Below are 112,565 nucleotides of genomic sequence, written 5' to 3' on the forward strand. Positions count from 1 at the left end.
TGGCACGGCAAGGAGATCGTGGTGCTGGCCATGTGTTATTGCGGGGATGTCGCGGCGGGAGAAAAGGCGGCAGCCAGGTTGCGCGCGATCGGAAATCCGATTGCCGACGTCGTCGGCCCGGTGCCGTTCACCGGCTGGCAACAGGCATTTGACCCGCTGCTCACGCCCGGTGCGCGCAATTACTGGAAGAGCCAGGATTTCGCCTCTCTCTCTGATGCGGCGATCGAGGTTCTGCTCAATGCCGTGCGCAAGCTGCCCGGCCCGGAATGCGAGATCTTCATCGGCCATGTCGGTGGTGCGGCTGGCCGTGTGCCCACCGAGGCCACCGCATTTCCGCAACGCAGCTCGCATTTCGTCATGAATGTGCATGCGCGCTGGCGGGAAATGGGGATGGACGGAAGTTGCATAGACTGGGCGCGGGATCTGTTCGAGGCAACCAAGCCGCATTCGGTCGGCACCGCCTACATCAACTTCATGCCGGAGGATGAGGTCGATCGGGTCGAAAGCGCTTATGGCGCCAATTACGGCCGCCTTGCGGAAATCAAGCGGCGTTACGATCCGAACAACCTGTTCCGGATGAACCAGAACGTCAAACCCATGGCGGCAGTACGCGCTGCTTGATGAGAATGGCGTGAAATCAAGGCGTTGGAGCCTGCGCTGCGCGTTCGCTTAACGCGCGGCGGCTGATGATTCGAGCGCTTGACGTTTAATGTCTTCGGCCGGTGACATGTCGCTCGTTTTGGTCCGGCGTCGCTATGTGCTGGGCTTCGGCGTGATCGTCACGTCGGCGCCATAGGCATCGCGCAGTTCGCCTTCCTGTCCCGGCTGCCGGTCGGCGGCCTGATGCAGCAGGATCGACTCGTATCCTTGCGAGCGCGTCCCCTCGATCAACGTGATATCGGCGTTTCCAGGATTGTCGGAGCGCTCGAACCACTCGACGGGGCGGTGCAGGAAGTTCATTTCGACTGCCCGATTGGTGACGCCATGACCGACGATCACGAGGTTGTTGTCGCTATTTTCGGCGTCGTGCATGACGGTCTGGAGGAACAGGCGCACCCGCTGAGCCACATCCGCCCGGCTTTCGCCATCCGGCGGCCGTGCGTAGAACTTGCCGCTGTTGCTGCGCAGCCTCGCCCATTTTTCGAACTCCTCAGGAAATTTCTGCTTCTGTTCGGCGTGGTCGTAGATTTCGGTGAAGAGACCGAAATCCTGCTCGCGCAGCAGATAATCCTCCCTGATATCGCCGACGAAGCTTTCCGGCAGAGCTTCGAGCAGCGCATCCTTGCTCTGCCGGGTCCTGAGAAAGGGCGAGTACCAGATATGCAGCTTGCCGAAACCCGCGCTCGGCAATGCCGTGAGATAGGAGGCGATCACGCCGCCTGCTTCAAGAGCCTGCCGATGGCCCCACCGCGTCAGCGGCACATTGTGATCGCCGAATTGGCGGTAGGCCTGTTCGTTGATATTGCCGAGGGATTCGCCATGGCGAACGAGAAAAAGACGCATCAGCCATCCCGCATTGTCGGATATGAATCGCCGCCATCATGAACGCCCTGAATGCGCAGGGCAACATGGCCGGCAGGCCTGGCGGCGACGGGCATGCTGCCCGCGCGGCGACGGCCATGCGGCCGCGCTGTGATGAACAGGTTTGCAAGGCTTTTCCCCAGCTTGTCATCTTCCTGAAACACGAGTCTGGTTTTGGAAGGTTAGATGAAAGATGGGACATGAGCGGCAGCTCGTGAAAGACATGATGGAACCCAGACATTTCCGCACGCTCTTCATTTCCGATGTCCATCTCGGCTCGAAGGCCGCGAAGGCCGATTTCCTGCTGGATTTCCTGCGCTACCACGAGGCCGATACGATCGTGCTCGTCGGCGACATTGTCGACGGCTGGCGCCTGAAGCGCAGCTGGTACTGGCCGCAGGTCTGCAACGATGTCGTCCAGAAACTGTTGCGCAAGGCGCGCAAGGGCACGCGTGTCGTCTATATTCCCGGCAATCACGACGAATTCCTGCGCGCCTTCCCAGGCATGCATTTCGGTGGCATCGAGGTCGTCGAGCGCATGATGCATGACGGCGCCGACGGCAAGAAATACCTGATCCTGCACGGCGACGAGTTCGACGTCGTGGTCCGCAACGCCCGGCTGCTCGCCTATCTCGGCGACTGGGCCTATGACACGGCGATCCGCATCAACATCATCCTGGCGGCGGTGCGCCGCCGGCTCGGCATGCCCTACTGGTCGTTCTCGGCCTGGGCGAAGCTGCAGGTCAAGCATGCCGTCAATTTCATCGGCGAATTCGAGCGCGTCGTGGCCGAGGAAGCCCGCAAAAACGGCGCCGACGGCGTGATCTGCGGACATATCCATCATGCCATCATCCAGGATATGGACGGTATCCGCTACATCAACACCGGCGATTGGGTGGAAAGCTGCACGGCTGTCGCCGAGCACGAGGATGGCACCTTCGAACTGATCACTTGGCGGTCTCTCGCCAGCAGCGTGCCGGCGCTTGTAGCCATCGAAACGCACGACGAGGGTGAGCTGGCCCCGCAGGCCGCCTGATTTTTCCGCCCGCGCTCTACAACGCCGCGCGTCTTTTCAGAGGCGCAACGGACGCAGTAGCACTTCGAGATTTTTGCAGTAGGAATTTAGCCGTTACCGTCAGGCGACAGGCCCAATTTATTTTCTAAAACGTTTCAGAACGGCTATTTCTCGCAATAGTCGCTTCCAGGGTGGTGTGTTAGGACAACGACAAATTTCCTTCAGGTCCACCCATGATTCCCGCTCAAAATTCCCCGACGGGTGAGGGAGCGCCGCCGCGCTTCCGGCTGCTCAGCGCGCTTTCCTATTGCGCGCCGCTGCTCGTCAACGGCGTCGTTCTGCCGTTCTTCCCCGTCTGGCTTGCGGGCCACAGCTTCAGCGACCATGAAATCGGTGTCATCCTGGCCGTTCCTATGGTGGTGCGTGTGCTGGTGGCGCCTGTTGTCGCCATGATCGCCGACCGGATGAACGAACGCGCGGACGTGCTGCTCTGGTCAGGCGGCCTGTCGCTGCTGACGGCGGTAGCACTCTACTGGACGACGACTTTCTGGCCTGTCTTCATCGTCTTTACGCTGCAGGGCGCCACCTTCGCGCCCTATGTGCCGGTCGTCGAATCGATCGTTATTTCGGGCGTGCGTCGCTGGGGTCTCGATTACGGATCGATGCGGGTCTGGGGCTCGATTGCTTTCATCGTTTCGACGCTGGTTGGCGGCGAACTCATCAACCAGTGGGGCGGGGGGATGGTGCTGCCGATCATGGTGTTCGGCTTTATCATGACCGTGGTCATGGCGATCTTCTGCCCGCGCATCGGGCCGACGCGGCGGCGAGGCCAGCCGATCGATCTTCCGGCCGCCACCGGCAGCGGCCTGCGGGAGCCGCACCTGCTGCTGCTCTTGATCGGGGTCGCCATCCAGCAATCGAGCCATGCGGTGCTCAACGCCTTCTCCTCGATCTACTGGCATCACCTCGGTTTTTCCGGCACCGAGGTCGGCCTGCTCTGGAGCGCCGGCGTCGCTTCGGAAGTGACGGTATTCTTCCTGTCGAAGCGCCTCAGCCGTCGCTTCAATGCCTGGACGCTGATCCGCTTCGGCTGCGCCATCAGCGTCTGCCGCTGGATCCTGTTTCCGATGAATACGGGCTTTGCCGGTTTCTTCCTGCTGCAATGTTTCCACGGCTTCACCTACGCCTTCGTGCATACCGGCGTGCAGCGGCGGATCGTCGCGACGGTGCAGGAGACGCAGGAATCCTCGGCGCAGGGCGCCTATTTCTTCTATGTCGGCATGGCGATGGCGCTGATGACCCTGGCGTCGGGTTATCTCTACGCCTCGCTCGGCGTCGTCAGCTATTACGTCATGGCCGTGGTGGCGTTCGCCGGCCTCGGCCTTGTTATCTCAGCCTATTACCTTCAGCCCCAGAGGGTAGTTTCGGGCGGAAAGACCAGGGAGGCTGCGTAGCGCAGGCCGGGTTCGCGGTCGCGGGCAAGCAGCAGCGGGCCATCGAGATCGACGAAATCGGCATTCTGGGCGAGTAATACGGCGGGCGCCATGGCAAGCGAGGTGCCGACCATGCAGCCGATCATGATGCTGAATCCAAGCCGCTCGGCCTCGGCCTTCATCACCAGCGCCTCCGTCAGGCCGCCCGTCTTGTCGAGCTTGATGTTGATCGCGTCGTAGCGGTCGGCAAGGCTTGCGAGATCGCCGGTGTGGTGGACGCTCTCGTCGGCGCAGACGAGGAGCGGGCGGCGGATTTCGGCGAGCAGCCCATCGCGGCCGGCCGGCAGCGGCTGCTCGACGAGGGCGATGCCTGCTTCTGCGGCGATATGGAGATGACGCTCCAACACCGCTTCGGGCCAGCCTTCATTGGCGTCGAGGATGATTTCGGCATCGGGCGCGGCGGCGCGGACGGCGCGGATGCGGCTTTCATCGTCGCCAGTGCCGACCTTGACCTTCAGCAGGGCACGGCCGGCATGCTCGCGCGCCCGGGCGGCCATCACCTCCGGCTCACCAAGCGAGATGGTGATGGCGGTGGTCAGCGGCTGCGGAGCGGAAAGGCCGAGGCGGGCGGCGACGCTGTCTCCCGTCCGCTTCGCCTCAAGATCCCAGAGGGCGCAATCGACGGCGTTGCGGGCCGCACCCGGCGGCATGGCCGACAGCAGGTCGCGGCGCGAGATGCCGGCCTCGATCAACGGTCGCGCCGCTTCGATCTGGGCGAAAACGCTCTGCATGGTCTCGCCATAACGGCGATAAGGCACGCATTCGCCAAGCCCCTGCGCACCCTCTTCGACAAGCGTGCAGGTGATGACCTCGGCTTCGGTCTTTGCCCCGCGCGAGATGGTGAAGGTCCCGGCAATCGGAAAGGAATTCATCTGGATATCGAGGGTACGCGGCATTATTGCTCTCCTGCGAGCATGGAAATTGCACGGTGCTTCTGTATATTGACGCGCCGGGCGACGAACGATCTGCTTCGCGATTCGGCAATGTCGCTGTAAGCCTTGAAAGACACAAGTATCTTGAACGCCGAGAATCGCAACGCCGCCTCACTTGATGTGAACGACCAGGCTGATGGCTCGGGACAGCGTGTGCGTCTTCAGGGAAATTGGCGCAGCGCCTACATCCATCTGGTGCTGCGCGATTTCGAAAAGCTCCTGCAGAAGAAGACCGGCGACCTGACGGTAGACCTCTCGGACATATCGGAGATCGACACCGCCGGCATCTGGCTGCTGTGCCGGCTGAAGAAGCAAGAAGAGGCGGGCGGGCGGGCGGTTCGCTTCGAAGGCACCAACCCGCATATCGACGAAATGCTCGAGATGTTTTCCGAGGAGCCGGCCAAGCCCGAGCCGGAACAGGCGGAGAAAGTCTCGCTTGCCGCGCGCATCCTCGCGCCGATCGGCAAGATGACCTATGAGGTCTGGGACAATTTCGCCGCCGCCATGTATATCCTCGGCTCGGCGGTGCGCGGCGCGCAGATGAAGTTCGGCCGCGGCAGCGGCGTTTCGCCGGCCTCCATCGTCAACCAGATCGACCATATGGGCGTTCGCGCCGTTCCGATCATTCTGTTGATGTCGTTCCTGATCGGGGCGATCATCGCCCAGCAGGGCGCCTTCCAGCTGCGCTACTTCGGCGCTGAGGTTTTCGTCGTCGATCTGGTCGGCATCCTGCAATTGCGCGAAATCGGCGTGCTTCTGACGTCGATCATGATCGCCGGCCGTTCCGGCAGCGCCATCACCGCCGAAATCGGTTCGATGAAGATGCGCGAGGAGATCGACGCGCTGAAGGTGATGGGGCTGAACCCGATCGGCGTGCTGATCTTCCCGCGGCTGGTGGCGCTGACCATTGCGCTGCCACTTCTGACGGTGCTGGCGAATTTCGCTTCGCTGGGCGGAGCTGCCGCTGTCGCCTGGGGTTATTCCGGCATTACCTTCGCCAACTTCCTGTCGCGCCTGCACGAGGCGGTGACACTCTCGACTGTGCTCTCAGGCATGATCAAGGCGCCGTTCATGGCGCTGGTCATCGGCATCGTCGCCGCCGTCGAGGGGCTGAAGGTCGGCGGCAGCGCGGAATCGCTCGGCCAGCACGTGACGGCCGCGGTGGTCAAGGCGATTTTCGTCGTCATCCTGATGGACGGGCTTTTTGCGATGTTCTATGCAGCGATCGACTTTTAGCATGGCGGACCGCGTGGACGAGAAACCGATCGATACGGAAGACAAGGACGAAAGGGACATCGTGCTGTCGGCGCGCGACGTCACCGTCGGCTTCGGCTCCAAGGTCGTGCTCGACAATCTGAACCTCAATATCTACCGCGGCGAGATCCTCGGTTTCGTCGGCGCGTCTGGCACCGGCAAATCGGTGTTGATGCGCACCGTGCTCAGGCTGCTGCCGCGCCGCTCCGGCACGATCAAGATCCTCGGCCAGGATTTCGACGAGCTCGACGAGCCGCAGCGCAACGCGCTCGACATGCGGCTCGGCGTGCTATTCCAGCAGGGAGCACTGTTCTCGTCGCTGACGGTCAAGGAGAACATCCAGGTGCCGATGCGCGAATATCTCGACCTGCCGCGCTCGCTGATGGACGAACTGGCGCATCTGAAGATCCGCATGGTCGGGCTTGCGGCCGACGCCGCCGACAAATACCCGTCCGAACTGTCAGGCGGCATGATCAAGCGTGCCGCCCTTGCCCGCGCGCTGGCGCTCGATCCGGAGCTCGTCTTCCTGGACGAACCGACTTCGGGTCTCGACCCGATCGGCGCGGCTGAATTCGACGAACTGATCGCCAACCTGCGCGATAGTTTGGGACTGACCGTGTATATGGTCACGCACGACCTCGACAGCCTGTTTTCGGTCTGCGACCGTATTGCCGTGCTCGGAAAGAAGCGGGTAATGGTGGAAGGCACGATCGACGATATGCTGGCCTATGACGATCCGTGGGTGCAGGCCTATTTCAAGGGCAAACGGGCGCGGTCGATCGTGCCGCAGGACGATGGCGCGCGGCACGGCAGCAGCGGGAAGTGACCGGATAAGATGGAAACCAAAGCCAATTACACGATTGTCGGTTTTTTCACGGTGCTGGTGATCGCGGCGGCCTTCGGCTTCGTCTACTGGATGGCCGAATATGGCCGAGGCGGCCCGATGACGGAGTTGATCGTTCGTATTCCGGGCTCGGCCAACGGCCTCAGCGTCGGTTCGCCGGTGCGCTTCAACGGCATCCAGATCGGCTCGGTGCAGACGCTGTCGATCGATGCCGACGATCCGCAATATTCGCTGGCCTTCACCCAGGTTCGTACCGATGCGCCGATCTACCCCTCCACCAAGGCAGCCCTTGAAATCCAGGGTTTGACCGGGGCTGCCTATATCGAACTCTCGGGCGGCCGAAAGGGCGAGGAAAGCATCCTCCAGCATGCGATCGACAATAACAAACGCGCCGTCATCGTCGCGGACCAGTCGAGCGTCACCAACCTTCTGGCGACCGCCGACAAGATCCTCGATCGGGCCAACGACGCGGTCGGCGAACTTCAGGGTTTTATCGAAGATTCGCGCGGGCCGCTGACCGAGACTTTCAAGAACGCCGAGACGTTCTCGGATGCGCTTGCCAAGAATTCCGGCAATATCGACGCCTTCCTGCAGAGTGTGGGTGAGCTCTCCAATACGGTGAAGGCCGTGTCCGGCCGTGTCGATTCGACGCTGCAGGCCGTCGAATCGCTGGTCAAGGCGGTCGATGCGCAGAAGATCGACAACATCGTCTCCAATGCCGAGAAGATCACCGCCAATGTCGCCGATGCCTCAGGCGACCTCAAAGGGGCGATCCAGAAGTTCGACCAGACGGCCACCACCTTCAACGATTTCGGCAAGCAGGCGCAGGCGACGCTCGATCGCGTCGATACGCTCGTTGCCCAGATCGATCCGGCGAAGGTGAAGGGCTCTGTCGACGACATCGCGCAGGCAACCAAGGATGCGCGTACGGCCGTCGCCTCGATCCGTGATGTCGCCAACACCGTTTCGCTGCGCCAGAAGGACATCGACCAGACGATCCAGGACGTCTCTCAGCTTGCCAACAAGCTGAATTCGGCGTCGACCCGAATCGACGGCATCCTCATCAAGGTCGATGCGCTGCTCGGAACCGACAATACGCAATCACTGTTTGCCGAGGCGCGCAATACGCTGGAATCCTTCAAGAAGGTGGCCGACAACCTGAATTCGCGGATCGGGCCGATCGCCGACAATCTGCAGAAATTCTCGAGCGGTGGCTTGCGCGACGTGCAGACTCTGATCAATGACATGCGCGGAACCGTGGGCAATCTGAACGATACGATCAGCAACTTCGACCGCAATCCGCAACGCCTGATCTTCGGCGGGGACACGGTCAAGCAATATGACGGCCGGACGCGGCGTTAAACTTGGGAAGTCAGGGGTAGCCTAATATGGTCGCATCGCATCTGTTGTCGCGCCGTTCTTGGATCAGGGGAACGGTGATCGCGCTGCCGCTGACGGCGCTGATCCTTTCCGGGTGCGGCACCGCGGCCAAGAACGATACTTATGATCTTTCCGCCGCCGTCGACGGCAGCGGACCCGCGGCCAAATCCCGCCAGATCCTGATCGCCAGCCCGACGGCGCTAAGGTCGCTCGACAGCGAGCAGATCGTGATCCGTGTTTCGCCGTCGGAAATCCAGTATCTCTCAAAGGCGCAGTGGGGCGACAAGCTGCCGCGCATAGTGCAGTCGAAGCTGGTGGAAGCCTTTGAGAACTCCGGCAAGCTCGGCGGCGTCGGCATGCCGGGGCAGGGGCTGGCGATCGACTATCAGGTCGTCACCGATATCCGCTCCTTCGAAATAGATGCTTCGAACGGCAATCAGGCGGTGGTCGAAATTTCCGCCAAGATCCTCAACGACCGCAACGGCTCGGTGCGCGCCCAGAAGGTGTTCCGCGCCATGGCGCCGGCCGGCGGTGACAATGAAGGTTTCGTCAAGGGCCTCGACCGCGCCTTCTCCGCGGTAGCCTCCGAGATCGTCAGCTGGACGCTACCCTTGATCTGACCGGCGTTTGCACGACGGCGCCTCGATCCGCGCCTTGCTTTGACGATCGACTGCACCGTCAAAGCCATCGGCTCGGAGAGCGCCGGCATTTCAGTCTCGAATACATCAGGCATTCCTTCGGAATTCATTCTGCCTATCAGAGGCGAAGGATTCGAAACGAATTGCAGGGTGATCGCGCAAGACCGGCAGCATCTGGAAGTGGCTTTCAGGTAACCTGTCGGCAGGTCTCCGCTCATCGATCTACTTCGTCGGTTGCGAATCCGTCATCGTCGCACCCGGCTGATTACCCGGTATGGTGGAAGCTGTGGCGTTTGATGACGGCGACAGGGTGCTGTCCAGCAGGCTTGCCATCTTATCGTCGCGTATGCTCGCGGTCTTTTCGCCCATGACGACGCCGACCACGCGGCGGCCATCCTTCAGGGCCGAGGTCACGACGTTGTAGCCCGATGCATCGGTGTAGCCTGTCTTGATGCCGTCGACGCCATCATAGCGATACATGAGGTTGTTGTGGCCGCGCAGCTTCATGCCGCGGAACTGGAAGCCGCGCATGGAGAAGAGCTTGAACTCCTCAGGGAAGTCCCGCATCAGCGAAACGCCGAGCGTCGCCATGTCCCGCGCCGTGGTGACCTGCTCCGGATCGGGAAGGCCCGACGGGTTCTTGAAGACCGTATCCTTCATACCGAGCTGGCGCGCCTTGTCGGTCATCGTCTTGGCGAAGGCCTGTTCGGTGCCACCGAGCTGTTCGGCAATCGCCACAGCCGCATCATTGGCGGAGAGCACGACGATTCCTTCGACCGCTTCGCGCAGCGTCACCTTGCGGCCGGCGCCGACAGCGAGCTTGAAAGGCTCCTTGCTCTCGGCATTTTCCGACATGGTGAGCTTCTGGTCCCAGTTGAGGCGTCCGTCATGCAGGGCCTCGAAGGCGAGGTAGAGCGTCATCATCTTGGTCAGCGACGCCGGATAGTTCAGATCGTCCTGATTGGAACCTTCGAGGACCTGGCCGGACTGGGCATCCACGACGAAGCTTGCCTGGCCTGCCTGAACCTGAGTGAAAGCGCCCATCAGGAAAAAGGAAGAGAGCGCGGTAGCGAGGAGCCGGGATGTCGTCTTGGTCATCAATGTTGCTGTCTCTGTCGTTTGGATGGCGGAGTGAGCCGTTCTGTTTGAATATGAGCGGATCAGAAAAGTTTGTGACGGAATGAAGGACAGCGGGCAATAAAAAAGGATCTTCCACAGCTCATTCCTTTTGTCTCACCCTCTTCGGTTTTGACAATGATGCGTACGGCACGTAGAAAATGCACCATGAGCATGAAGCGCGTGACCTTCTCCCGTCATATCAGCACCTGCCCGCAGGTCGCGATTGTGCGCGCTCTTGGCGGACGAGGTCTTCGCGTCCTGCTGTGACGTCAGGGCGCTAGGCGCCCGGCGCGCTGCTGGACGTAAAGCCCCTCACCACGTCAATCAAGGTTGCCAGGGAGACAGGCACCGTGCTCAATATTTATCATGTCAATTCGCTCGTCCATTGGGAGGAGCGCGAGATCCATTTGCGCGATCATATGATCGGCTTCTTCTCGCAAGAGGTCCGCAGCTTCCTCAGATCCGTCAATCCGGCCTGGGATGTCAGGAGGGTCGAGGCGCCGGCGCTGATGCCGCGGTCGCTGGTTTCAAGTGCCTATTCGAACGCCGATATCTGGATCCAGGAACAGCTCTCCACCAGCGATATCGCGCTGGTGCTGAGACCGGAGACCACGCCGTCGACCTACGTCTACATGCAGCATATTCTCGGCAATCACTCGAAGACACGGCTGCCGCTCTGCGTCTGGCAGGCCGGCAGATCCTATCGCCGCGAGCAGGAACAGCCGAGCAAACACATGCGGCTGAAGGAATTCTGGCAGCTCGAATTTCAATGCGCCTTCACGGCCGACAGCGGCAACGACTATCACGCCGCCTGCCTTGAGCCGGTCCGCCGGATGATCGCATCGCTGATCCATCTGCCGACGCGGACGTACCCTCCGACCGGCTTCCGGCCTATTCCGAGGTGACTGTCGATATCGAGGTCGACAATGCCGACAAGTGGATGGAGGTCTGCTCGATCTCCCGACGCACGGACTTTCCGCAGCGCTACCAGTCGCAGCCCAAAAAGGGAGCGGCGGTCGACCATGACGTGCTGGTGCTTGAGATCGCCATCGGTCTCGATCGGTGCCTCTACAACTGGAACATAGCGGCCGATCGATGAGATATCGGAAGCCGGGGCTGCCAAGCAGTCCCGGTTCTCCTGCAGCCCGAAAATTTATGAAAAGGCTATCTCGGCGGCGGGACGGATTTCTACCGTCGCCTTGCCCGCATCGAAACCATCGAGTGTTTCGTTGTGATGGGCAATGATCTCGGAAAAGGTCAAGGTCGCCGTGTCACCGGTCGTGTGACCATCGGCAATCAACGTCACGTCATATCCCAGCGACACGGCACGCCTGACTGTCGTGTCGACGCAAAATTGCGACATGCATCCACGGATGACGAGGTGGGTGACCGATCGTTCGTCCAGGCGTTCGGCAAGGTCGGTCTCGAAGAAGGAGTCGGCGCTTTTCTTGCGCACAACGACCTCGGCCTGCCTCGGCGCGACCTCGTCGCGCAGCGCCCAACCTGGCGTGCCGACAGCCAATCGATGGCCGCTATCGCCGTCATGCTGAACGAGTACGATCGGCGCGCCCGCCTGCCGAGCTTTTTCCTGTAGTGCTGCCAGCCGCGCGATGGTCTCATCAAGTGCGGCATCAATATGAGGTTGTCGCTCCGGCGAGGCTTTGTCGCTAAGGATCGCATTCTGCACGTCGATGATCAGAAGGGCCTTGGTCATTTCTGGGAGGTTTCCGTAGCTGGACGGCGGATGGTTTCGTTTGGGAATACCTGTTTCGTTTCTCCGCAGAGAGGCCTAATCACACCCGCATTATAGAACGAAAGCCGCCTGACACGTGTTCAGGCGGCTTTCCAATCGCGGGTACCAGTCAGGATCAGCCGAGCCTGCCTGCGGCATGAGCGAGCATGGTGTAGACCTTGCCCGTATCCGAGGTAAGGTAGGACTGCGTTACCGTCCGGTTCGGGTCGGTGCGAGCGACGTCAGCGAGCAGCTTTTCGAAATCACCGATGTAGCGGTCGACGGCGGTGCGGAACTCCGGTTCGCGGTCATATTTGCGCTTGATCTCGTCGAAGGTCTGCTGGCCCTTCAGCGTGTAGAGGCGGCGGGTGAAGACGTCGCGCTCGCCGCGCTGATAGCGGCGCCAGAGATCGACCGAGGCGTCATGGTCGATGGCGCGGGCGATATCGACCGAGAGCGAGTTCAGTGATTCGACGACGTGGCGTGGATTACGGCTGTCATTGCTGCGCGCGGCCGGTGCGGCAGTTTCCGCCGGGCGGGCAGGAACACGGGCGGCCGCGGCCTCGTCGGCGGCGTCCTCACGCGATGCGCCACGCAGGAGATCGCTGATCCAGCCGCCGCTTTCCGGACGAGTCGGCTCTTGGCGATCTGTTCCCGGGCGACCTGTTTCCGGGCGGCCTGTTTCCTGGCGAGCGGGGGCAGGCGGCGGCGCGGCGCGCTGGGGGGCGGCGGCCGGCGCAGACGGTGCGATCGTTCCGCGCAGACCTGTCGCTTCGATCGGCGGGGGTGCTGCCGGCTGCGGCGGCTGGGCTGCGACCGGCTGGGCGGGACGCGGGGCCGGCTGCACCTGAGCGAGCGTGCGGGCGACGGGCTCGGAGATTTCAAGCTGCTGGCTGGAGCGGCCGACGAGCTGGGAGATATCCTGCAGCGCCTTGATCTGCTCGGCGACGGCCCGGCGCATGGCCGAGGCGCTTTCCTTGGCTTCCTCGGGAAGATCGAAGGCGCCGCGCTTCAGTTCGGCGCGGGTGGCGTCGAGTTCGCTGCGGATGTCGGCGGCGGAGCGGCGGATATCCTCTGTGGCTCCGGAGAAGCGGCCGACGGCATCATCGATCGCTTCGCGTAGCGCTTCGCGCAGGTGCTGGGCGGCGCCGTCGGAGGCGCGGCCGGCTTCGCCGAGCATGCGCTCGACTTCCGACAGCGAGGCCGTGAGACCGCCGCGAATGCGATTGGAGAGATCGCCGGAACGGCGCTCGACATTGGCAAAGGTGCCGTCGATCGTCGTATTGGCCTCGTCGCCGGCGCGGGCGATTGCCTCGCGCATCGTCTCTGCCGCTTCCTGGGCGCGCTTCTCGGTTTCGGTGAGAATGCGGCCAATATCGGCGAAGGAGGATTGCACGCCCTCGCGCAAATTGCCGGTAACCTGGCTGGAGCGTTGCTCTGCCCGTTCGAACACGGTCTCGATCATGCTCCCGAGGCCTTGCATGGTCTTTTCGATCTCCGCGGAGCGCGAGACGAGGCCGACCGAGAGCGTCTGCAGAGCGCTCTCGCGCTCCTCGAGCGTCGAGGCGAGGTTGGACTGGGCGGCGCCGAGAAGCTGCGAGGCCTGGGTCAGAACCTTGGAGTGTTCGTCGAAGCGGCCGATGATGCCGCCGACCTGTGCCAACGTCTGGCCCGAGATGTCGGAGAGGCGATCGACCTTGCCTTCGAGAAGCCTGGTCGAGGCGGAGACCATTTCGGCGGCCTTGGTGGCCGAGTCGGCAAAGCGCGTGGTGGTATCTCCGAGACGGCCGTCGACGCTGGCCAGCTGCTCAGCGGCGCGGTTCATCATCATCGCCATCGCCGCACTGCTTTCCGACATGCGCTCGACGAGGCCTTTGACATTGCCGACCAAGCTGTTCTCGATCGCGCTGACGGCATTGGCTACATTCTCGGTTCGGGCGGCAACGGCGCTGGCGAGCGCTTCGTTTTCGGCGCGCAGACGATCGGCGCTGAGGTTGGCCGCAGCGGTGATGCGGGCGGCGGCCTGCTCGCCGGCATCGGTGTACCGGTCGATGATCGGACGGGCCGTTTCGTCGAGGATGCGCGTCAATTCGACCGAACGGCCTGATAGCATCGAGTTAAGGTCGCGGGTACGCTCTTCGAGCGTGGAGCGGATCGAGTTGCCGCGCGCTTCGAGCGCCCGGTCGATGTCGGAGAACGTCGTATCGATCTCGCGGGCACGCTCCTCGAGATTGGTGCGAATGGCGCTGCTGCGAGCTTCGAGCGCGCGGTCGACGTCCGCCATGGTGGCCGTAATCTCGCTGCCGGCGCCCGACAGTGTCGAGCGGATGGCGTTACCGCGTGACTCCAGAGACTGGCCGGCATCCGACAGCACCTTGGAGATGGCATTGACTTGCGTGCCAACGATGGTCTCGGCCTCGGCGACCTTGTTGACGATGGCGTTGCCGGCTTCCGAGAAAGTCTGGGCGACGGCAGCGGCCTGGCTTGCCAGCCGGTTCTGAGCTTCGGCGACGCGAGTGACGATCTGCGACGAGCGCTCATCCATGGTGCGGGTGAATTCGTCGCTTTTCACATTGAGATCCTCGGCGAATTGCTGGCCGGTCTTGCCAAGCAGTTCGGTGGTTCTCGTCGCTTCGCCTTCCATTCCCTGGGCCGCGTCGGCAACTGCGCTGCGCAGCGTCGAGGCGAGACCAGCGGCCTTGCCTTCGATGGTGCGGTTGACGGCCTCGAGGCCGACGGTCAACGCACGGTCCATCGTAGAGAGGCGTTCCTCGATGCGTTCATTGCCGCGGTCGAGCGTTTCGGCGAGGCTCGCGGTGCGGCCATCGATGGCGCCGGTCAGGCTGGTGGTGCGGCTGTCCAGCGTCTCGGCCAGATTGGCGGTGCGGCTGTCGATCGCCTGAGTGAGGTTTGCGGCACTGCCTTCGAGCGTCGCCGAGATGCGCTGCGTGGCGTCGTTGCTGAGCGCGCCGAGACGAGAGACGCCGTCGGCAAGCACGCCGGACAGCTGGCCGCTGGCCGCTTCGACCTTTTCGGCAACGCCGCCGACGCCGTCGCGGATGCGGGTCTCGATCGCCGCAAGACCGGCTTCCACACGCGCTCCGGTTTCTTCAAAACGGCCCGTCAGGCTTTCTACCGACCGATCGAGATGGGTGGACAAATCCTGGGTGGAGCTCGAAATCGCACTTGCCGCCTCCTGGAAGCGGCCGGCGATCTGGCCGGCGCCTGCATGCATGCGATCTTCCAATGTCTGGGCGCCGGCATCGATCGCCTGGCGGATCGCGGCCTCACGGTGCTCCAGCGACAATTCGAGCATGCCGACACTCGTCGCCACCGAGGTGCCGATGCTGGTCGCCTGTTCGGCAAGCGTATCGCTGATCAGCGCATGGGCCTGGTTCAGCGATAGGTCGATGGCGTTGGCGCGGTCTTCGAGCGTCGTGCGGATGCGCTCATGGGCAGAGGCGAGTCCGCCCTCGATGCGCGCCGCGGCCTCGTCGGCGAGGCCTCCGAGCCGCGTATGTGCATCGGTCAGGCGGCCTTCGATGCGGCCGGTCAAGCCGCCGACGAGATCCTCGAAGCGGGCGCCGCCGGCATCGAGAACGCCCGAGAGGGCAGCGCTATGCTCGGAAAGCGCATTTTCGAGCCGCTGCTGATTGTCGGTATAGGCGGTGCGGATCGCATCGGTCTTGTCGGAGAAGGCACCGGCGACTCGTGCCTCGGCACCGGAGACGGCCTCCATGATGGCGTTGCTGCGGGCTTCGAGCACGCTGTCGAAGCGGCTCTGGTTATCATCGAGCGAAATGGCGAGCGCCATGGTCTTTTCGTCGAGCGTATCGGTGAGCCGATCGTGGGTTGCCGTCACGGCGCCGATGATCGCGGCGGTACGGTGGCCCAAGGCTTCCTCGAGGCGGGTCTGGCCTTCGCTCAGCGAGGCGGCGAGGGCGGCAGCCTTCTGGTCGAGTACACCGTTCAGGCCAACATGCGTGCCGGAAACCGCATTGGTGATCGCATCGGCGCCTGTTGTCAGCGTTTCCTCCAGACGGCTCTGGCTCTCGTTCAGCGAGATGGCAAGCGCCATCGCCCGATCGTCGAGTGTCTCGGACAAGCGGTCGTGGGTGGCGGAGACTGCATTCAGGAAGGATTCCGAGCGGCTCTCCAGCGTATCCTGCAGGCGGCTCTGACCCTCGTTCAGGGAGGCGGCGATCGCCGTCGCCTTTTCGTCGAGCGTTTCCGAGAGACGGTCGTGCGTGCCGGACACAGCCTTGAGGAAGGCTTCGGAACGTGTTTCCAGCGTGTCTTCGATCCGCGACTGGCTCTCATTGAGCGAGATGGCGAGCGTCATCGCCTTCTCGTCCAGCGTCTCGGACAGACGGTCATGCGTGCCGGAGACCGCATTCAGCAGGGCCGCCGAGCGGGTTTCCAGCGTGTCTTCGATACGCGTCTGGGTTTCGTTGAGCGAGATGGCGAGTGCCATCGCCTTTTCGTCCAGCGTGTCGGAGAGGCGATCATGGGTGCCCGAGACGGCGTTCAGCAGGGCTGCGGAGCGGGTTTCGAGCGTATTCTCGATACGGGCATGGCCTTCGCTCAGCGAGGTGGCAAAAGCTGCCGCCTTGCCGTCCAGCGTCTCGGAGAGGCGATCATGGGTGCCGGAGACGGCGTTCAGCAGAGCGGCGGAACGGGTTTCAAGTGTCTCCTCGATACGGGCCTGGCTCTCGTTCAAGGACATGGCGAGCGCCATCGCCTTTTCGTCGAGCGTCTCGGAAAGACGGTCGCGCGTGCCGGATACAGTGTTCAGCAGTGCCTCGGCGCGCGTTCCAAGCGCGTCCTCGATGCGGGCATGGCGCTCGTCGAGCGAAGCCGTCAGGGCGGCCGCCTTCGTATCCAGCGTTTCCGACAGTCGCTCATGCGTGCCCGACACGGCGTTGAGGAAAGCGGTGGAGCGGGTCTCGAGCGTATCCTCGATGCGGCTCTGACTTTCGTTGAGCGAAATGGCGAGCGCCATCGCCTTTTCGTCGAGTGTTTCCGAAAGGCGGTCATGGGTGCCGGAGACGGCGTTCATCAGGGCAGCGGACCGAGTTTCGAGCGTGTCCTCGATGCGGGCCTGGCTTTCATTCAGGGAAATGGCAAGGGCCATCGCCTTTTCGTCAAGCGTCTCGGCAAGACGGTCATGGGTGCCGGAGACGGCATTGATGATGGCGTCGGAGCGGGTCGTCAGCGCTTCCTCGAAGCGGCCGTGATGGGTGGTCAGCGCCTCGATCAATGCGCCGCCGCGCTCTGCCATGACGCTGTCGATACGGCCGTGGGCCGTGCCGAGCGCCTCGCTGATTTCGGCCGCACGGGCGGTAAGCACGCTGCTCAATTCCTCGGCGCGACCGCCGAAGGCAGTGGTCACCTGCTCGGTGCCAGCGGCGACGGCAGTCGTCAGATCGGTGGTGGTGGTGCGCAGCGTGTCGCGGAATTCGGCCGAGCGTGTCTGAAGGTTGTTCTGCAGCTCGGAGGTGCCGGTCGCAAGCGCCAGCGCGATTTCCGAGGTCGCGCTCTGCAGCGCAGAGGTCAGCTCGCCGGTGCGGCTGGTGAGCGCGCTGGTGATTTCGTCCGCGCGGCTGCCGAGCGTGCTTTCCAGCACTTCGTGGCCGGTGGCGAGCGCGGTGGCGAGCGCCAGCGACTGGTCTGATATCGACGAACCGAGCCGGTCGATGCCGGAGCTCAGAATGCCGTCGATCGAATCCGAGCCGCCGGTCAGCGTCTCGTTGATACGGGCGAGGCTCTCCATCAGCTTGGTGTCGAGTGAACCGGTGCGTTTGTCGAAGGCGCTGGTGAATTCGGAGACGCGTTCGTCGAAGGCAGTCGACAGCTGGGCGACGGTCGTCTGCAGCCGCTCCTCGAAGAAGCCGGAGCGCACGTCGAGATCCATGACGGCGTCATCGGCGGTGGTCTGCAGGCTCTGGCGGAAGCTTGCGCCCTTTTCGTCGAGCGCGCTGTTCAGCTTCGACAGCACGTCGTCGAGCGTGCCGCCGATGGTGCGTTCGCCTGACGTCAGGCTCTCATTGATCTCGCGGGTGCGCGCAATCAGTATCTCGTTGAGCTGGTGCGTACGCTCGTTCAGCGCCGCATTCAGCTTTTCGGTGCTGCTATCCATGGTCGAGGCGCGCGTCTCGAACTGGCTGAGCAGCCTTTCGCCATGATCGTTGAGATTGACGGAGAGGGCTTCGAGGCGGTTGTCGAATTCGGTGGCCAGCGCGAAACCCGAAGCGTTCAGTGTCTGCAGCAGGGTATCGGTCTTGGCGGCGAGCAGGCTGCCCATCGACTGCAGGGCGCTGTCCGATTTTTCCAGGATCGTCGCGGCGCGTGTGTCGATCAACGAGGCGAAGGCTTCGCCCGATGTGGCAAGCCGCACCGCGATCTCTTCGGTCGCAAGCGACAGTTCTTCCTTCAACTGGTCGTGGACGGTGCCGATCGAGGTGCGGATACGGTCGGCATGGTTGACGATCGCCTCGCGCTCGGAGCCGAGTTCGTGGACGAGGCCGCGAACGCGCAACTCGTTGTCGGCATAAGAACGTTCAAGCGCATTGACTTCGGAATGGACGAGCGTTTCCAGCTCGGAGGCACGCGCGATGGTGCGCTCGATGCCTTCATTCATGGCCGAGACCTCACGGCGCACGGCCTGACCGACGGTCATGATGCGCTCGGAGGCGATGGTTTCCGGCTCTGCCAGGCGCAACGCCACCTCTGCCATGGAGCGGGCGGCGTTGCGCATGTCCTGGGCGCGGGAGATCATGATGGCGAAGGCATAGAACATCATCACGGGAATGATGATGCCGACGAGGCCGGCGATGACGCCAGGCAGGGCGACTAGATCGGCGAGCGAACGGATCTGCCAGATCTGCGGAGCATAAAGCAGCGACATCAGGCCGAGGCCGGCCATGACCCAAAGCACGGAAAACAGGGTGGCGGTACGCACCGCCGAGCGGCTGGAGGCGCCGTCAAAGGATTTCAGGATAGAGGCGGGCGTATTGCGGCTGGCATCGTTGGCGGGCGCGAAAGCCGGACCCCTGGAAGCCTGCTCGCCAGCGGCACCGCGGCGGCTGCGGCGCTGCGCTTCTTCCTGGGCCTGCTGGTTACGCGCATTTACTGGATCAGACACATTAGCCTCCGGGGCCTGGGGCGCGTCGCCGCGGCGAGACGGTACGTTATCCTTGCTAAAGTCGATCTGGAGCGCCTCGTCCAATGCCTTGAACGCCTTGTCCTCAATTGACTCATTATATTTGTTGTTCGCCATTCGGTTATGCCTCGTTACTGTCAGCCAGTCCGACAGCGCATCCTGGGCTTCCGCCTCACCCGGGAACAACTTTGCCGTTCCAGCCCTCCATCCCAACGAAGGACGGATAAGCATGTCATTTCAGAGTAGATAGCCGCTTTTTCAAACGGAAGGTATCAAAACACTACCATTATCCACTCGCTCGGCAAAGGCGCGTACCATAAACCCGCTCCACCAGTATCGTAGTGACACATCTGGGCTCTTCACACAATTAATGAAGGCTTGAGATTCATGGCTCGTTAACTCGTTGTTAACACCTTTGAATCCTAGCTACGGCTTAAAAACCAATAATTTAGGGATATTTAACGGACGTTAACCATATGGCGAGATTTCCACCCGGAATGTGCCGGAATTTAACGTGATGGCCACCCTCCTGTCGCAGAACTGTTGCAACTGCAGACGACAGAGACGGGAGAATTGGCAATGGCAGCCCAGATGGCAGCATTGAACATCGTATTCGAGGCGCCGGATAATGCAAAGGGACCGTGTCCCTCCAAGGTCCGGCCGATCGATCTGGTGCATCTCGCAAAGCAGACGATGGGCGACAAGACGCTGGAACTCGAAGTCCTTCAGATGTTTGCGCGCCAGGCCCGCGCATGCCTCCAGGACATTGCCAGCGGCGAAACCATCCGTATCGGCGCAGCCGCGCATCGGCTGAAGGGCGCGGCAAGCTCGGTCGGCGCGTTCCGCGTGTCGCAGACGGCGGAAGCCGTCGAGGAAAACGGCGGCGATGCCGGCGCGACGGCAGCGCTCGGCGCCGCCGTCATCGACGCCGAGAATTTCATCCTGAAGCTCTGCCGCGGCTGATCTCGAGGTTTTTATCTGACGCATATCGTTGTCCCAAAACCGCTGCGTACTTTTGGGCGACGTGCATAGGATAGCGTTCGAACGAGGCCCGTTGTTCCATTGCGGGACCGCGGGTCTTTTTGCGACGTCCCTTATGACGCTTTGAAGACGGCGGGCGAAGGCCCGATCTGCGAGGCTGTGGCAAATTTCCCCAATATTGACTGATGCGTCGAATTGTCGGAAGAAAATCCGCCCACCCACTTGAAGACCGGAAATAGTCCTGATGCCCAAACTTACCATCGTCGCCTTCGACGGCACGCGCTTCGACCTCGACGTCGACCAAGGCTCCACCGTGATGGAGAATGCCGTGCGCAATTCGGTCCCCGGCATCGAGGCCGAATGCGGCGGCGCCTGCGCCTGCGCGACCTGTCATGTCTATGTCGACGAGGAGTGGACGGAGAAGGTCGGCCAGCCGGAAGCGATGGAAGAGGACATGCTCGACTTCGCCTTCGATGTGCGCCCGACCTCGCGGCTGTCCTGTCAGATCCGGATGAAGGCTGTCTATGACGGGCTGGTGGTGCATGTGCCGGAACGCCAGGCCTGACGCGTACTGCGTTTCAAACGTCGCCGAAAAAACTCGATACCAAAAAAGACGCCTCGCGCGCTAGAGCGAGCGAGGCGAGGCGGGCGCATTACCTACGGATGAGGGAGGAACATCCGCGGCTTCGGAACGCGCCAGGAGAACCCAGCGATGAAAGTGCAGATGCCGTACCTGAACTTTCGAATGTGTTCATATTAACGCGTTCCGGTTGAGTCTGCCAGGATGAAAAATGACCATTCAATCGCTGGGGAGGGTGCAAGTTTCGCACAAGTTTCGTTATGCAGCTAAGGTTTTCCGCTCGCAACCAGACTGAAAAAGCCTTATTTTGCGCCGGCTCGACCATTGATTCGATTGTTCAGCAACCTCAGCATCCGCTTCTGGAAATTGACCGCCTCGACCCGGTCGAATCGCGCCTGCTGCCGGTCGTGCTCCTCTATACCGCGAGCTGATTCGTTGGAGACGAGTTCCTGCATGGCTTCGCAGCTGCGCTGCTGCGGCAGCGCGCGGATGGCGCGCTCCATGGCGCGGGCCTGGTCGCGGGCGATCTCGGCATGGCGCTCCTCGTGGCGCTTGATATCGCTCGACAGCGCGTCCCAGATCATCGACAGCTCCTTGCTGGCGCCCTTGCGGCTGCTCCAGCGCGGCAGGATGATCTGGGTGTGGACCGTGACCTTGACGTTGCCGACGCGGCAGCGCCCGTTATTCTGAATATAGGTTGCCTCGCCGCCGAAGCGGATCTTCGTAGCGCCGGGATGGCGCGCCGAGGAACCACTCGCCGTCGGGCCGCGCCGGCTGAGTTCGCGGTCGAGCTCATCCGCGGTTTTGCCGCGAATGTCGAAATAGGAATAGCTTTTCGATGCGATCACTTCGGCTGCCGACGGGCTGCAGAGGGAAAGAGCAATGGAAAAGGCGATAGGAACGACCATATAACGCACTGCAAGCGGCATTCTGAACGCAACCCGTGTTGAAATCGGCAGGAGCTTGGGGCATAGCCACCCCAAGCGCAATATCAGATGGCGCTTTTTTCGTCATCAATGGGATAAGTCTGGTGACAGGGCTCGAAGGCAGCATATGGCGTGTCGGCCATGGCCGGGAGATCGAACTCGGGCGTCGTTCGGTGATCATGGCGATCATCAACGTGACGCCGGACTCCTTTTCCGATGGCGGACGCTTTGAAACCGTCGATGCGGCGGTCGAACAGGCGTTGCGGGCGGTGAGCGAGGGTGCCGGCATTATCGATATCGGCGGCGAATCGACCCGGCCGAACGCAGCAATCGTCAGCTCTTCTGAGGAGCAGGCGCGCGTGCTGCCCGTCATCGAGGCGCTGCGCGGCCGCACCCAGGCGCTGATTTCCATCGACACCTATCGCGCCGAAACGGCGCGGCTTGCAATCAGTGCCGGCGCCCATATCGTCAACGACGTCTTCGGGCTGCAGAAGGAGCCCGATATCGCTGATATCGCCGCGGTGACCGGAGCCGGACTCTGTATCATGCACACCGGTCGCGACAGGGTAAAACTTGTCGATGTGATTGCCGATCAGGTGCATTTCCTCGAACGATCGCTTGATATCGCCGCTGCCTCAGGCGTCAACCGCGACCGCATCGTGCTCGATCCGGGCTTCGGCTTCGCCAAGGAGACGCCGGAGGAGAACCTGGAACTGATGGCGCGGTTTTCCGAACTTTCCCGCTTCGGCCTGCCGCTGCTCGCCGGCACGTCGCGCAAGCGCTTCCTCGGCGCCGTGACAGGGCGTGAGGCGCAGGACAGGGATGCGGCAACGGCTGCGACCAGCGCGCTGCTCAGACTTCAAGGAGCTGCGGTTTTCCGGGTGCACAATGTCGCAATCAACAGGGATGCGCTCGATATCGCCGATGCTATGCTTAATGCGCGCCAGGAATTCGAGAGGAAGCGGCCGACATGACCACCTACACGATCACGCTGCAGAACTGCGCCTTCTTCGCGCGCCACGGCGTGCATGACGAGGAGGAATTCCTCGGCCAGCGCTTCTTCGTCGATGCCGAGCTCGATGTCGTCGCTGGCGAGGCGCTGGAAAGCGATTCGATCAACGATACCGTCAATTACGGCATCGCCTTTACCGTGATCGAGCAGATCGTCACCGGCAAGCGGCGTTACCTGATCGAGGCCTTGGCGCTCGACATCGCCAAGGGGCTCTGCGAGACATTCCCGCAGATCCGGCGGGCGAAGATCACGGTGCGCAAGCCGAACGCGCCGGTGCCCGGCGTGCTCGATTTCGTGCAGGTGAGCGTTGAACACTTTGCCTGAGGCCGGGTTCCAATCAGCCACACTCGGTCTCGGCGGCAATATCGGCGACCCTGTGAAGGCGATGGCTGCGGCACTGCAGAAGCTGGACCGACGGGACGACTGCCGGGTTAGCGCGGTCTCGCGGCTCTATCGCACGCCGCCTTGGGGCAAGACCGACCAATTGTTCTTCTTCAATGCCTGCTCTGTCGTCGAGACCAGGCTGGAGCCCGTGGCTTTGCTCGATGTCTGCCTGTCGATCGAACGCGAGATGAAACGCGAGCGCATCGAGCGCTGGGGTCCGCGCACACTTGATATCGACGTGCTGACCTATGGTGACGTGATCCAGGACGCGCCGCGGCTGGAACTGCCGCATCCGCGGATGACCGATCGCGGTTTCGTGCTGATGCCGCTTGCCGATATCGCGCCGGGTCTTCGGGTCAGGGGCAGGGCGGTCAGTGACTGGCTGTCGGATGCCGAGGTGACCGGCATCGAGGTCGCCGACGATAGTCGCGACTGGTGGCTGAGCGCCTGAAGCAAGGGGACCTGAAAACGCAAAACGGCGGGAAACCCGCCGCTTCAGGAAAATCCGCTGTGCGATTTGTCTACTGGATGGAACCGACGGCCATCTCGTCGACCTGGCGGGTCAGCGTCAGGCCGATGACCGGGATCATCTGGCTTTCGACCTTGACCGAAACGGTGACGTTCATCGTTTTGTCGTCGCGCACGCGGGCGATCATCGCTCCATTCAGCTTGGCGCGGTTGATGCCGACAACGACGGTATCCTCGCTGACGGCGCCGGAGACGACGTCAAGGCCCTTGCCGGCGGCGCCGTCGAGGAATTTGCCCTTGTAGCTGGAGCCCGACTGCGAGATGACGGCGGTCATTGGCTGCTTGAAGACGCCGACGCGGCAGGTGCCGTCGAGCTTGATGCCGGCGCTGCTGTCGCCTGTGGGCTCACCGATCAGGTTGCAGGTGAATTTCGTGCCCTTGTACTTGCCGGCGACGATTTCGCCGGGGCCCTTCCAGGAGCCGGCGACGGAATCGAAGAAGGCCTTGTCACGGGTTGCAGCGGTGGCTGCCGGTGCGACATCTGCGACGGGAGACAATGCCGCGGCGGCCAAGCCGCATACGATGAGAAACTTGCGCGAATACATGGATTTTCCTTGGCAAACACCACTCACGAACTGGCTGCAAGTTTTGCCGAAGAATGGTTAATCCTTCCTTTCGATTGTGCCGAAATGCGAGGCAATACAGGATTTTCGCGCGGCGACGATTTTAAAATTCTGCCACTAGGGCATTGAATCCACTGAAATTTCTGCGGCATTACGCTAGGGGAGGTAAAAACTGTAGAATTGCTGCTTCGTTCAAGGATTGTTGCCGCGCGGCGACATGGAGGGGGTGAGATCGCCGATGAAATCACCGATTCCCGGCCGCTTCAGGGCGTGGAAGGCGAGCGGGCGGCAGAGATCCATCGCTGCGATTCCAATGCGGGCGGTCATCAGGCCGTTGATGACGCCTTCGCCCAGTCGGGCCGAGAGCTTCGAGGCCAGCCCGTGGCCGAGCACCTGCTGGACGAGGCTGTCGCCAACGGCGATCGAGCCCGTGACGGCCAGATGCGCCAGCACGTCACGCAACAGACGGAACATGCCGAGCGTGCCGGGCCGGCCGCCGTAAAGCTCGGCCATGGCGCGGATGAGGCGCACGGCCTCGTAAAGCACGTAGAGCAGGTCGACCACGGCGCGCGGGCTGACGGCAGTAACGATCGACACGCGCTTCGAGGCGTTGACGATCAGGGCGCGGGCCTTGCGGTCGAGCGGAGCGAGCAGTTCCCGTTCGGCGAGCGCGATCAGATGCGGGGGATCGATGACCTCGCCCTCGGTCGCCTTCAGCGTCGCCCGGCCCTTTGATGTCTCGGGATTTGCCGAGAGCAGCGCAGTCAGCTGCGCGACGACGGCGCGCGCCTTGACTGGGCGGGTTTCGAGGATCGCCGCCTCGGCTTCGGCCTTGATCTTCTGGACGGCGGCAAGGCGCACCATGCCGACGGTTTCGCGGATGACGAGGGCCAGCACGGCGAGGATGCCGACTGCCAGCACGGCAAGGGCTGCATATCCCAACCAGTCGGCGCGGGTGAAGAGATCGCGGATCAGGCTGTCGGTCCAGAGGCCGATGGCGAGCGACAGCAGGATGCCGAAGGCGCCGGCGGCGATCTTGCCGAAGGAGGTTCGCCGCCTGCGCGGCGCTGCAATGGGGACCGCGCTCAGATCCTTCTCGGGATTGAGGAAAGGATCGTCCTCGTCAGGCGTCACGACGATATTTTCGGAGAAGCTTTCCGGCTTGCGCCGCTCGCCTCCTTGCCCGCCGTTGTCGCGCGGATCGGCAGCCTTGTCCTCGTAGGTGAAGGCGGCGGGTGCGCGGCGCGGCGGATCGGACGGGGGCTTGCTCATGCGAGACGATCTCCGAACAGGAACTGCATGGCGCGGTCGAGGCGGATATGCGGCACCGACAGCTTGATGCCGCCGCCGGTTTCCTCGAGATGCGGCGGGCGGAACCTGACGACATTGACATCGGGCAGCTGCAGGCCGGTTTCGCCCGCGGCGATGCGGTCGAACAGGCTTTCCGGATCCTCCGGCAGGTCACCGGGGAAGATCGCGGTCTTTCTCTGGCCGTCGAAGCGTTCGCCGGCGATGGTTTCGCCCTCCATCGGCGTGCCGACGATGACCGGCAGTTCATGGCCGTCACGTTTGACGGTCGCCTCGCGGGTGGCGCGCACGGAGGCAAGCGCCATGACGTCGATGCCGGCGCCTGCCATGCCGATGCGGTCGATGGCGCGGTCCACCAGGCGGCGGGTCAGCGCATCGAGGCGGTCGTGGCTTTCATGGTGGAGATGATCGGCCTTGGTGGCGGCGACCAGCACGCGGTCGATGCGGCGCCCGAGCAGGGAGGAGAGCAGCGAATTGGTGCCGGGGCGGAAACAGGCGAGCACATCGGTCAACGCGCGTTCCAGATCCTGCACTGCTTCGGGGCCGCGGTTCATCGCCTGCAGCGCATCGACGAGGACAATCTGGCGATCAAGCCGGGCGAAATGCTCGCGGAAGAAAGGTTTGACGACGACCGATTTGTAGGCCTCGTAGCGCCGCTCCATCATCGTCCAGAGCGAGCCGCGGCCGGGACGGCCGTCCGGCGGCAGAGCCAGCGGCGCGAAGGTCAACGCCGGCGAGCCGTCGAGATCGCCGGGCAGGAGCAGGCGGCCAGGCGGCAGGGTGGAAAGCGAGCGTTCGTCGGCTTTGCAGGCTTTGAGATAATCGGCAAAGGCGGTGGCGAGGTCGCGGGCGACCATCTCGTCGGCGCCGGCATGGATATCGGCGGCGCGCGTCAGCGCCAGCCATTGGCGCGACAGCTCGAAGCGGACGCCAGTTTCGGCAAGCGCGATCGTCTCCTCGCTGAACGTGCGATAATCCTTGCCGAGCAGCGGCAGGTCGAGCAGCCATTCGCCGGGATAATCGACGATATCGATCGACAGGCGGCCGGGCGAAAACAACCGGTTCCAGCCGCTGGCGCTCTGATAATCCAGCGTGATGCGCAGCTCGGAGATGGCGCGGGTCGAATCCGGCCAGATACGGTCCTTCACCAGCGCACGGATATGGTCCTCGTACTGGAAGCGCGGCACGGCATCGTCGGGCTGCGGCTCCAGCCGCACCGCCGAGACGCGGCCTGATTGGACCGGTTCGAACAGCGGCAGGCGGCCGCCATGCAGGAGATTGTGGACGAGCGAGGAGATGAAGACCGTCTTGCCGGAGCGAGAAAGGCCGGTGACACCGAGCCGCACGGTTGGATTGACGAGGCCGCTCGCCCGGTCGGCGAGATTATCGAACGCGATGCGGGCATCGTCGGCGAGGGATGTCAGGCGTGGCGGCAAGGCGCGATTCCGGTTGGTGACTGCCCCGCAATATAGGGAGGGCGCGCCGCCCGCAAAAGAAGCGAGGCTAGAGCATTTCCGTTTTTCTTCGAATCACGGAAATGCTCTATTTCGTTGTTTTCACGCAATTCCCGGCAAAAGCGCTTCGCGCTTTGCCTGGCAAAACCGCGGCACAGTTTTGCTGGAATTGCTCTAGTCTTCAGACGACGACGAAATCGGTGAGGCGCCAGGCGGTGGCCGAAGCATCGAAATCGAGCACGGCAAGGCCAGCCGTCGGGAAGCCGCCGGCAAGAGAGCCTGCCATTGCCTCATGGCCGATCAGCGCCTCCAATGCCTGCTCCATGGTCGGATTGTGGCCGACCAGCATGACAGCAGCTTGGTCCTGCGCATCTATGATCTCGAGATAGTTGTCGACCGTAGCGTTATAGAGCGCGTCGACATAACGAACATCGAGCGTAAGGCCCATCGCCCGGTACACCGCATCGGCAGTATCGCGGCAGCGCAGCGCCGTAGAGCTGATCAGAAGATCAGGACGGTAGCCCTTGTCGGCGGCCTTATCGGCGATGATCTCGGCATCGCCAAAGCCCTTTTCGTTGAGCGGGCGGTCGAAATCGCGCTGTCCGGGTTCGGCCCAGGCGGCCTCGGCGTGACGCAGGAGATAGATGCGGTTGGGCGGAGGCAAGGGTACGGTCATGGGCAAATCCAAGATCCAGCGGGCCTTTTCAGTAGCGGTTGCAATCGGCCGGCGTCAACCGTCAGCGCTGCTCCAGCTGCCCAAAACGCGGCTGATAACACGGCGTTTTGAAGGCGAAGCAAAAAACGCAAGCCCGAATAATGATGAGAAAATAGTCTGTTAGCCGAAAATTGTGACAGATTTAAAAATCTGTTTACCTGTCGTATTTGGCTTGAATCGCGGCTAGCGCTTGGGATATACACCCCGCCAGATGAGATGTTCTTCAGGAGAATCGCGTTGAGTGAGAAGATCGATCTTAGCAATTACGTTCCCTCGGAAGAGGAAGAGTTCATGAACGTAAACCAGCGTGCCTATTTCAGGTCCAAGCTGGTTGCATGGAGAAATGATATCCTTAGAGAAGCGCGTGAGACACTCGACCATCTGGCCGAGGAAAGCGCAAACCATCCTGATCTCGCTGACCGAGCGTCGTCGGAAACAGATCGGGCGATCGAACTTCGCGCCCGTGACCGGCAGAGAAAGCTGATTTCCAAAATCGATGCGGCACTGCAGCGCATCGAAGACGGCACCTACGGCTATTGCGAGGAAACCGGCGAACCGATCGGCCTCAAGCGCCTCGACGCCCGCCCGATCGCGACACTGTCGATCGAGGCGCAGGAGCGTCACGAACGCCGCGAAAAAGTCTATCGCGACGAATGAGAGTTTTCATGCAGGCATGAGAGCAGAATAGGCGCCGCGATCCGATCGCGGCGCCTTTTACAATTACGGTGAGCTTCCGGTCGCCACAGACCTCCACCATTGCTCCCGGCCGGTCTCGGCGGTGAGGTCGACTGCAACCCTGGTGCCGTTCTTGATCCGCCGCCGCAAAACGTCGGCTCGATTCGAATCCGTCCGCAGCATGCCACCATCGTGAAGAGCCTGTAGCCGGGTGCGTGAAACTTGCAACTCGGACGCCAGCAGGCGGTCGAGGCGCGTGCTTGATGGAAACGGGACGATCAGTTCGATTTCCAGTCTCGTCCAATTGGCAATGTCCTGCTGCATCTCTTTTGCGATTTCAGATTCGGCAAACTCGTCGACACGCTGCGACTTGCGCCTGAGGGCTTCGAGGTTGAACGCTTCTGCCCGGATCCAATCAGGATCGTTGGACTGCAACGCCTCGATGACTGCGGGATCGATATCGCGAACGTTCCGACGCTCGAAGATCGGACGGTTCCACGTCTTTTCGCAGGTCGAGCATTTGTAGATAAGCCAGGCATCGAGCTTGCGGCCATTGGCGTTGAGCCGGATCTTGTCGCTGCATCGGAAAGCTCTGAGGCCCCCGCAGCCGCTGCATACAATCCAGGGCTGGGGCGCTGTTTTCGGCAGAATGGTCCATCGGACCCGAAGGGTATTGCACATATCGTGTTGGTCTTCCGTTCGGAAGTCCACCAGGATGGTGCGTGAGAAAGCCCTTGCGGGCGCGGTGTGGCGATGTTCTGGGCGGCGGAAGAGCTGAGACAGCGGAGCTGCACATGGCACATTTCAACAATGCCAAACCGGTCTCTCGCCACCACCCGATGAACATGTTCATACGCCGTCAGCGTGTCGCTGTCCGGCAGTACGGGTGAAACTGGAGTGAGACCGGTATTTACTTAGGCAAAGTATGACCTCGATGCGCCAACGCTCTTCAACCGATGCGATAACAAATTATCAGCACAAGATGGAGTCCCCTGACACATCGGTAACTGAAAGTCGCCGCATTGCGGCTTTTATGCAACTTAGTGATGAAGGAAGGTCGGACGTGCGTTTCCGCTCACTTGTCGCGGTTGACGCTCATCTCGCCGAAGATGCGGGCGACTTCCTTTTGCAGGTCGGTATCGGCGCCGGTGATCGGAGCCATTTCCGGATCGCGGCGCGGCAGGTTTCCGGGTTGCGGCGCTCCGGGCCGGGGCGCTTGGTTTGCCGGCGCCGGCACGATGCGTTCAGCCGTCAGATTGTTCGACATTTCCTGTTCCAGCACCCGCTGGAAATCAAGACGGCTCGCTGCTGCCGACTGCGCAGCCGAATCGTCTTCGGCGCTACCTGGTGCGGCGCGTGCGGCCGCCGGCATGTCCTTGACAGGCGGGGCGGAGACCTCGGGTTCGATGCGCTGCTGCGGCAGCACGCGCTGGCGGGCGGCATCGAGGATCTCGGCGGCACTTGAGGCATCGTGGAACGGTGCGGGCTGCGCGGCCGGGGGAGCGACGGGACGCTCCAGCGGACGCGGCTGGGGCGGGACGGCACGCAGAGGATTGTCGCGTTCGGCCGACAGCGGAGCCGTCACGGGCTCTGCCGGAAGAGGGCTCGTGACCACCGGCGGGGCCACGATCGGCTGAGCGGGTGATTGGGCCGACGGTTGGGCCGACGGTTCTGGGCGCGGGCGCGCCTCCGGCGGAACTGGCGCGGAGAAAACGGGCTCGGCGGCCGGCTCGACACGGGCTGCGACCGGCGGGCGCGGTGGCGTTTCCGGCCGCGCAACGGATATCGGACGCTGCTCGACGGGCTGCGGGCGGTTGGCGCTTTCCGGCTGCTCGGCCGCCGCGGGCAGGATGCGGCTCTCGATGACGATATCGCTTGGGCCGCCGATCATGATCAGGTGCTCGACCTCGTCGCGGCGCACCAGCACCAGCCGGCGACGGGCATCGACGGCTGCGGCATCCAGCACTTGCAGGCGGGGCTGGCGATTGCGGCCGCCGCGCACGAAAGGTGAGGGCGCCCGGCTGCGGATCACCCAGAGCACGATGATGAGCAGGAGAAGCGCCAGACCAACGCCACCGGCGGCAAGCAGGAAACGGCTGCCATAAGCTCCGACAACATCATCCAACATAGTCACTCACTCCATTTCGCATTCGGCACATATTGACGACTTTTCCGTTCCTTAGGCAAGGGCCGCCGGTGCTGTCCAGTCACGGGAGAACGCGATTTCGTGTTCCGCTGCTTGGCACCCGGCGACCTTGCGCACGGGTGGCAGCGTTGGCTTCTGGGGCAGATGGCGCTGTTGCCTGTGAATTCAAGCAGTCTTGCCGGCTAGCGGTGTTTTTGCCGACGCGGCAAATTGCTAAGAAGGAAAGAGTGCCTGATTCCCGCTTCGTGTTCGTGCTACGAAGCGGTAGGGCTTATGTGAGGAATACATGACGAAACCGCGTCAGGCCGACGACTATAACGCACCGCTTGTGGATCGTGGGGGGCGTTCTGGCACGGTCTTGCGCATTCTTCTGCTGGCGCTCGTGCTGATCGCGGCTGCCGGCGCTTTCGTCTTCTTCAAAAAATCGCTCGACAACGAGGTGGTGCTTGGCGGTCTCGGCGTGCTCGCCATGGTCGGCATCTTCTTCCTGGTGTCTTCGGTCATCGGCTTCATCGAGGTGATGCCGCAGCACCAGTCCGACAGCCTGGCGCGCGCCTTCCTCAACAGCCATCCCGACGGTACGCTGATCACCGACGAAAAAGGCCGAATCATCTATGCCAATGCCGCCTATGGCGCGCTGACCGGCGCGCGCAAGGCGACCGAGGTGCAGACGCTGGAAACGCTGCTGTCGCGCCATCGCGAGTCCAACGAGGCGCTCTACAGGCTGGTCAACGGTCTGCGCGAGGGCAAGGAAGGTCGGGAGGAATTTCGCCTACTACGCGCCGTCGGGCCTGGCAGCAACAGCTCCGGCGCCCATTGGTACCGGCTGAAGGCGCGGCTGCTGCAGCCGGAGGAAAACGGCGGCAAGCCGCTGCAGATCTGGCAGATCACCGACATCACCACCGAGCGCGACGACCAGGAGCGTTTCTTCAAGGAATTGCAGAACGCGATCGACTATCTCGACCATGCGCCGGCCGGCTTCTTTTCCGCCGGCAGGAAGGGCGAGATCTTCTACCTGAATGCGACGCTTGCCGATTGGCTGGGCCTCGACCTCACCAAGTTCGTGCCGGGCTCGATGACGATCGGTGACGTCGTGGCAGGCGAGGGACTGGCACTGATCCAGTCAGTGCAGGCCGAACCGGGTCTGAAGAAGACCGTGACGCTCGATCTCGACCTGCGCAAGAGCAACGGCCAGAGCCTGCCGGTGCAAATCATTCACAGCGTCACCTCGATGCGCGACGGCGCACCCGGCGAAAGCCGGACGATCGTGCTGGCGCGTGAAAAGAGCGATGCCGGCGGCCAGTCCGCTTCGGCCGCCGCCATGCGTTTTACCCGTTTCTTCAACAATACGCCGATGGCGATCGCCTCGGTCGACGGCAACGGGCGAATCTTGCGGACCAATGCGCCATTCCTGAAGATGTTCTCCGGCGTCGTCTCGCGCGACGATCTCGAAAAGGCGCCGCATCTCGAAACCATCGTGCAGGAAAGCGACCGGCCACAGCTGGCCGCGGCGCTGGCAGCGGCCAAGGACCGGCAGGGCGACATTGCGCCCCTCGACACCCGCACACCGACCGACGAGGCGCGCTATTTCCGCTTCTATGTCAATGCCGTCATCGACCAGAGCGACGAGGCGCCAGAGGAGGCGGCGATCGTCTACGCCGTCGAGGTGACCGAGCAGAAGGCGCTGGAAGCGCAGATGGCGCAAACGCAGAAGATGAATGCCGTGGGAACGCTCGCCGGCGGCATCGCGCATGATTTCAACAACGTGCTGACAGCGATCCTGCTTTCCTCCGACCACCTGCTTTTGCAGGCGCGGCCCTCGGATGCCAGCTTTGCCGACCTGATAGAGATCAAGCGCAACGCCAACCGCGCCGCAGTGCTGGTGCGCCAGCTGCTCGCCTTCTCGCGCAAGCAGACGATGCGGCCCTCGGTGCTGAACCTTACCGATGTCGTCGGCGACCTGCGCATGCTGGTCGACCGGCTGCTTTCCGGCACCAATGTCAAGCTCGACGTGCAATATGGCCGCGACCTATGGCCTGTCAAAACGGACCTGTCGCAGTTCGAGCAGGTGCTGATCAATCTCTGCGTCAATGCGCGCGACGCGATGCCCGAGGGTGGCACGCTGACGATCCGCACCCGCAATCTGACCGCCGCCGAGGTCTCGGCCTTCAACTATTCCTACATGCCGGCCGAAGACATGGTGCTGGTCGAAGTCGCGGATAATGGCACCGGTATCGCACCGGAGATCATGGACAAGATCTTCGAGCCGTTCTTCACTACCAAGGATGTCGGCAAGGGCACCGGTCTTGGACTCGCCATGGTCTACGGCATCGTCAAACAGTCGGGCGGCTACATCCAGCCGGAATCCGAAGTCGGCAAGGGAACGACCTTCCGCGTCTTCCTGCCGCGCCACATTCCGGAGCCGGCGGTGGCCGCCGAAGCAGGTTCGATCGACGGCGCCATCGCCGGGGCCGAAGTGGTGCCGCTGCCGGTATCGCCGCAGCAGCCGGAGGACCTGACGGGGTCGGCCGTCATTCTTCTCGTCGAGGACGAGGAGGCAGTGCGCCGCGGCGGCAAGCGCATGCTGGAAACGCGCGGCTATACCGTGCACGAGGCGGGCTCGGGCGTCGAGGCGCTGGCTATCTTGGAAGAACTCGACGGCAAGGTCGACATCGTCGTCTCCGACGTCGTCATGCCCGAAATGGACGGCCCGACGCTGCTGCGCGAACTGCGCAAGACCTATCCAGATATGAAATTCATCTTCGTCTCAGGCTATGCCGAAGATGCCTTTGCCCGCAATCTGCCGCCGGAGGCGAAATTCGGCTTCCTGCCGAAGCCGTTTTCGTTGAAGCAGCTTGCTGTTGTGGTGAAGGAGACGTTGGACGGTTGAGGGTATGGGTCAGAGAGGTCGTGCCGTACCGCACCCCCCTCTGCCCTGCCGGGCATCTCCCCCACAAGGAGGGAGATCGGCTGGGCGCGCCGGCTTCCCCAAACAATGAGCGTCCAGCACGGCGAAACGGTCGATGGGCAGGACGTTCAAGCCACTTGTGATCTCCCCACCTGTGGGGGAGATGCCCGGCAGGGCAGAGGGGGGCGGGATCGGCACCACCTATCTGACAAGGCCTAACCGTCAACCTTCACTCACCCAGCGCGACAGCAATCTCAGCAGCAAGCCGCGCGTTGTTCTCAACCAACGCGATATTGGTCTTCAGGCTCTGGCCGTCGGTCAGGTCGAAAATGGTCGACAGAAGATAGGGTGTGACCGCCTTGCCGGTGACTTCGTCGCGTTCGGCGCTGTCGAGCGCTCGCTCGATATAGATTTCCATCTCTTCGCGCGCGATCTCGTCGGCCTCGGGCACGGGGTTGGCGACGAGCATGCCGCCGTCGACGCCGAGCTGTTCGCGCACCGTCTGGAAATTGGCGATTGCCGCCGGGCTGTTCAGCGACAGCGGGCTGCGGATGCCCGAGGAGCGCGACCAGAAGGCGGGGAATTCCTCGCTCTCATAGGTGACGACAGGCACGCCGCGGGTTTCCAGCACTTCCAGCGTCTTTGGAATGTCGAGGATTGCCTTGGCGCCGGCGCAGACGACGATGACGCCGGTGCGCGCCAGTTCTTCGAGATCGGCTGATATATCGAAGCTTTCTTCGGCGCCACGATGCACGCCGCCGATGCCGCCTGTGGCAAAGACACGGATGCCGGCGCGCGCCGCCGCGATCATCGTCGCCGCAACCGTGGTGGCGCCGGTGCGGCGCTCGGCGATGGCGAAGGCGAGATCGGCGCGCGACACCTTCATGACTTCAGTGGCCTTGGCCAACTGCTCCAGTTCCGCAGCTTCAAGGCCGATATGCAGCGTGCCGTGAATGACGGCGATCGTGGCCGGCACCGCACCCTGTTCGCGAATGATCGCCTCGACGCTGCGGGCCATCTCGATATTGCCGGGATAGGGCATGCCGTGGGTGATGATCGTCGATTCCAGTGCCACCAGCGGCGCGCCGCGCTGCTTGGCGCTGGCGACTTCCTTCGAATAGGCGATCGGCAGAAGAGGGGAGATGGGCTTGGTCATGGTCTTGTCCTGTGATCGACAGAGCATGATGCCGAAGTGCGAGCGGTTTTCGGACGACATCATGCTCAAACTATTTAATTAGCCGCTTCAATGCAGAATTCTGACCTTGGGAACAAGGGCAAGTGCTTCATTCAGCAGATCCGGCGTCAGATTTTCGTTGACGGCATGCCGCGACTGGACGGTCAGCGTGGCGGCTGCGGTGCCGTGACGAACGGCTTCTTCGAGCGGCAGGCCTGACATCAATGCGGCGAGCGTGCCGGCCGCAAGTGAATCGCCGGCACCCGTAACATCGGCGACGGTGTCGGCAATCGGCGGCTGCAGCGTCACGGCGCGGCCGTCGCAAAGCGCAACGAGCTCACGCCGGCCGCGGGTGACGACGGCGTTCCTGATGCCGATCTCGTTCAGCAAAGGTGGCCAGCCTGCAGCCTCTTCCGGCCGCTCGCCGGCAAGGGCGGCGGCTTCAGCCTCGTTCAGGAACAGGTAGTCGATATCCCCAATGCAGGGTTTCAGCCTGACGACCTTCGCCGGCGAGATGGCGATTGCCGCAACGGGCTTGGCGAGGGAATGCGCCTTTGCGACGATCGCCGCGATCGTCTCTTCCGGCAGGTTGGCGTCGAAGAGGATGAAATCATGCGCGGCGAAGGCCTCCCGCACCCAGCGGATGGAGAGACGTCGCGGCACGAAGAAGCGGTAAAGATCCATGTCGGCAAGGGCGATCACCAGATTGCCGTCCTTCTCGATGATCGCCGTGTAGCTCGGCGTCTTGCGGTCGAGGAAGACGAAGGGCCGGTCGTCGATGCCGGCGAAATCGGCAGCTTCTCCGACCGTCTCGCCCATCGGATCGCCACCGCGCGGCGAGATCATCGTCACCTGAAAACCGAGCCTTGCCAGGTTGCGCGCTGCATTGAAGCCGCCGCCGCCCGGCTCCTCGAACCATGTGCCGGGATTGCTGGCGCCAGGCGCCGTCTCGCCGGAGATGCGGCCGCGCCGGTCGATATGGGCGCCGCCGAGAACAAGAATCTTTTTCTTCATCCGATCCGCTCTCCCGATGCCCGAAGGACGAATCGATACAGCGCGCGCTGACGCGGCCGAGTCGGCATTTCTGGCCTAAGCCGTTGCTTTTTATCGATAAAACAAATGCAGAACACGTGTCGTTTTACCTTTTTCTTTCAACTGTTTGATCGCCTATTGCGAGAATGGAACAAATGGAGTACAAACTCGACATTGCTAGAGCGGCTTCAATAACCTAAAGGTGGATCGGATGTCTCAGAATTCATTGCGGCTGGTAGAGGACAAATCGGTGGACAAAAGCAAGGCGCTTGAAGCGGCACTCTCACAGATAGAGCGGTCGTTCGGCAAGGGCTCGATCATGAAACTCGGCTCCAACGAGAATGTTGTCGAGATCGAGACGATCTCGACCGGCTCGCTTGGTCTCGATATTGCACTCGGCGTCGGTGGCCTGCCGAGGGGCCGAATCATCGAGATCTACGGGCCGGAAAGCTCCGGTAAGACGACGCTTGCACTGCAGACGATTGCCGAAGCGCAGAAGAAGGGTGGCATCTGCGCCTTCGTCGATGCCGAACATGCGCTCGATCCCGTCTATGCCCGCAAGCTTGGCGTCGACTTGCAGAACCTTCTGATCTCGCAGCCCGATACCGGCGAGCAGGCGCTCGAAATCACCGATACGCTGGTGCGCTCCGGCGCCGTCGACGTTCTCGTTGTCGACTCGGTCGCTGCCCTGACGCCGCGTGCCGAAATCGAAGGCGAGATGGGCGACAGCCTTCCCGGCCTGCAGGCGCGACTGATGAGCCAAGCGCTGCGCAAGCTTACCGCTTCGATCTCGAAGTCGAACACCATGGTGATCTTCATCAACCAGATCCGCATGAAGATCGGCGTCATGTTCGGCTCGCCGGAAACGACGACGGGCGGCAATGCGCTGAAATTCTACGCCTCCGTGCGCCTCGACATTCGCCGCATCGGCGCGGTCAAGGAGCGCGAAGAGGTGATCGGCAACCAGACCCGCGTCAAGGTCGTCAAGAACAAGATGGCGCCGCCCTTCAAGCAGGTCGAGTTCGACATCATGTATGGCGAGGGTGTTTCCAAGACCGGCGAACTGGTCGATCTCGGCGTCAAGGCCGGCATCGTCGAGAAGTCGGGCGCCTGGTTCTCCTATAACAGCCAGCGTCTCGGCCAGGGCCGTGAAAACGCCAAGACCTTCCTGCGCGACAATCCGGATCTCGCCCGCGAGATCGAACTGTCGCTGCGCCAGAATGCCGGCCTGATCGCCGACCGCTTCCTGCAGAATGGCGGACCGGATCCCGATGATGGCGACTCCGCCGCGGAAATGTGATTTTCACGCTCGGTTCTTTTGAACATCAAGGCCGGCCGCATTCCTTGATCAGAATGCGGTCGGTTTTGTTTGTCTGCTGGACAGTGGCGGGGGTGAACGTTAAAAGCCGATGAATTTAAATTTACCTGCCTCCGGCAGCATTGAAGGGCATAGCATGAGCGGTGTGAACGATATCCGGTCGACCTTCCTCGACTATTTCAAGAAGAACGGCCATGAGATCGTTCCGTCGAGCCCGCTCGTGCCGCGCAACGACCCGACGCTGATGTTCACCAATGCCGGCATGGTGCAGTTCAAGAACGTCTTCACCGGCCTCGAAAAGCGTCCCTATTCGACGGCGACGTCTTCGCAGAAATGCGTGCGAGCCGGCGGCAAGCACAATGACCTGGACAATGTCGGTTATACTGCACGCCACCTGACCTTCTTCGAGATGCTCGGCAACTTCTCCTTCGGCAACTATTTCAAGGAGAATGCGATCGAGCTTGCCTGGAAGCTCGTCACCGAGGGCTTCGACCTTCCGAAGAACCGCCTGCTGGTGACTGTCTATTCCGAGGACGAGGAAGCTGCGACGCTCTGGAAGAAGATCGCCGGCTTTTCCGACGACAAGATCATCCGCATCCCGACCTCTGACAATTTCTGGCAGATGGGCGATACCGGCCCCTGCGGCCCGTGCTCGGAAATCTTCATCGACCAGGGTGAGAATGTTTGGGGCGGCCCTCCGGGCTCGCCGGAGGAAGATGGCGACCGGTTCCTGGAATTCTGGAATCTCGTCTTCATGCAGTTCGAACAGACCGAGCCTGGCGTTCGCAACCCGCTGCCCCGCCCGTCGATCGATACCGGTATGGGGCTGGAGCGCATGGCCTGCATTCTGCAGGGCGTTCAGAGCGTGTTCGACACCGATCTCTTCCGCACGCTGATCGGCACCATCGAGGACACGATGGGCGTCAAGGCGGAAGGCAGCGCCAGCCACCGCGTCATCGCCGATCATTTGCGCTCCTCGGCCTTCCTGATCGCCGACGGCGTACTTCCGTCGAATGAGGGTCGCGGTTATGTGCTGCGCCGAATCATGCGCCGCGCCATGCGCCATGCACAGCTGCTCGGCGCCAAGGAACCGCTGGTCTACAAGCTGCTGCCGACGCTGGTGCAGCAGATGGGCCGCGCCTATCCGGAACTGGTGCGCGCCGAGGCGCTGATCTCGGAAACGCTGAAGCTGGAGGAAAACCGTTTCCGCAAGACGCTGGAACGCGGCCTGTCGCTTCTGTCGGACGCGACGAGCGATCTTTCCAAGGGCGATATGCTGGATGGTGAGACCGCCTTCAAGCTCTACGACACCTACGGCTTCCCGCTCGATCTGACGCAGGATGCACTGCGCGCACGTGAGATCGGCGTCGACATCTCCGGCTTCACCGATGCGATGCAGCGCCAGAAGGCCGAAGCTCGCTCGCACTGGGCCGGTTCCGGCGAGAAGGCGACGGAAACCGTCTGGTTCGAGCTTAGGGAAAAACACGGTGCGACCGAATTTCTGGGCTACGACACCGAAACGGCTGAAGGCGTCGTGCAGGCGATCGTCAAAGAGGGCGCGGTTTCGACCGATGCCAAGGCCGGCGACAAGGTGCAGATCGTTGTTAGCCAGACGCCGTTCTACGGCGAATCCGGCGGCCAGATGGGCGATACCGGCGTGATCTCGTCCGACCACGGCAAGATCGAGATTTCAGATACGCAGAAGAGGGGCGAAGGCCTGTTCGTGCATCAGGGTACTGTCGTCGACGGCGTGTTCAAGGACGGCGATGCGGTTGTGCTGACGGTCGATCATGCCCGCCGTTCGCGGCTGCGCGCCAACCATTCTGCGACCCACCTGCTGCACGAGGCGCTGCGCGAAGTGCTCGGCACCCATGTTGCCCAGAAGGGATCGCTGGTCGCACCCGAGCGCCTGCGCTTCGACGTTTCGCATCCGAAGCCGATGTCGGCCGAGGAACTGAAGATCGTCGAGGACATGGCAAACGAGATCGTATTGCAGAATTCGCCGGTTACCACGAGGCTGATGAGCGTCGACGATGCGATCGCCGAAGGCGCGATGGCGTTGTTCGGCGAGAAATACGGCGACGAGGTCCGCGTCGTGGCGATGGGCGAGGGTGTGCGCGGCGCCAAGGCCGGCAAGCCCTATTCGATCGAACTCTGTGGCGGCACGCATGTCGGGGCCACCGGCCAGATCGGGCTGATCCGCGTTCTCGGCGAAAGCGCCGTCGGCGCCGGCGTTCGCCGTATCGAGGCCGTCACCGGTGAATCGGCGCGCGAATATCTGGCCGAACAGGACGAACGCGTGAAGACGCTTGCGGCCTCGCTGAAGGTGCAGCCGGGCGAAGTGCTGTCGCGTGTCGAAGCGCTGATGGACGAGCGCCGCAAGCTCGAAAAGGAATTGGCTGACGCCAAGCGCAAACTCGCCATGGGTGGCGGGCAAGGCGGCTCGGCCGATGCCGTGCGCGAAGTCGCCGGCGTCAAGTTCCTCGGTAAGGCGATTTCGGGCGTCGATCCCAAGGATCTGAAGGGACTTGCCGATGACGGCAAGACCAGCATCGGGTCGGGCGTCGTCGCGCTGGTTGGCGTTTCCGACGACGGCAAGGCAAGTGCTGTCGTGGCGGTGACACCGGATCTCGTGCAGCGCTACAGCGCCGTCGATCTCGTCCGCATCGCATCAGCCGCCCTCGGCGGCAAGGGCGGCGGCGGCCGCCCCGACATGGCGCAGGCCGGCGGCCCCGACGGCTCGAAGGCCGATGAGGCGATCGAGGCGGTTGCCGTGGCACTTGCCGGCTGAGCTGCCGGTTCATCAACGATTTTCGAAAGGCGGGGGCTTGGCTTCCGCCTTTTTTGCTTCTCAGGTTCAGCCCAGAGCCAATTTCCGCAGGATCTGTCAAATCGGGTTATGGTTCTCTCAAGCCGATCGATTTGCACGAGGTTCTGAGATGAATGGCGAAACGGCATGGGCACTTTATGAAAACCGTCTGAGACGGGTTTCGGCCTATATTCACGATCACCTCGACGAGGAGCTGGATATGGAGCGCCTTGCCGAGATCGCCTGCATGTCGAGCTATCACTGGCACAGGATCTACCGGGCGATCTACGGCGAGACGTTGGCGGCCACCGTCAAGCGGCTCAGGCTGCATCACGCGGCGGGCGAGATCGTCCGCACGGAGCTTGCCGTCAGCGAAATTGCGAAGCGATCAGGCTATCCCAATCTCCAATCCTTCAATCGTATCTTCAAGTCGGTCTTCGGCATGCCGCCGGCCCGCTATCGGAAAGAGGGAAGCCACACAGCCTTCGAACCCTCACCTAACGGGAAGACCAAAGCCATGTTAGACGTTACCATAGGCGAGATCGGGCCGATCGAGTTGGTCGGCGTTGCCCATACCGGCTCCTACATGCAGATCGACTAGGCCTTCGAGACGCTGTTCGGCAAGCTTTATGCCCGTGGCCTCGCCAAGCCCGACATGCGAATGATCGGCGTCTATCTCGACGATCCCGATCTTGTGCCGGAGGAAAAGCTGCGCTCGATCGCCTGCGTCACCGGCGCTGTCGAAGTGCCGGTGACGGCACCCCTGGAGCGGCGCACGATCGACGGCGGCGATTATGCGGTGCTGCGCCACAGGGGTCCCTATGCCGACATGTCCAAGTCCTATCAGTGGCTGTTTGCCGAATGGCTGCCGAAATCCGGCCGGCAGTTGAAGGACAGGGTCATGTTCGAGGAATATCTCAACAATCCGCGCGAGGTGTCGCCGACCGAGCTTTTGACGGATATTCACATGCCGCTTGTCTGAGGCCCATCCATCGGGGGCGCAGCGGATCTGCCGCCTCCCCAGGACGTTCAAGGCGACCTTCCGCATCCTGGAATTTTCAAGCGGCCTGCATGGTCTTGATGGCTTCGTCATCAACGGCGTTCGCCCGTTTGTAGGCCTCGCGCTCGCTGATGCGGCCGACATAATCGAGGAAGGCCTGGCGTCTTTCTATCCCGCCGAATCCGATGCCCCAGCCGATATGGGAGCCGACATAGACGTCGGCGGCGGTGAAACGCTCGCCGGTGATGTAGGTCGAAGCGGAGACGGCTTTCTCGAGTGTGTTCATGACGTCGCCGAAACTGCCACAGCCGGCCATGCGCAGGCGTTCCTTCGGAATTTCGAAGCCGAGAGCCTTCATCGTCACCGCCGATTCGAGCGGACCGGCGGCAAAGAACATCCAGCGGTAATAGCGGGCGCGCTCCTCCGGCCTCGGCGCCAGCGCCTTTTCGGGGAAGGTCTCGGCCAGATAGGCGCAGATCGCCGCGCATTCGGTGACGATGGTGTCGCCGTGGCGAATTGCCGGCACCTTGCCCATCGGATTGACCGCGAGATATTCCGGCGCCTTCATGGTTTCGCCGAAGGTCAGGAGTTCGGTGCGGTAGGGCTGGCCGATCTCCTCCAGCATCCAGCGCGCGATGCGGCCGCGCGACATCGGGTTCGTATAGAATACCAATTCTTCGGTCATGACGTCCTCCTCGTGTTGCTGGTCCCACGGAATCAATAGCGCAGCGATGGCCGCCTGCAAGTCCCGGCCGTTAGAGCGGCTTGCGATATTGGATGAAGCCGGAGCGCTCGGCGATCCTGTCATAGAGCCGTCGGGCCGTTGCGTTGGTCTCGTGGGTCATCCAGTAGAGCCTGCCTGCGCCGTTGGCGCGGGCGAGGTCGGCGACGGCCTCGATCAAAGCGGCCCCGGTGCCGAGCCCGCGCTGGCTGTTTTCGACATAGAGATCCTGCAGATAGCAGGTCCATTGCGGCAGCCAGCAGGAACGGTGAAAGATGGCATGGACGATGCCGACGAGACGGCCGTCTTCGTCGAAGGCGCCGAGCGCGTGCATCGGTTCGTCAGGATCGTGGAAGCGAGCCCAGGTGAGATCTGTGGTTTCGGGCGGGATGACCACTTCATAGAAGCGCTGATAGGCCTCCCATAGGGGTTCCCAAACGGCGCGGTCCGAGGATTCAAGCGGTCGCAGGATGGCCGTCATCGGTTCATTCTCCCAAAATAAAACGGCGGGGAAAATCCCCGCCGCTTCGATGTTATCTCGGAAAGACCGGCTTACGCCATGGCCTTCTGCAGGTTCTGGTCGATCTTGTCGAGGAAGGCGGTGGTTGAGAGCCACGGCTGGTCGGGCCCGATCAACAGCGCCAGGTCCTTGGTCATGAAACCGGATTCGACGGTGTCGACGCAGACCTTTTCGAGCGTTGCGGCGAAGCGGGCAAGCTCGGCATTGTCGTCGAGCTTGGCGCGATGCGCCAGGCCGCGCGTCCAGGCGAAGATAGAGGCGATCGAGTTCGTCGAGGTTTCCTGGCCCTTCTGATGCTGACGGTAGTGGCGGGTGACCGTGCCGTGCGCGGCTTCGGCTTCGACCGTCTTGCCGTCGGGCGTGAGCAAAACCGAGGTCATCAGGCCGAGCGAGCCGAAGCCCTGGGCAACGGTATCGGACTGGACGTCGCCGTCATAGTTCTTGCAGGCCCAGACGTAGCCGCCAGACCACTTGAGCGCCGAGGCGACCATGTCGTCGATCAGACGGTGTTCGTAGGTGATGTTTGCTTCCTTGAACTGATCCTTGAATTCGGTCTCGTAGACTTCCTCGAAAATGTCCTTGAAGCGGCCGTCATAGGCCTTGAGGATGGTGTTCTTGGTCGACAGGTAGACCGGCCACTTGCGCATCAGGCCATACATCATCGAGGCGCGGGCAAATTCGCGGATCGATTCATCGAGGTTGTACATCGCCATGGCAACGCCGGCGCCCGGTGCGTTGAAGACTTCCTTCTCGATGACGGTGCCGTCTTCGCCGACGAACTTGATCGTCAGCTTGCCCTTGCCGGGGAACTTGAAATCGGTGGCGCGGTACTGGTCGCCGAAGGCGTGGCGGCCGACGACGATCGGCTTGGTCCAGCCGGGAACCAGGCGCGGCACGTTCTTGCAGATGATCGGCTCGCGGAAGATGACGCCGCCGAGGATGTTGCGGATCGTGCCGTTCGGGCTCTTCCACATTTCCTTGAGGTTGAATTCCTTGACGCGGGCTTCATCCGGCGTGATCGTCGCGCACTTGATGCCGACGCCGTACTTCTTGATGGCGTTGGCGGCGTCGACAGTGACCTGGTCGTTGGTGGCGTCGCGGTTTTCGACCGAGAGGTCGAAATAGTCGATGTCGAGGTCAAGATACGGATGGATCAGCTTATCCTTGATGAGCTGCCAGATGATGCGCGTCATTTCATCGCCGTCGAGATCGGCGACGGGATTGGCGACCTTGATCTTGTTCATGTATCTGCCTCGTTCGAGCTTGAATGGGGACGGGGTCCCGGGTGGGTGATGTGATGAGGAGCGCTATAGCATTGTGATCAGGGAACGCAAAGCTGCAAGGGGTTCGACAATGCGTTTTTGCCGCCATTGCCAAGTACTGGAATTTGGCTAGTGTCCGCCTCAACTGCCGACGCCGGACATTCGACCATGAAGACAATCGCCGTTGTTATCGCAAGCCTTATCGCCTTTTCAGGCATCAGCCACGCCGCCGAAATCATCGCTCCGGTGAAGGAGATCATGGACGCGACCAGGAGCAACTGGGCCGACAATAGCAGCGACTGGATCGACATCTTCGACGCGAGCCGGCTTGACCATCTCTACAGCCGCGATTTCGTCGCGAAATACCAGGCGGCGGCGCAGTTTCCCGCCGTCGACGACGACGGCATATCGCCCTTCGACTACGACGTCATCGTCAACGGCCAGGATGCCTGCCCGCTGGAGGATCTGACGATGGTGGCAGCGCCTGTGGTCGACGGCGTGGCCGAGGTGACCGTGCGCTTCAAGAAATCCGCCTGCTCGGATGCGCCCGATGCCAAGGACTATACGACCGTTCATTTCGAGGTGGTCGAGGAAGGCGGCAAGCCCGTCATCGACGATATCGTCACCGAGAATATCGAAACGCAGGCGCGCGATTCCCTGAAGACAACGATGGCGCTGATTGCCAAGGGCCAATAGGCGCGCGACATTCAAGAGCATCGAGATTCTATCTCTGAGCGGCATGAGGGGCTCTTGCACTTGTTTTCCGGTTTTCAGTTCCGCGACTGGCTGCTTGCCAACGATCCGGCGCTTTCGCGCCTGCGCATGGCTTCGCGGGTGACGCTGACGATCGTTCTCTCCTTCGCCATCCTGTTCGCCATCCAGAAGTTGATCGTGCCGCTGCCGACGGCGGCCTTCGGTCTCGGCATCGTACTGTCGATCGAGGGCGGGGTGGCGGTGCGCGACAAGGGCAATTCGCGCCAGCTGGTGACGCGGCTTTTCGGCTGTGTCGCGAGCCTTGCCGTCGTCGGCATTGCGGCGGGGCTCGAGGATCGCCGTTTTCTCTCCGATCTCGTCTTCCTGGTGGTGATCGCGCTCGCATCGGCCGGGCGGGTGTTCGGGCCGCGTGGCTTTGCGATCGGCATGTTCGCCTTCACCTCTTATTTCATGGGGTCTTATTTCCGGCCTTCCCTTGCCGAGCTGCCTGATGTGGCGATCGGCCCCGTCGTCTCGGTACTCGTCGGCCATCTGGTGAGAGCAGTGCTGTTGCCGGATGATTGGCGGCGCGACCTGCTGCGCTCGCTCGAAAGCGTGCGCGGCCGGATCAACCAGATCCTCTTCAAGCTCGCCACCCTTGCCGGCAGCGGTCATATCGGCGAGGCTGACCGGCAGGAGCTGCGCCAGCTGGAAGACCGGCTGAAGGAAGTGGTGCTGATGGCTGAGAGCTTCATCCCGCGCCCGCCGGCCGGCGTCTTCGACGGTGCTTCCGATCCCGCCGCGGAATTGGCGATTCGGCTCTTCGATGCGCATCTCGCTGCCGAAAGCGCGATCGTGGTGAGCTTCCAGAGCCTGCCGCCCTTTGCGCTCATCCATGCCGTGATCGAGGCCGACAAGGCGGAGCTCGCCACCTATGAGGGGATGGCGGAAGCCATCAAAGAGGAACCGCAAGGCGAAACCGTGCGGGCGCTGCTCTGGCTCGGCGAGGCGCGGCAGCAATTGACGCAGGCGATCGGCGAGGGGCAGGCTTCCGGCTTTGCCGGCATCGATGCCGTCAAGGACACGGCACAGCCCGAGAAGATCGACTTTTCATTCGCCAATCCGCTGTTGCGCTCGGCGCTGCAGATCACGCTCGCCTCGGCGCTCGCCATGGGCTTCGGCCTGCTTCTGTCGCGCGACCGCTGGTTCTGGGCGGTGCTTGCCGCCTTCCTCGTCTTCACCAACACCAATTCGCGTGGCGACACGGCAATGAAAGCGCTGTCGCGCTCGCTCGGCACGGTGTTCGGGATCGCCATCGGCCTTCTGCTGGCGACGCTGATTTCGGGTGAGCCTGTCATCGCGATTCCGGTCGCCGGCATCTGCATCTTCCTCGCTTTCTATTTCCTGCAGGTCTCCTACGCGACGATGACCTTCTTCATCTCGATCGTGCTCTGCCTGGTCTATGGTATGAGCGGGGTGCTGACGCTCGATCTCCTGCAACTGCGCATCGGGGAGACCTTGATCGGCGCGGTGGCCGGAACGGCGGTCGCCTTCCTAGTCTTTCCGGCACGCACGCGCGGCGCGCTTGATGCGGCACTCGCCCGCTGGTTTCGGGCGCTGGACGAGTTGTTGAGCGCGATCGGCGATGGCAAGAGCGGTTTTGCGCTGATTGCGCTGTCGCAGAAGATCGATGCCTGTTACCGCGACGTGACGGTGGCAGCAAAGCCGCTCGGCTCGTCCTGGTCGGTGGTGACGCGGCCGGGCCAGATCCGCCAGACGCTGGCGATCTTCCTCTCCTGCACCTATTGGGCGCGCATGCTGGCGAAGAGTTCCACAGCGCCGGCCGAGGCCGATGAGCTGAAAAGGCTGATCGCGTCGGATCTGGCGCTGATGAAGGATGCGGCCCCGCGCGGCTCGACCTGTTTCTTCATCGAGCGCAAGGCGTCGCGGACGACAGGGCGGCACCTGCCGCTGTCGCGCGAGGGCGCCAGACTCGGGCTCGAAATGATCGGTTCGGCACTGGAAAGGCTCTATCCGCAGGCTGATGTCTTGCCGTTTGCGCCGGGCGAGGTTATTGCGCGCTCGAAACAGGGATAGAACGATGGCAGGCACGAACAGCGAGCGTCAACTTCTGGCCGAAGGGCCGGCCATCATTCTGGTCGAGCCACAGATGGGCGAGAATATCGGCATGGTCGCGCGTGCCATGGCGAATTTCGGCCTTGCTGAACTCCGCCTCGTCAATCCGCGCGACGGTTGGCCGAACGAGAAAGCCCTGGCGACCGCCTCCAAGGCCGATCACGTCATCGAGGCGACCAAGGTCTACGACACGCTGGAACAGGCGGTCGCCGATCTCAATTTCGTCTATGCGACGACGGCGCGCGAGCGTGATGGCTATAAGCCGGTCCGCTCGCCGGTCATCGCCGCAGAGACGCTTCGGGCGAGGTTTCGCGCCGGTGAGGGCACAGGCATTCTCTTCGGGCGCGAGCGATGGGGGCTGACCAACGAGGAGGTGGCGCTTGCCGACGAGATCGTCACCTTTCCCGTCAATCCTGCCTTCGCCTCGCTGAACATCGCTCAGGCGGTGCTGCTGATGTCCTATGAATGGATGAAGTCCGGCATGGAGGATCTCGGCGCCGTGCCCTTCCAGGCGATGGGGCAGACGCCTTCGACCAAGGAACAGCTGTTCGGCTTGTTCGACCAGTTGGAAGAGGCGCTCGATGCGCGCGGTTATTTCCATCCCGCCGGGAAAAAGCCGAAAATGGTCGACAATCTGCGTGCCGTTCTATCCCGCCGGGCTTTCACGGAGCAGGAAATCAGCGTGTTGCGCGGCGTCATCTCCTCCCTCGACCGCTTCTCGCGCAAGAGCCCGCGCGGCGGCCGGTTCCCGACAGCGGCCAAGGAAACACCGCCCGATGACAGCGCCGACGCATGAGCTGAAACCCGTCCTCGTCTTCGATTCCGGCATCGGCGGGCTGACCGTCTTGCGCGAGGCGCGTGTGCTGATGCCGGAACGCGGCTTCATCTATGTGGCCGACGATGCCGGCTTTCCCTATGGCGGCTGGGAGGAGCAGGCGCTGAAAGAGCGGGTGATCGGTCTCTTCGGCCGGCTGCTCGAGGAGCACGATCCCGAAGTCTGCATCATTGCCTGCAACACCGCCTTCACGCTGGTTGGCGCCGATCTGCGCGCCGCTTTTCCCCAGATGACCTTCGTCGGCACTGTGCCGGCGATCAAACCGGCGGCGGAGCGTACGCGCTCCGGCCTCGTCTCGGTGCTCGCGACGCCGGGCACAGTCAAGCGCGCCTATACGCGCGATCTCATCCAGTCCTTCGCGCAGCAATGCCATGTCCGCCTCGTCGGCTCGGAGAACCTTGCGCGCATGGCGGAGGCCTATATTCGCGGTGATGCCGTCTCCGACGACGCCGTGCTTGCCGAAATCGACCAATGTTTCGTCGAGAAGAACAGTCAGAGGACCGATATCGTCGTGCTCGCCTGCACGCATTATCCCTTCATGGCCAATCTTTTCCGCCGGCTTGCGCCTTGGCCGGTGGACTGGCTGGATCCGGCAGAAGCCATTGCCCGGCGGGCGCGCACACTCGTTCCGCAGATCGCCGATGCCGTTCACCCCGATAATTTCGACTTTGCCGTCTTTACATCCGGCAATCCCGATTTTGCGACGCGCCGACTGATGCAGGGGTTCGGTCTCAGCACGCGATAAGGCACTGCGCGCTTTATTTCACCGATGCCATCGCGCAAGATCTCCGCGGGGAATCGCGGGCGCGTGTTTGCCGCTCAAGACATAAAGGGATGCGCCGTGCCGCTGCAAAGACTTGTCATGCTGATCTTCTTTCTGCAGCCGATAGCCTTTGGCGCCTGGTTGCCGCGTATTCCTGATATCCAGGCGAAGCTTGAACTCGGCACCGCCGATCTCGCCGTCGCACTTCTGGGATTGCCGATCGGCACGCTGATCACCCTGCCGTTTGCCGGCCGCCTCGTCTCGCGCATCGGCGGGCGCATGGTGATCATCTATGGTTTCATCTTCTTTCTCGCCGTGGTTTCGCTTCCAGCCTTCGCGCCCAGCGCCGTGCTTCTATTCTTCGCCTTGATTGTCGTTGGGGTCGCGCTTTCGACGGTGGAACTCGGCATGAATGTCGAGGCCGATGTGACGGAGAAGGCGACGGGGCTGGTCATCATGAGCCGCTGCCACGGCTTCTGGAGCTTCGGCATTATGGCCGGCAGCCTGATCGGCGTTGGTGCCATAGCCATCGGGCTTTCGCCACACTGGTCGATCCTGATCACGGCGATCATCATCCTGCCGGCTGCGCTGATTGCCAGCCTGCGCCTGCCGAAATTGCCGGAAAGTCACCATGCGGAGAATTCGCAGGTAATGACCGGCTTCAAGCTGCCCAGTCTTGCTCTGCTCGGGATCTGCGCCTTCGTCTTCGGCGTGACGATGACCGAAGGTGCGATCGCCGATTGGTCGGCGGTCTATCTCCGCGATGTCATGAATGCAGAAGGCGCGCAAACCGGCCTCGGTTATTCGGTTTTCGCTTTCATGGTCGCGGCGGGGCGCTTCAGCGGTGATTACATGAAAGGCCGTTTCGGCGCGGTTGCCATTGCCCGTGGCTGCGGCATCGCCTCGCTTGCCGGCATGCTCGTCGTTCTCCTTGCACCGGCGACGCCGCTTGCGCTACTCGGCTTTGCCGCAGTCGGTATCGGCGTCTCGGTCGGGTTTCCGCTTGCGGTGACGGCCGTCGCTTCGCTGACTGACCGCCCGCCCGCTTCAAGCGTTGCGACGCTCTCCTTCGCAGCCCTGACCGGTTTTCTCATCGGGCCGCCGATCATCGGCTTTCTCGGCGAACTCCTGGGCTTGCGCGCGGGACTTGCGGTCTTGTTGGTACCACTTTTCGTCAGCCTGCTCTGCGCACGTTTGCTGATTCCGACGCAGAAGGACATGGCGGGCGACCTCGTCGAGCGCGAGGCGGTGTGAAACTTATTTCCCAGGGCTGGCTTTCCTGTGGGTTCTTAAAGGTTTGACGATAACAGTGCCTGCGAATCTGCTAGAGACGGGCCGGGAATCTTTAAGGGGAATTGGACGTGCAGGTTGGCATCGATATGGGACTGGCGTCCGGCGCTCCGGCGACGCTCGATATCGAGGAGCTGCTGGCGACACGTCTGCTCGTGCAGGGCAATTCCGGATCGGGCAAGTCACATCTGCTGCGCCGCCTGCTAGAGCAATCGGCGCAATGGGTGCAGCAGGTCATCATCGATCCCGAGGGTGATTTCGTCACCCTCAGCGACAGGTTCGGCCATGTCGTGGTCGACGGTGAGCGGACCGAGGCGGAGCTTGCCGGCATCGCCAACCGCATTCGCCAGCATCGCGTTTCCTGCGTGCTGACGCTCGAAGGCCTCGATCTCGAAGACCAGATGCGCGCCGCCGCCGCCTTCCTCAACGGCATGTTCGATGCCGATCGCGAATACTGGTATCCGGTTCTCGTCGTGGTCGACGAGGCGCAGATGTTTGCGCCGTCGGTTGGTGGCGATGTCTCGGAAGATGCGCGCAAGATGTCGCTCGGCGCGATGACCAATCTGATGTGCCGCGGACGCAAGCGCGGCCTTGCCGGCGTGATCGCCACGCAGCGGCTTGCCAAGCTTGCCAAGAACGTCGCGGCCGAGGCCTCGAACTTCCTGATGGGCCGAACCTTCCTCGATATCGACATGGCGCGCGCTGCCGACCTGCTCGGCATGGACCGGCGCCAGGCCGAGATGTTCCGCGATCTGAAGCGCGGCAATTTCGTCGCCCTCGGACCGGCGCTGTCGCGCCGGCCGCTGCCGATCCAGATCGGTGCGGTGGAGACCTCGGCGCGCTCTTCCAGCCCGAAGCTGATGCCGCTGCCGGATGCGCCTCAGGATGTGGAAGACCTGATCTTTACGCCCGATCCGGAGGAATTCCAGCGCCCGCTGGTGCGCCGCGCCCCGCCGGCGCCGCGGCCGACGACCGATATTCTGGCCGAACTCTCGCGCTCGACGCCAGCGGCATCGGCCGTGCCTGCCGAGGCGAGGGCGAGCCAGGTGGAAGTCTCCGGCGAAGAGCGGGAGGAGCGCCTTGCCGGCGTGCTTGCCGAAATCCTCGACGATCCGACCTCCGCCTTTCGCACCGATTCGGTGCTCTATCAGGACTTTCTCGTCCGGCTGCGCATGCGCCGGGTGCCGGGACCGCCGATCGCGCTGCCGGAATTCCGCCGGCGGGTGGCGATCTCGCGCTCCGGCGTCGATGTGACGACAGCTGCGACCAATGCCTGGGCGACGGCGCTGTCGCTGTCTTCAGGTGTCACCGACGACCTGCAGGGAGTCTTCCTGATGCTCGCCAAGGCCGCCGTCTGCGGCGAGCCTTGCCCTTCGGACGCCCGCATTGCCCGCGCCTACGGTACCCATTCCGCCCGTCGCGCTCGCCGCCTGCTTGGCTATTTCGAGGAGCAGGGCATCATCGTCGTGCACGCCGATTTTTCCGGCAAGCGTATCGTCGCTTTCCCTGATATGGACTGCCAGACGGCGCCGGGCGATGCCAACGCACCTGATGCTGGCGGCGACCAGCCGCTGGCGGCGGAATAGTGGCGCTTTCGGGGTTTGCCGCTGTTGACATTTTCATGACGGCCCTCTAAAGACCGCCGCAAGCACCGGGCAGCAATGCCCGGTGTTTCATTTGACATGTCCCGTGGATCGTTCCTATTCGCTAACCGGAACATCCTGTCAGATCTCGGCAGAGATCAGAGGAGGGCGTGTTTCCTTCGTGCGGTTTGGCAACAAACCGTCATAAACCTTTGAAAGGAAATACGATGAGCAAGCGCGAATCGTCCAAGTACAAAATTGACCGCCGTATGGGCGAAAACATCTGGGGCCGTCCGAAGTCCCCGGTGAACCGCCGCGAATACGGCCCGGGCCAGCACGGCCAGCGCCGCAAGGGTAAGCTTTCGGACTTCGGTGTGCAGCTGCGCGCCAAGCAGAAGCTCAAGGGCTACTACGGTGACCTGCGCGAAAAGCAGTTCCGCGCGATCTTCGCCGAAGCCGACCGCCGCAAGGGCGACACCTCCGAAAACCTGATCGGCCTCTTGGAGTCGCGCCTCGACGCAATCGTCTATCGCGCCAAGTTCGTTCCGACGGTCTTTGCTGCCCGTCAGTTCGTCAACCATGGCCACGTCTCGGTCAACGGCGTGCGCGTCAACATCGGTTCCTACCGTTGCAAGGCCGGCGACGTCATCGAAGTTCGCGAAAAGTCGAAGCAGCTGGTGATCGTTCTGGAAGCCGTCAGCCTCGCAGAGCGCGACGTTCCCGATTACATCGAAGTCGATCACAACAAGATGGTCGCAACCTTCGGCCGCGTTCCGACGCTCAGCGACGTTCCGTTCCCGGTCGTCATGGAACCGCATCTGGTCGTCGAATTCTATTCGCGTTAATGCCTTCGTCTCGCAGTCGAAACCGATTGCGAGACAACAGCATGCGCCGATATACGGAAAGCCGCTCTTTCGAGCGGCTTTTTTGCGATCTGGAGAGAAGCGATGGCAGATTTGCAGGCGACCCTCGATAGCATCTACGCCGATATCCAGCCGCGGATCGGCGAGGGCAAGGTCGCGGACTATATTCCGGAGCTCGCCAAGGTCGACCCGAAGCAGTTCGGCATGGCGATCGTCACCGTCGACGGCAAAGTCTATCGCGTCGGCGATGCCGACATCGCCTTCTCGATCCAGAGCATATCGAAGGTCTTCATGCTGACGCTGGCGCTCGGCAAGGTCGGCGAGGGGCTGTGGAAGCGGGTCGGGCGCGAACCCTCCGGATCGGCTTTTAACTCGATCGTCCAGCTCGAGCATGAGAGCGGCATCCCCCGCAATCCCTTCATCAATGCCGGCGCGATCGCCGTCAGCGACGTCGTCATGGCCGGCCATGCGCCGCGTGAGGCAATCGGCGAGCTGCTGCGTTTCGTGCGTTATCTCGCCGATGATGAGTCGATCACCATCGACGACAAGGTGGCGCGCTCGGAAACGCAGACCGGATATCGCAATTTCGCGCTTGCCAATTTCATGCGCGCCTACCGCAATCTCGACCATCCCGTCGACCACGTGCTCGGCGTCTATTTCCATCAATGCGCGCTGTCGATGAACTGCGAGCAGCTCGCCCGCGCCGGGCTGTTCCTGGCGGCGCGCGGCAGCAATCCGACGACCGGCCATTCCGTGGTCTCGCCGAAGCGGGCGCGGCGCATCAATGCGCTGATGCTGACCTGCGGCCATTACGATGGCTCGGGCGACTTTGCCTATCATGTCGGCCTGCCCGGTAAGAGCGGCGTCGGCGGCGGCATCTTCGCAGTGGCGCCGGGCATTGCCTCGATCGCGGTGTGGTCGCCAGGGCTGAACAAGGTCGGCAATTCACAGCTCGGCGCTGCGGCATTGGAGATGCTTGCAGCGCGCACCGGCTGGTCGGTTTTCGGAGATTGACGCTGTGTTGCCAGGCGGCTTTCTGCTAGAGCAAAAGTGGATTTTCTGTAGGACGAAGCAATGAATATTGCAGCCAACATCGCCGATGATTCGGAAACCGGCGAAGCCGACACCAGTGGCCATGCGCTGTTTGCCGATGCGCCGCGTTCCGTCTCCTTCAACAAGCTGCGCAAACGCCTGCTCCGGCAGGTGCGGCAGGCCTTCGACGATTTCGACATGCTGAAGGGCCAGAAGCGCTGGCTGGTCGGCCTTTCCGGTGGCAAGGACTCTTATGGGCTGCTGGCGCTGCTGCTCGATCTCAAATGGCGCGGCCTGCTGCCGGTTGAGCTCATCGCCTGCAATCTCGACCAGGGCCAGCCGAATTTTCCGAAACATGTGCTGCCGGACTATCTCACCAAGATCGGTGTCCGCCACCGGATCGAATATCGCGACACCTATTCGATCGTGAAGGAGAAGGTGCCTGAAGGCGCTACCTATTGTTCGCTCTGTTCGCGGCTGCGGCGCGGCAATCTCTACCGCGTCGCGCGGGAAGAGGGTTGCGATGCGCTGGTGCTCGGCCACCACCGCGAGGACATTCTCGAAACCTTCTTCATGAATTTCTTCCATGGCGGCCGGCTCGCCTCGATGCCGGCGAAGCTTCTGAACGACGAGGGCGATCTGATGGTGCTGCGGCCGCTCGCCTATGCTGCCGAGGACGACCTCGCGAAGTTCGCGGCCGCTATGCAGTTTCCGATCATCCCCTGCGATCTCTGCGGCTCGCAGGACGGGCTGCAGCGCAATGCAATGAAGGATATGCTCGCCGATATCGAGCAGCGCATGCCGGGACGGAAGGATACGATGCTACGGGCACTTTCGCACGTGAACCCGTCGCATCTGCTCGATCCGAAACTTTTCGACTTTTCCACTCTTGGTGTCACAGACCCTTCATGAAGGGCCGGCTAAGCAGGCTGCTCATGCATGAAGGACAGGATTTCGCATGACCATTTCAGATCAGGATATTCTCTTTCTCGGCGATTGCGTGAGGCAAGCGGCGCAAGCGGAGATCATGCCGCGTTTTCGCAGTCTCGGCGCGGGCGATGTTTCGGAAAAGACCTCGGCGATCGATTTGGTAACGCAGGCGGATGTGCTTGCCGAAGCCCATATCACCGCGGCGCTGAGAGAGCGTTTTCCCACGGCACTCATCGTCGGCGAGGAGGCCTATGATGCCGACCGGTCAGTCGTGCCGGCCCTTGCCGAGGCCGAGCTTGCCTTCGTCATCGATCCCGTCGACGGCACTTTTAATTTTGCCGCGGGGCTTCCGGTTTTCGGGACAATACTGGCAGTGACGGTGAGAGGCGAGACGGTCGCCGGCATCATTCACGATCCCGTTCTCGGCGATACGGTGACGGCGCTCAAAGGGGCAGGCGCCTTTCTGACCCGCCAGGACGGGCAGTCGACCAAGCTGAAGGTCGCCGAGCCTGCTAGCCTGAGCCAGATGGTCGGCGGCCTGTCGTGGGGTCATATGGATGAGCCCGACCGCTCGCGTATCTGCGCCAACATGGCGAAGGCCCGGATGACCTTCGCCTTCAATTGCTCGGCCTACGAATATTGGATGGTCGCCGCCGGCAAGATGCATTTCATCGGCCATGCGAAGCTGATGCCCTGGGACCACCTGGCCGGTGTGCTCGCGCATCAGGAGGCCGGCGGCCATACGGCGAAATTCGACGGCACACCCTATCGCCCCGGCGAAACGACGGGCGGCATCATCTCCGCGCCCGACCGGGAGAGCTGGCAGCTGATCCGGCGTGAGATCGTCGGCATCTGATTCAAGGCCCTGTGAGGCTTAATTAAAGGATCTGACATGATTGCGACTGTCGACGTGACCGTTCTTGCCGATCTGCTGCGTCGCGCGGCAAAGGCGGAGATCCTGCCGCGCTTTCGCCGACTCGGCCAGAACGACGTGCGCTCCAAAGGCGAGGCGACCGATCTCGTCACCGAGGCCGATGAGCAGGCCGAACGGATGATCAAGGCGGAAGCTCAGCGGCTCTGGCCGAACGCGCTGTTTCTCGGCGAAGAATCGGTCGCGGCCGATCCCGATTTGCTCGGCAGCCTCGAACATGCCGATCTCGCGCTCGTCGTCGATCCGGTTGATGGCACCTTCAATTTCGCCTCCGGCATTCCGGCCTTCGGCGTCATGGCATCCGTCATCTCCGGCGGCGAGACGGTTGCCGGCATCATCTACGATCCGATGGGCGACGACTGGGTGATGGCCGAAAAGGGCGGTGGCGCCTGGCTGCGGCGGCCGGATGGCGGCGCCGAGCGGCTCTCGGTCGCAGCGCCCGTGGGACTTGAGCATATGGTCGGCATGGCCTCGACCGGCTACCTGCCGAAGGAGAAGCGCGCCGAAGTACTCGGCAATCTCGCCAAGGTGCGCTTCCTCACCAATTACCGCTGCGCCGCCCACGAGTACCGCACCTTTGCCGGCGGCCATGTGCATTACCTCATGTACAACAAGCTGATGCCCTGGGATCACCTTGCCGGCACCCTGATCTCGCAGGAGGCGGGCGCCTATGCGGCGCGCTTCGACGGCTCACCCTACCTGCCGCATCATCTCGACGGCGGGCTGCTGATTGCGCCCGACAAGGCCTCGTGGGACGTGCTGCGGCGTGAGGTTTTCACGGTCTGAACACTCGCCTTAAAGCGTAGAGCCTTTACTGCTGCCCTCATGCTATAGGACAGTGAGGATGTGTTCCCACGCCAGTCGTCCCAACTCTGTGTCGGCTTCGTCACTGCCACCGTGCGCGTGCAGCGATGATCGGGGGGTCGTTTCGCCCGGCAACAGAATGCGATGGCCCGCGTGTTCTCCCAAGACAAGCTGGGTGGACAAACCAAAACCTGCGCGCCGCCGAACAATTGATGCGGCAAATTCGTCTGATGGCCAGAGTGCGTCATCGCATCCCGCTACGAGTAGAATTTCGGCATTCGTTCTCTCCAAAGGGATAGCCGCTGCGTCGATCTCAGACTCGTGCATATCGAGGCATCTTTCGAACAAACCCCGATAGGCGACCAGCCCGTCTCTGTATTCTCGCACCCATTCTGGGTCCGACGAAACAAAAGGAAGCGGTGTACCGCGCAATGTCCACGACGAGCGCTCGGGCCAACTGATGCCATCAAACCCTGGACCAATATTCCCCCAGACGACTGAAGAAAGGCTTATCGCCACGACCGCATTGATGCGCGGATCGTAAACGGCCGTGAGCAGTGCAGCTTCGGCGCCTTTCGAGGTTCCCACTAGGACGATGCGTTTACAGCCGAGTCCCACCAGGAAGTCCGTGGCAGAGAAAAACGTTTCCAGCGGCACCTCGCAAATACCTGGCACCTGGCCTTCGCCGCCGAACCAGCGAAGCGCTATGACCGTTGCCCCCTGGCTCGCAAACAACCTGGCGCGGGCCACATCGACCCGGCCACTGGAGCCGCTGAGCACCATCATGCCGGTGCTGGCATCCGGTTTGACTTGAAATATCTCGCCCTGCAATGGCGGGGGGAGACGTTGAAATCCTGCATCCAAAAACCAGGATCCTTCTTCCAGGGGCATCCAGATTTAGGAACGTGCCGAGTTTGCCATCTAATTCAATGCCGCCGGGGATCAACCGTTCCGGCAGATTTCCCACTTCAAAAATGCGCAGCTCCCGGATCGAGCTGCGGACTGTCGCCGGGGTGGGTGAAGAGCTTGCCGTTTTCGGCCCAAAGGGTGGCTGCAATCGTCACCGCGCCGAAGAGGGCGAAGCCGCCGAAGAGCGGCTGCACCGTGCCGTTGAACATCTGGCCGACCAGGCCGCCGAGGATGGCGCCGGCCGTCGTCGAGACGAAGCCGGTGATGGCGGTCGCCGTGCCGGCGAGATTACCCATTGGCTCGAGGCTGATGGCGGTGAAATTGGTGGCGATCAGGGCAAACATCATCAGCACGATGGTGAAGATGCCGTAGGCGATGGCGAAATCCGGCTTGCCGGCCAGCGAATAGAAAAAGCCGACAGCCGACAGCGCCGTGAAGATCAGCAGGGCAGCGTGCGAGATGCGGCGCATGCCGAATTTGCGGACGAAGAATCCATTGGCGAAATTGGCGACGGCAATGCCGCCGGCGGTGGCCGCAAAGGCGATCGGCAACCAGTCGCCAAGGCCATAGACCTCGCCGAAGACCTGCTGCACCGAGATCACATAAGCGCTGATGACGCCGGTGAACATGGTGAGCCCGATCATGTAGCCACAGGTGATGCGGTTGGTGAGCACCGTCTTGAAGCCATCCACGACGGAGCCGACGGACAGCGGCAGCCGCTCTTCCGGCGGCAGCGATTCCTTCAGCCGGAGGAAAGCCCAGACGAACAGGATGGTAGCGATGATACCGAGCAGGATGAAGATCCAGTGCCAGTTGGCATAGAGGATGATGAGTTGGCCGACGGATGGGGCAACGATCGGCACGATCATGAAGACGATCATCACATAGGACATCACACGGGCCATTTCGCGGCCACCGAAGCAGTCGCGTACCATGGCCATGGTGGTGATGCGCACCGCAGCACCACCCACGCCCTGAACGAAGCGCATGACGAGCAGCATTTCGAAGCTACCGGTTGCGGCCGCAGCAAACATTCCGACAATATAGCAGGCCAATCCGCCGAGCAGGATGTTGCGGCGGCCGAACGTATCCGAAAGGCTGCCGAAGAAGATCTGCGAGACGCCAAATCCTAAGAAGAACACGCCGATGATCAGCTGCGCGTCGTTGGTACTGGTGACGCCGAGGGAGTGGCCGATATTGGGCAATGCCGGCAGCATGCTGTCGATCGCCATAGCAACGCTGGCGGTCATGATGGCGATGGTAATGACGAATTCGCCAAAACCCATGCCGATGCGGCGGGAGCCCTGGTTTTCCTGGTGCGGTTTATGCGGCGGCGTCATGTGGTGAAATCCCGGATGTAAATGGGGCCCGCCGTTCAGACGGCTGGGTTCTGCGATTGGAAGAGGCGGCCCTTCTCGGCGATCAGCACGAAGACGAGCCCGATGATCGACACGGTGAAATAACCGGCGACCATCGGCAGCGCAGTGCCGTCGAAGGCCTGGCCGATGCCGGCGCCGATGATGGCGCCGCCGACCGTGCTCATGAAGCCGAGGACCGAGGAGGCGGTGCCGGCGACGTGGCCGAGCGGCTCCATGGCGAGTGAATTGAAGTTCGAGCCGATCCAGCCGAACTGGAACATGGAAAGGCCGAAGAAAGAGATGAACAGAGCGAAGGGCATCGGTTCGGCGCTGGCTATCTGGACGATCAGCCAGATGGTGTTGATGGCGATGAAGCCGATGAGCGAGCCGTGCGACAGGCGGCGCATGCCGAGCTTGCCGACGAAGCGCGAATTGAAGAAGGACGACAGCGACATGAAGATCGCCACGCCGGCAAAGGCGAAGGGGAAATAGACGCCGAGATCGTAAATGCCGACATAGACCTGCTGGGCCGAATTGATGAAGCCGAACAGCGCGCCGAAGATGAAGGTGCTGGCGATGGTGTAGCAGAGCGCGACGCGATTGGTCAGCACCAGCTTGAAGGCGCCGAAGATCGAGCGGGCGGTGAAGGGTCTGACATTGGCGGGATGCAGGGTCTCCGGAAGGCGTAGATAGGCCCAGACGGCGATGCCAGTCGCCATGGCGGCGATAAACAAGAAGATCAGGTGCCAATTGCCGAAGAACATGACGATCTGACCAGCGCCGGGCGCAATCACCGGCACGATCATGAAGACCATCATGATCAGTGACATGACTTCGGCCATCTGCCGTCCGCCATAGATATCGCGGACGATGGAGATGGTGATGACGCGGGTTGCCGCCGAGCCGATGCCCTGGACGAAACGCAGCACCAGCAGGCCGGCGAAGGAGGGAACGAAGACGATGCCGATGGCCGAAACGATATAGACGACGAGGCCGAACAACAGCGGCGCGCGGCGGCCGAATCGATCGGAAAGCGGCCCGTAGAAAAGCTGGGCGCAGCCGAAGCCGAGCAGATAGGAGGAGACGACGAATTGCCGGTGGTTTTCGCTCTCGACGCCGAGGCTCGCGCCGATCTGCTGCAAGGCTGGGAGCATGATGTCGATCGCCAGCGAATTGATGGCCATCAGGAAGGCGGCGAGCGCGATGAATTCTCGCTTGCCCATGGGCAGGCGGCCCGCGGACACGGCTTGTGATGAATCTGTCACAATGAAATTCCCAGAAACAGGTCAAGGCGCTGCTGGCCGCAGCGCCTCGAACTCAAGAAACAGATTTGGAAACCGGGCGGACGTCCGGTGACCGGTCAGGCGGCGCCGCGAACCGTGATGCCGTTTTCCTGGAGGTGCTGCTGCAGCTCACCAGCCTGGAACATTTCCCGGACGATGTCGCAGCCGCCGACGAACTCGCCCTTTACGTAGAGCTGCGGGATCGTCGGCCAGTTGGAATATTCCTTGATGCCCTGGCGGATTTCCGAATCGGCGAGCACGTTGACGCCCTTGTAATCGACGCCGATGTAATCGAGAATCTGCACGACCTGGCCGGAGAAGCCGCACTGCGGAAACTGCGGCGTGCCCTTCATGAAGAGGACGACGTCGTTGCTCTTGATTTCGTTGTCGATGAATTCGTGAATGCCGCTCATGGGACCTAATCCTTTCAACAGGCGGGTTAAAGGCCCACCGTTTCAATCGTTGCCTTTAGATAGCATGCGACAGCAGGAATTCCAGCCGCCCGAACCAAAAAAATACCAATTCGGGCAGGCCGTTGAAGGAGTTGTTGCCGTCGCGCTACTGCACATCAAAGTGCCACAGCGTCGTTTGCGCGTCTCAAGAGACGCGCGGCGCTGCAGCGGAGCGGAATTCGTTCGAAAACCGCTCATCTTGTCATCGTGCGTTACTTAGCTGCGTCGCTGACGGCTGCGGCCGGCGGCGGTGCGGCGCTTGCTGACCTGTTTGCGGGCAGGCTTGGGCTTGGCCGAGGTCGCCTTGCGCGCAACCTTCGTCGTCGCGGTGGGGCATGTCTTACGCCTCCTGCGCTTCGTCGTGACGCGGCCGGTGGTTTTCTTCAGGATCTCCTTCAGCACGGTGTCGACGACGCCTGATATCAATTCTTTGACTAGATCGGCCACAAAACCCCTCCGTTCGTGGTGGAAACGACATAGTTGCTATTGAATTCCGGAAGAGTTTGGTTAGCAAGACGGCTTCGAGACCATGGCTGCATTTTTGCCGATATCAGCGGCGCAGCAGCCGGATCGCAGCAGCATGCCGGCCATTCGCCCGGCCGGAAGGGTGGAATGAAACTGATCGAGAAGCGGGTCGTCCTGCATTTCCCGGGCTTCGAGCCGCTTGACGGCGTTGCCCACAGGGCACGCTACGAGCGTTCGGCCAGGCAAAGTGCCGCCGTCTGGGGTTATTCGGTTGAGACGCGAGCAGCGGACGAGCGGAGCGATCCGGTCAGCTTCGAGGTCACGACGACTGAGAGGGTGGCGGCACCCGAGGCGGGGACCGGTTCCCCCGGCTGGCAGACGAAGAGCCGCATCCATATGGTCGATCACGACATACTGGTGCGCAAGCTACGTGCCGGCAACACGCTGAGCCAGATCATTGCGGGCTTCCGAAGCTGCGCCGAGATCATGTTCGAAGGCGGGATGCGGGGATATTTCCGCCATGCCTGGCGCTTCGGCCTGTTCTTTCTGTTTCCGTTCCTGCTGACGGCGCTGGCGATCGTGCTGACGGCGCAGATTGCCATCGTGCCCTATGGTCTCGGCTTTTCGCCGTGGCACATGCTCTGGAGCGGGCCGCTGGCGCTCTGTTTCTTCATCTTCGCCTTCCTGCCGTTTTCCGAACGCTTCCACACGCTGCATCTCTTTGCCGATTGGGAAATGGCCGTGGCGCTCGGCCGCATGGACCGGACAGATTTCAACGACTGGCTGGAAGACCGGGCCACTGCCGTGCGCAAGGCGCTTGAACAAGAGGCGGACGAATATGTGATCTCCTCGCACAGCATGGGATCGAGCGTCGCCGCCCATGTCATCGGCATATTGCTGGAGAGGGAGCCGGAGATCTTCAGGGGCAAGCGCGTGGTGTTTGCCACACTCGGCAGCGCCATCCTGCAATGTGCGCTTATGTCATCGGCAACACTGCTTCGCGCCCGCGTCGGGCTGATCGCCCGCTGTCCCGAGATATCCTGGCTCGACGTGCAGTGCCTAACGGATTCGATCAATTTCTACAAGGTGCCGGTCGTCGCCGTCTCCGGCCATGCGGATGCGCCTCAGGCAAAGATGATGCTGATCCGCGTCAAGCAGATGCTGACGCGCGAGCACTACCGCAAGATCCGCAAGGACCAGCTGCGCGTCCACCGGCAATATGTGCTTGGGCCTGATCTGCAGGCGCCCTTCGATTTCACGCTTTTGACATCCGGGCCGATGCCGGCCTCGGTCTTTGCCGATCACGACAAAAAGAGAATGCCCGGCTGAGGGCCGGGCATCGTCATCGGGATTACGTCGGGCTCTATTCCGGCGCGGAGGTCTGCAGCGCCAGCGCGTGCAGTATGCCGCCCATATTGCCCTTCAGCGCCTCGTAGACCATCTGGTGCTGCTGCACACGGCTCTTGCCGCGGAAGGCTTCGGCGACGACTTCGGCGGCGTAGTGATCGCCGTCGCCCGCCAGATCGCGGATCGTCACCTTGGCACCGGGAATCCCAGCCTTGATCATGTCTTCGATATCGCCGGGTTTCATGGCCATGATCGTTACTCCTTGCGCATCATTCCGCAGCAAGTTCGCCGCGGCCTTCCATGAAATTAGGGAACCACGATTCATGGGCATCGCGCAATTGCTGAATCGGCAGCGAGATCAGATCGCCGACGACAAGCGCCGTTCCTCCGACCGTGCCGAGACGGCGGAAGGGAACGCCGCCACCTTCCGCATTGACGCAGACGAAATCGGCGACATCGGCGGGCAACGTCAAGACGTAACGCGCCTGATCCTCACCGAAGAGCAGCGCATGCGGTGCACCCTTGCCTTCGCGCAGATCGATCGTCAGGCCTTTGCCCGAGGCCATCGCCATTTCGGCGAGCGCAACTGCAAGGCCACCAGAGGAGATGTCGTGGCAGGCGGTCGCCTGGCCGTTGCGGATGACGGAGCGGACGAAATCGCCATTGCGTCTTTCGGCGAACAGATCCACCTCCGGTGCCGGACCTTCGCTGCTGGAAAGCACGTCGCGGAGATAGACGGACTGGCCGAGATGGCTGCCGTCGACGCCGATCATGATCACCTTATCGCCATCGTTGGCGCTGCCGATACGGACCATCTTGCGCCAGTCCGGCAACAGGCCGACGCCTGCGATCGTCGGGGTCGGCAGGATGGCGACGCCGTTGGTCTCGTTGTAGAGCGAAACGTTGCCTGACACGATCGGGAAATCCAGCGCCCGGCAGGCCTCGCCAATGCCTTTCACCGCCTGAACGAACTGGCCCATGATTTCTGGCTTTTCGGGATTGCCGAAGTTCAGATTGTCGGTGGCGGCGAGCGGTTCGGCGCCTGTCGCGGTGATGTTGCGCCAGCATTCGGCGACCGCCTGCTTGCCGCCTTCGAAGGGATCCGCCTCGACATAACGCGGAGTGACGTCGGAGGAGAAGGCAAGCGCCTTGGAGGGATGGCCGTCGACACGTACGACGCCGGCATCGCCGCCCGGAAGCTGCAGCGAATTGCCCTGGATCAGCGTATCATATTGCTCATAGACCCAGCGGCGGCTCGACTGGTTGGCGGAGCCGACGAGTTGCAGCAGCGCCTGGCCGTAATCCTGAGGAGCGGCGACGAGATTGGCGGGCAGGGGAGCGTGCTTGCCGGGCTCGCGCCAGGGGCGATCATATTCCGGCGCCTGGTCGCCGAGATCCTTGATCGGCAGGTTGGCGACTTCCTCACCCTGGTGCATGACGCGGAAGCGCAGATCGTCGGTCGTCCAGCCGACGATGGCAAAGTCGAGGCCCCACTTGACGAAGATCGCCTTGGCTTCCTCTTCCTTCTCCGGCTGCAGCACCATGAGCATGCGCTCCTGGCTTTCCGACAGCATCATCTCGTAGGCCGTCATCCTCTCTTCGCGCACCGGCACCTTGTCGAGCTCGAGCAGGATGCCGAGATCGCCCTTGGCGCCCATCTCGACGGCAGAGCAGGTGAGGCCGGCCGCACCCATGTCCTGGATGGCGATGACTGCGCCGGTCTGCATCAGCTCGAGGCAGGCTTCCAGCAGGCACTTTTCGGTGAAGGGGTCGCCGACCTGAACGGTCGGACGCTTCTCTTCGATCGATTCGTCGAATTCGGCCGATGCCATCGTCGCGCCGCCGACGCCGTCACGGCCGGTCTTGGCGCCGAGATAGACGACCGGAAGACCGACGCCCTTGGCTTCGGACAGGAAGATGGCGTTCGACTTCGCAATACCGGCGGCAAAGGCGTTAACCAGGATGTTGCCGTTGTAGCGGGCGTCGAACTCGACCTCACCGCCGACCGTCGGCACGCCGAAGGAATTGCCGTAGCCGCCGACGCCGGAAACGACGCCGGAGACGAGGTGGCGGGTCTTGGGGTGATCCGGCTCGCCGAAGCGCAGCGCGTTCATCGCGGCGATCGGGCGCGCGCCCATGGTGAAAACGTCGCGCAGGATGCCACCGACGCCGGTCGCGGCGCCCTGATAAGGCTCGATATAAGAGGGGTGGTTGTGGCTCTCCATCTTGAAGACGACGCAATCGCCGTCATCGATATCGACCACGCCAGCATTTTCGCCCGGGCCCTGGATGACGCGCGGCCCCTTGGTCGGCAGCGTGCGCAGCCACTTCTTCGAGGATTTGTAGGAGCAGTGCTCGTTCCACATGGCAGAAAAGATGCCGAGCTCGGTAAACGTCGGTTCGCGGCCGATCAGATCCAGAATACGCTGGTACTCGTCCGGCTTCAGGCCGTGCCTTGCAATGAGTTCCGGCGTGATCGGGATGGTGTTTGGAATGGTCATGAGCGGAAAATCCCTGGCGCGTTTTGCGCTGTCTTTAGCTTATGTAGCGGCGACGCGCGACAGGAAAATGCCCGCTGTCAAAAGAGGGCGGGCAGACTTTTCCAAAAGAGCAACGACTCAAAACTTGTAGCCGATCTGCAGACCGGCGCGCGTCATGCCGTCGTTCGGCCCATCGCAGAGATTGGCATGCGAGGAGTGAGCGATCTGAGCCATGACGTTCCAGTGGGCGTTGAAACGGTAGCCGGCGCCCAGATATTCGTGGAAGAGGACGCGACAGCCGAGTTCCGGACCGTCATCATCGCCCTCGAGATCACCGGTATGGATGACGCCGCCGAAGCCGGCTTCGGCAAAGAGCTTCTCGTTGAAATCGACCGTCCAGGTGAAACCGGTGAAGAACTGGGTGGCTTCGCCCGACGTGCCGATCGAGGTGCCGAGATGGACGCGGGGATGCAGCAATTGCTGCTGCCAGCCGACCGCCGTGTCGTAGCCGAAAGGATCGAAGAGAGCGGTAATTTCGGGAAAGACGCCGTCTTCCCTGGGATGGCCCGATTGTACGGAGGTCGAGACGCCGAAGCGCAATTCATCAAATATCTGCTCGTCGGCACTTGCCGAGCCCGCAACCGAGATGGCGGCTGCCGCTGCCAATGATGCCATACTCAAAAAACGCAACGCGATCTTTCCGAAGTCGACCCTCATTTGCTGTCCTTTGATTCGCGTCAGACGGGAACAACAAAGAGGTAACATGGAGGTTGAGTCGGTATAGCGCTCCGAATAGGCTCCGGCGTTTTTTCCGATTTATGGCGTGTATTTGCAACAGGTCATATTTCGCCATCATAGGCGGATCCGCCATTTTCCAGCAGCCGGCGCAGGATCATCAGGCCCGAGATCAGTTCCTGCCCCGTCTTCGGCGAGGAAAAACCGATGCGAACGCGATGATAGGGTCGCTCTCCGCGCGCCGACTTGAACTCGTCCTCGTCGTCGACGAGCACGCCGTCGCGGAAGGCGGCATTCTTGAAGGTGCCCGACATCCAGGGTTCCGGCAGTTTCAGCCAGAGGAAGGGCGCGTGCGGGTGCGATTCGAAATCGAAGCCCTGCAACTGCTCGCGGGCGAGCCGGACGCGCCGGGAGAGTTCCTCGACACTTGCCTTGCGAATCTCGTGCGCCATGCCGCTTTCGACGAGGCGCGCACAGGTCTCTGCCAGGATAAAGGGCAGACCGCCGGTGATCATCCTGTGCGTCACCTTGATGCGCTGGGCAAAATGCGGCGGGCAGGCGACCCAGCCGCCGCGCACGCCGGCGGCGACCGATTTCGACAGGCCGTTGACGAGGAAGGTGCGGTCGGGCGCAATCGAGGCCAGCAGTGGCGTATCGTCGTCGGCCATGCCGCCGTAGAGGTCGTCCTCGATCAGCCAGACGCCGTGTTTCCTGGCGATTGCGGCGATGGCCGCGCGCCGCTCATAGGGCATGATCGCCAACGTCGGATTGTGGACGGTCGGCATCAGGAAGGCGATCTTCGGATGCTGCTGCTGACAGAGCCGCTCGAAATCTCCTGGAATTACGCCCAGTTTATCGGAATCGACCGTCAGCGTGCGGCGGCCGAGCAGGCGGGCGCTGCGGCTGACCTGGGTATAGGTGAGATCCTCGAAGACGATCTTGTCCCCCGGCGCCGAGACGGCGGCGATGACTGATATAGCCGCCGCATGGGCGCCGAGCGTCGGCACGATGTTTTCGACCTCCGGCGTCCAGCCGCTGCGGGCAAGCCACAACCGGCCGGCCTCGAACCAGTTGCGCGGGAAGCTCCGGGAATAGGAGGAGATTTCGGCAAGATGCTGCTCGCCGATCTCGGCGAGGATGCCTGCGATGATCTTGCCCTGGCCGAGATCGGGCGCGGCTGTCGTGTCGAAGCGGATCTTGTTGGCAGGCGCATCCTGGATGCGGGTGCCACTGAGCGAGACGGTCAGCGGATCGATCTGTTCGCCGGGCGGCGTTTCGGAGCGGTTCAGCACATAGGTGCCGCGCCCCACTTCGCCGGCGACCAGGCCGCGCTCATGCACCAGCGCATAGGCGCGGCCGATCGTGCCGATCGTCACGCCGATATCGTAGGCAAGGTTGCGCTGCGGCGGCAATTTGCTGCCGGCGGGCAGGGCGCCGCTTGATATGGCGGATTCGATGCTGTCGGCAAGCCGGAGATAGACCGGCCCGGAGCCGCGGGAAATATCGGGAAGCCAATTTGTCATGGTGACAATTGTATATATTGGCACATTGTACCCGTCAAGCGTATGAGTCAATTCCAATGGCAAACCGAGAGGATTCCTGGAATGTCTGCCTTGCCTGAGATCAAAATGCCGATTGTACCGATTGTCTCTTACGAGGATAGGAGACAAATCATTCTCCCCGACTCGCCCGCCGAGGTGACGACGCGTTTGAAGCGAATCTGGGCCGCCATTCTTCTCTGGCATCAAAAGCGGGAAGGCCGGCGCGCGCTGAGGGAGCTGACAGCGACCGAACTCAAGGATATCGGAGTGTCGCAGTCCGATGCCGCGCGCGAAGTCGGCAAGTCGTTTTTCTGGGACTGATTATGCATAACTCAAAGAGTTACAGCGCTGTTTGCGCGTCTGAAAAGACGCGTGACGCTGTCATCGCCGGGATCAGCTGCAGGCCTTGTTGCCGCCGGACCAGCGATTGACGTCGGCGGTGATGCGGCCGGCGACCGGTTCCTGCATCATCGGACCGAAGGCCTGCAGGCGCGACGGGCTTCCCTCAGCCTGCACGACGAGCAGCGGCCGGCTTTCCGGGCTGCCCTTATGGACGAGCAGGATGCGCGGACGGCCGGAGAAGGAATTGAGCTCCGGCGCGAGCTTGTAGGCTGCAAAGGCCGGATCGCCCGACTTGAACCAGCAGGCATTGGCGCCGAGAGCCACGCGCTCCATCGTCGGCAGTGCGGCGCGGTTCGGGCCTGTCGGCGCTGGCGTCTGGCAGGCTGCCACCATGGCTGCCAGAGCGGTCAACAGGGCGGCGTTTGCGACGGAGAGGCGAGGGCGCATCGATTGCTCCAGATCCGAACAGAAGGATTTTTGTGTGCATCCCGTTGCCCAAGACCGCTGCGCGCGCTTGGGCGATTGGGCGACGTGCGGGTTCAGGCGGCGATGACGTCGAGCGCCGAGGCGAAGAGGCCGCGGCCGTCCGAACCGCCATGGGCGGCCTCGATCAGGTTCTCGGGATGCGGCATCATGCCGAGCACATTACCGTTTTCGTTCATGACGGCGGCGATGTCGTTGATCGAGCCGTTCGGGTTGGTGCCTTCGGCATAACGGAACACCACCTGGCCGTTGCCTTCGATCGCAGCCAGCGTCGCATCGTCGGCGAAATAATTGCCGTCATGATGGGCGACCGGGCAGCGAATGACCTGGCCCTGCGCATAGGCGCGGGTGAAATCCGTCTCGGCATTGACGACTTCGAGCTTGATCTCGCGGCAGACGAATTTCAGCGAGGAATTGCGCATCAGCGCGCCTGGCAGCAGGCCGGCCTCGACGAGGATCTGGAAGCCGTTGCAGACGCCGAGGACTTTCACGCCCTTTGCAGCCTTGTCGATGATCGCCTGCATGACTGGCATGCGGGCTGCGATCGCGCCGCAGCGCAGATAATCGCCATAAGAAAAGCCGCCGGGGATGACGATCAGATCGACATCGGGGATCTCGGTTTCCGTCTGCCAGATCGTCACCGGCGGCTGGCCGGAGATCTTGGTCAAGGCGGCGATCATGTCGCGGTCGCGGTTGAGGCCCGGAAGTTGAACGACGGCTGATTTCATGGGTGCTGTTCAAACCTTGCTTGTGTTTGTGCCAGTTCCCGAAGCGGCGACAGTGTTTCGATGTGCTTCGGGCATTGCCAATCTCGCAATGTTCAGTCGATCGCGATTGCGTAGTTCTCGATCACCGTATTGGCGAGCAGTTTTTCGCACATGGCCTTGAGGTCGGCCTCAGCCTTGCCCTTGTCGGCGCCTTCCAGCTCCAGGTCGAAGACCTTGCCTTGTCTTACATGGCCGACGCCCGAAAAGCCGAGGGCACTGAGCGCACCCTCGATGGCCTTGCCCTGCGGATCGAGAACGCCGTTTTTCAGCGTGACGGTGACACGAGCCTTGATCACTTTGTCTTTCCTGCCTTACTTGACGAGAACCGGGCCGGTGCCGCGCACAGGCTCGTTTTCATTGATGATGCCGAGACGGCGCGCGACTTCGGAATAGGCTTCGAGCAATCCGCCGAGATCGCGGCGGAAGCGGTCCTTGTCCATCTTCTCGTGGGTTTCGATATCCCAGAGCCGGCAGCTGTCCGGCGAGATTTCGTCGGCGAGGATGATGCGCATCATATCGCCTTCGAAGAGACGGCCGCATTCGATCTTGAAATCGACGAGCTGAATGCCGACGCCGAGGAAGAGGCCGGTCATGAAGTCGTTGACGCGAATGGCAAGCGCCATGATGTCATCGAGTTCGGCGGGGTTTGCCCAGCCGAAGGCGGTGATGTGCTCTTCGGAGACCATCGGATCGTCGAGCGCGTCGGACTTGTAATAGAATTCGATGATCGAGCGCGGCAGCACGACGCCTTCGTCGATGCCGAGGCGCTTGGCAAGAGAACCGGCGGCGACATTGCGCACGACGATCTCCAGCGGGATCATCTCCACTTCCTTGATCAACTGCTCGCGCATGTTGAGCCGGCGGATGAAATGAGTGGGGATGCCGATCTTGTTCAGATGGCTGAAGATATATTCGCAGATGCGGTTGTTGAGGACGCCCTTGCCATCGATGACTTCGTGTTTCTTCTTGTTGAAGGCAGTGGCATCGTCCTTGAAGAACTGGATCAAAGTGCCCGGTTCCGGGCCCTCATACAGAATCTTTGCCTTGCCCTCGTAGATACGGCGGCGACGGTTCATCGTGGTCATTCTCTATTGTTGGCGCTCTTGGGATAGCGCGAGTGGATCGATCTCGTGGCGTCCCCTTAAAGGAAAAGAGAGGGTTTCACAATCCGCCTGTCGCTCCTTCTCCCGTTTCAAAATTCTATGGCCCCGGTTTCCGGATTTCGCGACCTTGGTTTCCAATTTTACGGAATACTGCCAAGAGAATCGAATGAATTCGCAAGAGGAGTTTAGCGCCTTTTCCTCTACGGTGGAATGAAGGCGAAATGGCGAGCCGTTTATGCAGGTTTTTATTTGGCGGCTCTGCTTGGCAGCGCGCGGCGAAGCTGCGCCTGCAAGGCGCGAGCGGCGATTTGCCCATGGCGCCAGCTTCCGGAGCGGATGAAGGAGGGGATCTGCATGGCCGGCATCGGCCGGGCGAGCGCGTAGCCCTGCAGCGTGTCACAGTCGAGTTCTTCGAGAATGCGAATATGCTCCGCCGTTTCGACGCCCTCGGCGATGACGAGGATGTTCAGCGAGCGGCCGATATCGATAATCGAGCCGACCAATTTGCGCTGCTCGGCCGATTGCGGCAGCATGCGGATCAACTCGCGGTCGATCTTCAGCGTCTTCGGGCTCAGGCGCAGCAGGCTGACGATCGAGGCATGGCCGGTGCCGAAATCGTCGATCTGGATGTCGATGCCGAGCTTGCGCAACTTTTTCAGGTTGGCGGCCACCGCCTCGTCGCAATCGTCGAGCGAGATCGATTCCAGCAGCTCGAAGGAGAAGGTGCCGGGTTCGATCTTCAAGGCGCGAAGCTTCTTGCCGAGATCGGGATCGGCGAGCCGCCTGGCAGAAACATTGACCGATATCTTCGGGATCGGCAGCCCGTCCTTCAGCCACACCTTCCGGTCGGCAATGGCGCGCTCGAGGATCAGGGCGTCGATGGTCGAGACGGCGTCGAGATCCTCGGCGATGTCGAGGAAGCGGTCGGGCGTCAGCAGCCCGTGCACCGGGTGCTGCCAGCGGGCAAGTGTTTCGACACCTGCGACATCGAGCGTGCGGGCATCGAACTGCAACTGATAGAAGGGCACGAATTCATTGCGTTCGAGGCCGATCAGGATCTCGTCTGCAAGGTGCTTGGCGGAGATGATGTCGCGGCGGGCAGCGGCCGAGAAGAACTCGAAGCGGTTGCGGCCCAGGCCCTTGGCGCGGTAGAGCGCGATATCGGCGTCGAGCAGCATCTGCTTGGCGTCGAGCTTCGGTCCGCTATCGATGGCGATGCCGATGCTGGCGCCGAAACGGCAATCGTGCCCATCATACCTGACGGGTTTGCGCAATTCGCGGATGACACGTTCGGCAAGGCTGGCGATCTTCTTCGATGCGGGATCGACAATGCAGAGGATGACGAATTCGTCGCCGCCGATGCGGGCCACGAAATCAACGGCGCGGACGGATGTTCTCAGCACGCTTGCGGCATGCTGCAGCATGGCATCGCCGGCTCGGTGGCCGAGCGTGTCGTTGATCTGCTTGAAGCGGTCGAGATCGATATGCAGGATCGCCAGAGCCAGGTCCTTGGCCCGGCATTCCGCCGCACGCTCGTCCAGCATCTTGTCGAGATAGCGGCGGTTCGGCAGGCCGGTGAGGTAATCGTGTAGCGCCAGATGCTCGATGCTCTCCTTGGTGGCTTCGAGCTCGCGGTTGCGCGCCTCGGCCAGATCCTTGGCGCGCTGCAGTTCGTTGCGGAGCGCGACTTCCTCGGTGACGTCCCAGTTGGCGCCGATCAGCTTGCGGTGGCCGTTGCCGTCGACGAAGAAGGCCGAGCGGGCGCGGATGACGCGTTCGGCGCCGTCGCCGCGGATGATGCGGTATTCCTGCTGGAAATCGCGGCCGCTTTCGACGCTGCGGTCGGCCAGGCCGAGCACGCGCTCGCGGTCGTCGGGATGCAGGCTTTTCGCCCAGGCGTCGCCGGCGATCTGGCGCGAGGCGCCCTGCAGTCCGTAAATGGCGATGAGGCGGTCGTCCCATTCGACCGTATCGTGCTCGATATCGGCTTCGAAGACGCCGATGCGGGAGATCTCTAACGCCAGATCCAGGCGGCGCGACAAACGCGACAGCGTCTCTTCGGCCTGCTTGCGGGCGGTGACATCCGTATCCGTGCCGACGATGCGCGTCGGCACGCCGTCCTCGTCCCATTCGACGCAGGCGCCGCGACACTCGATCCAGACCCAGTGGCCGTCCTTGTGGCGCTCGCGATATTCGAAGACCTGGTAATTTGGATCGCCGGCGTTCTGCCGGTCGATTGCATGGACGACGAAATCGCGATCGTCGGGATGAACGAGCTGCAGCCAGGCCTCGTAATCGCCGTCGGCTTCCTCGTCGGGCGCCATGCCGCGGATGGTTTTCCACGTCGGCGAGTAATATTTCCGGTCGAGACGGTAATTGTGATCCCATACGCCGAGGCCAGAGCCGACGAGCGCATAATTCCAGCGGCTCTCCCGCTCGGCCAGGTCGGAATCGTCGGTTGCCCCATTGCCGATGCCTGCCTCAACCGCTGCGGCATCGCCATGCGGGTCACCGGCCTCTGGATGGGCTTTCTTCACGGGCATTCTCGCTTATCTCACCTCGGCGCAGTCTGCTGTCATTCCATTAAGAAAGACTTAGAAAGAACTTGCTCAACAAGCGAGAATGCGGGTTTTCCTCAATCAGCGGAGAGCCGGCCGAGGAACTGGGCAAAGACCATGGTGCCTTCGGGCCAAGGGCCATGACCGGAATCGGCATTGATGTGGCCGGCCTCGCCGGCATCGACGAGGAAGGAGCCCCAGCTGCTGGCGACATCATCGGCATGTTCGTAGCTGCCGAACGGATCGTTGCGGCTGGCGACGGTGATCGACGGGAAGGGCAGCGGATCGCGTGGATAGGGGCCGAAGGTCATCAGGTGCTTCGGTCGGATGTCGGGATTGGCGACATCCGGCGGGGCGACGAGGAAAGCGCCCGCCACCCGGTTGCGGAAATGCGGGATGGCATGGATCACCGAGGGCACGCCCAGCGAATGGGCGACGAGAACGACCGGGCGGGTCGAGGCGTTCACCTCCTCGGCGATGCGGGCGATCCAGTCCTCGCGGACCGGCTTCGTCCATTCGGCCTGTTCGACGCGCCGCGCCGTGCTGAGCTTTGCCTCCCAGCGGCTCTGCCAGTGGCTCGGGCCGGAATTGGTGTAACCGGGGATGATGAGGATATCTGCGTCTGAGGCTTTCATGATGCCGCCGATGTGAGAAAGCTGGTCCAAGATGTCAAGAGGGGGATGTCAAGGGAGGGAGCGACACGGGCCTTGAAAGTTGCTATATTCCTCCAGTGCCGGTTGCGGATTTCGTATCGGCTTGCCCGCCGATGCTGTCCGCCGCCGATCAGGTCTCGGCTGAGGAGGAGAAAGCCATGGCGGCATTTCACGTCATGACGGGTGCAAGCGAAAGCTTAGCGCGGCCCGTCGTCAATCGCATCGGTATCGCCGACGTCTTCGACGCGCTGAAGCGCGGATACGACGATTTCATGGAGAAACCGTCCCACTATGTGTTCCTGTGCCTGATGTACCCGATCGCCGGCGTCTTCCTGACCCTGTGGACCTCGGGCGCCAACCTTTTGCCGATGGTCTTCCCTCTGATGGCGGGTTTCGTGCTGATCGGCCCGATCGCAGCGATCGGCCTCTATGAGATCAGCCGCCGGCGCGAGGCTGGCCTCGACGCGTCCTGGACGCATGCGCTCGACGTGCGCCATTCGCCGGCGCTGCCGTCGATCGTCGCGGTCGGCTTGATGCTCTGCGGCCTCTTCATCGTCTGGCTGGTGACGGCGCAGACGCTCTACAGCAATCTGCTCGGCGAGGTCTTTCCGCGCAGCATGGGGGATTTCTTCCGCCAGGTCTTCGGCACGTCGGAGGGCATGCAGTTGATCATCTGGGGCAATCTCATCGGCTTCGTCTTTGCGCTCGTCGTGCTGGCGATAACCGTCATCACCTTTCCGCTGCTGCTCGACCGCGATGTCGGGGCGGTGGCCGCCGTCACGGCGTCGATCCGCGCGACGGTTCTCAATCCGGTGCCGGTGCTGCTCTGGGGCCTGATCGTCGCCGCGCTGCTCGTCCTCGGCACGATCCCGGTCTTTGCCGGGCTTGCGTTGGTTATCCCGATCCTCGGCCATGCGACCTGGCATCTCTATCGCAAGCTGATTGCGCGGGAAGCCACAGCATAACCACGGCCCTTTCTGCGGGGAATCCCGGCCCCGAGGGAATCTGGGATCCCTGGGGGAATCTGAGATACCCCGGGAACCTCGAACCTGCCTCGGAGTTTGTTTAGCGCGGAGCATGACGTCGCCGACATCATGCTCCAGAGACTTCGAGGGAGGTTTTCAGAGGTGACGATGAAGCATCTGTTTGCCCGCTTCGCAACCAAGACATCGGAATGGGCGGGCAAACCCGTTGCTTTCATCCTGGCGCTGACGGTTGTCGTCATCTGGGCCTCGCTCGGCCCCTTTTTCGACTATTCGGAAACATGGCAGCTGATCATCAATACGGGCACGACGATCATCACCTTCCTGATGGTCTTCGTGCTGCAGAACGCCCAGACGCGCGACACGCGGGCGATCCAGGCGAAGCTCAATGAAATCATCCTGACCAGCCATGCCGAAAACCGCTTCATCGGCATCGAAAATCTCGACGAGGAAGAGCTGAAGCACCTCAACCAGCTGGTCGCCAAGGCCGCCAAAGGCAGGGGTGAGACGGAGGCTTGCAGAGTATCGGAGTCAACCGAAGCGGCAAATGCGGCGCCGTCGAAAAAGGCGGAGGCGCGGAAACGCTCTGTTGCCGCCAAAGCGCCGAAGCAGAAATAACGGCCGCTTGAGAAAAGCTAAACTATGAAATACAATCGGCACTTATATTCAGTTCATTAAATCCAACTCGGCAGGGGAAAATGAACGACTCCTTTCTTAGAGAGCCGCAGGTCGAGCTGTTCTTTCAGGCTTATTTCATAGGAATGACGGTAGGCCATTTGCCATTTTTCTTCGACGATATCGGCTTTATCGCGTTTATTCCAAAGTTTATTGTTTCGCTACCAATCATTTTTATATTATTCATTTTTTATTGTGTGAAATACAGCGAAATTAATTCGCGGCCATTTCTTTGGTCGTCTAACATTTTTACAGTAACTTTGTTGCTGATTGCTGCGGCTTTCTTATTGTTGTCAGGCGGAAGTATTCATAGGCTGACCTTGTTAGCTTTTTTCCTAATCATTTCTCTGCCTTCTATCCTTGTCTCATGCATCTACTTCCCAGTTATGATCAGGCTGCGACTAAGGAAAGAAGCCGTCCGATAGATTCTCGACGGGGAAGTATGCCGGCGGAAAAACGGCGCCTGCAAGGGCGCCGCTATATCGTCGATTGCAGGTCCGCTCAGGCCTCGCCAAACACCCGCCGGAAGATCGTATCGACATGCTTGGTATGATAGCCAAGGTCGAACTTCTCCCGAATATCCTCTTCGGAAAGCGCAGCACGGACTTCGGCGTCTGCAAGCAGCTCTTCGAGAAAATCTTTGCCCTGTTCCCAGACCTTCATAGCGTTGCGCTGGACGAGGCGGTAGGCGTCCTCGCGAGAGGTGCCCGCCTGGGTCAACGCCAGCAGGACACGCTGCGAATGGACGAGGCCGCGGAATTTGTTGAGGTTCTTTTCCATGTTCTCGGGATAGACCAGCAGCTTTTCGATGACGCCGGCAAGCCGCGACAGGGCGAAATCGAGCGTCACGGTGGCATCGGGGCCGATCATGCGCTCGACCGAGGAATGCGAAATATCGCGTTCATGCCAGAGGGCGACGTTTTCCATCGCCGGCATGGCGTAGGAGCGGACCATGCGGGCAAGGCCAGTCAGGTTTTCGGTCAGAACCGGGTTGCGCTTGTGCGGCATGGCCGAGGAGCCCTTCTGGCCGGGCGAGAAATATTCCTCGGCTTCCAGTACCTCGGTGCGCTGCAGGTGGCGGATCTCGGTTGCCAGGCGCTCGATCGACGAGGCGACGACGCCGAGGGTGGCGAAATACATGGCGTGGCGGTCGCGCGGGATGACCTGCGTCGACACCGGCTCGGCCTTCAGGCCAAGCGCCTCGGCGACATGTTCCTCGACGCGCGGATCGATATTGGCGAAGGTGCCGACGGCCCCCGATATGGCGCAGGTCGCGACTTCCTCGCGGGCGGCGACGAGGCGTTGGCGGCAGCGCTCGAATTCGGCATAGGCGAGCGCCAGCTTGACGCCGAAGGTGGTGGGCTCGGCATGGATGCCGTGCGAACGGCCGATGGTGACGGTGTCCTTGTGTTCAAAGGCGCGGGTTTTCAGCGCTGCGAGCAGGCGGTCGATATCGGCAAGCAGGATGTCGGTGGCGCGGACCAGCTGTACGTTGAAGCAGGTGTCGAGCACGTCGGACGAGGTCATGCCCTGGTGGACGAAGCGCGCATCCGGGCCGACGATCTCGGCGAGATGGGTGAGGAAGGCGATGACGTCATGCTTGGTGACGGCCTCGATCTCATCGATGCGGTCGACGTCGAAGGTGGCGGCGCCGCCTTTCTCCCAGATCGTCTTTGCCGCCGATTTCGGGATGACGCCGAGTTCGGCCAGCGCGTCGCAGGCATGCGCCTCGATCTCAAACCAGATGCGGAACTTGGTTTCGGGAGACCAGATGGCGACCATTTCGGGCCGGGAGTAACGCGGGATCATGGGCGGCTGCCTTCACTTCAAGAGGTTTGCTTTGTCGAGGTTAGCGCCCCTGTAGCAAAGACGGGCGGCAATCTCAACGCATGCGTTTGGCAAGATGATAGCTGCTTGCGACAAGACAGACGAGGCCGAGCGGCAGGAAGAGGCGCAGACCGATCACCAGGAACTGATAGACGGCGCTGATACTAGTGAAGACGAACTGGAAAGCCCAGACGATACTGCCGAAGGGCGCATGCCAGCGCGAATAGAACATCCTGTATTCCATGGCGAAGAGGAAAGCGGTCATCAGGATCGTGGCCGCTGTCAGCGTCACGAAAAAAGCGGCAAAACGCGTTTCCAGCGGCCTGCCATAGGCAAGAAAGCGGGCGACCGGCAGGGCGAATGGCCAGGCGAATAGGCCGCCGGCGAAATAGAGTGCGGCGATCTCGGCCAGGCGGCTCGTCTGCAGGCCATTGCGCAGGTAAAGGCCGAGCATGGCGGCGGCAAGCATCTGCATGCCCCAAAGTAACGCGCCGGCGATCAGATCGGGATAGGGCGGCCGTGCAGCTCTTAGACGATCCATCCTGGGGCGATCCGTCCTCGGGTGATCAGTCCTCGGGCGATCCATGCTCAGGGTTGAACCGGAACGGCAATCCAGCGTCCGTTCCTGTCGGCATCGAAGGCGAGGACGAGGGCGATGTGAACCTGGTTTCCGCCTTCCGGCTGATAGACCACGGCGCCGCCGATCCGGTATTCGACCGAGCATACGCGCTCGGCGGGAACCGCGGTCGCCTGACGCGCCGCCTGCCGGTTCGGAGCGCCTTCCTTCTCGATCATCTGCAGGCTGAAGCCGATAACCCGCTTGTCGACCGCAGCGCAATCCTTCGGCGTCGGCACCGGCATCTCGCCGAGCGAGAGCGTATAAGGCGCCTTCGGCGGACCGTCGGTTGCAAGCGTGGTGTAGCGAAGCGTCTTCGAGGGCGAGCCGAGTTCGGTCGGCGGATTGAAGGCGGCGATCAGGCCGGGATTGGTCAGCAGATCGTATTTGTCCATCTGGCTGCGCGCCGCCGTTAGGTTCTGCCGCCGCGCCTTGGAAAGATTGGCGTCCTTGTCGGTCAGCTCGGTATGAAAGGGCGTGCCCTCGAGATAGTGGCCGTCTTCGGTATCGATGAAATAGGTGTTGGAGTAGGGAAGGTTGCCGCTCTCCTCGATGCCGAACTCCTGAAATCCGAAGACCTTGCCATCGGCGGAAAAACCGATCGGCTGGATATTGGCGATATCGCCGGCAAGTGACAGCCCGGGCAGGCCGGCAAATGCGGCAGCAAGCATGCCACCAATAATCAGACGTTTGTTCATGTTCGTGCCCCTTCGGCTGCCTGACGCAGATCGGCGACGGTCCGGCGATAATCCTCGACCGTATCGCCCTTGAAAATTGCCGAGCCGGCGACGAGGACGTTGCCGCCCGCCCGCGCGACATCAGGCGCCGTTTCCACCGTGACGCCGCCGTCGACCTCGAGCTCGATCGGCCGGTCGCCGATCAGTGACTTCGCCGCCGCGATCTTCTTCGCCATGGCCGGAATGAACTTCTGCCCGCCAAAGCCGGGATTGACCGACATGATCAGAATGAGATCGACATCGTCGAGCACGTTCTCGATGGCGGTAAGCGGCGTCGCCGGATTGATCGTCACGCCGACCTTCTTGCCGAGATTACGGACGGTCTGCAGCGAGCGGTGCAGATGCGGTCCGGCTTCGGCATGGACGGTGATACGGTCGCAGCCGGCCTTGGCGAAGGCTTCGAGATAGTCGTCGACCGGCGAGATCATCAGGTGGCAGTCGAAGGTGGCTGATGTATAGGAGCGCAGCGACTTGATGACATCCGGGCCGAAGGAGATGTTCGGCACGAAATGGCCGTCCATTACGTCGAGATGGATCCAGTCGGCGCCGGCGGCCGTCACGTCGCGCACCTCCTCGCCGAGCCTGGCAAAATCCGCTGCGAGGATCGAGGGGGCAATGCGAATGGGCAGCGTCATCAAATCTTACTCCGTATGGGCCGCCAGAGCGCGGGGCCTGAATTCAAGGCTGGCGCGCCGTTCATTGCGTCGGCGCGGCAGGTGGAAAAAAGCCGTTGCCCCGCCATTCGAGCAGACGGTAGGGGTTTTGCGAAAGTTCATGCGCACCGGTGAAGGCAATAGTGCCGACCGGCGTCTGGAATGTCGTGCCGAGAAGCATCTCCTGGAGGGGCTTGCCCGCCGCGGCGGCGGCTTGCCCCGCCTGGCCGGCAATGAGGGCTGCGGCCAGCGACGGCAGGACATAACCTTCCGGCTCGACGCCTTTGGCGCGCAGCGCATCGGCTGTCGCTGCGCTTTCCGGCAGTAGGGCGTATTCGGGCAGGGCGACGGCGCGCACGCCATCTGCGAGCGGCAGCGGCTGATTGGCGGCGCGCATGGCATCTCCGCCGAGGATGGACAGCTGGATGTTCTCGGCCTTGGCGTCGCGGGCGATGACGGCGACGTCGTTGCGGTCGCCGCCGATGAAGACCCTGGTGGCGCCGGCCCGTTTCAGGCGGCGGACGAGGGCAATCTGCTGCTCCTGCCCCGGCCGGTAGGTGTCGGTAAAGACCGGCTTCAGGCCGTTCTGCTCCAGCGCGTTGCGAACCGCTTCCGTCAGTTCGCGGCCATGGATGGTGCCGTCCTCGATCAGGGCGATCGGATCGGCGGCCCAGTCCTTCAGGATCACCTCGATGACCTTTGCCGCCTCGGCGCCGTCGGCGGGCGCCGCCCGGAAAAGCGGCCAGCCGTTCTTCAGCGCATCCTCCATCAGGATGCGGGAGCGCACGGAGACGGTGATCGCCGGAATATTGGCGTCCTTCAGCTTCGGCAGCGCGCCTTCCAGCGTCTCGCTGCAGAGAAAGCCGACCGCCACCTGCACCTTGGCATTGACAAGCGCATCGGCGACCGCGGCACCACTATTCTCCTCGCAGGTCTCGTTGATGGCGACGAGGGTATTTCCGGACTGCTGGATCTCGAAACCGGCGCCGGCGGCAATCTGGGCGCCGAGGAGGGCGAGCGGTCCGTTCTGAGGTGCGACGACACCGATCATCACGCCGGCCGCATGGCTTTCAGCCGCCGCTCCCAGCAGCGCCAGAAAAGCTGCTATGCCACGCAGGTTGATCATGAAAGGCGGAGATCCCTAGCCATCGTCCATGCCCTTTTATCCGCAAGGCCGCGATCGTCAAAGAAAAACAAGCGCAACGCAGCGCTTTTCACCGGTGCTATTGTAGAAAAGGTAACCGATGCTCGCCATATTGGCGCGATAGCAAAGACGAACCGGATAAAACGCATACGGGAGAAGCAGGTGTTGAACAGGCAGCATATCGACCCCGGCCTTTATCGCGATGCCATGAGCCGGTATGCCGGCCATGTGCAACTCGTGACGACGGCGATGGGCGAACTGCGCCGCGGCGTCACCATCACCGCCGCCTGCTCGGTCTCGGACAATCCAGCCTCGGTGCTGATCTGCCTCAACAACACCAATCCGAAGAACGAGATCTTCTTCCGCAGCGGCATCTTCGCGCTGAACACGCTCGGCGCTCATCATCAGAGCGTCGCCGACGCCTTTTCCGGGCGCACGTCGCTTGCCAATGACGACCGTTTCGACAGCGCCCGTTTCGAGATGCTCGTGACCGGCGCGCCGGTGTTGGCCGATGCGCTCGCCGCCTTCGATTGCCGGGTGATCGACATCAAGGAAATGCCGACGCACAATGTCATCTTCGGCGAGGTTGCGGCTGTCCGCTTCAGCGAAAAACACCCGGCGCTCATCTATATGAACCGGGATTATCACGCGCTGTGAGTTCTGCAGCGATCGAGATTTCGAGGGAATAGAGAATGGACAATGCCGGGATCGAGGAAATGTTTCAGGGGCTCGGCCCCGTCACGGTCAAACGCATGTTCGGCGGCAAAGGCATCTATCATCTCGGACGGATCATTGCGCTCGAAGTGCGCGACGAGATGCTGCTGAAGGCCGACGAGAAGAGCGCTCCGGAATTTGCCGCTGCCGGCTCCACGCAATGGACCTATGAGGGCAAGAAGGGCAAGCCGGTAAAAATGCCCTACTGGTCGATCCCCGACGAGGCCTATGACGATCCCGATCTGATGGCGAAATGGGTGAGGCTTGCCTATGAGGCGTCGCTTCGCGCCGAATAGCAGAGCAATTCCAGCAAAAGTGCGTAGCGGTTTTGCGTCCGGAATTGCGTGAAAACAAAGAGATAGAGCATTTCCGTGATTCGGAGAAAAGCGGAAATGCTCTAGCGTTCAGCAGTCGGCAAGGCTGCTATCGCCGCTTTGGTGAAGGCCGACAGCGGCTCGGGCAGATCCGTCAGCGGAAACCAGCCGAAATCCGAGAGCTTGTCCGGTTCGGTGAGTTGAGGCTCGCCCTCGACGTCGCGAGCGAGATAGAGCAGAGAGATCCAGTGTTGGCGATCGGCATCGATGATCTGCTCGGTCATGCCGAGCCGTTCGATGCGGCCGATCGTTAGGCCGGTTTCCTCCTCGGCCTCGCGGCGCGCGGCTTGCTCGGCCGGCTCCATGTGGTCGACCTTGCCGCCGACAATATTCCAGTAGCCGGCTTCAGGTGATCGCATGCGTTTGTAGAGAAGGATCCTGGCGTCGCGCAGAATCACCAGGCCGACGCCGAGACCCGGAAAATCAATGCCGGGCCTGCCCATTGGAAGTCAGACCTTGGCGCTGCCGGCGATCAGCATGAAGGCGGGGATATCGTCGCCGAAGCCGACCGGGGTTGGGCCGTCGTCGTGGTCGCGATGACGGCGGCGGTCGCGGCTGTCGTCGTTCGCCGGGTAAGGCCGACTGTTGCGCGCATTGTTCTGCGGCTTCTGCTCTGCTTTGCGCTCGTTCTTCACGATGTCGGCCTTTACTGGTGCTGCTTCAATCACGTCTACGCCATTATCCTGTATGTCGTTGTCAGATTTATGACTCGCAGCGCTGCGGCTGCCGCGGCCGCGGCTACGATCCCTGTCGCCATTCTCTCTCGGCGCACGATCTCGGCCTGCACCATCTCTGGCGCCACGCTCGCGGCTGTTGCGGCGCGGGCGTTCGCTGTCCCGGCTGTCTTCTGCCGGCGGCGGCAGCGACGCCAGGTCACCGCTCAGCCATTCGACCTTTTCGCCGATCAGCTTCTCGATGGCATCGACGAACTTCGTGTCGCGCTTGGTAACGAGCGTGAAGGCGGCACCCGAGCGGCCGGCACGGCCGGTGCGGCCGATGCGGTGGACGTAATCCTCGGAATGGATCGGTACGTCGAAATTGAAGACGTGGCTGACATCGGGGATATCGAGGCCGCGGGCGGCGACGTCGGAGGCGACCAGAAGCTGGAGATTGCCGTCACGGAAGCTCTGCAGCGTCATCGTGCGGGAACGCTGGTCCATGTCGCCATGCAAAGCGCCGACCGAGAAGCCGTGACGCTCGAGCGACCGGAAGAGATCGGCGACATCCTTTTTGCGGTTGCAGAAGACGATGGCGTTCTTGAGTTCGGTCTGGGCGCGGACGAGTTCGCGCAGGACGGCGCGCTTTTCGTAATCCTTGCCGTGCGATGCGACGAAACGCTGCGTCACGGTCGCGGCGGCGGAAGCCGGCTTTGCAACTTCGATGCGCTCCGGATTCTGCAGGAATCGATCGGCGAGTTTCTGGATCTCCGACGGCATGGTTGCCGAGAAGAACAGCGTCTGGCGGGTGAACGGGATCATCTTGGCGATGCGTTCGATATCGGGGATGAAACCCATGTCGAGCATGCGGTCGGCCTCGTCGATGACGAGGATCTCGACGCCGCTCATCAGGAGCTTGCCGCGCTCGAAATGGTCGAGCAGGCGGCCGGGGGTGCAGATCAGCACATCGGCGCCGCGCTCGAGCTTGCGGTCCTGGTCCTCGAAGGAAACGCCGCCGATCAGAAGGGCAACGTTGAGGCGATGGTTCTTGCCGTATTTCTCGAAATTCTCGGCGACCTGGGCAGCGAGTTCGCGCGTCGGTTCGAGAATCAGCGTGCGGGGCATGCGCGCACGCGCACGGCCCTTTTCGAGAAGCGACAGCATCGGCAGCACGAAGGATGCCGTCTTGCCAGTGCCGGTCTGCGCGATGCCGCAAATATCGCGGCGCTCGAGCGCAAACGGGATGGCGCCCGCCTGAATGGGCGTGGGGATCGTGTAGCCCGCATCCGTAACAGCGGATAGCACTTTTTGGCTCAAGCCAAGGTCAGCAAATGTCGTCAAAGGGAAAACTGTTTCCGTTCCGTTCGGCCGCTCTGAACGAGTCGGCGGGATTGCATGCCGCAATGCAGCGCGACATAGCCCCGAATGGCCGGCAAGTCAAGAAATAGAGACGCCGCACCCATTGCAGAGTGAAGCGTTGGTTACCAGGCAGGAGTTACTTGATATAGGTGGCGAGTTTAAGGCCGGCATTCATGAAATATACTGGATCGACGGCATGGCCGTCCTGGCGCACTTCATAATGCAGGTGCGTGCCCGTTGAGCGGCCGGTGCTGCCGGCAAGGCCGATGACGTCGTTGCGGTCGACCGTGTCGCCGACCTTGACCAGAACCTCCGACATATGCCCGTAGCGCGTTGAGATGCCGTTGCCGTGGTCGACCTCGACCAAGTTGCCGTAGCCGCCGGTCCAGCCGGCTGAGATCACTTTGCCGGGTGCCGTCGGGCGGATCCTTTCGCCCGGCGAAAAACGGAAGTCGATGCCGGAATGGAGCGCGAGGCGGCCAAGAAAAGGATCACGGCGATTGCCGAAAGGGCTGGTCACGTCCTTGCCGATGGCGGGATTGCGGAAGGGCAGGGATTCGGCCGTGCTGCGCACCGCTTCGAGCCGCGTCAGTGCGCCGTCGAGCGCTGCGAGCGAATTGTTGAAGTCGTCGTTGCTTTCAGGCTCGATATAAGGACCGCCGACGGCATCGTCGTCGTCTTTCCTGGCAGCGGTCTCGGGCATCGGAATCTTGAAGCGGGTCAGCACGGTCTCGATGGCATTGGCGGCATTGCCGGCATCGCTCGTCAACTGTTCGACACGGCTGCGCTGATCCTGTTCGACATCTTTCAGCGACAGCGTCACCTTGGAAAAGACGCGGTCGGCACGGTCGCCGACCGTGTCGGTGGCCGGCACATAGGCAAGCGTCGAATTGTCGGGCGTCGCATCGGCGGGCGCACCGCTCGCCAGCTGTTTCTCGATCGCCTCGATGCCGGTCCCGGAGAGCGAAGCGCGCTTGTCCTTGACATCGGGTGCATAGGACTGAACGGGCGAAGACGGCGCAGGCGGGGCGCCGTCCTTTTCCGTCAGGCCGGAGCTTTCGGCCCGGTCGAGCAGATTGTCGAGTTTGCCATGGCGCGAGGTCAGCGCCATCTGCTGCTCCATCAGCTTGTCGACCTTGTCTTCCACCACCTGCTGATCGAGAAGCTGGCGGGAGGTGATGCGGTCGACCTGGGCGCGGAGGGCAGCGATGCGGTCTTCATAATCGTGCTGCATGCGGGCCTGGCGGGCCATGGTGGCGCCGATCAGGTCGTCGCGCAGCACGAGATAGGACGTGGCCAGGAGGTAGCCGATCGAGAAGACGCCGACGAAGCAGAAGGCAAGTGCTGCCATCCAGGGCCGGACCGTCATATGGCGGACTTTATCGCCGCTTGCGAGGATGAGGATATGTTCCTGCGCCCGCCTGCCGAATACCCGGTGCTGATGTCCGCTGTTCACGCAGGCTCTCCCGATTGATGCTCTACGCCTCTTTCGGAAATTAGACACCGTTATGGTTAATGAATACTTTCATTGCTGCCGTCGTGTCATAAATTTCAGTGACTTCAAGCGTGGCTGATCGATGCAAGCGCGCGGTAGAAGGACGGCGTCAGCCCTGCCTCGGCGCGGGCAAGGTCGTTGAAGGGCGGCTTCAGCGGTCCGCGGAAATTGGCACGCACCAGCTCCTGGAAGGCCTTTGCCGGATCGCGCTTCTCGCGGGCGCAGAGAAAGCGGAACCATTTGGCGCCGACGGCGACATGCCCTTTCTCGTCATTGTAGATGACGTCGAGCACCGCTGCACTTTCGAGATCGCCGGTCTGGCGCATCTTCGCCTGCAGCGACGGCGTGACGTCGAGGCCGCGGGCTTCCAGAATCAGCGGCACGACGGCGAGCCTTGCCGTCAGATCGTTGCGCGTCGCATGGGCGGCCTGCCAGAGACCGTCATGGGCGGGCAGATCGCCGTAATCGGCGCCGAGATCCTTGAGCCTGGCGCGCACCATGCGGAAATGCTTCGCCTCCTCGAAGGCGACCTGCATCCAGCCGTCGAAAAAGGAATTCGGCACCTGCTCGGTCGCGAATCGCGCGACGATATCGAGCGCCAGATCGACGGCGTTGAGCTCGATATGGGCGATGGCGTGCAGCAGCGCGATCCGGCCTTTGAGCGTATGCAGCGAGCGCTTCTCCACCTGGGTCGGCGGCGTCAGCACCGGTTTGTCAGGACGGCCGGGCCTGTCGGGCAGGGCTGCATCGAGCGGCGAGCGCAGCGACACCCGGCGGGCGAACCAGCGGGTGGCGCTTTCCTGCGCAAGCGCCGTCTTGCGGTCAAGATCGGCGGAGGAGATCGCATCGATGGCGCCGCCGCGCAGCGAGGTTATCGTGAGATCCCCGGTCACGCCGCCAGGTTCCTCACGGCCTCGAGCACGGTTTCGGCATGGCCCTGCACCTTCACTTTCTGCCAGATGGTGGCGATCGTGCCGTCCTGGCGGATCAGGAAGGTGGTACGCTCGACACCCATGAAGTTGCGGCCGTACATGCTCTTTTCCTTCCAGACGCCATAGGCCTGCAGCGTCGTTTTTTCCTCGTCCGAGGCGAGCGCCACCGAAAGACGGTGCTTCTTGATGAACTTGTCATGGCAGGCGGCCGAATCGGGCGACATGCCGATGACGGCAGCACCCGCCGCTTCGAACTCGGCTGCTAACGCCGTGAAAGCCAGTGATTCGGCGGTGCAGCCCGTGGTGTCGTCCTTGGGATAGAAGAACAATACGAGCGGCTTGCCGTGGAATTCGGCCAGCGAAACGCGGCCGCCGCCGTCGCGGGGAAGGTTGAAATCAGGGGCCGAGACGCCGATGCCGGGAACCGCCATTGGGAAAACCTTTCTTTTGCCGGGTTTGTGGATGACACTTTCTCTCCCCGAATTATATAGTGGACGGATACCCGTCCAGCATGGCCGGGTTCAATTCTTCACTTAAAGGGAGAGCCCGAGGGCGCATGTCAGCCATCCGCGGCGAAAAGGTCACGTTTCGCAAGAAGGATATCGTTGCGCTGGACCGCTTGCCGTCCGCCCAGGCCGAGGATCCGATCATCGTTCATTGCCCGCCGCCGCGTTCGTCGATGCGCCGCACGGCGAAGCTGACCTCAGGATTTCTGGGACTGATCCTCGTTATTCTCGCTGCCATCGTTTTCACCGTCGAGAGCGGCATGTTCGACAAGCCGCTGTCGCAGCAGGCGCAGGCGGCGCTGAATGGCGTGGCCGGACCGCGCTACCGCGCCGAGGTTGGTTCCACCGTCATCCGCTTCACCTCTGATTTCCGGCTGGCGCTGGAAGCGCGCAACGTCAACATGATCGACCAGGAGAGCGGCCAGCACCTGTCGACGACGGGTTCGGTGCGCCTGGGGCTCGATCCGCTGCAGCTTTTCCGCGGCCGCATCGCCGTCGCGGACATCGAAGCGGAGGATATCGCGCTCGATACCGCGCTTCTGCCCTCCGGCAATGCCGTCAAGCTCGACGATCTGCGCATCGACGCCATGCCAGCGGCGATGGAGAAGATCTTCTCGCAGTTCGACATGTTCGACAGCATCGTGACGCGCGGCTCGACCAATTCGGTGCGCATCTCCGGCCTCGATATCAAGCTTGCCGATACCGCGAACGGTCCGCTGTCGCTCGTCATCGACAATCTCGTCTTTGCCCATGCCGGCCCGTCCTCGCTGCAATTAACCGGCGAAGTCGCGCTTAACGGCGAAGTGGCGGAGCTCGACGTGCTGGCCGAGAAGCAAGATGGCCACGTGTCCAAGGTCGTGGCGACGCTGAAGCATGCCGACCTCACGCCCTTCGGGCTGAAACGCAACGATCAGGGCGCAATACGGCAAGGGCTCAGCGCCTTTGCCGACCTCACCGTGTCGGCCACCAGAGGGCGCGATGGCGTGCAGCCGGCGCTTGCGGCGACAATCGATATCGATCCCGGCCAGATCTATGCGGATGGCGATCCGCAGCAGCTGTCGGGCGGGCAAATCAATCTCGTCTACGATTTCGCCAAGCAGACGATCGAGATCGCCCGATCGAACGCCCGGTTCGGCGCGACCACGCTTCCCATCAATGGCGCGCTGATCGATCTCGACAAACTCGACCCGCAGGCGGGCAAAGGCTTCGGCATCGACCTGCTCGTCAGCGGCGGGACGGCAGCCCCCGCCGGCTCCGGCGAGCAGCCGCTCTCCTTCGACATCCAGGCGACCGGGCGCTACATGGTCGCCGGCCGCGAATTCCAGTTTCCCAACATAACCGCTTCCAGCCCGCTCGGCGCGCTCTACGGATCGCTCCACGTCAAGCTCGGCGACAAATCGCCGGAGATCAGCTTCGCCGGCCAGTCGGCGCAGCTGCAGACGACAGCGATCAAGCAGCTCTGGCCGTTCTGGATGGCGCCCAAGGTGCGCACCTGGGTGCACGGAAATCTCTTCGGCGGCACCGTCACCAACGCCACCATATCCGTCTTCATTCCTTTCGGCAGGTTGGACGAGGCAGCCGGCGGCAGGGGCCTGAAGCTCGACGCCAACCAGATCCGCATCGGCTTCGACATTGCGGAGGCGCGGATTAACGTCGCCGGCGACATTCCGCCGATCCGCGACACGTCAGCACATTTCGACCTGACCGGCCCGGTTGCGACGATCGCGATCAAGAACGGTACGTCCTATTTCCCCTCCGGCCGGTCGGTCGGCCTCGGGCAGGGGACGTTCGTCTTGCCCGCCACCTACGATAAACCGCTGATGGCCGATATCGATCTCGCGGTCTCCGGGGCGGCTGACGCCGTCGGCGAGCTTCTGACCTACCGGCCGATCCGGGTGCTGCAGCGCGCCGGCTTTACGCCCGACGATCTCAAGGGCCGGATCGAGGCGAATGTGAAGGCCCATTTCGGCCTGCTCTCTTCGCAAAACCCGCCGCCGGCCGAATGGACGGCGGCAATGAAGCTCACCGATATCGATCTTGCCAAGCCGTTTTCCGGCCGGATGATCAGCAATCTCGACGGCACGCTGAACGGCAACCCGAAACGGATCACGCTTGACGCAAAGGCCCAGATCGACGGCGTCCCGGCCGATATCGATCTTACCGAACCGGTCGAGCCATCCGACACAGCGGCCAAACAACGGGTGATCACTGCGACCCTTTCCGAGGACCAGCGCAACAAGCTGATACCCGGCCTTTCCGGCATCGTCGGCGGCAGCGTGAAGATGGTGCTGACCCGCATCGACGACGACCGGCAGGACGTCCAGCTCGACCTCACCAAGTCGCTGCTCGAACTGCCCTGGATCGGCTGGACGAAGGGCAGCGGCATTGCCGCCACGGCCGAATTCGAAACATCAGGCCCGGCCGACAATACCCAGATCAAGAACTTCCGGCTGAAGGGCGACGGTTTCGGCGCCAATGGATCGTTGAACTTCGGCAAGGGTGGGCTGATCTCGGCCGATTTCGACAGCGTCAAGCTCTCCTCGCTCGACGATTTCGCCCTGTCGGTGAAGCGCAGCAAGGGCAATTTCGACGTCTCGGTCTCCGGCGACAGCGCCGATGCGCGGCCGGTCATCCAGCGGTTGAAATCGGGCTCCGACGGCGATGGTGATGGGGATGTCGGCGACACCGGCGTATCGGTGCGCGCCAGGCTGAAAAACGTCATCGGCTTCAACGACGAGAAGGTCGGCAATTTCCAGGCGCAAATATCACTGCGCGGCGACAAGCTGCAGGCGCTCAATTTTTCCGCCGTTACCGACAGCGGTGAGGCGGTGGTCAGCCAGATGAAGGACGGCGGCGTCATCAACATCACCAGCGGCGATGCCGGCGCGGTATCGCGTTTCGCCGATCTCTACCAGCACATGCAGGGCGGGTTGCTCAATCTGGCGATCCGGCTAGGGGCGGAGGGCGGCTGGGACGGCTCGCTCGACGTGCGCCGCTTCGCGATCGTCAACGAACAACGCCTGCGCTCGATCGTCTCGACGCCTGTCGGAAATGAGCAGCGCAGCCTCAACGAGGCGGTCAAGCGCGACATCGATACTTCGTCGCAGCGCTTCCAGCGCGGCTTTGCCCGCGTCGTCTCGCGCAACGGCATGGTCGGCATTGAGAACGGCGTGCTGCGCGGCGACCAGATCGGCGCAACCTTCCAGGGCATCGTGCGCGACCGCAAGGGCAACATGGACATGACCGGCACCTTCATGCCGGCCTACGGGCTCAACCGCCTGTTCGCCGAACTGCCGCTGATCGGCGTGATCCTCGGAAACGGCAGCGACCGCGGCCTGATCGGCATCACCTTCAAGCTGACAGGCAAGTTCGACCAGCCAAACCTGCAGATCAATCCGCTGTCGATCATCGCGCCTGGTGTTTTCCGGCAGATCTTCGAGTTCCAGTGAGGCGGGAAGCGGTCACGGCAGAGGTCGTGGCGAGACCTACCTAAATCTCCGTCCGCTTGAGGAGATAGTCGAGGCCGCCGACGCGATACCAGCGATAGCCGTATGCATCGAGCATGACGGTATGAAGTCCTTTTTCGTCCGCCTTGCTGCTCGCACCATCGGCGATATCGATCAATTGTCGTCCGTCTTCACCGATGTCAGGATCGAAAGTCACTTCCGCCGGCTGTGCATGCAGATTGTGCAGGATCAACACGGAATTGCCGCGCCAGTCATAACGAAGCGCCAGCACGCCGTCGTCGCCGGTGTCAATCACGGAGAAGTCGCCCCAGCCGATCTCAGGAGCTTCCTTACGCATCCGGATCATCCGCTCGGTCCAGTTCAGCAAAGAATTGGGATCGCGCCGCTGTTCGGCAACATTGATATGCTGGAAGCCGTAGGGGCCGTCCTTGATGACAGGGGAGATGGGTTTTTTACTTTTGGTGAACCCGCCTTCCGGTTCCGTCGACCATTGCATCGGCGTGCGGGCGCAATTGCGCTCGGGCATGCCTAGATCGTCGCCCATGCCGATTTCGTCGCCGTAGCGTATGACAGGCGTTCCGGGCAGCGAAAACAGCAGGCTGTAGGCCATTTCGATCCTGCGGTGGTCGCCGCCGAGCATCGGCGCCAGGCGACGACGAATGCCCCTGTCGTAAAGCTGCATGTTCTTGTCGGCCCCGAAAGCGGCAAATACCGCATTGCGCTGCTTTTCCGTCAGCCGGCCGAGGTCCAGTTCATCATGGTTGCGGAGGAAGAGGCCCCATTGTGCGGTCGCCGGGCGCGGTTTCGTCGCCTCCATGGCCTTCTTGAGCGGCCGCGTGTCGGCGCTGGCGAAAGCGTAAAACAGCGCCTGATTGACCTGGAAATTGAACATCATCTGCATGCGGTCGCCATCATCGCCGAAATATTCGAAATTGTCCTTCGGCAGGATATTGGCCTCCGCCAAAATGATGGAATCGCCCAGGCGCCACTGCAGGAATTCGCGAAATTTCCTCAGCATATCGAATTGTTCGACAGGCTTGGTAACGTCGGCGCCTTTTGTCGCGATGATGAAAGGGGCGGCATCCATCCTGAAGCCGGCGACACCGAGCTGGATCCAGAAGCCCATGATCTTGAGGATTTCCGCCTGCACCTCGGGGTTCGATGTATTGAGATCGGGCTGATGATCGTAGAAGCGGTGAAAATAATAAGCCTTTGCCTTGTCGTCATAGGTCCAGGTCGTCTTCTGGACGCCCGGGAAGACCATGCCCTGATCGGCATTATCAGGTTTTTTATCCGACCAGACGTACCAGTCGCGATAGCGCGAGCGTGGATCGCTCCTTGCGTCCTGGAACCAGGGATGGTCCCTGGATGTATGATTGATCACCAGGTCGATCAGCACCCGGATACCGCGTTGCTTGGCGCCGTGGGTGAACTCGACGAAATCGCCGAGCGAGCCATAGCGCGGGTCGACATTGTAATAATCGGAAACGTCGTAACCGTCGTCGCGACCGGGCGACGCCTGGAACGGCATGAGCCAGATCGCGGTCACGCCGAGGCCGGAAAGATAATCGAGGCGCCGCATCAGGCCCTGAAAATCACCGACGCCGTCACCGTTCGCATCCATGAATGTTTCGACGGACAGGCAGTAGATGACAGCGTTCTTATACCAGAGGTCGTTGATCATGCCGGGGCTCCAATCCAATCTGGTCGCAAATCCCGGCGGGCGGAAAAGGTTCCGATAAAGCATTCGCTATGTGGGTCGCTAAGCTTCGCGGTAAACACTGCGCGGGCTCATCCTCGACAAACCGCTTTCAGCCAGGCTGACAAATCCGGCAGCGATGCTTTGCCTATTTTAGTGAAATCTGATGTACTATAGTGTCCCGGCAGCAAGCAACGGCCGGTGCAATGTCGGAGGATGCGATGCAGTGCGCGCGGGCAGTTTCTCTTTCATCGGCCGCCGTGATGGCGGTTACGATTGCCGACGTGTCGCTTTCTGCGGAAAAGAGCGCGCGGTTGAACTCGCAAGAGGCGGTCATCCGTTCCGACCACGTCCTGACGGTTCCTCTGGACGCGATGATGACGCCGCCGATCTTCTCGATCAGCTGGTGGTCGCGGGTAAAGCCCGCTTCCAGCGTCGATCCGCCGGGGTATCTTCTTAAGAGACCAGAGGAGATGACGCGCAATACCGACCGGGAGCTGAATGATCGTGCCCGCCGACCCGAATAGTCAGGCAAAGAAAAGCCGGCGCGGACGCCGGCTTTTATATCGATTCGAATTGAAGCCGCTTACGCCGCGCGGCGGATCAGGATGTGTTTCTTCTTGCCGAGGGAGAGCTTGATGATGCCGTCGGCGGTGATCTCGCCGCTGCCGATCATCTTGCGTTCGTCGCTGACCGCCTCGTCGTTGATGCGGACTGCGCCGCCCTGAACGTGACGGCGGGCTTCGCCGTTCGATGAGGCAAGGCCGGCACGAACGATCAGCGACAGCAGGCCGATGCCGGCGTCGAGCTCGGAGGCGGGCACGTCGACCGATGGCAGATTTTCCGAAAGGCCGCCTTCCTCGAAGGTCTTGCGTGCGGTTTCGGCGGCTTGTTCAGCGGCCTCGCGGCCGTGCAGGATCGCCGTTACCTCGGTTGCAAGGATCTTCTTGACCTCGTTGATCTCCGAACCGCCGAGTGCCGAGAGCCGGGCGATTTCATCCATCGGCAGCGTCGTGTAGAGCTTCAGGAAGCGCGAGACGTCGGCATCCTCGGTGTTGCGCCAGTACTGCCAGAAATCATAGGCCGAGAGCATGTCGGCGTTCAGCCAGATAGCGCCCGTCGCCGACTTGCCCATCTTGGCGCCCGACGAGGTCGTCAGCAGTGGCGATGTCAGTGCATAGAGCTGCGGTGTCCCCATACGGTGACCGAGATCGATGCCGTTGACGATATTGCCCCACTGGTCCGAACCGCCCATCTGCAGGCGGCAATCGTAGCGCTTGGCAAGCTCGACGAAGTCGTAGGCCTGGAGGATCATGTAGTTGAATTCCAGGAAGGACAGGGATTGTTCGCGGTCGAGACGCGTCTTGACGCTGTCGAAGGACAGCATACGGTTGACCGAGAAGTGCTTGCCGACGTCGCGCAGGAATTCGAGGTAGTTCAGCGAGCGCAGCCATTCGGCATTGTTGATCATCAGCGCGTCCTTCGGACCGTCGCCGTAGTTTAGGTAATTGGAGAAGACGCGCTTGATCGAGGCGATGTTGCCTTCGATCGTATCGACGGTCATGAGCTGGCGCGCCTCTTCCTTGAAGGAGGGATCGCCGACCATGCCGGTGCCGCCGCCCATCAGCGAGATGGCGCGATGGCCGGTCTTCTGCATCCAGTGCAGCATCATGATTTGGATCAGCGAACCGGCATGCAGGCTGGGCGCGGTCGGATCGAAGCCGATATAGGCCGTCACGGTTTCCTTGGCGAACAGGTCGTCGAGGCCGCTTTCATCGGAGACCTGATGAATGAAGCCGCGCTCTTTCAGCGTACGGAGGAAATCGGACTTGAACTCGGACATAGGTTTCGTCTCTTGGTGTCTGCTTCGCACCCCATGCGGGCTTGAAGCAAGTTCGTTGTTGTTGATCTGTCGCGGCGCGTTTAGCACTGTTTTTATAAAAGTGCATCCGGGAATCGCATGGGAGGCAAGCCTCATGGATGTCATCAGGACCGCGATTGGGCTGATGAGCGGCACGTCGATGGACGGAATCGACGTCGCGTTGATCAGGACTGACGGCCGCGGCTTTATCGAGCGCGGGCCGTTCATGGGCGTGCCCTATGACGCGGATTTTCGCGGGCAGCTCAAACGGGCGCTGGAACTGTCGCGTCCACTCAGTGAGAGAAGCCAGCGACCGGCTGAGCTTCGCGATATCGAGCTTGAACTGACGTTGCGGCATGCAATTGCCGTTACGGCATTCATGGGGCGTTTCGATATCGCGGCCGATACCGTCCATGTTCTCGGCTTCCATGGTCAGACAGTGCTTCATCGCCCTGATGAGGGATTGACGATCCAGATCGGCGACGGCGGGGAACTGGCCAAGAGAACCGGCATATCTGTGGTCTACGACATGCGCGCCAACGATATGGTTCATGGCGGCCAGGGTGCGCCGCTGGTGCCGGCCTATCACGCAGCACTTGCGGGAAAATTCCAGCAGGCGGGACAGGCGGTGTGCTTCGTCAATATTGGCGGCATCTCCAATCTCACCTTTATCGGCACGGACGGACGAATATCGGCCTTCGACAGCGGGCCGGGCAATACGCTGATCGACCAGTGGGTGGAGATGCAGACCGGCAAAACCTATGACCCCGGCGGCGAGATTGGCGGACGCGGCAAGGTCGTGGCCAGCTTGGCGGAACGATATCTGCAAAGCCCGTTCTTCCACGGCAATGTTCGCCGTTCGCTGGACCGCGGCGATTTTGCGCCGCTTCGGCCCGAGGAAGCGAGCCTTGAAGACGGCGCCCGGACGCTGGCGCATGTCGCCGCCGCCTCGATCATCAAATCCGCCGGTTTCCTGCCGGAGACCCCAGCGCTCTATATCGTCTGCGGTGGCGGGCGGCTGAACGTCACTCTCATGGCAGAGTTCTCAGTCATGGCCGAAAGGCTGGGCTCGAGGGTGTTGACGGCGGAGGAGGCGGGCTTCGACGGCGATGCGATGGAAGCCGAGGCCTGGGCCTATCTCGCCGTCCGATCGTTGGACGGGCTGCCGCTGACATTCCCCGGCACGACAGGGGTCGCGGCTCCCGTCACCGGCGGGGTACTGGCAACACCATGACAGAGCAAAGGGTCTTACTGAAGACGCCACGGCTTACCTTCGTCATGTGGGACGAAGGCGATGCGATCCTGGTGCAACAGCTGCATTCGACGATGGCGACGACCCGATACCTGTCCGGCAACGTGCCGTGGAGCCTCCAAAAGGCTGAGGAACGGCTGCACGGCTGGTTCGAGGAACAGGCGCGCGACGGCACGACCAAATATAAGCTCCTCGCCGAGGACGGTCGATTTGTCGGCCGTGCGGGGATTTCAAAGTTCAGGAACGAGCAATTCGAACTCGGTTATTCCCTGCGCGAGGAGGCTTGGGGCAAGGGCCTGGCGACCGAAGCGGCGAGCGCGTTGGCCGACTGGTTCTTCGAACGGCAGTTTGCATCCGGCTTCATCGCCTTCACGCATCCCGAAAACATCGCCTCGCAGCGTGTCCTTAGAAAGATCGGCATGCGCGAACGCACGCCGATTCTGGTCGATGGAGAGCTGGACACGGCCTTCGAACTCACCGCCGAGATGCGACCGGCAAAGCTCTAACTCTTTACGGCGACCGGCCGGACATGGGATTCGCGCCCAGCCTGATGGCCATCCTCGACTCCCCTGACCTGGGCGATGAACGAGAATTTCTTGCGAAGGCCGAGGATCGGCTTCTCGATGAAATGCCAGGACAGCACTGCAACGGCGAGAGCCGATGGCAGGCCGACGAGATAGAGAGCCAGCGCACCATATTTCGGATAGAGGAAAACCGACGGGAACGAGCTGATCCAGATCTGCAAAAACGGGTCGTGATAGAGATAGACGCCGTAGGAATAGTCGCCCTTCCTGAAAAAGGCCGGGATGGGCACCTCGGACAGGCCGACGAAGACGGTGATGTAAACGAGAGAGGTGATGACCAGGGGCCGGTTCATCACCGACTCCGTCGCCCGGCTGTCCAGGGTGAGGATAGCAACGATGCAAACCAGGCAGGCGGCGGCGAACAGCCAGCGGGAATGCGGAATGACTGCTCTGAACTGAAAGACGACGATGCCCATCATGAAGGCCGTGATCAGCTGCGAGCCTCGGCTCATGAACAGGAAGCGAGCGACCGGCTTGATCGAGCCGGGCAACAGATAAGGCATCTTCTGCACGATAAGGCCGATGACGATGTAGGCGATCGTCACCGCGAGCAGCTTGTAGCGCGTCTTCACAATGGCGGTGATCATCAGGAACGACATGATGATGTAGCAGAAGATTTCCCAGGGAACCGTCCACAGAGCGCCGTTGACACGCTGGCTCGGATTATCCTGGAAAACGCCAGGCAGCTCGTAATGGATCCAGCCGACGATATTCAGGAAGTATTTGAAAAACCGCTGATCGGTAAAATATTCGGAATGATAAACGACCGTAATGATCGGCCCGATGATCAGCGAACAAACGACGATATCGACGGCAAGGGCCGGGACGATGCGCAAGCCTCGGTTGATCAGAAAATTCCGGAGGCTCAGGCGCTGGGCGCTGCCGGCGATCAGAAATCCGCTCAACGCGAAGAACATCGGAACAAGAGCGTATTCAGTGAACCAGAATACTGACCCCCTGATGAAGTCATTATTGTCGGTTAACAAAAAGGAATGGGTCAATACGATGGAAAAGGCGAGCCCTATTCGAAGGAAATCGAACCCCGGACCAATTCCCCTATATTTATCCAGGACTTCCCCGAACGACTTGGTCATTGCGGACCTCGCTTTTGTTAGGATCGCGAGGACCCTACCGCACTGCAACATGGATTGCAACACGATAGGTGATCTGTTCCGGCACAGCCGGCTCCGGTTGTGTTCCGGACCGTCATGGCATTGATGAGGCTGAGATTTTTGGTGTCAGCGAATCCGCTTGGCGGCCGGTTCCGGCACCAGTTCGCCGTTGAGGCGACGGTCGAGATAATCCTCGCATTCGCCCATCAGCGTTTCCACCTGGCCATTGAAGAAGTGGTTGGCATTGGCAACGGTGCGGTGCGTGATGAGGATGCCCTTCTGGGTCTTCAGCTTCTCGACCAGGCCGTTGACATCCTTTTCCGGCGCGACCTTGTCGGCCTCGCCGTTGATGATCAGGCCGGAAGACGGGCAGGGCGCCAGGAAGGAAAAGTCGTAGGTATTCGGCTGCGGCGAGATCGACATGAAGCCTTCGATCTCCGGCCGGCGCATCAGGAGCTGCATGCCGATCCAGGAGCCGAAGGAATAACCGGCGACCCAACAGGTCTTGGAATCAGGATGCAGGCTCTGCACCCAGTCGAGCGCCGAGGCGGCATCCGAGAGCTCGCCGGCGCCGTGGTCGAATTCGCCCTGGCTGCGGCCGATTCCCCGGAAATTGAAGCGCAGCGTCGTGAACCCGCGCTTCTGGAACATGTAGAAGAGCTGATAGACGATCTGATTGTTCATCGTGCCGCCGAACTGCGGATGCGGATGCAGAATCAGGGCGATGGGCGCGCTTTTTTCCTTGGAGGGCTGGTAGCGGCCTTCAAGACGGCCGGCTGGGCCGTTGAAAATAACTTCGGGCATTGGTACTCCGGGTTTTATTTCGCGTTCGCGCTGCGTTGGATGACAACATGACTTGACTCCTGTTGTCAGCTTTTCTAAAACGCAGTTTAGAACAATTCGAAACTTGCATGGCGATCCACGCATCGTGGAACGTGTCATAAGGCAAGCCCGGCGGAAATTTCAAGAAAAATGAACCGCGGCCGCTGAAGCAAGCTCGTCAAGCGCAGGACTGAAGATCATGGCGCCGCCACGCCTTTATCTCGACTGGAATGCCACAGCGCCGCTGCACCCCGCAGCACGCGCGGCGATCATGCGCGCCATCGACGTATTTGGCAATCCGAACAGCGTGCATGGAGAGGGCCGCGCCGCGCGCGCCGCCATCGAAGGCGCACGACGCAAGGTGGCAGCACTTGCCGGTACCGATGCCGGCAATGTGGTCTTTACCAGCGGCGCGACCGAAGCCGCCAATCTGGTGCTGACGCCGGATTTCCGCATGGGCCGCACGCCGCTTCGCCTTGGCCATCTTTATTTTTCGGCGATCGAGCATCCGGCGGTGCGCGAAGGCGGCCGCTTCGCCAGAGAGAAGATGACGGAGATCCCGGTGACGGAAGCCGGCATCGTCGATCTCGATGCACTGGGCCTCCTGCTCGATGCGCATGACAAGGCCGCCGGCCTGCCGATGGTCGCTATCATGCTCGTCAATAACGAGACGGGCATCGTTCAACCGGTCGAGGCGGCCGCAAAGATCGTCCACGCCCATGGCGGGCTCTTCGTCGTCGACGCCGTGCAGGCGGCCGGCCGCATCGCGCTCGATATCGGCAAGATCGGCGCCGATTTCATGATAGTTTCCTCGCACAAGATCGGCGGGCCGAAGGGTGCCGGCGCGCTCATTGCGCAGGGCGAAGCGCTGATGCCCAGGCCGCTGATCCAGGGCGGCGGGCAGGAGCGGGGTCACCGCTCAGGGACACAGAATTCGCTGGCGCTGATCGGCTTCGGCGCGGCAGCTGAAGCGGCCATCGACGAACTCGAGGCGCGCAATGCGGCAATCGGCTCGTTGCGCGAGCGGCTGGAAGCCGGCATGCGCGAGGTAGCAACCGATGTGATGATCCACGGCGAGGGTGGCGAGCGTGTCACCAATACGATCTTCTTCACCCTGCCGGGGCTGAAAGCCGAGACCGGACAGATCGCCTTCGATCTCGAAGGCGTCGCACTTTCCGCAGGTTCGGCCTGCTCATCGGGTCGGCTTGGCGAAAGCCATGTGCTGACGGCGATGGGCCGTGACGCCAAGCTCGGAGCTCTGCGCATCTCGCTCGGCTTTTCGACGACGGAAGAGGATATCGACAGGGCGATCGCGGCTTTCACAAAGATCGCCAACCGGCGCAGGTCGGTTGGGGAGGCGGCGTGCCCGCTGTCAAAACTTGCGGAAACGCAAATTTCTACTTGCCAATCGGGCTGAAAAGTCCCTTTTGGCCTCTTACATAAAGGGCAAGACAATTGCCCAAACGCTACAAGCTGCCGGACCTTGTATCCGGCGAGATTGGAGAATGAGATGGCTGCGGTGCAGGAAACAATCGACCGGGTGCGCCTGATCGATGTGGACCAGTATAAATACGGTTTCGAGACCGTCATCGAGATGGACAAGGCGCCGAAAGGCCTGTCCGAAGATATCATCCGCTTCATTTCGGCGAAGAAGCAGGAGCCGGAGTGGATGCTGGAATGGCGTCTCGAGGCCTATCGTCGCTGGCTGACGCTGGAAGAACCGACCTGGGCGCGCGTCGACTATCCGAAGATCGATTTCAACGACATCTATTATTACGCCGCGCCGAAAAGCACGCCGGGTCCAAAGTCGCTCGACGACGTCGATCCGGAGCTGCTGAAGGTCTATGAAAAGCTCGGCATCCCGCTGCGTGAGCAGGAGATCCTTGCCGGCGTCGAGAAACCGAAGATCGCCGTCGACGCCGTCTTCGACAGCGTCTCGGTCGTTACCACGTTCAAGGCAGAGCTGAAGAAGGCCGGCGTGATCTTCATGTCGATCTCGGAAGCCATCCGCGAGTATCCGGAACTGGTGAAGAAATACCTCGGTTCCGTCGTTCCGACCAGCGACAACTACTATGCGACGCTGAATTCGGCAGTCTTTACCGACGGTTCCTTCGTCTTTGTGCCGAAGGGCGTTCGCTGCCCGATGGAGCTGTCGACCTACTTCCGCATTAATGAGAAGGGCACCGGCCAGTTCGAGCGCACGCTGATCATCGCGGAAGAGGGCGCCTACGTCTCCTATCTCGAGGGCTGCACGGCGCCGCAGCGCGACGAAAACCAGTTGCATGCCGCCGTGGTCGAGCTGGTTGCGCTCGACGATGCCGAGATCAAATATTCGACGGTGCAGAACTGGTATCCCGGTGACAAGAACGGCAAGGGCGGCATTTACAACTTCGTCACCAAGCGCGGCGATTGCCGCGGCGACCGCTCGAAGATCTCCTGGACGCAGGTCGAAACCGGCTCGGCGATCACCTGGAAATATCCGTCCTGCATCCTGCGCGGCGACGACAGCCGCGGCGAGTTCTACTCGATCGCCGTGTCCAACGGCCACCAACAGATCGACAGCGGCACCAAGATGATCCATCTCGGCAAGAACACGTCGAGCCGCATCGTCTCCAAGGGCATCGCCGCTGGTGTGTCCAACAACACCTATCGCGGCCAGGTCTCGGCCCACCGCAAGGCGTCGAATGCGCGCAACTTCACCCAGTGCGATTCGCTGCTGATCGGCGACAAGTGCGGCGCCCATACCGTGCCCTACATCGAGGCGAAGAATTCGACGGCGCAGTTCGAGCATGAGGCGACGACCTCGAAGATCTCCGAGGACCAGCTGTTCTACTGCCTGCAGCGCGGCATCCCGACCGAAGCGGCGATCGCCCTGATCGTCAACGGCTTCGTCAAGGAAGTCCTGCAGGAACTGCCGATGGAATTCGCCGTCGAGGCGCAGAAGCTGATCAGCATTTCGTTGGAAGGCAGCGTGGGCTGACATCAACGAGACGGACAAGAAACGCATTCTTGAACGTCTGGAGAACATGCGCGGGGAGATATTGGCGAAAATTCGCCCCCGCCAGCAGGCATATGAACCCGAGAAACCGCCGGAGCAGCCCTATGTGTTTCTCCAGCAGCGCATGGAAAAGCCGGGAAAGATCGTTCAGGGGATCCCGGAATTTCTCGAATGGCTTTGGCTCGTAACGGTCGCGGTTTTCCGTGTCATCCGTTTTTTTTGGCGATAGCACCGAGCCCAACATGATGATGTCCTTACAAATTACGCGAGGCTCCGATGAGCTGCGCAGAGAAAACGCAGGAAGAACCAAAGATGCTTGAAATCAGAAACCTTCATGCCCGCATCGCCGAAGACGGCACCGAGATCATCCGTGGCCTGAATCTGACGGTGAAGGCCGGCGAAGTTGCCGCGATCATGGGGCCGAACGGCTCCGGCAAGTCGACGCTCTCCTATGTGCTGTCCGGCCGCAGCGATTACGAAGTCACCGAGGGCGACATTCTCTACAATGGCGAGAGCATTCTCGAGTTCGATCCCTCCGAACGCGCCGCCAAGGGCATCTTCCTCGCCTTTCAGTATCCGGTTGAAATTCCGGGTGTCGCCACCATGCAGTTCCTCAAGGTGGCAATGAACGAGCAGCGCAAGGCGCGCGGCGAGGACGAGCTGACGACGCCGGATTTCATGCGCCGCGTCAAGGATGCCGCCGGCAAGCTGCAGATCAATACCGAGATGCTGAAGCGGCCGCTGAATGTCGGCTTCTCCGGCGGCGAGAAGAAGCGGGCCGAAATCCTGCAGATGGCGCTGCTCGAACCGAAGCTCTGCGTGCTCGACGAAACCGATTCCGGCCTCGATATCGACGCGCTGAAGATCGTCGCCGACGGCGTCAACGCGCTGCGTTCGCCGGACCGCGCCGTTGTGGTCATCACCCATTACCAGCGCCTGCTCGACTATATCGTGCCGGATACCGTTCATGTGCTCTACAAGGGCCAGGTGATCAAGTCGGGCGACAAGACGCTGGCGCATGAGCTGGAAGCCAACGGCTATGCCGACATCATCGGCGCGGCAGCCTGAGTTTCGGGCGGAAAGGACGACGTCCATGAACATGCAGACGACAAGCCGCCTGACCGCGGCCGAGGCGGCGCTGATCGAGGCCTTTAACCAGCAGATCGGCGAGCTGCCGGGCAATGGCGCGGTAACAGCACTGCGGGACCGGCTTCTCGACGATCTGAAGAAGGCCGGCCTGCCGACGCGCCGAATCGAGGCTTGGCACTATACCGACCTCAAGAATCTTTTGCGCACTGTCCCGTCGCAGGCGGGTGATGCCGGCTCGGACGCTTTGGAGCCGCTCGTTGCTGATGCCACGGTGCTGGCGGTGATTCAGGGCCATTCCAACCAGAAGGCTGCCGCTGACGGTCTTGGCGTTTCGCCCTATTCCGAACGTCTGCTCGACGGCTCCGCCGCGGACGGCCTGGATGCGCTCGGCAGCGACGACGCGGTCGGCCGCATCAATGGCAGCTTCGTGCGCGACGGCTATGTCGTCGACGTGCCTGCCGATACCGAGCTTGAAAACCCGCTCGAAATCCAGTTCATCCATGCCGGTGGGCAGACGCACACGCGTCTTCCTGTTTCCTTCGGCGCCAACGTCAAGGCGACCGTCATCGAGCGTCACCTTGCGGTGACTGGCGACGCAGCCTTTGTGTCTCACGTCAGTGACATCGTTGTCGGCGAGGGCACGGAGCTGACCTGGATCATATTGCAGCAGCAGGGAGCCGACGATACGCATCTCGGCCAGATCCGCATCGATCTCGGCGCTGATGCCAAGCTTCGGCTTTTCGTCATCAATGCCGGCGGCAGGCTGGTGCGCCAGGAGCTCAACATCAAGGTGACGGGCGAGGGCGCAGACCTGACGCTGCGCGGCATCAATCTGCTCGGCGGCGACACGCATACTGACGTGACGATGGTGCTCGGCCACGACGTGCCGAATACCGGCTCGACCGAAGTGATCCGCAACGTCGTCTTCGACCGCGCCAAAGGTGTGTTCCAGGGCATGATCCGGGTCGCGCCCGATGCGCAGAAGACCGATGCCAAGATGGCCTGCAACACGTTGCTGATGTCCGACGATGCCGAATTCTCGGTCAAGCCCGAACTCGAAATCTTCGCCGACGACGTCCAGTGCGGCCATGGCGCCACGGTGACCGATATCGACGCCAACCATCTCTATTACATGATGGCGCGCGGCATTCCGGAGAACAAGGCGCGGGCGATGCTCGTCAACGCCTTCGTCGCCGAAATCGTCGAGGAACTGGAAGACGAGGCCCTGGTCGAGGCGCTGGAAGGCGTGATTTCGGCCTGGCTCGAAAAGCACGCCTGATCGGATATAGCAATGGACAAGATCGTGCCGGCCACGCAATACGACGTCGAAGCCATCCGTCGGGATTTTCCGATCCTGGCGGAGAAGGTGTATGGCAAGCCGCTGGTCTATCTCGACAACGGCGCATCAGCGCAGAAGCCGCAGGTGGTGATCGACGCCATCTCGCATGCCTATTCCCATGAATATGCCAATGTGCATCGCGGCCTGCACTATCTCTCGAATGCGGCCACGGACGCCTACGAGGCAGCGCGTGAGAAGGTGCGCCGTTTCCTCAACGCCCCCTCGGTCAACGACATCATCTTCACCAAGAATTCGACGGAAGCGATCAACACCGTCGCCTATGGCTGGGGCATGCCGAAGATCGGCGAAGGCGACGAGATCGTGCTCACGATCATGGAGCACCATTCCAACATCGTGCCTTGGCACTTCATCCGCGAGCGGCAGGGCGCCAAGCTCGTCTGGGTGCCCGTGGATGATGAAGGCGCCTTCCATATCGAGGATTTCGAGAAAAGCCTGACGGAGCGCACCAAGCTCGTCGCCATCACCCATATGTCGAATGCGCTCGGCACGATCGTTCCCGTCAAGGAAGTCTGCCGGATCGCGCATGAGCGCGGCATCCCGGTGCTGATCGATGGCAGCCAGGGCGCGGTCCATCTACCTGTCGACGTGCAGGATATCGATTGCGACTGGTACGTGATGACCGGCCACAAGCTCTACGGCCCGTCGGGCATCGGCGTGCTCTACGGCAAGAAGGAGCGGCTTTTCGAGATGCGGCCGTTCCAGGGCGGCGGAGAGATGATCTTCGAGGTCGCCGAGGATATGGTCACTTATAACGACCCGCCACATCGCTTCGAGGCCGGCACGCCGCCGATCGTGCAGGCGATCGGGCTCGGTTATGCGCTCGACTACATGGAGAAGATCGGCCGCGAGGCGATCGCCAAGCATGAGGCCGATCTTGCCGCCTATGCGGTCGAGCGGCTGAAATCCGTTAATTCGCTGCGCGTCTTCGGGACGGCGCCCGACAAGGGAAGCATCTTTTCCTTCGAACTTGCCGGTATCCATGCCCATGACGTCTCGATGGTGATCGACCGGCAGGGTGTTGCGGTCAGGGCCGGCACGCATTGCGCTATGCCGCTCTTGAAACGCTTCGGCGTCACCTCCACATGCCGTGCATCCTTCGGCATGTATAATACCCGCGCCGAGGTCGATGCCTTGGCCGATGCGCTTGAATATGCGCGCAAGTTCTTTGCTTGAGGAGTGTCCGTGATGAGCCTGGACGAAAGCGAACAGAAGATCGACGTGCGCGAAGGCATCGTGCATTCCAGCATTCCGGCCGATGAGCTGGCGCGGCTGAGCGACGACGTCATCAGCGCGCTGAAGACGGTCTACGATCCGGAAATTCCCGCCGACATCTTCGAGCTCGGTCTGATCTACAAGATCGACATCGAAGACGACCGGATGGTGAAAATCATGATGACGCTGACTGCGCCCGGCTGCCCGGTGGCCGGCGAGATGCCCGGCTGGGTCGAAAACGCCGTCGGCGCCGTCGAAGGCGTGTCGGGCGTCGAGGTTGCCATGACCTTCGATCCGCCGTGGACGCCGGATCGCATGTCCGAAGAGGCGCAGGTCGCCGTTGGCTGGTATTGACGTCCCGCGGTATTGATCCGTTTACCTCGGACGACTACATTTGAATCACGATGCACCGGATCTTGACCCCGGTTGCGGAAGGAGAATGAGCCGATGGGCTTTGCAATCATGAGCATGACGGACGGTGCTGCGGCCCGCGTCAAGGCGATTGTCGAAAACTCTGGGCCTGACGCCAAGGGTGTGCGCGTCGGCATCAAGAAGGGCGGCTGCGCCGGGATGGAATATACCATCGACCTGGTGACTGAGCCCAACGCCAAGGACGACCTGATCGAGCGCGACGGTGCCAAAGTCTGGGTCGAGCCGTCGGCGGCTCTTTACCTGCTCGGCACCGAGATGGGGTTCGAGACGACGACGCTCCGCTCCGGCTTTACCTTCACCAATCCGAACCAGACATCGGCCTGCGGTTGCGGTGAATCCGTCGAGTTGAAGCCTGCCGATCTCGCGGCTCTTGCCGCCCAGCGCCAGGGCGAGCCGGCGCATTCCTGATAGCTTCAGAGCGGCGGAAAATTCTCCGCCAGCAAGTCTCCGATGAAATCGGGCGTGCTCAGTCGCGCTTGATGCTCATCAGCATTTCCCACATGTCGGCGCCGGTCTCGAAGACCACGGCGTTTGCCTTATAGCTCTGTTCGGCTTCGATCAGGTCGGTCAGTTCGGTGGCCGGATCGACATCTGACGCCGTCGGGCTGACGACGGCCTGCACGCCGCCTGACTCAACGGAGGTGAGGCTGGTGTTCAGCCTGGCATAACCCGGCGTGCTGCTGTTTGCGATGTTGTTGGCAACCACGCTAACCCGCGTCGTCTGCGCTCGCATTCCCGAAAGAGCAGTGCTCGTAACACCCGATATGCTCATCAGCCATTTCCCCAGAACTGGATGAAATTCTTGTACATGCAAGGGCTTAGGGAATGTTGAAGGCGTTGCGTTAGCAAAGATCTACAGGTTCGCGCATCTTCGTAGCCATCTGTTCCGGATTGGCACGGAACGGGGTCGGGGGCGCGGAGCCATGGTCAGCTTCGCTATCGCGACGCCACCCAGTCATGCCAATCGCTCTCGTTGCCGTTGAACACGTTGAGGTCGATCTTGCCGTCGACGCCTTCGGAAAGGCCGGAGCCGGAATACTGCCAGAAGACCCACTTGCGGCCGGGATAGACCTTGGAGGGATGAGCGGCCACAGAGCGCAGCCAGAAGGGATAGTCGAGCAGTTGGCCCTTCAAATTGTCGCGGTAGAAATCCGGCGCGGTGTAGATGATCGGGCGCTGACCGTAATGGCGCTCCAGCTTGTCCATGAAAACCTGCATCTTTTCCCGGACACGTGCGGGAGAGATGCGCCTCTTGCAGCTCGATTCGCCGTTCCATTCGACGTCGATGACGGGCGGAAGAGCGTTGGCTTCCCTTGGCACATTGCGGATGAACCAGTCGGCCTGCTCACCGGCTGTCCGGCACCAGTAGAAGAAGTGATAGGCGCCGTGTTTCAGGCCGGCTTCCTTGGCCCGGCGCCAGTTTTTCTTGAACATCGGATCAAGGTGATCGCCGCCGTCGGTCGCCTTGATGTAGACGAAGTTCGCGCCTTGCCGCCGCAACGTCTCCCAGTTGATCTCGCCCTGCCAGCGCGACACGTCGACGCCGTGCACGGCAAGCTTCCTCGGCGAAGTGGAACCGAAGTTGATCGGCTTGGCATCGCGGAACCGGTGGCCGTAAATATGGCCGCGTGTCGGCGATCTCGTGCCGACATCGGGCATTGCATTGCCGGCGGGATTGGACGGCATCAGCAGCGCGACCGGCTTATCTGTCGGCATCGGCATACCGACCGGCCTGTCGGCGGGCACGAGCGCCTGTGGCTCCGGAACCTCTCCCGCCCAGCGCAACGCCTGCTGCGGCGGGCTTGCCTGCGGCGCAGGATCGCCAACGGCGGCGGCCGGAATCGGGCCGCTCGGCTGGGCGATGGCATTGGTCGTTTCCGGCGACGGCACGTTGCCCAGCACATCTTCGGCGCCAGAACTAGCAGCGCATCCCGACAGGATCAGGGCGGCGAGGAGGATTGCTGGCACTGCCGAGGGACGCATAAGAACCTGCACGCAAAACAAGGGATCGACGGTGATCCATCTTGATGGATGCCGCCTTTCTGAATTGCTAACAGAGACTTGCTAAGAAAGGTTAAATTTGATCCTTCTGCCGCAGAAGCGGCAAGCCCCTCCCAACTCGTGGGAAGGGCTTGCCGAATGGCTGCTACTCAGCCGCCTCCGCGTAGCTTTCCACCGGCGGGCAGGTGCAGATTAGGTTGCGGTCGCCATAGACATTGTCGACGCGGTTGACTGGCGACCAGTATTTGTCGACACGGAAGGCGCCGGGCGGGAAGCAGGCTTGTTCGCGCGAGTAGGGGCGGTCCCAATCGCCGACGAGATCTTCCACCGTGTGTGGGGCGTTCTTCAGCGGGTTGTTCACCTTATCCATTCGGCCATCCTCGATGGCGCGGGCTTCCTCGCGGATCGCCAGCATCGCCTCGCAGAAACGGTCGAGTTCAGCTTTGGTTTCGCTTTCCGTTGGCTCGATCATCAGCGTGCCGGCGACCGGCCAGCTCATGGTCGGGGCATGGAAGCCGCAGTCGATCAGGCGCTTGGCGACGTCGTCGACGGTAACGCCTGCGCTGTCGACCAGCGGGCGGGTGTCGATGATGCATTCATGCGCGACGCGGCCGGCCTCCGACTTGTAGAGCACGTCATAGGCGCCCTTCAGCCGGGTGGCGATGTAGTTGGCGTTGAGGATCGCCACCTTGGTCGCCTGCGTCAGGCCTTCGCCGCCCATCATCAGGCAATAGCTCCAGGAGATCGGCAGGATCGAGGCCGAGCCGAAGGCGGCGGCCGAGACCGCACCCGAACGGCCGTCGGTTTCAGGATGGCCGGGCAGATAGGGAGCCAGATGCGCCTTGACGCCGATCGGGCCCATGCCGGGTCCGCCGCCGCCATGCGGAATGCAGAAGGTCTTGTGCAGGTTCAAGTGCGAAACGTCGGAGCCGATGTCACCAGGGCGGGACAGGCCAACCATGGCATTCATGTTGGCGCCGTCGAGATAGACCTGGCCGCCATGCTCATGCACGAGATCGCAGATTTCCTTGACGGTCTCCTCGAAGACGCCATGCGTCGAAGGGTAGGTGATCATGCAGCAGGAGAGGTTTGCCGCATGCTGCTCCGCCTTGGCGCGGAAATCGTCGAGATCGATATCGCCGTTTTCACGCACCTTGACGACGACGACCTTCATGCCGACCATCTGGGCCGAAGCCGGATTGGTGCCGTGCGCCGAGGTCGGGATCAGGCAGACGTCGCGATGGGTATCGCCATTGGCGATATGATAGTTGCGGATCGTCAGCAGGCCGGCATATTCGCCCTGCGCACCGGAATTCGGCTGCATCGAGAAGGCGTCGTAGCCGGTGACGGCGCAGAGCTTTTCGATCAGGTCGTCGATCATCTCGCGGTAGCCGAGCGCCTGGTCGGCCGGCACGAAGGGATGGATGTCGGAAAATTCCGGCCAGGTGATCGGCAGCATTTCCGCCGTCGCGTTGAGTTTCATCGTGCAGGAGCCGAGCGGGATCATCGAGCGGTCGAGCGCCAGATCCCGGTCGGAAAGCCGGCGGATGTAACGCGTCATCTCGCTTTCGGCGCGGTTCATGTGGAAGATCGGATGGGTGAGGTAATCGCTGGTCCGGAGCAGGCCCTTCGGCAGGCGGTAGGAAGGCTCGAAATCGGCAATGGCGAAATTGCCGCCGAAGGCGCGCCAGACGGCTTCGAGCGTCGCCGGCCGTGTGCGTTCGTCGAGGCTCATGCCGATTTTGGTTTCGCCGACCTTGCGCAGATTGACGCCTTCGGCGACGGCGGCGCGCAGGATGAGGCCCTGCATATGGCCGACATCAACGGTGATCGTGTCGAAGAAAGTGTCCGGCTCGACCTTATAGCCGAGCTTTTCCAGGCCCTTGGCCATCAGCACGGCCTTCTGGTGCACCTGCTGGGCGATCGCCTTGATACCCTTCGGGCCGTGGAAGACGGCGTACATCGAGGCCATGACGGCCAGCAGCACCTGGGCGGTGCAGATGTTCGACGTCGCCTTTTCGCGGCGGATATGCTGTTCGCGGGTCTGCAGCGACAGGCGATAGGCGCGGTTGCCGCGTGCATCGACGGAAACGCCGACGAGGCGGCCGGGCATGGAGCGCTTGATAGCATCCTTGACCGACATATAGGCCGCATGCGGGCCGCCGTAGCCGACCGGGACACCGAAGCGCTGCGAGGAGCCGACGGCGATATCGGCACCCATTTCGCCAGGCGATTTCAGCAGCGTCAGCGCCAGGATATCGGCGGCGACGATCGCTATGGCGCCCGTCTGATGCAGGCGCGAGATCAGGCCGGTAAAATCATGCACGTGACCGTGCGTGCCGGGATACTGGAAGATCGCGCCAAAAACGTCGACAGGATCGAGATCGGTGAAGGGATTGCCGACGATGACGCTCCAGCCGAGCGGCTCGGCGCGGGTGCGGATGAGGGCAATGGTCTGCGGATGGCAGTCGGCATCGACGAAGAAGGCCTTTGCCTTCGACTTGGCGACGCGTTCGGCGATCGCCATGCCTTCGGCGGCGGCGGTCGCCTCGTCGAGCAGCGAGGCGTTGGCGACGTCGAGACCGGTGAGGTCGCAGATCATCGTCTGGTAGTTCAGGAGCGCTTCCAGGCGGCCCTGGCTGATCTCAGGCTGGTAGGGCGTATAGGCGGTGTACCAGGCCGGGTTTTCGAGGATGTTGCGCTGAATGACCGGCGGCGTGATCGTGCCGTAGTAACCCTGGCCGATCAGGGAGACCAGCACCTTGTTCTTGTTGGCGGTCTCGCGCAGCTTGTCGAGCGCCTCGCGCTCGGTCATCGGCGCGCCCCAGACCAGCGGCGCCTTCTGGCGGATCGAGGGCGGCAGCGTCGCGTCGATCAGGCCATCGAGGCTGCTATAGCCGATCACCTTCAGCATATCGGTCATCTCGGCCGGCGAGGGGCCGATATGGCGGCGATTGGCGAAATCGTAGGGCTGATAGTCGGTGAACTGGAATTCTGTCGGCGTCGTCATTACGCAGTGAGCTCCTTGTAGGCCGCCTCGTCGAGCAGGCCATCGGCGTCCGCAGCGTTTGCCAGCTTCAGCTTGAAGAACCAGCCGGCGCCCTGAGGATCGGAATTGACCAGCGACGGATCTGCAACGATGGCCGGATTGACCTCGGTGATCTCGCCGTCAAGCGGACAATAGACGTCGGAAGCAGCCTTGACCGATTCAACGGTCGCGGCATTGCCGTTCTTGGAGAAGGTCGCGCCGACTTCCGGCAGTTCGACGAAAACCAGGTCGCCGAGCTGTTCGACGGCATAGGTGGTGATGCCGACCGTCGCAACGCCGCCTTCGATCTTCAGCCATTCGTGTTCTTCGGTAAATTTCAGCATTGTTCGTCCTCTCTGGAAAAGGTTTAGCGTTTGTAGGTCGGTGTGACGAAGGGCAGGGCGCTGACGGTGGTCGGCAGATATTTGCCGCGCACCTCGGCATAGACGAGCGTGCCTGCCGCAGCATGGGAGAGTGGCACATAACCCATGGCGACGGGGCCTTCGACGCTAGGGCCGAAGCCGCCCGAGGTGACCTCGCCGATTTCGATCTTGCCCTCGGCATCAGCATAAAGCTTGGCATGGCCGCGCACCGGCGCCTTGCCTTCCGGCTTCAGGCCGACACGGCGGCGCGCGGCGCCGTTTTCGAGTTCGGACAGGATGCGGCCGGAGCCCGGGAAACCGCCGGCGCGCGCGCCGTTGCCGCGCCGTGCCTTCTGCATGGCCCATTCCAGCGCCGCCTCCACTGGCGAGGTGGTCGTATCGATATCGTTGCCGTAGAGGCAGAGGCCGGCTTCCAGGCGCAGCGAATCGCGGGCGCCGAGGCCGATCGCCTGGACGTCCGGATGTTCGAGCAACCGCATGGTGACATCCACGGCCTTGTCTGATGGAATCGAGATCTCGAAGCCGTCTTCGCCGCTATAGCCGGAGCGCGAGACCAGACATGAAACATCGTGCAGGCGGCAGTGGCGCACATCCATGAATTTCATCGCCGCAACGTCGGCCCAGAGTTCGGCGAGAACCTCGACCGCGCGCGGCCCCTGCAGCGCGATCAAAGCGCGGTTGAGAAGGGTGATGTCGCACTGGTCGCCGATATGGGCCTGCAGATGGGCGAGATCGGCCTCTTTGCAGGAAGCGTTGACGACGATGAAAAGGTGGTCGTCGAGATGGGTGATCATCAGATCGTCGAGAATGCAGCCGGTGTCGTCGGTGAAGAAGCCGTAGCGCTGCCGGCCTTCGGCAAGGCCCAGGATGTCGACCGGCACCAGGCTTTCGAGCGCCAGCGCCGCATCCTCGTAGCTGCCCGACTTCGCCTTCACGATGACCTGGCCCATGTGGGAGACATCGAAGAGGCCGGCTTCGGCGCGGGTATGAAGATGCTCCTTCATGACGCCTGCGGGATATTGTACCGGCATGTCGTAACCGGCGAACGGTACCATGCGGGCGCCGAGCGAAAGATGCAGGGCATGCAGCGGGGTTTTCTTCAGGGCAGCAGTATCGTCCAAAAGACGCCTCCGGGGTTTGCGCCTTCTCGCGAAGGCGCGGGCTCAAATCTGAAGGCGCGGTTGCGCACTTCTCTCCTGAGCCCCCTCTGTCCCTTTGCCTGAGATTGTTATCCCTTCGGCGAGCGTTTCGAGAACGCTTCTCTCCAGAGTTCCGTCTGCCCCTTGCTGGTCCTTTTGCCTGAGAGTTTCCGGGGCGGTTGCTCCTTCGGCACCGGCAAAAAACGTACCGGCTTCTCCCAACAAGGTTGGCGCAATTATCCGGCGGGTGCAGCACTTGGCAAGACCAAATGTCGTGACCGGGCAAATTTTTGTCGCCTTATTCCCAGCAAGCGTTGATCTCAGGCAAATCTGCTTTTGCATTCCGTGCTAAAACCGGCTATCGCGGCCCTCTGTTGAAGGGGATCTCATGCGGCAGACCGGACTGAAAGCGACGCTCTTCCTGCGCATGCTTTGCGCATTGAGCTTGGCTTTGCTCGGCCTTGCCCATCAGGCGCCGGAGGCTGTCGCCGCCGAAGGCTACGATGCGGCAGCCTATGTGCTGCCCGACGGCACCTTTGCCTCGCTCTGCGTCACCGTAAAGGATGCCGACGGCAAGACCATCGCCTTCAAGCCTAATTGCGAAGCCTGCCGGTTGTCGGCCTCCACCATCCTGCCGACGCCGGATGCTGACTCCTGGCTCGAGCGCGAACTCGCTTCGCTGATCAACGCGCCGATCGAAACATCAGCCGTTTCAGGCGCAAGTGCCGTCTGGCGGCCGAATTCGCGCGCGCCTCCCATTCTCGTCTGATCTTCCTCCACCGCCTATGATTCAGCATGCCGGTCCGCCCGAGAAAGTACCGCGGCCGGCAAGGAGATATCCGATGAAGACCATCAAGACATTTGGCAAAACGCTAGGGCTTGCCGCCCTTCTAGCCGCAACCGCCTTTGCCGGCGCCGAGGCCCATGTGACCTTCCTCGGCAGAGAGGCGACGCAGGACAGCACCATTCTCGCTACGCTGCAGGTGCCGCATGGCTGCGACGGCAAGGCGACCACGGAAGTGCGGGTCAAGCTGCCGGAAGGCTTCGTTTTCGCCAAGCCGCAGCCGAAGGCCGGCTGGGAGCTGGAGGTGATCAAGGGCGACTATCAGAAGACCTACGACAATCACGGCGACAAGGTGAAGACGGGCTCGATCGAAGTGCGCTGGAAGAACGGCAATCTCTCCGACGATTTCTACGACACCTTCGTCATCCAGGGTAAGGTATCGGGCGTCGAAGCCGGCACCTCGCTCGCCTTTCCGGTGACGCAGATGTGCGGCGACACGGTCGAGGCCTGGGATCAGGTGGCCAAGGAAGGCGGTGACGCGCATGGGATGAAAAGCCCGGCGCCGCTGTTGAAGGTCGTTGCCGGTGAGGATCATGGTCACGATCATGCCGATATGGCCGGCATGGACATGTCCGCTATGGCGGGCGCTGCCGGACCGGCTGGCGACACGGTCAAGGCCGGCGATCTCGAAATCTCCGGCGGGTTCGCCAAGGCAATGCTGCCCGGCCAGCCGGTCGGCGGCGGCTTTTTCACGGTGAAGAATAACGGCCAGACGGACGATCGCCTGGTGTCCGTCAGCTCGCCCGCAGCTGGTGAGGTTCAGATCCACGAGATGGTGACGAAGGACAATGTTATGCGGATGCGCCAGCTGAAGGACGGTATCGCCATCGGTGCCGGCGAGACGGTCAAGCTCCAGCCCGGCAACCTGCACCTGATGTTCCAGAAAGTGAAGACGCTGTTCAAGCAGGGCGATACGGTGCCGGTGACGCTGACCTTCGAAAAGGCCGGCAAGGTCGATCTGGTCCTGCGGGTGCTGTCCGCCCAAGGCAAATGAAGTAGACTGATTAAACAGAAAAGCCTGCGACTGTAACCGCAGTCGCAGGCTTTCGTTTGGAAGGTGATGGGCCTCAGAAGTCTTCGTAGGATCGCAGCGCCTGCTTCAGGCCGGCCTGCGGCTGGCGGTTGCCTTTGGCCATCAGGTCGAGGGCCACTTCGGTCGACTGGATGATGCTGGAGGGCTCGTCTATTTCCTGAGTGCCTTCGGCCTTCAACTGCCGGTCGGCAACGCGGCGCGCATCGCGGGCGGCGGTGCTCGTCGCGACACGCTGCGGGATTCGGAGCGAGTCGAAGGCAATGGCGGCGGTGCTCGCCGATATGGACAGGAGCTGGGTCATGTCGTCAGCGTATCGGTACGACCTTGGCGCCATTATAAAAAAATTATCGGCATTTTACCGGATGGTAAGAATTCATTCATTCCCGATTGGAATCGCTGCAGAGTTGCGATAAATCCGGCTGATGATCCAGGCTCTTCTCGTCGCCGTCGGCGGCGCCATCGGTTCTCTTCTCAGATATTATGTCGGCCAATGGGCGCTGAGACTCATGGGTCCGGCATTTCCCTGGGGCACGCTCGCCGTCAATGTCGTCGGCTGTTTTGTCATCGGCGTCTTCGCCGAGATGATTGCGCGGAAGTTCAATGCTTCGGTGGAGCTGCGCCTCCTGCTGATCACCGGCTTCCTCGGCGGCTTCACAACCTTCTCGGCCTTCTCGCTGGATGCAATCTCGCTGTTCGAGCGCGGCGAGGCCGTCGCCGGCGGTATTTACATCGCTGCGAGCGTCGGGCTTTCGATGGCGGCCGTCATCGCCGGGCTCGCCGTCATGCGCGCTTTGGCCTGATTTCTTTTCCGGTTTCCGTTTTGCATGAAAATGCTCTAAAGGCTGCGGCAAGAACGCCGGCTTGGCCTGCGCTGCAATTTCCGAAAGATTTTTTATGGCTGGCATAGAACATATCAAGGTTGAACCCGACGAAGCCGGCATGCGGCTCGATCGCTGGTTCAAGGTGCACTTTCCCGGGCTCGGCTTCGGTCCGCTGCAGAAGCTCTTACGCTCCGGCCAGGTGCGCGTTGACGGTGGGCGTGTCAAATCGGATGCGCGCGTGCAGCCCGGCCAGACGGTGCGCGTGCCGCCGATGGATGTCGATGCGAAGCTGAAATCCGGACCGATCGCCGGCAAGGATCTCAAACATTCGACGGATTTCCAACTCTTGTCGCGCATGGTGCTGCACGAGGACGAAAAGGTAATCGTACTCAACAAGCCCCCTGGTCTTGCGGTGCAGGGCGGCTCGGGTGTGGCCAGGCATATCGACCAGATGCTCGAAGCCTGGACCAGCCCGAAGGGCGAGAAGCCGCGGCTTGTTCACCGTCTCGACCGCGACACATCGGGTGTTCTCGTTATCGCCCGCACGCGCGGCGCGGCGCAGAAGCTGACGGCCGCCTTCCGCGAGCGCGACACCAAAAAGACCTACTGGGCGCTGGTCAAGGGCGTGCCGCGCAAGCACGAGGACAAGATTTCGACCTGGCTCGTCAAGGAGCCGACCGTCGACGGCGACCGCATGCGCATCGCCAAGCACGGCGAGGACGGCGCCGACCATGCGATTTCCTTCTACCGGGTGCTGGAGACGGCGGCACAGAACCTCGCATGGCTGGAGATGGAGCCCTATACCGGCCGTACCCACCAGTTGCGCGTCCACGCCCTGCATATCGGCCATCCGATCATCGGCGATCCAAAATATTTCGACGACGATCCGAATTGGGATTTTCCAGGCGGCGTTCAGAAGAAGCTGCATCTGCACGCCCGTCACATCGACATCCCGCACCCCTCCGGCGGCCGACTGCGCGTCAGCGCGCCGCTGCCGGCGCATATGGTGCAGACCTGGAACCTTCTCGGTCTCGACCTTGCCGGCGCTGAAAGGGACAGCGAATGAAACTTGCCCTTTTCGATTGCGACGGCACGCTGGTCGACAGTGCTGCGCTGATCCACGAAACCATGCGCAGGACCTTCGACAAGTTCGGCAGGCCGGAACCGCGGTTTGAAGACACCAAGGCCATTATCGGCCTGTCCCTCGATATCGCGATCGCCCGCATGCAGGGCAGGCCGCATGTCGAGCAGCAAGACATCGACATGACGGCGCATTACAAATCGCTGTTCTCGATCGTGCGTCAGGATCTCGATT

104 protein-coding genes, 3 pseudogenes and 1 riboswitch (2 of these 108 only partly in view) are annotated in these 112,565 nt (G+C 61.9%); of the genes and pseudogenes, 55 read left to right on the top strand and 52 right to left on the bottom strand.

What is annotated here, in order from left to right:
* Positions 1-621 carry the end of an FAD-binding oxidoreductase gene (locus tag RWJ89_RS11465; RefSeq protein WP_168285249.1) on the top strand. 819 nt of this gene lie to the left of the window's left edge, so 621 of the gene's 1,440 nt are visible here — the last part of the coding sequence; the start codon falls outside the window, past its left edge; the stop codon is at positions 619-621.
* A 132-nt stretch (positions 622-753) separates the two neighbouring features.
* On the opposite strand, the gene RWJ89_RS11470 is transcribed toward RWJ89_RS11465, so the two are convergent.
* Positions 754-1,503, bottom strand: coding sequence for a histidine phosphatase family protein (locus tag RWJ89_RS11470; protein ID WP_168285250.1), 750 nt, complete (start codon positions 1,501-1,503; stop codon positions 754-756).
* A 38-nt stretch (positions 1,504-1,541) separates the two neighbouring features.
* On the opposite strand from RWJ89_RS11470, the gene RWJ89_RS11475 reads away from it, so the two are divergent.
* The 3 genes from RWJ89_RS11475 to RWJ89_RS11485 all read left to right on the top strand — a co-directional run bounded on the left by RWJ89_RS11475 (position 1,542) and on the right by RWJ89_RS11485 (position 3,990).
* Positions 1,542-1,739, top strand: a complete 198-nt coding sequence (locus tag RWJ89_RS11475) for a hypothetical protein (RefSeq protein ID WP_168285248.1) — start codon at positions 1,542-1,544, stop codon at positions 1,737-1,739.
* On the top strand, positions 1,715-2,557 hold the full coding sequence (locus RWJ89_RS11480) for a UDP-2,3-diacylglucosamine diphosphatase (RefSeq protein WP_168285251.1): 843 nt from the start codon (positions 1,715-1,717) through the stop codon (positions 2,555-2,557). The genes RWJ89_RS11475 and RWJ89_RS11480 overlap by 25 nt, the downstream gene beginning before the upstream one ends.
* A 212-nt stretch (positions 2,558-2,769) precedes the next feature.
* The gene (locus tag RWJ89_RS11485; RefSeq protein WP_168285252.1) at positions 2,770-3,990 is read left to right on the top strand and encodes an MFS transporter; all 1,221 of its coding nucleotides are present in this window, start codon (positions 2,770-2,772) and stop codon (positions 3,988-3,990) included.
* On the opposite strand, the gene dgcA is transcribed toward RWJ89_RS11485, so the two are convergent.
* Positions 3,942-4,925 carry an N-acetyl-D-Glu racemase DgcA gene (gene dgcA, locus RWJ89_RS11490; protein ID WP_168285253.1) on the bottom strand — a complete coding sequence of 328 codons (984 nt, stop codon included), beginning with the start codon at positions 4,923-4,925 and terminating at the stop codon, positions 3,942-3,944. The genes RWJ89_RS11485 and dgcA overlap by 49 nt on opposite strands.
* A 102-nt stretch (positions 4,926-5,027) precedes the next feature.
* On the opposite strand from dgcA, the gene RWJ89_RS11495 reads away from it, so the two are divergent.
* The 5 genes and pseudogenes from RWJ89_RS11495 to RWJ89_RS11515 form a co-directional block, all read left to right on the top strand.
* Positions 5,028-6,197: an MlaE family lipid ABC transporter permease subunit gene (locus tag RWJ89_RS11495; RefSeq protein ID WP_206105907.1), complete on the top strand. Its 1,170-nt coding sequence runs from the start codon at positions 5,028-5,030 to the stop codon at positions 6,195-6,197.
* 1 nt (position 6,198) lies between these two features.
* Positions 6,199-7,041 (top strand): ABC transporter ATP-binding protein, encoded by an 843-nt coding sequence (locus RWJ89_RS11500; RefSeq protein ID WP_020050174.1) that lies wholly within the window; start codon positions 6,199-6,201, stop codon positions 7,039-7,041.
* Between the two features lie 9 nt (positions 7,042-7,050).
* Positions 7,051-8,421, top strand: coding sequence for an MlaD family protein (locus RWJ89_RS11505; protein WP_077978306.1), 1,371 nt, complete (start codon positions 7,051-7,053; stop codon positions 8,419-8,421).
* A 26-nt stretch (positions 8,422-8,447) separates the two neighbouring features.
* Positions 8,448-9,059, top strand: a complete 612-nt coding sequence (locus tag RWJ89_RS11510; protein ID WP_077978305.1) for an ABC-type transport auxiliary lipoprotein family protein — start codon at positions 8,448-8,450, stop codon at positions 9,057-9,059.
* Positions 9,060-9,101: 42 nt separating this feature from the next.
* Positions 9,102-9,272: pseudogene (locus RWJ89_RS11515) on the top strand (sensor domain-containing diguanylate cyclase); the annotation flags it as partial.
* Between the two features lie 27 nt (positions 9,273-9,299).
* On the opposite strand, the gene RWJ89_RS11520 reads toward RWJ89_RS11515, so the two are convergent.
* Positions 9,300-10,175 (bottom strand): D-alanyl-D-alanine carboxypeptidase family protein, encoded by an 876-nt coding sequence (locus RWJ89_RS11520; RefSeq protein ID WP_077978304.1) that lies wholly within the window; start codon positions 10,173-10,175, stop codon positions 9,300-9,302.
* Positions 10,176-10,546: 371 nt separating this feature from the next.
* On the opposite strand from RWJ89_RS11520, the pseudogene RWJ89_RS11525 reads away from it, so the two are divergent.
* A pseudogene (locus RWJ89_RS11525) lies at positions 10,547-11,295 on the top strand (aminoacyl--tRNA ligase-related protein).
* 54 nt (positions 11,296-11,349) lie between these two features.
* On the opposite strand, the gene RWJ89_RS11530 reads toward RWJ89_RS11525, so the two are convergent.
* On the bottom strand, positions 11,350-11,910 hold the full coding sequence (locus RWJ89_RS11530) for a cysteine hydrolase family protein (protein ID WP_316030924.1): 561 nt from the start codon (positions 11,908-11,910) through the stop codon (positions 11,350-11,352).
* 154 nt (positions 11,911-12,064) lie between these two features.
* A complete protein-coding gene (locus RWJ89_RS11535; RefSeq protein WP_316030925.1) occupies positions 12,065-19,207 on the bottom strand; it encodes a hypothetical protein in 7,143 nt (2,380 codons plus the stop codon).
* Between the two features lie 462 nt (positions 19,208-19,669).
* On the opposite strand from RWJ89_RS11535, the gene RWJ89_RS11540 reads away from it, so the two are divergent.
* Together RWJ89_RS11540 and RWJ89_RS11545 are read left to right on the top strand one after the other, a co-directional pair.
* Positions 19,670-20,053 (top strand): Hpt domain-containing protein, encoded by a 384-nt coding sequence (locus RWJ89_RS11540; protein WP_003540152.1) that lies wholly within the window; start codon positions 19,670-19,672, stop codon positions 20,051-20,053.
* 262 nt (positions 20,054-20,315) lie between these two features.
* Positions 20,316-20,636 carry a 2Fe-2S iron-sulfur cluster-binding protein gene (locus RWJ89_RS11545; RefSeq protein WP_003540151.1) on the top strand — a complete coding sequence of 107 codons (321 nt, stop codon included), beginning with the start codon at positions 20,316-20,318 and terminating at the stop codon, positions 20,634-20,636.
* A 317-nt stretch (positions 20,637-20,953) separates the two neighbouring features.
* On the opposite strand, the gene RWJ89_RS11550 is transcribed toward RWJ89_RS11545, so the two are convergent.
* Positions 20,954-21,580, bottom strand: coding sequence for a DUF922 domain-containing Zn-dependent protease (locus tag RWJ89_RS11550; protein WP_131666877.1), 627 nt, complete (start codon positions 21,578-21,580; stop codon positions 20,954-20,956).
* A gap of 101 nt (positions 21,581-21,681) precedes the next feature.
* On the opposite strand from RWJ89_RS11550, the gene folP reads away from it, so the two are divergent.
* Genes folP through folK form a run of 3 tightly spaced genes read left to right on the top strand, consistent with a single transcriptional unit; the run spans position 21,682 to position 23,424 of the window.
* Positions 21,682-22,551 (top strand): dihydropteroate synthase, encoded by an 870-nt coding sequence (gene folP, locus RWJ89_RS11555; protein ID WP_222012599.1) that lies wholly within the window; start codon positions 21,682-21,684, stop codon positions 22,549-22,551.
* Entirely contained in the window at positions 22,548-22,913 is a 366-nt protein-coding gene (gene folB / locus RWJ89_RS11560) for a dihydroneopterin aldolase (protein ID WP_027667693.1), read from the top strand. Before folP ends, folB begins: the two co-directional genes overlap by 4 nt.
* Positions 22,906-23,424: a 2-amino-4-hydroxy-6-hydroxymethyldihydropteridine diphosphokinase gene (gene folK, locus RWJ89_RS11565; RefSeq protein ID WP_316030980.1), complete on the top strand. Its 519-nt coding sequence runs from the start codon at positions 22,906-22,908 to the stop codon at positions 23,422-23,424. Before folB ends, folK begins: the two co-directional genes overlap by 8 nt.
* Positions 23,425-23,494: 70 nt before the next feature.
* Here folK and RWJ89_RS11570 read toward each other — a convergent pair whose 3' ends face one another.
* Positions 23,495-24,046, bottom strand: a complete 552-nt coding sequence (locus RWJ89_RS11570; protein WP_003540146.1) for a hypothetical protein — start codon at positions 24,044-24,046, stop codon at positions 23,495-23,497.
* A gap of 9 nt (positions 24,047-24,055) precedes the next feature.
* Here RWJ89_RS11570 and RWJ89_RS11575 point away from each other — a divergent pair, with 9 nt between their 5' ends.
* On the top strand, positions 24,056-24,193 hold the full coding sequence (locus RWJ89_RS11575) for a hypothetical protein (RefSeq protein WP_158081413.1): 138 nt from the start codon (positions 24,056-24,058) through the stop codon (positions 24,191-24,193).
* 63 nt (positions 24,194-24,256) lie between these two features.
* Here RWJ89_RS11575 and RWJ89_RS11580 read toward each other — a convergent pair whose 3' ends face one another.
* From RWJ89_RS11580 to RWJ89_RS11590, 3 genes are all read right to left on the bottom strand, one after another.
* Positions 24,257-25,336 (bottom strand): YcjF family protein, encoded by a 1,080-nt coding sequence (locus RWJ89_RS11580; protein ID WP_316030926.1) that lies wholly within the window; start codon positions 25,334-25,336, stop codon positions 24,257-24,259.
* Positions 25,333-26,808: a YcjX family protein gene (locus RWJ89_RS11585; protein WP_077978297.1), complete on the bottom strand. Its 1,476-nt coding sequence runs from the start codon at positions 26,806-26,808 to the stop codon at positions 25,333-25,335. Before RWJ89_RS11585 ends, RWJ89_RS11580 begins: the two co-directional genes overlap by 4 nt.
* Positions 26,809-27,007: 199 nt before the next feature.
* The gene (locus RWJ89_RS11590; RefSeq protein ID WP_077978296.1) at positions 27,008-27,502 is read right to left on the bottom strand and encodes a SixA phosphatase family protein; all 495 of its coding nucleotides are present in this window, start codon (positions 27,500-27,502) and stop codon (positions 27,008-27,010) included.
* Between the two features lie 276 nt (positions 27,503-27,778).
* Between RWJ89_RS11590 and dksA the strand changes: the two genes are divergently transcribed.
* Positions 27,779-28,198 carry an RNA polymerase-binding protein DksA gene (gene dksA, locus RWJ89_RS11595; protein WP_003540142.1) on the top strand — a complete coding sequence of 140 codons (420 nt, stop codon included), beginning with the start codon at positions 27,779-27,781 and terminating at the stop codon, positions 28,196-28,198.
* Between the two features lie 63 nt (positions 28,199-28,261).
* On the opposite strand, the gene RWJ89_RS11600 is transcribed toward dksA, so the two are convergent.
* Complete coding sequence (locus RWJ89_RS11600) at positions 28,262-28,897, bottom strand: DUF1062 domain-containing protein (RefSeq protein ID WP_165504491.1); 636 nt, start codon at positions 28,895-28,897, stop codon at positions 28,262-28,264.
* 394 nt (positions 28,898-29,291) lie between these two features.
* Positions 29,292-30,350: a flagellar biosynthetic protein FliO gene (locus tag RWJ89_RS11605; RefSeq protein ID WP_168287499.1), complete on the bottom strand. Its 1,059-nt coding sequence runs from the start codon at positions 30,348-30,350 to the stop codon at positions 29,292-29,294.
* A 298-nt stretch (positions 30,351-30,648) separates the two neighbouring features.
* Here RWJ89_RS11605 and cckA point away from each other — a divergent pair, with 298 nt between their 5' ends.
* Positions 30,649-33,252 (top strand): cell cycle histidine kinase CckA, encoded by a 2,604-nt coding sequence (gene cckA / locus RWJ89_RS11610; protein ID WP_131666873.1) that lies wholly within the window; start codon positions 30,649-30,651, stop codon positions 33,250-33,252.
* A gap of 247 nt (positions 33,253-33,499) precedes the next feature.
* Here the strand turns inward: cckA and RWJ89_RS11615 are convergent, their stop codons facing one another.
* Positions 33,500-34,426 (bottom strand): pseudouridine-5'-phosphate glycosidase, encoded by a 927-nt coding sequence (locus RWJ89_RS11615; protein WP_012757660.1) that lies wholly within the window; start codon positions 34,424-34,426, stop codon positions 33,500-33,502.
* Positions 34,427-34,513: 87 nt separating this feature from the next.
* Positions 34,514-35,458, bottom strand: a complete 945-nt coding sequence (locus RWJ89_RS11620) for a carbohydrate kinase family protein (protein WP_131666872.1) — start codon at positions 35,456-35,458, stop codon at positions 34,514-34,516.
* A gap of 229 nt (positions 35,459-35,687) precedes the next feature.
* On the opposite strand from RWJ89_RS11620, the gene recA reads away from it, so the two are divergent.
* From recA to RWJ89_RS11635, 3 genes and pseudogenes are all read left to right on the top strand, one after another.
* A complete protein-coding gene (gene recA, locus RWJ89_RS11625; protein WP_003568997.1) occupies positions 35,688-36,776 on the top strand; it encodes a recombinase RecA in 1,089 nt (362 codons plus the stop codon).
* Between the two features lie 154 nt (positions 36,777-36,930).
* Positions 36,931-39,585 carry an alanine--tRNA ligase gene (gene alaS / locus RWJ89_RS11630; protein ID WP_316028580.1) on the top strand — a complete coding sequence of 885 codons (2,655 nt, stop codon included), beginning with the start codon at positions 36,931-36,933 and terminating at the stop codon, positions 39,583-39,585.
* Positions 39,586-39,733: 148 nt separating this feature from the next.
* Positions 39,734-40,585, top strand: a pseudogene (locus RWJ89_RS11635) (AraC family transcriptional regulator).
* 76 nt (positions 40,586-40,661) lie between these two features.
* Here the strand turns inward: RWJ89_RS11635 and RWJ89_RS11640 are convergent.
* From RWJ89_RS11640 to RWJ89_RS11650, 3 genes are all read right to left on the bottom strand, one after another.
* Positions 40,662-41,288 (bottom strand): glutathione S-transferase family protein, encoded by a 627-nt coding sequence (locus tag RWJ89_RS11640; protein ID WP_168304378.1) that lies wholly within the window; start codon positions 41,286-41,288, stop codon positions 40,662-40,664.
* Between the two features lie 70 nt (positions 41,289-41,358).
* The gene (locus tag RWJ89_RS11645) at positions 41,359-41,805 is read right to left on the bottom strand and encodes a GNAT family N-acetyltransferase (protein WP_316030927.1); all 447 of its coding nucleotides are present in this window, start codon (positions 41,803-41,805) and stop codon (positions 41,359-41,361) included.
* A gap of 71 nt (positions 41,806-41,876) precedes the next feature.
* Positions 41,877-43,088, bottom strand: a complete 1,212-nt coding sequence (locus tag RWJ89_RS11650) for an NADP-dependent isocitrate dehydrogenase (RefSeq protein WP_094085842.1) — start codon at positions 43,086-43,088, stop codon at positions 41,877-41,879.
* Positions 43,089-43,274: 186 nt separating this feature from the next.
* Between RWJ89_RS11650 and RWJ89_RS11655 the strand changes: the two genes are divergently transcribed.
* The 11 genes from RWJ89_RS11655 (at position 43,275) to RWJ89_RS11705 (ending at position 54,948) form a co-directional block, all read left to right on the top strand.
* Positions 43,275-43,802, top strand: a complete 528-nt coding sequence (locus RWJ89_RS11655; RefSeq protein WP_168283559.1) for a hypothetical protein — start codon at positions 43,275-43,277, stop codon at positions 43,800-43,802.
* A gap of 54 nt (positions 43,803-43,856) precedes the next feature.
* The gene (locus tag RWJ89_RS11660) at positions 43,857-45,896 is read left to right on the top strand and encodes an FUSC family protein (protein WP_316030928.1); all 2,040 of its coding nucleotides are present in this window, start codon (positions 43,857-43,859) and stop codon (positions 45,894-45,896) included.
* Between the two features lie 4 nt (positions 45,897-45,900).
* Complete coding sequence (locus RWJ89_RS11665) at positions 45,901-46,731, top strand: RNA methyltransferase (protein ID WP_018483700.1); 831 nt, start codon at positions 45,901-45,903, stop codon at positions 46,729-46,731.
* Positions 46,712-47,515, top strand: a complete 804-nt coding sequence (gene murI / locus RWJ89_RS11670) for a glutamate racemase (protein WP_025394753.1) — start codon at positions 46,712-46,714, stop codon at positions 47,513-47,515. The genes RWJ89_RS11665 and murI overlap by 20 nt, the downstream gene beginning before the upstream one ends.
* 24 nt (positions 47,516-47,539) lie before the next feature.
* Positions 47,540-48,787 (top strand): MFS transporter, encoded by a 1,248-nt coding sequence (locus RWJ89_RS11675; protein ID WP_206989878.1) that lies wholly within the window; start codon positions 47,540-47,542, stop codon positions 48,785-48,787.
* Positions 48,788-48,894: 107 nt separating this feature from the next.
* The gene (locus RWJ89_RS11680) at positions 48,895-50,409 is read left to right on the top strand and encodes an ATP-binding protein (protein WP_316030929.1); all 1,515 of its coding nucleotides are present in this window, start codon (positions 48,895-48,897) and stop codon (positions 50,407-50,409) included.
* 224 nt (positions 50,410-50,633) lie between these two features.
* Entirely contained in the window at positions 50,634-51,251 is a 618-nt protein-coding gene (gene rpsD, locus RWJ89_RS11685; protein WP_003540107.1) for a 30S ribosomal protein S4, read from the top strand.
* Between the two features lie 102 nt (positions 51,252-51,353).
* A complete protein-coding gene (locus RWJ89_RS11690; protein ID WP_168304367.1) occupies positions 51,354-52,283 on the top strand; it encodes a glutaminase in 930 nt (309 codons plus the stop codon).
* A gap of 60 nt (positions 52,284-52,343) precedes the next feature.
* A complete protein-coding gene (gene ttcA / locus RWJ89_RS11695; RefSeq protein ID WP_131665245.1) occupies positions 52,344-53,213 on the top strand; it encodes a tRNA 2-thiocytidine(32) synthetase TtcA in 870 nt (289 codons plus the stop codon).
* Between the two features lie 46 nt (positions 53,214-53,259).
* Positions 53,260-54,087, top strand: coding sequence for an inositol monophosphatase family protein (locus RWJ89_RS11700; protein ID WP_168283564.1), 828 nt, complete (start codon positions 53,260-53,262; stop codon positions 54,085-54,087).
* A gap of 36 nt (positions 54,088-54,123) precedes the next feature.
* Positions 54,124-54,948 (top strand): inositol monophosphatase family protein, encoded by an 825-nt coding sequence (locus RWJ89_RS11705; RefSeq protein ID WP_131665247.1) that lies wholly within the window; start codon positions 54,124-54,126, stop codon positions 54,946-54,948.
* Between the two features lie 42 nt (positions 54,949-54,990).
* Here the strand turns inward: RWJ89_RS11705 and RWJ89_RS11710 are convergent, their stop codons facing one another.
* The 5 genes from RWJ89_RS11710 to RWJ89_RS11730 form a co-directional block, all read right to left on the bottom strand.
* A complete protein-coding gene (locus RWJ89_RS11710; protein ID WP_410056110.1) occupies positions 54,991-55,857 on the bottom strand; it encodes an acyl-CoA thioester hydrolase/BAAT C-terminal domain-containing protein in 867 nt (288 codons plus the stop codon).
* A gap of 77 nt (positions 55,858-55,934) precedes the next feature.
* On the bottom strand, positions 55,935-57,215 hold the full coding sequence (locus tag RWJ89_RS11715; protein ID WP_131665249.1) for a multidrug effflux MFS transporter: 1,281 nt from the start codon (positions 57,213-57,215) through the stop codon (positions 55,935-55,937).
* Positions 57,216-57,250: 35 nt separating this feature from the next.
* The gene (locus RWJ89_RS11720; RefSeq protein WP_131665356.1) at positions 57,251-58,456 is read right to left on the bottom strand and encodes a multidrug effflux MFS transporter; all 1,206 of its coding nucleotides are present in this window, start codon (positions 58,454-58,456) and stop codon (positions 57,251-57,253) included.
* A gap of 137 nt (positions 58,457-58,593) precedes the next feature.
* Positions 58,594-58,929: a Grx4 family monothiol glutaredoxin gene (gene grxD / locus RWJ89_RS11725; protein ID WP_017960646.1), complete on the bottom strand. Its 336-nt coding sequence runs from the start codon at positions 58,927-58,929 to the stop codon at positions 58,594-58,596.
* Between the two features lie 255 nt (positions 58,930-59,184).
* Positions 59,185-59,415, bottom strand: coding sequence for a hypothetical protein (locus RWJ89_RS11730; protein ID WP_131665250.1), 231 nt, complete (start codon positions 59,413-59,415; stop codon positions 59,185-59,187).
* A gap of 165 nt (positions 59,416-59,580) precedes the next feature.
* Between RWJ89_RS11730 and RWJ89_RS11735 the strand changes: the two genes are divergently transcribed.
* Entirely contained in the window at positions 59,581-60,762 is a 1,182-nt protein-coding gene (locus RWJ89_RS11735; protein ID WP_316030931.1) for a hypothetical protein, read from the top strand.
* A 34-nt stretch (positions 60,763-60,796) separates the two neighbouring features.
* Here RWJ89_RS11735 and RWJ89_RS11740 read toward each other — a convergent pair whose 3' ends face one another.
* The 4 genes from RWJ89_RS11740 to RWJ89_RS11755 form a co-directional block, all read right to left on the bottom strand.
* Complete coding sequence (locus RWJ89_RS11740; RefSeq protein ID WP_003579540.1) at positions 60,797-61,030, bottom strand: BolA/IbaG family iron-sulfur metabolism protein; 234 nt, start codon at positions 61,028-61,030, stop codon at positions 60,797-60,799.
* 19 nt (positions 61,031-61,049) lie between these two features.
* Entirely contained in the window at positions 61,050-63,281 is a 2,232-nt protein-coding gene (purL, locus tag RWJ89_RS11745; RefSeq protein WP_131665252.1) for a phosphoribosylformylglycinamidine synthase subunit PurL, read from the bottom strand.
* A 117-nt stretch (positions 63,282-63,398) separates the two neighbouring features.
* Positions 63,399-63,977, bottom strand: a complete 579-nt coding sequence (locus RWJ89_RS11750) for an acyloxyacyl hydrolase (protein WP_316030932.1) — start codon at positions 63,975-63,977, stop codon at positions 63,399-63,401.
* 122 nt (positions 63,978-64,099) lie between these two features.
* Positions 64,100-65,518, bottom strand: coding sequence for an aminotransferase-like domain-containing protein (locus RWJ89_RS11755; RefSeq protein WP_168283569.1), 1,419 nt, complete (start codon positions 65,516-65,518; stop codon positions 64,100-64,102).
* A gap of 81 nt (positions 65,519-65,599) precedes the next feature.
* On the opposite strand from RWJ89_RS11755, the gene RWJ89_RS11760 reads away from it, so the two are divergent.
* On the top strand, positions 65,600-65,857 hold the full coding sequence (locus tag RWJ89_RS11760) for a DUF1127 domain-containing protein (protein WP_221943524.1): 258 nt from the start codon (positions 65,600-65,602) through the stop codon (positions 65,855-65,857).
* Positions 65,858-65,929: 72 nt separating this feature from the next.
* On the opposite strand, the gene RWJ89_RS11765 is transcribed toward RWJ89_RS11760, so the two are convergent.
* From RWJ89_RS11765 to RWJ89_RS11790, 6 genes are all read right to left on the bottom strand, one after another.
* Entirely contained in the window at positions 65,930-66,325 is a 396-nt protein-coding gene (locus RWJ89_RS11765) for a hypothetical protein (RefSeq protein ID WP_077978276.1), read from the bottom strand.
* A 92-nt stretch (positions 66,326-66,417) separates the two neighbouring features.
* The gene (gene purQ, locus RWJ89_RS11770) at positions 66,418-67,089 is read right to left on the bottom strand and encodes a phosphoribosylformylglycinamidine synthase subunit PurQ (RefSeq protein WP_168283571.1); all 672 of its coding nucleotides are present in this window, start codon (positions 67,087-67,089) and stop codon (positions 66,418-66,420) included.
* Positions 67,090-67,181: 92 nt separating this feature from the next.
* On the bottom strand, positions 67,182-67,424 hold the full coding sequence (gene purS, locus RWJ89_RS11775; protein ID WP_029874235.1) for a phosphoribosylformylglycinamidine synthase subunit PurS: 243 nt from the start codon (positions 67,422-67,424) through the stop codon (positions 67,182-67,184).
* Between the two features lie 15 nt (positions 67,425-67,439).
* Positions 67,440-68,204 (bottom strand): phosphoribosylaminoimidazolesuccinocarboxamide synthase, encoded by a 765-nt coding sequence (purC, locus tag RWJ89_RS11780; protein ID WP_003540062.1) that lies wholly within the window; start codon positions 68,202-68,204, stop codon positions 67,440-67,442.
* A 272-nt stretch (positions 68,205-68,476) separates the two neighbouring features.
* Positions 68,477-70,774, bottom strand: coding sequence for a putative bifunctional diguanylate cyclase/phosphodiesterase (locus RWJ89_RS11785; RefSeq protein ID WP_316030933.1), 2,298 nt, complete (start codon positions 70,772-70,774; stop codon positions 68,477-68,479).
* A 92-nt stretch (positions 70,775-70,866) separates the two neighbouring features.
* Positions 70,867-71,424, bottom strand: a complete 558-nt coding sequence (locus tag RWJ89_RS11790) for an RBBP9/YdeN family alpha/beta hydrolase (protein WP_026265268.1) — start codon at positions 71,422-71,424, stop codon at positions 70,867-70,869.
* Between the two features lie 176 nt (positions 71,425-71,600).
* Here RWJ89_RS11790 and RWJ89_RS11795 point away from each other — a divergent pair, with 176 nt between their 5' ends.
* Entirely contained in the window at positions 71,601-72,407 is an 807-nt protein-coding gene (locus RWJ89_RS11795; RefSeq protein WP_316030934.1) for a DUF2189 domain-containing protein, read from the top strand.
* A gap of 168 nt (positions 72,408-72,575) precedes the next feature.
* Positions 72,576-73,043: a low affinity iron permease family protein gene (locus RWJ89_RS11800; protein WP_077978272.1), complete on the top strand. Its 468-nt coding sequence runs from the start codon at positions 72,576-72,578 to the stop codon at positions 73,041-73,043.
* A gap of 558 nt (positions 73,044-73,601) precedes the next feature.
* Here RWJ89_RS11800 and purB read toward each other — a convergent pair.
* The 5 genes from purB to RWJ89_RS11825 all read right to left on the bottom strand — a co-directional run bounded on the left by purB (position 73,602) and on the right by RWJ89_RS11825 (position 78,059).
* Entirely contained in the window at positions 73,602-74,909 is a 1,308-nt protein-coding gene (gene purB, locus RWJ89_RS11805; protein ID WP_077978270.1) for an adenylosuccinate lyase, read from the bottom strand.
* Between the two features lie 73 nt (positions 74,910-74,982).
* Positions 74,983-75,468 carry a hypothetical protein gene (locus RWJ89_RS11810; protein WP_026158701.1) on the bottom strand — a complete coding sequence of 162 codons (486 nt, stop codon included), beginning with the start codon at positions 75,466-75,468 and terminating at the stop codon, positions 74,983-74,985.
* 47 nt (positions 75,469-75,515) lie between these two features.
* Positions 75,516-76,241 (bottom strand): DUF2259 domain-containing protein, encoded by a 726-nt coding sequence (locus tag RWJ89_RS11815; protein WP_168273245.1) that lies wholly within the window; start codon positions 76,239-76,241, stop codon positions 75,516-75,518.
* Positions 76,238-76,915: a ribulose-phosphate 3-epimerase gene (rpe, locus tag RWJ89_RS11820; protein WP_316030935.1), complete on the bottom strand. Its 678-nt coding sequence runs from the start codon at positions 76,913-76,915 to the stop codon at positions 76,238-76,240. The genes RWJ89_RS11815 and rpe overlap by 4 nt, the downstream gene beginning before the upstream one ends.
* Before the next feature lie 61 nt (positions 76,916-76,976).
* Positions 76,977-78,059, bottom strand: a complete 1,083-nt coding sequence (locus RWJ89_RS11825; RefSeq protein WP_316030936.1) for a branched-chain amino acid ABC transporter substrate-binding protein — start codon at positions 78,057-78,059, stop codon at positions 76,977-76,979.
* 180 nt (positions 78,060-78,239) lie between these two features.
* On the opposite strand from RWJ89_RS11825, the gene RWJ89_RS11830 reads away from it, so the two are divergent.
* On the top strand, positions 78,240-78,734 hold the full coding sequence (locus tag RWJ89_RS11830) for a flavin reductase (RefSeq protein WP_020050115.1): 495 nt from the start codon (positions 78,240-78,242) through the stop codon (positions 78,732-78,734).
* A gap of 35 nt (positions 78,735-78,769) precedes the next feature.
* Positions 78,770-79,087 (top strand): TfoX/Sxy family protein, encoded by a 318-nt coding sequence (locus tag RWJ89_RS11835; protein WP_020050114.1) that lies wholly within the window; start codon positions 78,770-78,772, stop codon positions 79,085-79,087.
* Positions 79,088-79,188: 101 nt separating this feature from the next.
* Here the strand turns inward: RWJ89_RS11835 and RWJ89_RS11840 are convergent, their stop codons facing one another.
* The 5 genes from RWJ89_RS11840 to RWJ89_RS11860 form a co-directional block, all read right to left on the bottom strand.
* Positions 79,189-79,608: an NUDIX domain-containing protein gene (locus RWJ89_RS11840; RefSeq protein ID WP_168256209.1), complete on the bottom strand. Its 420-nt coding sequence runs from the start codon at positions 79,606-79,608 to the stop codon at positions 79,189-79,191.
* 6 nt (positions 79,609-79,614) lie between these two features.
* Positions 79,615-81,162, bottom strand: coding sequence for a DEAD/DEAH box helicase (locus tag RWJ89_RS11845; protein WP_316030937.1), 1,548 nt, complete (start codon positions 81,160-81,162; stop codon positions 79,615-79,617).
* A 154-nt stretch (positions 81,163-81,316) separates the two neighbouring features.
* A complete protein-coding gene (locus RWJ89_RS11850; RefSeq protein WP_131642164.1) occupies positions 81,317-82,636 on the bottom strand; it encodes a peptidoglycan DD-metalloendopeptidase family protein in 1,320 nt (439 codons plus the stop codon).
* A gap of 104 nt (positions 82,637-82,740) precedes the next feature.
* Positions 82,741-83,568 carry a ferritin-like domain-containing protein gene (locus RWJ89_RS11855; RefSeq protein ID WP_077978263.1) on the bottom strand — a complete coding sequence of 276 codons (828 nt, stop codon included), beginning with the start codon at positions 83,566-83,568 and terminating at the stop codon, positions 82,741-82,743.
* Entirely contained in the window at positions 83,565-84,038 is a 474-nt protein-coding gene (locus tag RWJ89_RS11860) for a peroxiredoxin (RefSeq protein WP_012757610.1), read from the bottom strand. Before RWJ89_RS11860 ends, RWJ89_RS11855 begins: the two co-directional genes overlap by 4 nt.
* 125 nt (positions 84,039-84,163) lie before the next feature.
* On the opposite strand from RWJ89_RS11860, the gene RWJ89_RS11865 reads away from it, so the two are divergent.
* Positions 84,164-87,562, top strand: coding sequence for a YhdP family protein (locus RWJ89_RS11865; RefSeq protein WP_316030938.1), 3,399 nt, complete (start codon positions 84,164-84,166; stop codon positions 87,560-87,562).
* 40 nt (positions 87,563-87,602) lie between these two features.
* Here the strand turns inward: RWJ89_RS11865 and RWJ89_RS11870 are convergent, their stop codons facing one another.
* The gene (locus tag RWJ89_RS11870) at positions 87,603-89,264 is read right to left on the bottom strand and encodes an alpha-amylase family protein (protein WP_316030939.1); all 1,662 of its coding nucleotides are present in this window, start codon (positions 89,262-89,264) and stop codon (positions 87,603-87,605) included.
* A gap of 221 nt (positions 89,265-89,485) precedes the next feature.
* On the opposite strand from RWJ89_RS11870, the gene RWJ89_RS11875 reads away from it, so the two are divergent.
* Positions 89,486-89,806 carry a hypothetical protein gene (locus tag RWJ89_RS11875; protein WP_168283576.1) on the top strand — a complete coding sequence of 107 codons (321 nt, stop codon included), beginning with the start codon at positions 89,486-89,488 and terminating at the stop codon, positions 89,804-89,806.
* Positions 89,807-89,865: 59 nt separating this feature from the next.
* On the opposite strand, the gene tyrS is transcribed toward RWJ89_RS11875, so the two are convergent.
* Complete coding sequence (gene tyrS, locus RWJ89_RS11880; protein ID WP_168283577.1) at positions 89,866-91,122, bottom strand: tyrosine--tRNA ligase; 1,257 nt, start codon at positions 91,120-91,122, stop codon at positions 89,866-89,868.
* A 133-nt stretch (positions 91,123-91,255) separates the two neighbouring features.
* Here tyrS and RWJ89_RS11885 point away from each other — a divergent pair, with 133 nt between their 5' ends.
* On the top strand, positions 91,256-92,374 hold the full coding sequence (locus RWJ89_RS11885; protein WP_316030940.1) for an anhydro-N-acetylmuramic acid kinase: 1,119 nt from the start codon (positions 91,256-91,258) through the stop codon (positions 92,372-92,374).
* Positions 92,371-92,898 (top strand): GNAT family N-acetyltransferase, encoded by a 528-nt coding sequence (locus RWJ89_RS11890; RefSeq protein ID WP_316030941.1) that lies wholly within the window; start codon positions 92,371-92,373, stop codon positions 92,896-92,898. The genes RWJ89_RS11885 and RWJ89_RS11890 overlap by 4 nt, the downstream gene beginning before the upstream one ends.
* Here RWJ89_RS11890 and RWJ89_RS11895 read toward each other — a convergent pair.
* Positions 92,895-94,070: an acyltransferase family protein gene (locus RWJ89_RS11895; protein WP_131665273.1), complete on the bottom strand. Its 1,176-nt coding sequence runs from the start codon at positions 94,068-94,070 to the stop codon at positions 92,895-92,897. The two genes, RWJ89_RS11890 and RWJ89_RS11895, sit on opposite strands and share 4 nt — an antisense overlap.
* A gap of 144 nt (positions 94,071-94,214) precedes the next feature.
* Complete coding sequence (locus tag RWJ89_RS11900; RefSeq protein WP_003540001.1) at positions 94,215-94,892, bottom strand: alpha/beta hydrolase; 678 nt, start codon at positions 94,890-94,892, stop codon at positions 94,215-94,217.
* 217 nt (positions 94,893-95,109) lie between these two features.
* Here RWJ89_RS11900 and RWJ89_RS11905 point away from each other — a divergent pair, with 217 nt between their 5' ends.
* From RWJ89_RS11905 to sufA, 8 genes are all read left to right on the top strand, one after another.
* Positions 95,110-96,327, top strand: a complete 1,218-nt coding sequence (locus tag RWJ89_RS11905; RefSeq protein WP_131665274.1) for a cysteine desulfurase family protein — start codon at positions 95,110-95,112, stop codon at positions 96,325-96,327.
* Between the two features lie 93 nt (positions 96,328-96,420).
* On the top strand, positions 96,421-97,890 hold the full coding sequence (gene sufB, locus RWJ89_RS11910) for a Fe-S cluster assembly protein SufB (RefSeq protein ID WP_131665275.1): 1,470 nt from the start codon (positions 96,421-96,423) through the stop codon (positions 97,888-97,890).
* 1 nt (position 97,891) lies between these two features.
* A complete protein-coding gene (locus RWJ89_RS11915; protein ID WP_221998286.1) occupies positions 97,892-98,137 on the top strand; it encodes a hypothetical protein in 246 nt (81 codons plus the stop codon).
* A gap of 83 nt (positions 98,138-98,220) precedes the next feature.
* A complete protein-coding gene (sufC, locus tag RWJ89_RS11920) occupies positions 98,221-98,976 on the top strand; it encodes a Fe-S cluster assembly ATPase SufC (protein WP_131665277.1) in 756 nt (251 codons plus the stop codon).
* 25 nt (positions 98,977-99,001) lie between these two features.
* On the top strand, positions 99,002-100,276 hold the full coding sequence (sufD, locus tag RWJ89_RS11925) for a Fe-S cluster assembly protein SufD (RefSeq protein ID WP_168283579.1): 1,275 nt from the start codon (positions 99,002-99,004) through the stop codon (positions 100,274-100,276).
* A 12-nt stretch (positions 100,277-100,288) separates the two neighbouring features.
* Positions 100,289-101,530 (top strand): cysteine desulfurase, encoded by a 1,242-nt coding sequence (locus tag RWJ89_RS11930; RefSeq protein WP_316030942.1) that lies wholly within the window; start codon positions 100,289-100,291, stop codon positions 101,528-101,530.
* A 12-nt stretch (positions 101,531-101,542) separates the two neighbouring features.
* Complete coding sequence (locus tag RWJ89_RS11935; RefSeq protein WP_003559708.1) at positions 101,543-101,923, top strand: SUF system Fe-S cluster assembly protein; 381 nt, start codon at positions 101,543-101,545, stop codon at positions 101,921-101,923.
* A 93-nt stretch (positions 101,924-102,016) separates the two neighbouring features.
* Positions 102,017-102,409, top strand: coding sequence for a Fe-S cluster assembly scaffold SufA (sufA, locus tag RWJ89_RS11940; protein ID WP_018072227.1), 393 nt, complete (start codon positions 102,017-102,019; stop codon positions 102,407-102,409).
* A gap of 58 nt (positions 102,410-102,467) precedes the next feature.
* On the opposite strand, the gene RWJ89_RS11945 is transcribed toward sufA, so the two are convergent.
* The 5 genes from RWJ89_RS11945 to gcvT all read right to left on the bottom strand — a co-directional run bounded on the left by RWJ89_RS11945 (position 102,468) and on the right by gcvT (position 108,534).
* A complete protein-coding gene (locus RWJ89_RS11945) occupies positions 102,468-102,773 on the bottom strand; it encodes a flagellar basal body rod protein FlgC (protein ID WP_131665280.1) in 306 nt (101 codons plus the stop codon).
* Positions 102,774-102,937: 164 nt separating this feature from the next.
* Positions 102,938-103,984, bottom strand: coding sequence for a glycoside hydrolase family 25 protein (locus RWJ89_RS11950; RefSeq protein ID WP_316030943.1), 1,047 nt, complete (start codon positions 103,982-103,984; stop codon positions 102,938-102,940).
* 163 nt (positions 103,985-104,147) lie between these two features.
* Complete coding sequence (gene gcvP / locus RWJ89_RS11955) at positions 104,148-107,012, bottom strand: aminomethyl-transferring glycine dehydrogenase (protein WP_221943486.1); 2,865 nt, start codon at positions 107,010-107,012, stop codon at positions 104,148-104,150.
* Complete coding sequence (gene gcvH / locus RWJ89_RS11960; protein ID WP_003539971.1) at positions 107,012-107,374, bottom strand: glycine cleavage system protein GcvH; 363 nt, start codon at positions 107,372-107,374, stop codon at positions 107,012-107,014. The genes gcvP and gcvH overlap by 1 nt, the downstream gene beginning before the upstream one ends.
* A gap of 23 nt (positions 107,375-107,397) precedes the next feature.
* A complete protein-coding gene (gene gcvT / locus RWJ89_RS11965) occupies positions 107,398-108,534 on the bottom strand; it encodes a glycine cleavage system aminomethyltransferase GcvT (protein WP_221943483.1) in 1,137 nt (378 codons plus the stop codon).
* A gap of 156 nt (positions 108,535-108,690) precedes the next feature.
* Positions 108,691-108,783: riboswitch (glycine riboswitch) on the bottom strand.
* Positions 108,784-108,940: 157 nt separating this feature from the next.
* On the opposite strand from gcvT, the gene RWJ89_RS11970 reads away from it, so the two are divergent.
* Together RWJ89_RS11970 and RWJ89_RS11975 are read left to right on the top strand one after the other, a co-directional pair.
* Positions 108,941-109,321 carry a hypothetical protein gene (locus RWJ89_RS11970; RefSeq protein ID WP_316030944.1) on the top strand — a complete coding sequence of 127 codons (381 nt, stop codon included), beginning with the start codon at positions 108,941-108,943 and terminating at the stop codon, positions 109,319-109,321.
* A gap of 73 nt (positions 109,322-109,394) precedes the next feature.
* On the top strand, positions 109,395-110,390 hold the full coding sequence (locus tag RWJ89_RS11975) for a DUF1775 domain-containing protein (RefSeq protein ID WP_168283584.1): 996 nt from the start codon (positions 109,395-109,397) through the stop codon (positions 110,388-110,390).
* 73 nt (positions 110,391-110,463) lie between these two features.
* On the opposite strand, the gene RWJ89_RS11980 is transcribed toward RWJ89_RS11975, so the two are convergent.
* Positions 110,464-110,730, bottom strand: coding sequence for a hypothetical protein (locus RWJ89_RS11980; protein ID WP_017960595.1), 267 nt, complete (start codon positions 110,728-110,730; stop codon positions 110,464-110,466).
* Positions 110,731-110,851: 121 nt separating this feature from the next.
* Between RWJ89_RS11980 and crcB the strand changes: the two genes are divergently transcribed.
* From crcB to RWJ89_RS11995, 3 genes are all read left to right on the top strand, one after another.
* On the top strand, positions 110,852-111,229 hold the full coding sequence (gene crcB / locus RWJ89_RS11985) for a fluoride efflux transporter CrcB (RefSeq protein ID WP_131665286.1): 378 nt from the start codon (positions 110,852-110,854) through the stop codon (positions 111,227-111,229).
* A gap of 94 nt (positions 111,230-111,323) precedes the next feature.
* Positions 111,324-112,316: an RluA family pseudouridine synthase gene (locus tag RWJ89_RS11990; protein ID WP_003559680.1), complete on the top strand. Its 993-nt coding sequence runs from the start codon at positions 111,324-111,326 to the stop codon at positions 112,314-112,316.
* Positions 112,313-112,565: the 5' portion of an HAD-IA family hydrolase gene (locus RWJ89_RS11995; protein WP_316030945.1), read on the top strand. It continues 401 nt past the right edge of the window; the window shows 253 of its 654 coding nt (coding positions 1-253); its start codon is at positions 112,313-112,315; its stop codon lies off the right edge, out of view. Before RWJ89_RS11990 ends, RWJ89_RS11995 begins: the two co-directional genes overlap by 4 nt.

Origin of the sequence: Rhizobium sp. 10PS4, from assembly GCF_032464805.1 — a bacterium.
Classification (GTDB): Bacteria; Pseudomonadota; Alphaproteobacteria; order Rhizobiales; family Rhizobiaceae; genus Rhizobium; species Rhizobium laguerreae.

What these genes read in the sequence shown, in the direction of transcription:
- RWJ89_RS11505 (WP_077978306.1), top strand. Translation starts at nt 7,051, where the DNA reads ATGGAAACCAAAGCCAATTACACGATTGTCGGTTTTTTCACGGTGCTG.
- rpsD (WP_003540107.1), top strand. Translation starts at nt 50,634, where the DNA reads ATGAGCAAGCGCGAATCGTCCAAGTACAAAATTGACCGCCGTATGGGC.
- RWJ89_RS11710 (WP_410056110.1), bottom strand. Translation starts at nt 55,857, where the DNA reads ATGCCCCTGGAAGAAGGATCCTGGTTTTTGGATGCAGGATTTCAACGT.
- RWJ89_RS11735 (WP_316030931.1), top strand. Translation starts at nt 59,581, where the DNA reads ATGAAACTGATCGAGAAGCGGGTCGTCCTGCATTTCCCGGGCTTCGAG.
- RWJ89_RS11765 (WP_077978276.1), bottom strand. Translation starts at nt 66,325, where the DNA reads ATGCGCCCTCGCCTCTCCGTCGCAAACGCCGCCCTGTTGACCGCTCTG.
- RWJ89_RS11865 (WP_316030938.1), top strand. Translation starts at nt 84,164, where the DNA reads ATGTCAGCCATCCGCGGCGAAAAGGTCACGTTTCGCAAGAAGGATATC.
- sufD (WP_168283579.1), top strand. Translation starts at nt 99,002, where the DNA reads ATGAACATGCAGACGACAAGCCGCCTGACCGCGGCCGAGGCGGCGCTG.
- recA (WP_003568997.1), top strand. Translation starts at nt 35,688, where the DNA reads ATGTCTCAGAATTCATTGCGGCTGGTAGAGGACAAATCGGTGGACAAA.
- sufA (WP_018072227.1), top strand. Translation starts at nt 102,017, where the DNA reads ATGGGCTTTGCAATCATGAGCATGACGGACGGTGCTGCGGCCCGCGTC.
- RWJ89_RS11655 (WP_168283559.1), top strand. Translation starts at nt 43,275, where the DNA reads ATGAAGACAATCGCCGTTGTTATCGCAAGCCTTATCGCCTTTTCAGGC.
- RWJ89_RS11570 (WP_003540146.1), bottom strand. Translation starts at nt 24,046, where the DNA reads ATGTATTCGCGCAAGTTTCTCATCGTATGCGGCTTGGCCGCCGCGGCA.
- RWJ89_RS11860 (WP_012757610.1), bottom strand. Translation starts at nt 84,038, where the DNA reads ATGGCGGTTCCCGGCATCGGCGTCTCGGCCCCTGATTTCAACCTTCCC.
- RWJ89_RS11870 (WP_316030939.1), bottom strand. Translation starts at nt 89,264, where the DNA reads ATGATCAACGACCTCTGGTATAAGAACGCTGTCATCTACTGCCTGTCC.
- gcvP (WP_221943486.1), bottom strand. Translation starts at nt 107,012, where the DNA reads ATGACGACGCCGACAGAATTCCAGTTCACCGACTATCAGCCCTACGAT.
- RWJ89_RS11905 (WP_131665274.1), top strand. Translation starts at nt 95,110, where the DNA reads ATGGCGCCGCCACGCCTTTATCTCGACTGGAATGCCACAGCGCCGCTG.
- RWJ89_RS11545 (WP_003540151.1), top strand. Translation starts at nt 20,316, where the DNA reads ATGCCCAAACTTACCATCGTCGCCTTCGACGGCACGCGCTTCGACCTC.
- RWJ89_RS11795 (WP_316030934.1), top strand. Translation starts at nt 71,601, where the DNA reads ATGGCGGCATTTCACGTCATGACGGGTGCAAGCGAAAGCTTAGCGCGG.
- RWJ89_RS11945 (WP_131665280.1), bottom strand. Translation starts at nt 102,773, where the DNA reads ATGAGCATATCGGGTGTTACGAGCACTGCTCTTTCGGGAATGCGAGCG.
- RWJ89_RS11475 (WP_168285248.1), top strand. Translation starts at nt 1,542, where the DNA reads ATGAACGCCCTGAATGCGCAGGGCAACATGGCCGGCAGGCCTGGCGGC.
- RWJ89_RS11535 (WP_316030925.1), bottom strand. Translation starts at nt 19,207, where the DNA reads ATGGCGAACAACAAATATAATGAGTCAATTGAGGACAAGGCGTTCAAG.
- RWJ89_RS11935 (WP_003559708.1), top strand. Translation starts at nt 101,543, where the DNA reads ATGAGCCTGGACGAAAGCGAACAGAAGATCGACGTGCGCGAAGGCATC.
- RWJ89_RS11740 (WP_003579540.1), bottom strand. Translation starts at nt 61,030, where the DNA reads ATGGCCATGAAACCCGGCGATATCGAAGACATGATCAAGGCTGGGATT.
- RWJ89_RS11750 (WP_316030932.1), bottom strand. Translation starts at nt 63,977, where the DNA reads ATGAGGGTCGACTTCGGAAAGATCGCGTTGCGTTTTTTGAGTATGGCA.
- ttcA (WP_131665245.1), top strand. Translation starts at nt 52,344, where the DNA reads ATGAATATTGCAGCCAACATCGCCGATGATTCGGAAACCGGCGAAGCC.
- RWJ89_RS11885 (WP_316030940.1), top strand. Translation starts at nt 91,256, where the DNA reads ATGGATGTCATCAGGACCGCGATTGGGCTGATGAGCGGCACGTCGATG.
- RWJ89_RS11540 (WP_003540152.1), top strand. Translation starts at nt 19,670, where the DNA reads ATGGCAGCCCAGATGGCAGCATTGAACATCGTATTCGAGGCGCCGGAT.
- RWJ89_RS11790 (WP_026265268.1), bottom strand. Translation starts at nt 71,424, where the DNA reads ATGAAAGCCTCAGACGCAGATATCCTCATCATCCCCGGTTACACCAAT.
- RWJ89_RS11640 (WP_168304378.1), bottom strand. Translation starts at nt 41,288, where the DNA reads ATGACCGAAGAATTGGTATTCTATACGAACCCGATGTCGCGCGGCCGC.
- rpe (WP_316030935.1), bottom strand. Translation starts at nt 76,915, where the DNA reads ATGACGCTGCCCATTCGCATTGCCCCCTCGATCCTCGCAGCGGATTTT.
- crcB (WP_131665286.1), top strand. Translation starts at nt 110,852, where the DNA reads ATGATCCAGGCTCTTCTCGTCGCCGTCGGCGGCGCCATCGGTTCTCTT.
- RWJ89_RS11890 (WP_316030941.1), top strand. Translation starts at nt 92,371, where the DNA reads ATGACAGAGCAAAGGGTCTTACTGAAGACGCCACGGCTTACCTTCGTC.
- cckA (WP_131666873.1), top strand. Translation starts at nt 30,649, where the DNA reads ATGACGAAACCGCGTCAGGCCGACGACTATAACGCACCGCTTGTGGAT.
- grxD (WP_017960646.1), bottom strand. Translation starts at nt 58,929, where the DNA reads ATGAGCGGCATTCACGAATTCATCGACAACGAAATCAAGAGCAACGAC.
- folB (WP_027667693.1), top strand. Translation starts at nt 22,548, where the DNA reads ATGACCACCTACACGATCACGCTGCAGAACTGCGCCTTCTTCGCGCGC.
- RWJ89_RS11760 (WP_221943524.1), top strand. Translation starts at nt 65,600, where the DNA reads ATGTCTGCCTTGCCTGAGATCAAAATGCCGATTGTACCGATTGTCTCT.
- RWJ89_RS11950 (WP_316030943.1), bottom strand. Translation starts at nt 103,984, where the DNA reads ATGCGTCCCTCGGCAGTGCCAGCAATCCTCCTCGCCGCCCTGATCCTG.
- RWJ89_RS11690 (WP_168304367.1), top strand. Translation starts at nt 51,354, where the DNA reads ATGGCAGATTTGCAGGCGACCCTCGATAGCATCTACGCCGATATCCAG.
- purQ (WP_168283571.1), bottom strand. Translation starts at nt 67,089, where the DNA reads ATGAAATCAGCCGTCGTTCAACTTCCGGGCCTCAACCGCGACCGCGAC.
- RWJ89_RS11470 (WP_168285250.1), bottom strand. Translation starts at nt 1,503, where the DNA reads ATGCGTCTTTTTCTCGTTCGCCATGGCGAATCCCTCGGCAATATCAAC.
- sufB (WP_131665275.1), top strand. Translation starts at nt 96,421, where the DNA reads ATGGCTGCGGTGCAGGAAACAATCGACCGGGTGCGCCTGATCGATGTG.
- RWJ89_RS11500 (WP_020050174.1), top strand. Translation starts at nt 6,199, where the DNA reads ATGGCGGACCGCGTGGACGAGAAACCGATCGATACGGAAGACAAGGAC.
- RWJ89_RS11990 (WP_003559680.1), top strand. Translation starts at nt 111,324, where the DNA reads ATGGCTGGCATAGAACATATCAAGGTTGAACCCGACGAAGCCGGCATG.
- gcvH (WP_003539971.1), bottom strand. Translation starts at nt 107,374, where the DNA reads ATGCTGAAATTTACCGAAGAACACGAATGGCTGAAGATCGAAGGCGGC.
- RWJ89_RS11980 (WP_017960595.1), bottom strand. Translation starts at nt 110,730, where the DNA reads ATGACCCAGCTCCTGTCCATATCGGCGAGCACCGCCGCCATTGCCTTC.
- RWJ89_RS11600 (WP_165504491.1), bottom strand. Translation starts at nt 28,897, where the DNA reads ATGTGCAATACCCTTCGGGTCCGATGGACCATTCTGCCGAAAACAGCG.
- RWJ89_RS11800 (WP_077978272.1), top strand. Translation starts at nt 72,576, where the DNA reads ATGAAGCATCTGTTTGCCCGCTTCGCAACCAAGACATCGGAATGGGCG.
- RWJ89_RS11825 (WP_316030936.1), bottom strand. Translation starts at nt 78,059, where the DNA reads ATGATCAACCTGCGTGGCATAGCAGCTTTTCTGGCGCTGCTGGGAGCG.
- RWJ89_RS11590 (WP_077978296.1), bottom strand. Translation starts at nt 27,502, where the DNA reads ATGACCGTACCCTTGCCTCCGCCCAACCGCATCTATCTCCTGCGTCAC.
- RWJ89_RS11970 (WP_316030944.1), top strand. Translation starts at nt 108,941, where the DNA reads ATGCGGCAGACCGGACTGAAAGCGACGCTCTTCCTGCGCATGCTTTGC.
- RWJ89_RS11480 (WP_168285251.1), top strand. Translation starts at nt 1,715, where the DNA reads ATGGGACATGAGCGGCAGCTCGTGAAAGACATGATGGAACCCAGACAT.
- RWJ89_RS11975 (WP_168283584.1), top strand. Translation starts at nt 109,395, where the DNA reads ATGAAGACCATCAAGACATTTGGCAAAACGCTAGGGCTTGCCGCCCTT.
- alaS (WP_316028580.1), top strand. Translation starts at nt 36,931, where the DNA reads ATGAGCGGTGTGAACGATATCCGGTCGACCTTCCTCGACTATTTCAAG.
- RWJ89_RS11720 (WP_131665356.1), bottom strand. Translation starts at nt 58,456, where the DNA reads ATGGGCAAGCGAGAATTCATCGCGCTCGCCGCCTTCCTGATGGCCATC.
- purL (WP_131665252.1), bottom strand. Translation starts at nt 63,281, where the DNA reads ATGACCATTCCAAACACCATCCCGATCACGCCGGAACTCATTGCAAGG.
- RWJ89_RS11530 (WP_316030924.1), bottom strand. Translation starts at nt 11,910, where the DNA reads ATGACCAAGGCCCTTCTGATCATCGACGTGCAGAATGCGATCCTTAGC.
- RWJ89_RS11840 (WP_168256209.1), bottom strand. Translation starts at nt 79,608, where the DNA reads ATGGGCAGGCCCGGCATTGATTTTCCGGGTCTCGGCGTCGGCCTGGTG.
- RWJ89_RS11815 (WP_168273245.1), bottom strand. Translation starts at nt 76,241, where the DNA reads ATGAACAAACGTCTGATTATTGGTGGCATGCTTGCTGCCGCATTTGCC.
- RWJ89_RS11620 (WP_131666872.1), bottom strand. Translation starts at nt 35,458, where the DNA reads ATGAAGAAAAAGATTCTTGTTCTCGGCGGCGCCCATATCGACCGGCGC.
- RWJ89_RS11510 (WP_077978305.1), top strand. Translation starts at nt 8,448, where the DNA reads ATGGTCGCATCGCATCTGTTGTCGCGCCGTTCTTGGATCAGGGGAACG.
- RWJ89_RS11705 (WP_131665247.1), top strand. Translation starts at nt 54,124, where the DNA reads ATGATTGCGACTGTCGACGTGACCGTTCTTGCCGATCTGCTGCGTCGC.
- RWJ89_RS11550 (WP_131666877.1), bottom strand. Translation starts at nt 21,580, where the DNA reads ATGCCGCTTGCAGTGCGTTATATGGTCGTTCCTATCGCCTTTTCCATT.
- purB (WP_077978270.1), bottom strand. Translation starts at nt 74,909, where the DNA reads ATGATCCCGCGTTACTCCCGGCCCGAAATGGTCGCCATCTGGTCTCCC.
- purC (WP_003540062.1), bottom strand. Translation starts at nt 68,204, where the DNA reads ATGAACCGTCGCCGCCGTATCTACGAGGGCAAGGCAAAGATTCTGTAT.
- tyrS (WP_168283577.1), bottom strand. Translation starts at nt 91,122, where the DNA reads ATGTCCGAGTTCAAGTCCGATTTCCTCCGTACGCTGAAAGAGCGCGGC.
- RWJ89_RS11895 (WP_131665273.1), bottom strand. Translation starts at nt 94,070, where the DNA reads ATGACCAAGTCGTTCGGGGAAGTCCTGGATAAATATAGGGGAATTGGT.
- RWJ89_RS11520 (WP_077978304.1), bottom strand. Translation starts at nt 10,175, where the DNA reads ATGACCAAGACGACATCCCGGCTCCTCGCTACCGCGCTCTCTTCCTTT.
- RWJ89_RS11615 (WP_012757660.1), bottom strand. Translation starts at nt 34,426, where the DNA reads ATGACCAAGCCCATCTCCCCTCTTCTGCCGATCGCCTATTCGAAGGAA.
- RWJ89_RS11485 (WP_168285252.1), top strand. Translation starts at nt 2,770, where the DNA reads ATGATTCCCGCTCAAAATTCCCCGACGGGTGAGGGAGCGCCGCCGCGC.
- RWJ89_RS11675 (WP_206989878.1), top strand. Translation starts at nt 47,540, where the DNA reads ATGCCATCGCGCAAGATCTCCGCGGGGAATCGCGGGCGCGTGTTTGCC.
- RWJ89_RS11580 (WP_316030926.1), bottom strand. Translation starts at nt 25,336, where the DNA reads ATGAGCAAGCCCCCGTCCGATCCGCCGCGCCGCGCACCCGCCGCCTTC.
- RWJ89_RS11665 (WP_018483700.1), top strand. Translation starts at nt 45,901, where the DNA reads ATGGCAGGCACGAACAGCGAGCGTCAACTTCTGGCCGAAGGGCCGGCC.
- RWJ89_RS11650 (WP_094085842.1), bottom strand. Translation starts at nt 43,088, where the DNA reads ATGAACAAGATCAAGGTCGCCAATCCCGTCGCCGATCTCGACGGCGAT.
- murI (WP_025394753.1), top strand. Translation starts at nt 46,712, where the DNA reads ATGACAGCGCCGACGCATGAGCTGAAACCCGTCCTCGTCTTCGATTCC.
- RWJ89_RS11785 (WP_316030933.1), bottom strand. Translation starts at nt 70,774, where the DNA reads ATGCCCGTGAAGAAAGCCCATCCAGAGGCCGGTGACCCGCATGGCGAT.
- sufC (WP_131665277.1), top strand. Translation starts at nt 98,221, where the DNA reads ATGCTTGAAATCAGAAACCTTCATGCCCGCATCGCCGAAGACGGCACC.
- RWJ89_RS11875 (WP_168283576.1), top strand. Translation starts at nt 89,486, where the DNA reads ATGTCGGAGGATGCGATGCAGTGCGCGCGGGCAGTTTCTCTTTCATCG.
- dgcA (WP_168285253.1), bottom strand. Translation starts at nt 4,925, where the DNA reads ATGCCGCGTACCCTCGATATCCAGATGAATTCCTTTCCGATTGCCGGG.
- RWJ89_RS11645 (WP_316030927.1), bottom strand. Translation starts at nt 41,805, where the DNA reads ATGACGGCCATCCTGCGACCGCTTGAATCCTCGGACCGCGCCGTTTGG.
- RWJ89_RS11900 (WP_003540001.1), bottom strand. Translation starts at nt 94,892, where the DNA reads ATGCCCGAAGTTATTTTCAACGGCCCAGCCGGCCGTCTTGAAGGCCGC.
- RWJ89_RS11930 (WP_316030942.1), top strand. Translation starts at nt 100,289, where the DNA reads ATGGACAAGATCGTGCCGGCCACGCAATACGACGTCGAAGCCATCCGT.
- RWJ89_RS11810 (WP_026158701.1), bottom strand. Translation starts at nt 75,468, where the DNA reads ATGGATCGTCTAAGAGCTGCACGGCCGCCCTATCCCGATCTGATCGCC.
- RWJ89_RS11835 (WP_020050114.1), top strand. Translation starts at nt 78,770, where the DNA reads ATGGACAATGCCGGGATCGAGGAAATGTTTCAGGGGCTCGGCCCCGTC.
- RWJ89_RS11755 (WP_168283569.1), bottom strand. Translation starts at nt 65,518, where the DNA reads ATGACAAATTGGCTTCCCGATATTTCCCGCGGCTCCGGGCCGGTCTAT.
- RWJ89_RS11700 (WP_168283564.1), top strand. Translation starts at nt 53,260, where the DNA reads ATGACCATTTCAGATCAGGATATTCTCTTTCTCGGCGATTGCGTGAGG.
- RWJ89_RS11715 (WP_131665249.1), bottom strand. Translation starts at nt 57,215, where the DNA reads ATGACGCCGCCGCATAAACCGCACCAGGAAAACCAGGGCTCCCGCCGC.